The sequence below is a fragment of the Actinoplanes siamensis genome (genome assembly GCF_016862395.1).
Classification (GTDB): Bacteria; Actinomycetota; Actinomycetes; order Mycobacteriales; family Micromonosporaceae; genus Actinoplanes; species Actinoplanes siamensis.
In genome coordinates this window covers 1-110740 of sequence record NZ_BOMW01000002.1, presented here as the reverse complement: position 1 = coordinate 110740, position 110740 = coordinate 1, and the positions used below count along the sequence as shown (strand labels likewise).

The following is a 110740-nucleotide window of genomic DNA, read 5'->3' as shown; positions in this document are numbered from 1 at the left end:
ACCAGTCGGTCGGATCCGGCAAGGAGCTCGCGGTCGTCGTCGGCACCTCCACCATGGGCGGCCGCGGCTCGGTCCTCGGCACGCTGCCCGGCGCCCTGCTGGTCCAGCCGGTCAGCTCCGGCGTCACGAGGTATTGTCCCATCCTCCTAGGATGCTCTAGCGGCATGGGGAGGCGTCTCGTTCCGGTGCGGCCGGGGCGCAGGCCGGCTGCCGGGTGGCCCGGGGCAGTAGAGTGACCAGGCCGATCAGGGGCCGGACCGCCGTCGGCCGATCCATACAAAGATATCTATGACATCGTTGTCGGTAGACTGCCCGGGAAACTTTCCGATCGACGGAGTGAAATGCCGGTGACCCTCAGCCAGGTGGCCGCCCGAGCAGGCGTCAGTGTCAAAACCGCCTCCCGGGCGCTCAACCAGGAGGCCTACGTGTCCGCCACGACCCGGGCGCGGGTCCTCGCGGCCGCGGACGAGCTCGGCTACCGGCGCAACCGGCTGGCCCACGAGCTGCGCACCGGCGGCGGCTCGGCGCTGGTCGGCCTGATCAGCGGCGACCTGGCCAACCCGTTCTACTCGGCGGTCGCCAGCGGCGTCGAACGCGAGCTGCGCCGGCACGGACTGCTGCTGGTCACCGCGAACAACGACGAGGACCGCGAACGCGAACGCGACCTCATCGAGGCGTTGCTGGAGCGGCGGGTCCGCGCCCTGCTGGTGGTGCCCAGCAGTGGCTACCGGGCCCCCTCCGGCGCTCCGGACGGCGACGCGCGCACCGCCGGCACACCCGCCGGCCAGGAGTATCCGACGGACATCCCGGTGGTGTTCCTGGACCGGCCCCCGGAAGGCCTCGCCGCCGACTGCGTGCTGATCGACAACGCCGGCGGAGCCCGTTCCGCGGCCGAGCATCTGCTCGCCGCCGGCCACCACCGGATCGCGCTCGTCGCCGACCTGGTCCGCACGGCGTCGCAGCGCGCCCGGATCGAGGGTTTCGCCGCGGCGATGCGCGCGGCCGGCAACACCGAGTGGGAGCCCTACCTGCGCACCGACGTCCACGACGCGGTGACCGCCGAGCGCACCGTCCGCGAGCTGATGGCCCTGCCGTCCCCGCCCACCGCGGTGTTCGCCACCAACAACCGGCTGACCACCGGCGCACTGCGGGCACGCCCGCCGGCGCTGGTCGGCTTCGACGACTTCGAGCTGGCCGACGTCGTGGGCGTCACCGTGGTCGCCCACGACATGACCGCCCTGGGCCGCGAAGCGGCCCGCCTGGCACTGACCCGGATCGACGGCTACACCGGACCGCCCCGCACCGTCGTCATCCCCACCTCCTTGATCGTCCGCACCTGACGACCCATCCCGCTCCCGGCCGCAGGGCGCCGCGGCAGAGCGTAGGTGGGCCTCGGCCGGCTGGCCAGCCCGCTGCTGGTCGCGGTGCTGCACCGGTGGCTGTCCCTGCCGGTCGCGTTCGCCTGCCCGGACTCCTGACGATCCCGCTGCCGGTGGCCGCGGCCCGGCCCCGCCCCATGATCCGTTAGGGTCACCGGCATGACCCGTATCGCGGTTACCGGTGGCAGCGGCAAGCTCGGCCGCTTCGTTCTGCAGGAGCTCGTCGACCACGGGTACGAGGTGGTCAACCTGGACCTGGCGGCGCCCGGCGAGCAGGTCTGCCCGTGGACCCGTGTGGACCTGACCGATTACGGCCAGGTGGTGGAGGCGCTGACCGCGATCGACGACCGGCACTCCGGTGTCGACGCGGTGGTGCACCTCGGCGCGATCCCGGGGCCGGGCCTGGCGACGAACGCGGCGACCTTCGCCAACAACATCACCGCGAGTTACCACGTGTTCGCGGCGGCCCGCGCGGCAGGCATCGACCGGATCGTCTGGGCGTCCAGCGAGACGCTGCTCGGGCTGCCGTTCGACACGCCGCCGCCGTACCTTCCGGTGGACGAGGAGTACGCGGCCCGGCCGGAGACGTCGTACTCGCTGGCGAAGCACCTCGACGAGCAGATGGCCGCGCAGTTCTGCCGGTGGAACCCGGAGCTCACCATGGTCGGGCTGCGTTTCTCCAACGTGATGACCCCGGACGACTACGCGACGTTCCCCTCGTTCGACGCCGACCCGCGGCAGCGGATCTGGAACCTGTGGGGCTACATCGACGCCCGCGACGGGGCGCAGGCGGTGCGACGGGCGCTGGGCTACGACCGTACCGGCGTGGAGATCTTCGTGATCGCCAACGCCGACACCGTGATGAGCCGGTCGTCCCGCTCGCTGGCCGCGGAATACTTCCCGGACGTGCCGGTCACCCGCGAGCTGGGCGAGCACGAGACGCTGCTGTCGATCGACAAGGCCCGGCGGCTGCTCGGTTACGAGCCCCGGCACACCTGGCGCTGACCTCGGCCCCACGCCGGCTCTGTTCCCGCGCACGCCGGCTCTGTTCCCGCGCACGCCGGCCCGGTTTCCCGTGGGCGCGGACCGGCCCGCACCGAGTTCACCGGCTTCCGGTCCGGGCGTTTCCGCGTACCCCGTCTGAGCGCCCTCGCCGCCCCGGCGCACGCGGGACGATCCCGGTGGCTCGACGGGATCATGCGGGATACAGCCGGCTCATCGCCCGGATCGTGGCGGTCAGGTGGGCGACCAGCTCGGCGGGGGCCAGGACCTGCACGTCGGCGCCCAGTCGCAGGAGCATCGCCGCGGCCTGGGTCACGTTCTCCAGCGGGATGGCGGCCTGGTGCCAGCCGTCCGGGCCGGCGGGAGCGAGGGCGCGCAGCGCGAGGCGTGCGGCCCTGGGGCCGAGCACGTCACGCAGGGCGGTCACGCCGTCCGGGGTGAGGCGCACGGTCATGACCTGGCCGGTGTCGGCCTGTTCGTAGCGTTGCACGTGTGCCTGCCAGAACGCGGCCAGGTCGAAGCCGTGGGGCCGCGTGAAATGTTCGGGCAACGGCCGCAGGTCGATGATCCCGGCGACCCGGTAGGTGCGTGGCTGGTCGTACCCGCCCGCGATCAGGTACCAGACGCCCGCCTTGAGGATCAGACCCAGCGGGTGCAGGCGACGGACGACTTCGCCGGGGCGGGGAGACCACCGCCGGTAGCGCACCTCGACGGCTTGGTCCTGCCACAGCGCGTCGGCGAGGGCGAGCAGGTGCGGCACCGCGTCCGGCTCCCGGTACCAGCCGGGCGTGTCGAGGTGGAAGCGTTGCCGGATGCGGGTCGATGCTTCCCGATACGGCGTCGGAAACGCCGCCGTCAGCTTGAGTTCCGCGGCGGCCAGGTGAGCGCCCAGGCCGAGTTCGGCGGCCGGTTGCGGTAAGCCGGTCAGGAACAGCGAACCGGCTTCGGCGGCGGTCAGCCCGGTCAGCCGGGTGCGGTAGCCGTCCATGAGCTGATATCCACCCGACGGCCCGGGTTCGGCGTAGATCGGAATGCCGGCCGAGGCGAGGGCCTCGACGTCCCGGTAGACCGTCCGGGCGCTCACGTCCAGTTCGGCGGCCAGCTGCGTCGCGCTCATCCGGCCGCGGTTCTGCAGCAGCAGAAGAAGGGAGAGCAGTCGGCTCGCGCGCATCCGCGAGAGTCTGCCAGACCCCTGACAGAAGATGTCAGGGGTAGCCGATCATGATCGCCGCATGAACGACTTCGACTTCCTCATCGGCTCGTGGACCGTGACCAACCGCCGGCTTTCGAGCCTGTTCACCGGCAGCGACCAGTGGGAGACCTTCCCCGGCGTCAGCACCTGCCGGCCCGCCCTCGACGGTGGCGGGACCATCGAAGAGATCGCTTTCCCCACTCTCGGCAGTTGCGGCCTCACGCTGCGCCTGTTCGACAGGGAGCGCAAGGAATGGTCGATCTACTGGGCGAGCAGCCGCACCGGCCTGCTCTACCCTCCCGTGGCAGGGACCTTCACCGACGGCCGCGGCGACTTCTACGGCGACGACACCCACGACGGCAAACCCGTCAAAGCTCATTTCATCTGGTCCGACATCACCCCCACCTCGGCACGGTGGGAACAGGAATTCTCCGCCGACGCGGGACGAACCTGGGAGTCGAACTGGGTCATGGAATACAGCCGTACCTGACCGAGCAAGGATCACCGACACCCAGCCCCCTCACCAGGCGGTCAGCACCAGATGGTTGACCAGCAGCGCGGTCGCCGCCTGCAGGCACAGCCAGCCGCGCCGGCCGCGGCCGGGCAGCAGCGCCGCGGCGGCCGGCAGCCAGACCGCGAAGGGCAGCCAGATCCGCTCCACCTCGGCCTTGCTCAGCCCGGACAGGTCGGCCGCGACCACGGCGGCGGCCGCGCCGAGACAGAGCAGCACCGGCGGCGTCCGGACGCCGCGGACCGCCGCGACGGCGCGGCGCAGGATCGGGGCCGCGGCCGGCCCGGCGCTGACGGCCAGGGCCGCCAGATTTGCCCACACCCAATAGGCGTACGGCCGGGAGCTCGCCAGCCCCTGGTAATAGCGCACCTTGACCAGCCGGTACCCGTCCCACCAGGCGAACCCGAGCCCGGTGACGACGCCCGCCACGGCCACCGCGCCGGCCGCCGCCCAGCCGAGCATCGCCGGGTGCCGGGCGCGCGCCGCGACGACCACCGCGACCGCCGGCAGCACCAGCAGGACCAGGCCGTACGACACGTAGGCGCAGCCGGCCAGCCCGGCCCCGCCGAGCGCGGCACACCACCACCGCGGCCCGGTCAGTCCCACCGCCAGCAGCGCGAGCGAGCTCGCCGCCACCGCGGTGAACAGCCCGTCGGCGGACACCCCGACCCACACCGCGCCCGGGAACAGCACCAGGAAGGGCAGGGCCGCTCGGGCCGCCCGCTCGTCGCCCAGCGCCCGCAGGGTGACCGCGACCGCCACCGTGGCCAGGCAGCCGGCCAGCACACAGACGGTCCCGGCCCACCCGCCGCCGCGCAGGCCCAGCCGGTCCAGCGCGACGAAGACCAGCAGCGCCCCCGGCGGGTGGCCGGCGACATGGGTGGGCCAGTTGTCCGGCGCGCCGAGCAGGATGTGGCCGGTGAACCCGCGCAGCGTCGCGCGCACGCCGGTGACCGCGGGCACCGCGCTCAGATACTCGAACGGGGTGGTCAGCCGCCCCGCGACGCCGCGGTGCCAGCCGTCGACCAGGGCCAGCGCGAACGTCCACGCCACCGACGCCGCCCAGGCGCCGGCCAGCAGCCGGCGCCACGGCAGCCGCTCGGCCAGCAACGCTCCCCGGTGGACGACCGCGATGGCGACGATCACCGCGAACGGTGTGCCGGGGCCGGCGTGCGGCAGCAGGTGCCCGAACAGCGGAGCGGCCGGCGCGTGTACCGGACGCCCCGCCCAGCCGAGCGCCGCGCCGGCCAGCACTGCCGCGGCGACCAGCGCGAACGCCACCGCGGCCGCCCACCGGTCGGGGCTGGGTCGCGCGGCGGCGCGACCACCTCCGGCCCGGCCGGCCGCCGGTCGACCGGTCAGCCGCGCAGTGGGGCGCACGCGAACTCCCGCAACCCGTCGGCCGGTGACACCGCGGCCCGGAAGCCCAGTTCCCGCTCGGCACGGCCGGGCGAGGCCACCACGTGCCGCACGTCGCCGAGCCGGAACCGGCCGGTCACCACCGGGGGCGCGCCGTCGACCGCGCCGGCCAGCGTCTCGGCCACCTCGCCGATCGTGATGGGTCGGCCGGAGGCGACGTTGTAGGCGCGGAACCCGGGCCGTGCCGCGAGCGCCGCCACGTTGGCCGCCGCGACGTCCGTGACGTGCACGAAGTCGCGGCGCTGGCGGCCGTCCTCGTACACCTGCGGCGCCCGGCCGCCGGCCAGCGCGGACCGGAAGATCGCCGCGACGCCGCTGTACGGGGTGTCCCGGGGCATGCCCGGCCCGTACACGTTGTGGTAGCGCAGCGCCGCCACGGCGGCGCCGCACTCCCGCGCCCAGATCGCTGCCAGATGCTCCTGCGCGACCTTGGTCGCCGCGTACCCGCTGCGCGGATCGAGCGGCGCGTCCTCCGCGACGAGCCCGGTGGCCAGCGGCTGTCCGCAGTCCGGGCAGGACGGTTCGAAGTGGCCGGCCTGCAGGTCGCGGGCCGCGCGCGGGGCGGGGCGCACCGGGCCGTGCCGGTCGCAGCGGTACGCGCCCTCCCCGTACACCACCATCGAACTGGCCAGCACCAGCCGCTTCACCCCGGCCTCGGACATCGCCGCGAGCAGCACAGCGGTGCCCAGGTCGTTGCAGCCGACGTACTCCGGCAGGTCGCCCGGCCCGGCGCCGAGCCCGACCAGCGCCGCCTGGTGCAGCACCGCGTCGACGCCCCGCAGCGCCGCGCGGACCGCGTCCGGGTCGCGCACGTCCGCCCGGTGCAGGCGCACCCCCGTGGGCACCTGCACCGGGCGGACGTGCGCCGCCGGATGGACGCAGTCCAGAACGGACACGTCATGGTTCGCCGCCAGCAGCGCGGCGGTGATGTGCGAGCCGATGAACCCGGCGCCGCCGGTCACGAGCAGATGTGTCACGCCGGCGACGCTAGGGCCACCGGAGCGCCCGGACAGCGATCACGCCCGATCCGTCAGCGGTTCGTAAGAACTGCCGGCGACGTTCGTACTTCGTAAGATCCGGCCCGACTGACCAGCACTAACTTGCCGTTCATGACCGATGTGGTGTTGCCCTGCCTGAACGAGGCCGCGGCGTTGCCGGACCTGTTGCGGCGGATGCCGGACGGCTTCCGGGCGATCGTCGCCGACAACGGCTCGGCCGACGGCTCACCGGAGATCGCCCGATCGCACGGCGCCCGGGTGGTCGTCGTGCCCGAGCGCGGCTACGGCGCCGCGGTGCACGCCGGCCTGCTGGCCGCGGATCCGGCCGGCGGCGTGGTGTGCGTGATGGACGCCGACGGCTCGTTCGACCCGGCCGACCTGCCCCGCCTCGCCGAGCCGGTGCTCGCCGGCGAGGCGGACCTGACCTGCGGGCGGCGCCGGCCGACCGAGGCACGCGCCTGGCCGCTGCACGCCCGCCTCGGCAACGCGGTGCTGGCCCGCAGGATCCGCCGGGACACCGGCGTCGCGGTGCACGACATCGCGCCGATGCGGGCCGCCCGGCGGGACGCGCTGCTCGGGCTCGGGCTGCGCGACCGCCGGTTCGGCTACCCGCTGGAGCTGCTGCTGGCCGCGGCCCGCGACGGTTGGCGGATCGCCGAACTGGACGTCGCCTACCACCCGAGAGCCGCGGGGACGAGGTCCAAGGTGACCGGCACGGTCCGCGGCACGCTGCGCGCCGTCGCGGACATGCGGGCGGTGCTGGCCCGATGATCCAGCCACTGGCGAACGGCGGGCGTGCGGGCGGCGCCGACCCGATGGTCCAGCTGCTGGTGATGGCCAAGGCCCCGCTGCCGGGCCGGGTGAAGACGCGCCTCTGCCCGCCGTGCACGCCGGCTGAGGCGGCGCAGATCGCGGCGGCCGCGCTGCAGGACACCCTCGGCATCGCTGAAGAGCTTGCGGTGGTACGGCGGATCCTCGTGCTCGACGGCCGGTATCCGGTGCCCGGCGGCTGGGAGCGAGTGCCGCAGCGGGGCGACGGGCTGGGGGAGCGCCTGGCGAACGCGTTCGCCGACACCGCCCGCCCAGGCCTGCCCAGCCTGCTGATCGGCATGGACACCCCGCAGGTGGACGCCGGGCTGCTGCGGCGCGCGGCGGTGTCGCTGCGTGAGCACGGCGCGGTGCTCGGCCCGGCCGAGGACGGCGGCTGGTGGGCGCTGGGACTGGGCGACCCGGACGCCGCGGCGGTGCTGTCGGAGGTGCCGATGTCCACGGCCGGCACCGGGGCACTGACGCTCGCCGCCCTGCACGGGCGCGGTGTCCACCCGGCGTCGCTGCCCGGCCTGCGCGACGTCGACACGGCAGCCGACGCGGTAGCGGTGGCCGCGCTGTGCGAGCCCGGCCGGCGGTTCCCCGCAATCGTCGCCCGCACGATCGGCGGCGCTTGCGTGGCCCGGCCGACGGGGGCCGCCGGCGCCGCCGTCACGAGACCGGCAGCGGCCCCCGGCCGTGCCGACGTCGCGCAGGCCGGCGCGGCCGGGGGCCGGGCATGAGCGCGCCCACCGTCGTCTGCCCGCCCGGCGACCGGGCCGCTCTCGACGCCTTCGACCGGGCGCTGTACCGCGCGTCGGCGGGCGCCCGGAGCCCGCTGATCCTGCGTGACGCCAACGGCCGTGAGCACCACGCCGACGCCGCCGACTGGTGCGCCGGCCACCGGCCCGGCGACTCCGGCCTGCTCGACCGCTGCACCGGGGCGACGCTCGACGTCGGCTGCGGACCGGGCCGCCTCACCGAGGCGCTGCTGCGGCGCGGCCGGACCGCGCTCGGCATCGACGTCAGCGCGGCCGCGGTACGCCTGGCCCAGGCCCGCGGCGCGACCGCCCTGCGCCGCGACGTGTTCCGGCCGCTGCCCGGCCGCGGCCGGTGGGAGCACGTGCTGCTCGCCGACGGCAACGTCGGCATCGGCGGCGACCCGGTCGCCCTGCTGCGGCGCTGCCGGGAACTGCTCACCCCGGACGGCCGCGTCCACGCCGAACTGTCCCCACCCGGCGCGGGCAGTTGGGCCGGCCCGGCCACGCTGCACACGCCCGATCCCGGCGCGGCAGGTCCGGTCCCCGGCGGCGCCGGTCCGGGCGCGCCGCTGCGCTGGGCACAGGTGGCCGCCGACGACCTGGAGGCGCTGGCCCGGTCCAGCGCCCTGGACGTGATCGAGACCTGGACCGAGGAGGGACGATGGTTCGGCACCCTGACAGCCGCGCGAGGCGCGTCCTGACCTGGCTGACCCGGCCGCTGCCGCCACCACCGGAGCGCCTGCGGCGCGGCCCGCTGCGCGCCGGCGCCTTCGATCCGGCACCGCGTGCCGGCGGCCTCGTCGCGCCGCCGGGCGCGGATGGCTCCGGTTCGTCGCCGTCCGGTGGCTCCGGCTCGCCGCTGCGCTCCACACGACTGACCAGCCAGCTCGGCGTCGCGCTCGGCGTCGCCTTCGGGATCTGCTTCCTGACCGGGCTGTACAGCCACCTGCTCCAGCATCCTGCCGGGTGGCTGCCGCTCCCGGAGCGCCCGGCCGGCCTCTACCGCGTCACCCAGGGCCTGCACGTGGCGACCGGGCTGGCCGCGGTCCCGCTGCTCGGCGTGAAGCTCTGGTCGGTGTATCCGCGCCTGTTCACCTGGCCGCCGGTGCGCGACCCGGCGCACGCCGCCGCCCGGCTGTCGGTCGCGGCGCTTGTCGGCGCGGCCCTGTTCCAGCTGGTCAGCGGGATGCTGAACATCGCACACTGGTACGGCCCGATGCCGTTCTTCTTCACGAACGCCCACTACTGGGTCGCCTGGCTGGCCGCCGGCGCGCTGACCAGCCACGTCGGGGTGCAGCTGCCGGTGATCCGGGAGGCCCTGCGCGGCCGGGCCGCCACGGGCCGGGCCGGGACGCCGGAAAGCGGGGACGCCACCCGGAGTGCCGCGGGGAGATCGGAGACGCCGGCCGGCGGCGATGCCGCGCCGGACCGCTCCGGGACGCCGGGCGGACGCGAAGCCGCCGCGGGCCGCCGGGAGCTCCTGCTGGCCGTGAGCCTGGCCGCCGGGGTGATCACGGTGGCCACGCTCGGGCAGACCGTGCGGTTCCTCTCCCCGGTCTCCCTGCTGGCGCCGCGCCGCCCCGGGACCGGCCCGCAGGGACTGCCGGTGAACCGGACCGCCGCGGCGGCCGGGGTGCGCGCCGCCGCGCTCGACCCCGGCTACCGGCTCACCGTCACCGGCCTGGGCCGCACCGTCGAGCTGAGCCTCGCCGACCTCGCGGCGCTGCCGCAGCACACGACAGTGCTGCCGATCGCCTGTGTGGAGGGCTGGAGCTCGGTGGGGACCTGGACCGGCGTACGGCTGATGGATCTCCTGCGCTTGATCGACGCCGACCCGGGGGAGTGCACGGCCGAGGTGCGGTCGCTGCAAGCCGGTGGTCGTCATCGGACGTCGAAGGTCGGAAACCCGGCCGACGAGCGGACCCTTGTCGCGTTGCGGCTCGGCGGTGAGCCGCTGGCCCTGGACCACGGCTACCCGGCCCGGCTGATCGCCCCGAACCGGCCCGGGGTCCAGCAGACCAAATGGATCAGGACGATCGCGGTACGGAGGGCCTCGTGAGACGTGCGCTGATCGGCGCGGGATTGTTGATCATGGGGTACGGCGTCTGCGGCGCCCTGGTCGACGGCGAGGTGGACGTGGCCGGGGTGGCGCTGTTCGGGATCGCGCTGCTGGTGCTGCACGACGCGGTGTTCCTGCCGCTGGTCGTGGGCGCCGGGAGGCTGCTGCGCCGGCTGGTCCGACCGGGCCGGCAGCCGGCCGCCCGGATCGCGGCGATCACCGGGCTCGCCGTGGTGGTGGTCGCGCTGCCGCTGGTGCTGGGCTTCGGGCGGATCGCCGACAATCCCACGGTGCTGCCCCGGTCGTACGGCCGCAATCTGCTCCTGATCTTGATAGTGACCACCGGGACCGTCCTCGCCTGCCGTAAGGGAATCGAAAGGTTCCGGGCCAGGGGCCCTCGGTAGCATGCGCGGGTGACCCATCAGGTGCTTGTCGTCGACGACGACCCGACGGTCAGCGACGTGGTACGCCGCTACCTGGAGCAGGACGGCTGCCGGGTGCGGCTGGCCGCCGACGGCCTCACCGCGCTGGCCGCCGTCGCCGCCGAACGCCCCGACCTGGTCGTCCTGGACCTGATGCTGGGCGGCCTCACCGGCATCGAGGTGTGCCGCCGCCTGCAGCGCGACCAGCCCGGACTACCGGTGGTGATGCTGACCGCGCTCGGCGAGGAGAGCGACCGGGTGCTCGGCCTCGAGGTCGGCGCCGACGACTACGTGACCAAGCCCTTCAGCCCGCGCGAACTCACCCTGCGGGTGCGCTCCGTGCTGCGCCGCACCGCGCCGGCCGCCCGGCCCCGGCCGGCGCTGCTGCGCGACGGCGATCTGGTCGCCGACACCGGCCGGCGCACCGCGGAGCTGGCTGGCCGTCCGCTGCCGCTCACCGTGCGCGAATTCGACCTGCTGGAGTTCCTGCTGCGGCACCCGGCCCGCGCGTTCTCCCGGGCCGAGCTGCTGGAGAAGGTCTGGGGCTGGCGGTTCGGCGACCAGTCCACCGTCACCGTGCACGTGCGCCGCCTGCGCGAGAAGATCGAGGCCGACCCGGCGGCGCCGACCCGGCTGGTCACGGTCTGGGGCGTCGGATACCGCTACGAGCCGGCCGCCGATGCGTGACATCCTGCTGATCGGGCTCTGCTCGCTGGCCGCCGGCACCGTCGTCGGCCTGTGCGGGGCGGGCCTGCTGCGGCTGCTGCGCGGCCGGTCGATCACCGTGCACGTCTGCGTGCTGCTGGCGATGACCGTGACCGCCGTGGTGGCCGGTGTCACCACGGTCGCCCAGGCGATGTTCCTGTCCCCGCACGACCTGCAGGTCGTGATGGTCACCATCGCCGCGTCGGCCCTGGTCAGCCTGATCCTGGGCACGGTGTTCGGGCGGCGGCTGGCCGCCGCCGCGATGTGGGCCGCCGAGGCCCGCGACCAGGAGCGCCGGATGGAGGCCGGCCGCCGGGACCTGGTCGCCTGGGTGTCGCACGACCTGCGCACCCCGCTCGCCGGCCTGCGCGCGATGACCGAGGCGCTGCAGGACGGCGTGGTCGCCGATCCGGCCACCGTCGCGGAGTACCACAGCCGCATCGCCGCCGAGACCGACCGGATGAGCGGCCTGGTCGACGACCTGTTCGAGCTGTCCCGCATCCACGCCGGCGCGCTGCGCCTGACCCCGACGGTCCTGCCGCTGGCCGACGTGGTCTCCGACGCGGTGGCGGCGGTCACCCCGCTCGCCGCCGGCCGGGGCATCCGGGTGGTGGCCACCGGCGAGAGCTGGCCTGCCGTCTCCGGAGGAGCCGCCGAGCTGAACCGCATCGTCAGCAACCTGCTGACCAACTCGGTGCGCTACACGCCGCCGAACGGCACGGTGCACGTCGAGGCCGGCCGGGACACCCGGGAGGTGTGGCTCACGGTGTCCGACAGCTGCGGCGGCATCCCGGAGGAGGACCTGCCCCGCGTCTTCGACGTGGCCTTCCGCGGCACCCGGGCCCGTACCCCGGCCGGCGCCGACGGCTCCGGCAGCGGCGGTGGCGGCCTGGGCCTGGCCATCGTGCGCGGGCTGGTCGAGGCGCACGGTGGCCGGGTCCAGGCCGGGAACATCGCCGGGGGCTGCCGCTTCGAGGTCCGTCTGCCGGCCGCCTGACCGACCACGCCTTGCCGGGCAGTCGCTCCGGCGGCGCCTCGAAACCCTCGATAGCGAGTGCAAGATCGGCCAGGACCGCAGAGGAGTGGGCGCCTGCTTCGGCTGAAGGCCTTCGAGCGAGTTGGCATTGACAGCACTTTTCGTGAAGATGGCCGCGCATCCCCCACCTGCATTTCCCCCTGACCGGGGCAAGCTGGCTCAATCTGGTCGAACGCTTCTTCGCCGAGATCATGATCAAACTCATCCGCCGTGGCGTACACCGCTCGGGCACCGCACCGGAGAAGGGCATCCGACTGCAGGCGAATTAACGACTCAGGACACTAGTTGGCACCTGTCAGCGGCAGCAGGAACCGCTCGTCCACGATGGTGACCGCCGGTATGAGGTCGCCGTTGATGATCTCCTTCAGCGGGTGCCGGTGGCGTACTCGGATCGCGGACGGCGTGTGGTGATCGCCCGCCACGCCAGCTGAACGATCAGTGTGATGGTCAGGGCGATGCCGAACGCGGCGCCGATGCCGAGTGGCACGACCAGCGTGGCCACCAGGAAACAGAAGACCGAGAAGCCGAGCAGACCGCCGGGGATACCGTTCGCCACCTGGACCGCGCCCGGATGACCGAGTTGGGCCAGCGCGAACGCGACGACGACACTGGTCGCGATGGGGAACGGCGCCAGCACGCCGGTCAGGCCAGGTCCGGCAGCGGCGGCCGCGGTGGTGACGGCCCACACCAGCACGGCAGTCGCCGCAGCCCGGGCGGGCAGGTCCCACCACGGCCAGGCGGGCCGGACCGCGTCAGCGGGCATGCCGGCCGGCAGCAGCCTGGTCGCGACCCCCGCCACGGCGATCACCAGGAGAAGACCCCACCCCGGCGGAAGCGAAATCCGGGCGAGCACGAGATCCAGCAGCAGGCAGGACACCCAGGAGATCAGCAAGGTCGGCATCCAGCCGAACCACCGCGACAACCACGCGAACACCAGCGCGAACCAGGCCAGCGTCACCAGGCCCAACAGCGCCGCACCGGCCGCGCGGGCCCCGAATGCGGCTCCCTGCTCCAGGCAGGTGATCAGCAGGATCGGCCCGGCCACGATCGGCAGGGCCACGAGCATGCCCGAGACGCGCTGGCCCCACCGCCGACCGGTCAGGGAGGCCGCCACCACCAATGCCGGAGCCAACAGCAACTTGAGCATCAACGTCACCGCCGCATCCTAGGGACGGTGGGCGCCAGGCCCCGGGGATGGCCGGTTCCTTGCGCTCAACGGCCCGGATGCCGCTGGCGCCTTGGTTTGTCAGCGCCGAGTCTGTGCACAGGCGATTTCGGGGAGGCGAACAGATGCGCATCGCTGCGGCACAGGCCCGGCCGTGCTGGCTGGATCCGGCGGCCACGACGAAGAAGGTCGTCGCCTTGCTCGAGCAGGCGGCTGCCCGGCAGGTGGAGTTGGTGGCGTTCCCGGAGGCATTTCTGTCGGGTTACCCGGCCTGGCTGGAGCACACCGGCGGTGCGCGATTCGATGACGCGACGCAGAAACGCGCCTACGCGGCTTACCTCGAAGCAGCGGTTGAGCTCACCGGCCCCGAACTCACGCTGGTCACCGAAGCCGCACGTGACCTCGGCGTCTTCGTCTACCTGGGCACCATCGAGCGTGACGTCGCGGTCGGCCGTGGCACGGTGTTCTGCACCCTGGTCGCGATCGATCCGCACGCCGGCATTGTCACCGCTCACCGTAAGCTCATGCCGACCCACGAGGAGCGGCTGGTGTGGGGGATCGGCGACGGCAACGGGCTCCGGGTCCACCAGACGGGCGGCGCCCGGGTGGGCGGCCTCAACTGCTGGGAGAACTGGATGCCGCAGGCCCGTCATGCGCTCTACTCCCAGGGCGAGGAACTGCACGTGAGCGTGTGGCCCGGGAACCCGCGCAACACCGCCGACATCACCCGCTTCGTGGCGCGGGAGGGGCGGGTGTTCTCCCTCGCTGCCAACGGCCTGCTCGGGCTGGACGACATCCCCGCCGACTTCCCGTTGCGGTCCGCGCTGGAGGAGGCCGGGGTCACGGAATACTGCCGCGGCGGCTCCGCGCTGGCCGCACCGGACGGCAGGTGGCTGGTGGAACCACTGGCAGGCGAAGAGACATTGATCGTCGCCGACATCGACCTCGCGGAGGTACGTGCCGAGCGCCTCACCATGGACCCGACCGGCCACTACAGCAGACCTGACGTCTTCACTGTGGAAGTCGACCGGCGCCGCCGTGCAGCGTCACGATTCACGACGTGACCGACGACGCTGGTACCGCAACCCGATGCCGTTGCTCACGGCGGTTCGGATCGTTTGCGGTAGTGACAGGCTCGGGCTTGTTGCTGGCGTCGGTGGCGGGACCAGTGCCAGACGTGTGCGGTGGTGTGGGCGGCGGCCAGCACGAGTCCGGCGACCGGGCGACGGATTTCGTTGCTGGTCAATGGGATGAGCTGGCCGCTGTCTGCGCCGGTGCCGCACCACGTGGTGCGGATCGTGGTGGATCTCCTCGTCCAGGTGTGCCGGGTCGAGCAGGGGCTGACTCTGCCGACCGAGCGACGCCTCGGCGCGGGAGGCCGGTGGCCGGGCGAGGAAGTCGGCGGCGCTGAGTTCGGGCGGTGCCGGGTGGACGTGGCCACGGACCCGGACCTGGCGGCCCCGCAGCGGCCAGTAGAAGGTCAGCGCCGCGACCGGGTGGCGGCTCAGGTCCCGGCCCTTCGGGCTCGCCGCGTGCACGGCGAACTGCCAGCCGTGCTCGTCCACATTCTTGAGGATCAGCACCCGTGCGGACGGGATGCCGTCCGGCCCGAGGGTGGACAGGGTCATCGCGTGCGGTTCGCGCACTCCGGCGTCGACGGCCTCGGTGAGCCAGCGGAGGAAGAGCTGGTCCGGGCGCGGCGGGGCGGTGGACGGGTCGAAGGTGGGCAGTTCGCCGGCGAAGACCGGGAGGGCGCGCAGACGGTCCCGGGTGCTTGTGGTCATGCCGGTGACGCTGAACCCGTACCTTGGGGTAGGAGTCAAGCCGGAAAAAAGTTCGGCGGGAATGTCGAGACCCCGCGGGCGGCTCCGTCCCCGGGTCGTACACCAACCGAGAACGGAGTCCATCATGGCGAAGTACCTGCTGCTCAAGCACTACCGTGGCGCGCCGGCCCCGGTCAACGACGTGCCGATGGAGCACTGGAAGCCGGAGGAGGTCACGGCGCACGTCCAGTACATGAACGACTTCGCGGCGCGGCTGGAGAAGACCGGGGAGTACGTCGACGGGCAGGCGCTCGCCCCGCAGGGCACCTGGGTCGCCTACGGCGGGCCGGGCCGCCCGCCGGTCACCGACGGCCCGTTCGCCGAGACCAAGGATCTGATCGCCGGCTGGATGGTGATCGACGTGGACAGCTACCAGCGGGCGATCGAGCTGGCCGGCGAGCTGTCCGCGGCCCCCGGGGCGGGTGGCCGGCCGATCCACGAGTGGCTCGAGGTCCGCCCGTTCCTGACCGAAGCGCCGACCGTCACCGAATGAACTTCCGCGAACTCACGCCCAGCGTGATCGGTGTCCTCGTCCGCCGCGGAGCCGGCTTCGCGGCGGCCGAGGACGCCGTGCAGGACGCCCTGGTGGAGGCGGTCCGCGCCTGGCCGGAGGACCCGCCGCGTGATCCGAAGGGCTGGCTGATCACCGCGGCCTGGCGCAAGTTCCTGGACGTGGCCCGGTCGGACGCGGCGCGCCGCCGGCGTGAGAACCTGGCCGACCAGGAGCCGCCGCCCGGGCCGGCTGCGGAGGCCGACGACACGCTGCGCCTGTACTTCCTGTGCGCGCACCCGTCGCTGAGCCCGTCCTCCGCGGTGGCGCTCACGCTGCGGGCCGTCGGCGGGCTGACCACGCGGCAGATCGCCGAGGCGTACCTGGTGCCCGAGGCGACCATGGCGCAGCGGATCAGCCGTGCCAAGCGGACCGTCTCGGGGGTGCGCCTGGACCGGCCCGGCGACGTCGCCACCGTGCTGCGGGTGCTGTACCTGGTGTTCAACGAGGGCTATTCCGGCGACGTCGACCTGGCGGCCGAGGCGATCCGGCTCACCCGGCAGCTCGCGTCCGCGATCGATCACCCGGAGGTGGCCGGCCTGCTCGCCCTGATGCTGCTGCACCACGCCCGCCGGGCGTCCCGGTCCGGGCCGGACGGCAGCCTGGTGCCGCTCGCCGAGCAGGACCGCGGCCGCTGGGACACCGGCCTGATCGCGGAAGGCGTCGAGATCCTGCAGGCGGCGCTGGCCCGGGACCGGCTCGGCGAGTTCCAGGCGCAGGCGGCGATCGCGGCGCTGCACGCCGACGCGCCGACCGCGGCGGAGACCGACTGGGTGCAGATCGTCGAGTGGTACGACGAGCTGGCGAAGCTCACCGGCAGCCCGGTCGTCCGCCTGAACCGGGCGGTCGCCGTCGGTGAGGCCGACGGCCCGCGAGCGGGTCTCGCGGCCCTGGCCGAACTGGACGAAACGCTGCCCCGCTACCCGGCCGTGGCGGCGTACCTGCACGAGCGTGACGGGAACCGGCCGGTCGCGGCGCGGCTCTACGCCGAGGCCGCCCGGCAGGCGTCCAGCCGGGCCGAACGCGATCACCTCACCCGGCAGGCGGCCCGCCTGAACGCCCGATGATCGACGACCGTGCTCCTGGGCCGGGGGCCGCCCGCGCGGGAGACAACATCGGAACCGGTGTTCCGGAAGGGGTGGGGTGGGGGAGTGGCGACACGGAGACGGCGGGGCGGCGGATGTGCAGCGTAGCCGGGAGGCGCTGCGGGCGACGCCGCTGACCGTCGGCGAGGGCGTTCGGCCCGGCCGGCTCGCGGCGCGGGAGTTCCGCGACTCCGGCGGGCGATCTGGACCTCCAGGACCGGAGTGATCGCCGGCCACGGCACGGAAGGTGGCCGGCGACATCCTGTCGCGGGCCACCTTCCGGCGTAGGCGCAACGATCAGGCGGCGTCCCGCAGGGCGTCGTTCTTGATCTTCGCGGCCTTCTGGATGTCCGCGTCGGAGACCGCCGCGAACGAGCCGAAGGTCGCGACGGCCTGGTAGTACGTCCAGGCCAGGGCGGTGCAGGAGGGGCGCACGGTCGTGTTGTAGGTGGCGCACTTGCGCTTGAGGTCCTCGTAGAGCGCCGAGTCCAGCCGGCTCTTGTTGGCGTCGAACGCGCCGATCGCCTTGTAGTTGCGGTAGCCGAAGTCGTGCCGGTAGCAGGACAGCGTGAAGTCGAAGCCGAGCGGGTTGTCCGGGCTGGAGGAGCAGTAGTCGGTGCTCCAGTCGAACGCGTACGCCGACCAGGCGCCCTGGTTCTGCCGGGCGGCGTTCCACGAGTTGTAGCTGGCCGCACTGGTCTGGGTGAAGCCGGACAGGACTGCGGGCTTGTCGGCGGGAGCGGCGGCGGTGGCCGGGGTGGCCGTGCCTATCGCGACGGCCGCGGTGGCGATCGCGGCGGCGGACAGGGCTCGGACGGCGATGGGCACGGTCATCCAGGTCTCCTTGATCAGGGCGGGCTGCCTGGTCACTGATTATGGGTGCCGGACCTCGCATTGTCATCGATTCTTCTCAATGGAATCGTGAAGACGAGGCGGGCGCCCTTGTCGTACGACGGGTCGAGCCCGATCACGCCGCCGTGGTGCTCGACCACCTTCTTGCACACCGCCAGGCCGATCCCGGTGCCCTCGTACTTCTCCCGGGCGTGCAGGCGCTGGAAGATCACGAAGATCTTGTCGGCGAACTCCGGGTCGATCCCGATGCCGTTGTCGCTGACCGCGAACGTCCAGGTGGTGTCGGTCGCGGTGGCGGTGATCTCGATGCGCGGCGCCTCGCCCGGGCGGCGGAATTTGATCGCGTTGCCCAGCAGGTTCTGCCACAGCATGGTCAGCAGGGTGACGTCACCGTGCACCACCGGCAGCTGCGGCCGTATGATCTCGGCCCTGGTCTCCGCGATGCTGACCGCCAGCGAGTCCTCGGCGCGGGCCAGCACCTCGTTGAGATCCACCGCCGCGGTGCCGTCGTAGACCCGGCCGATCCGGGAGAACGTGAGCAGGTCGTTGATCAGGCGCTGCATCCGGGTCGCGCCGTCCACGGCGAACGCGATGTACTGCTGCGCCCGCTCGTCGAGCGCGTCCCCGTAGCGCCGCTGCAGCATCTGGCAGAACGACGCCACCTTGCGCAGCGGCTCCTGCAGGTCGTGCGAGGCGACGTAGGCGAACTGCTCAAGGTCGGCGTTGGACCGGCGCAGTTCCGCCTCCCGCTGCTCGGTCACGGTCAGCGCCTCGACCAGCCGGTTGCGCATCTCCTCGACGTCGCGCCCCACCTCCGCCACGTCGGAGGGGCCCTCCGGCGTCACCGCGTGGGCGAAGTCCCCGCCGGCCACCTGGCGCACCGCGGCGCCCAGCCGGGCGAGCGGCTGCACGACGGTGACCCGCAGCAGGACCGCGATCGCGGCGATCAGCAGCAGCAGTACGGCGACCAGGCCGAGAAAGACGACGTCACGCAGCTCGCGGGCGTCGGCGAGAGCCTGCCGGCCGTCCTGCCGGGCCGCGATCAGGCGGTCGTCGAGCGTGGTGAGGCGGGCCCGCACCGGCGCGAACGCCGCCGCCACGTCCCCCTGCCGGGTGGTGATGGCCGGCTCGGCCACCGTGCGGCGCCATCGCGCGGCCTCGTCCTCGACCGCGGCGAGGTCGGCCGACGGCCCGTCCTCGCCCGCCAGCAGCCTCCGCAACGTGGCGGCGGCGACCTGCTCCGCGGATACGCTCTCGTGGTAGAGGTCGACGAACTGCGGGGCGCCGCTGAGCAGGTAGCCGCGCAGCGCGGTGTCCTGGTTGCGCAGTGCGTCGTCGAGCTGCACCACTGCCGTGCGGGCCGGCGAGATGCGGTCGTTGAGCTGGTTCGCGACCGAGCTCGTCCTGCTCAGCGCCGCCGCGCCGACCAGCGAGGCGGCGAGGATGAGCACCACCATGGCGACCAGGATCGCGGCGAAGTGGCGCTGCGTCGTCCATCGACCGGTTCTTGTCACACCGGCACGGTAGAGGATGCCGGATCGATTGGGCCGCATCCGGTGCCGGGTCGGCGGGCGCGGGTTTCGCCGGCACCGTCGCGACAGCAACCGGACACGAGTCCCCACTTACCGGAACTTCGCCCAGGGCGAACCTTTGACGTGCATAAATGTCGCCGGAAGCGGTTTCGGCGCATTGACACGGATTAACACGCCGTTCACAGTGGCGGCAAGAGAGCGCTTTCTTCGCACACCCCCCGTCCTCTGTGGTTGGAAAGGCTCGTCGCCCATGCGAAAACGTCCCCTCATCGCCGCGGCCGTCGCCGCCGCACTGGCCGCGTACACGCTTGTCGCCGCCACCGCGGCCAGCGCGGCGGACCCCCTGATCTCGCAGGGCAGGCCGGCCACCGCCTCCTCCGTCGAGGCGGCCGCCTTCCCCGCGTCCAACGCCGTCGACGGCAACGCCGGCACCCGGTGGTCCAGCTCGTTCAGCGACCCACAGTGGCTGCAGGTCGACCTCGGCGCCGGCGCCGCCATCTCCTCGGTCACGCTGAACTGGGAGGCGGCGTACGCCACGTCCTTCTCGATCGCGACCTCGGCCGACGGCAGTTCCTGGACCACCCGCTACAGCACCACGGCCGGGACCGGCGGGCGGCAGACGGTGACGTTCAACGGCACCGGGCGGTACGTGCGGCTGAACACCACGGCCCGGGCCACCCAGTGGGGGGTGTCGCTGACCGAGTTCCAGGTGTACGGCACCGGCGGCGGCAGCACCACGCCGACCATCCCGCCGGGCGCGGTGCGGGTCGCCGAGTTCCTCGCCGACTGCCCGTTCACCCACCGGTTGCCCGACGACCCGATCATCTTCCCGAACCTGCCCGGCGCCTCGCACATGCACAGCTTCTTCGGCAGCGAGGTGACCAACGCGTCGACGACCGTCAACGACCTGATCAACGCGAACAGCAACTGCAATCCGTCGATCGACAAGTCGTCCTACTGGATTCCGACGCTGTACCGGGACGACGTGCCGGTCGAGCCGGTCACCGGGATCTTCTACTACCTCGGTGAGGGCGTGTCGGACGCGCTGATCGCGCAGACCCAGCCGTTCCCGGTCGGCCTGCGGATCGTGGCCGGCAACGCCAAGGCCGCCGGGCCCAACGACAACACCATCTCGCGCTGGTCGTGCCTGCACGCCGGCGAGGTGAACCCGTCGCACGACTTCGTCAACTGCCCGGCCGGCTCGATGCTGGAGTCGTACCTGGACTTCCCGCACTGCTGGGACGGACGGAACCTGGACTCCACCGACCACAAGAGCCACATGGCGTACCCGGTGAACAACGCCTGCCCGGCCACCCACCCCGTGGTGGTGCCGAAGCTGCGCCAGGTGATGCGGTACCCGGTCACCGGCGACCCGAGCCGCCTGCGCCTCGCGTCCGGCCCGGGTTACACGATGCACGGCGACTTCTTCAACGCGTGGCCGGCCGACGAGATGGCGCGCCGGGTGAACAACTGCATCCGGATCATCGTCAAGTGCGGGACCGACGGCCGACCTTGATCACGTTCACGGGGGCGACATAGGTTGCCCCCGTGAACTCTTCGATCAGTGACCCCCAGCGGCGCGAGCACGCCGCCTCGTTCGGGGCGGCGGCTCAGGCCTACCGGCGCGGGCGCCCGACGTATCCGCGCACCGCCGTGCAGTGGGTGGTCCCGGCGAGCGCCCGGACCGTTCTGGACCTCGGCGCCGGCACCGGGAAATTCACCGAGCTGCTGGTGGGCGCGGGCCTCGAGGTGGTAGCGGTGGAGCCGTCCGCGGGAATGCGCGAGCAGCTGTCCGACGCGGTGCCGGCGGCGGCGGTGCACGACGGCACGGCCGAGGCGATCCCGCTGCCGGACGCGTCGGTGGACGCGGTCGTGATGGCGCAGGCCTGGCACTGGGTGAACCCGGAGACGGCCGTCCCCGAGGTGGCCCGGGTGCTGCGGCCCGGCGGCACGCTGGGCCTGGTGTGGAACATCCGGGACAGCGCCGAGCCGTGGGTCGCCGAGCTGGACGAGCTGCTGCAGCACCACAGCCGCCAGGACGTCGACACGGCGCCGGCGCTGGGCGCCCCGTTCAGCGAGGCCGAGCGCGCCGAGTTCCGGTGGGTGCACACGCTGACCAGGGCCGCGCTGCTGGACATGGTCGCCTCACGCAGCTACGTGATCGTCCTCTCCGGGCCGGAGCGGGCCGAACTGCTCGGCAACGTCGCGGAGCTGCTGGACTCGCACCCGGACCTGGCCGGCCACGACGAGATCAACCTGCCGTACGTCACCCGCTGCACCCGCGCCGTCCGGAAGTGACCCGGATGCGACGCGGTTCGCCGAGCCGTCCCGCGCGGAACCCGCCGGACGGGCGACCGCGGCGGTTCCGGCCGGGGACCGGTGGGTGCGACGGCGGGGAGCGGGATCAGGCGAACAGGGACCGGCCCCAGTGGTCGTCGGCGGCCTGCAGGCCGGGTGGGCAGGCGAACAGGCCGCTGGAGACGTGGCGGATGTACTCGTTCAGGGCGTCCTGCTTGGCCAGCCGGTTCTGGACCGGGACGAACTGCTTGCGCGGGTCGCGCTGGTAGGCCATGAAGAACAGCCCGGCGTCCAGCCTCCCCAGGCCGTCCGACCCGTCGACGAAGTTGTAGCCGCGGCGCAGCAGGCGGCCGCCGCCGTTCTGGTCGGGGTGGGCCAGACGCAGGTGCGAGTCCATCGCGATCACCGGGGTGCCCTCGCCGTCCCGCGCGGCGAAGTCCGGCTCGTCGTGTTCGAGGCCGCCGGTGAGCGGGGCGCCCTCGCCCTTGTCGCGGCCGATGATCGTCTGCTGCTCGGCCAGGGACGAGCGGTCCCAGGTCTCGATCAGCATCCGGATCTTACGGGTGACCAGGTAGGAGCCGCCGGTCATCCAGTCCGGGCCGTCGCCGGGCTGGACCCACAGATGGTCGTCGAGCAGCGCGGTGTCCTCGGCCTTGAGGTTGCGGGTGCCGTCCTTGAAACCGAACAGGTTCCGCGGGGTGGCCTGCGAGCGGGACGTGGAGGAGGTGCGGCCGAACCCGAGCTGGGACCAGCGGACGCTGACCTTGCCCATGCCGATCCGGGCCAGGTTGCGGATGGCGTGCACGGCGACCTGCGGGTCGTGGGCGCAGGCCTGGACGCCGATGTCGCCGCCGGAGATGGCCGGGTCCAGCGTGTCGCGGGGGAAGTTCGGCAGGTCGGCCAGGGCCGCGGGACGCTTGGCGGCGATGCCGAAGCGGTCCCTGCCCTGGGCGTTGCGGAACAGCGTGGGACCGAAGCCGATGGTCAGGGTCAGCCCGGAGGCGGGCAGGCCGAGCGCCTCGCCGGTGTCGTCCGGTGGCGCCTCCATCGAGCCGCCGACCGCGCCGAACGTGCCGGCGTCCCGGCCCTGGGTCATCCGGGCGGCGGCAGCCGTCCAGTCCTGGAGCATGTCCAGCAGGGCGGCCTTGTCGTCGGTGATCACGTCGAAGGCGCAGAAGTGCAGGCGGTCCTGGGCGGGCGTGACGATGCCGGCCTGCCTGGCGCCGTAGAACGCGATCGCCCCGCCGGCGTCCGCGGACGACGCCGGGGTGGGGGACGTGTCGCGGCCGGTCAGGGCCAGCGCGCCCGCGCCGGCGGCCGCCACACCGGCCGCGCCCGCGCCGGCCAGTCCGAGGACCTTGCGCCGATGCATCTTGGAGAAACCTCTCTCGTACGCCGTGGTGGTGATCTCCGGTTCGTACCGCAACCGGTGCGGGGTGCGGCGACGGCGCCGGCGGCCGGATCGCCGCGGCCGGTCCCGGTGGGACGGGCGCGGCGACCGCGACCGCGGCGGGCCTACTTCTGGGTGACGATCGCCGCCACCTTGCTGATCGGCTCGGCCAGGGCGTTGATGTCGTCGGACAGCTCCTTGAGGTCGGCCTGGGAGAGCTGGTCGTGCAGCTTCCAGCCGTCGCCGGCGCGGTGCTTCTCCAGGGCGGCCTGGACCTTGGCGAAGTTCTCGTCCAGGGTCTTGACCAGCGCCGGGTCGCGGTCCTCCAGGGCCGGCCGGAGCGCCTGGATGGCGCCCCGCGAGCCTTCGATGTTGGCGGCGAAGTCCCACAGGTCGGTGTGCGAGTAGCGGTCCTCCTCGCCGGTGATCTTGACGGCGGCGACCTCGTCGAGCAGGCCCTTGGCGCCGTTGGCCAGCTCCACCGGGGAGAACGTGACGGTGTTGGCCTTGTCGACGATGGTCTGGACGTCCTTGAGCAGCTTGTCCGCGATGGGGCCGGACTTGCTGATGTCCTTGGTCTCCCAGAGGTCCTTCTCGATCTTGTGGAAGCCGGTCCACTCCTGGCCGGGCTCCAGGTCGCCGTCGCGGGCGTCGATGGCCGGGTCGAGGTCGCCGAAGCTCTCCGCGACCGGCTCGATCCGCTCCCAGTAGGTGCGGGCGACCGGGTACAGCGACTTGGCCTTCTCCGCGTCGCCGCCCTTGACCGCGGTGACGAACGCGGTGGTCTGCTCGATCAGCGCGGACGTCTGCGACTTGACGTAGCGCTGGTAGTCGGTGGCGGCCCGGGCCAGCTTCGCGTCCTCGGTCAGTGGCGTGGCCGAGCCGGAGACCTGGAACGCGTTACGGATGCCCTTGCCGATCATGCCGGGCTTGCAGGCGGTCTCGTAGGCGCCGGCCGGCAGCTCGACGATCAGCTCGCGGGACAGTCCGGGCGCGATGTTCTCCACCTCGCCCATGATCCGGTCGCCGGCCGCGTAGACGTAGAACTCGTTGATCTTGGAGCCCTTGTTGGCGATGCTGAACGTGACCGTGCCCGCGGGCGAGGCGTTGCGCTCCACCTTGCACTCGGTGTCGGAGGCGGCGACGGCGATCTTGCCGCTGGCGGCGTCACCGGCCTGGTCGTCGGAGGCCTGGTCGCCGCAGGCGGTGAGGAACAGCGCGGCTGCGGCGCCGAGCGTGAGCAGACGTGCGGTGTGCATCGGTCTCCTAGGAAACGGTCGTGGCGGGAGCGGCGGCCGGGCGGGCCGGCCAGAGGAAGAGAACGAGGACCGGGATCCCGTAGGCGAGCCAGGCGATCGTCTCCACCACTGTCGGCGCGGGGGTGAAGTTGACCATGCCGCGGAGCAACTCGGCGTACCAGGTGGTGGGCGGGAAGCCGGCCGTCACGTCGAACGCGGTCCGGTCGAGGCCGCCCAGGACGTTGGACTCCTGCAGGTCGTGGAAGCCGTACTTGAAGATCCCGGCGGCGACCAGCACCAGCAGGGCGCCGGTCCAGGTGAAGAAGGTGGACAGGTTGATCCGGACCGCGCTGATGTAGAGCAGCCAGCCCAGCATGACCGCGGTGAGCAGGCCCAGGCTGATGCCGGCCAGCGGTGTGGCGTCGGTGGCGCCCTGGGCTGCGGCGTAGAACAGGATCGAGGTCTCCAGGCCCTCCCGGATCACCGCGAGGAACGCCACGCCGGCGACAGCGACCGGGCCGACCGCTATCGCGTCCTCCATCCGGCCGCGCAGCTCCCGGCCGATGTGGCGGGCCATCCGGCGCATCCAGAAGATCATCCAGGTGACGAACGCGACCGCCACGAACGACGCGACGGCCTCGAACAGCTCCTGGTGCGTCGAGCTGAGCCGGGCGATGCCCACCTGCAGCAGCACGGCGAAACCGATGGAGATCGCCGCGGCCACCGCGACGCCGGCCCAGACCAGGCGCAGTAGCGGCCGGCGGTCGCTCTTGACCAGGAACGCCACGAGGATCGAGACCACGAGGGTGATCTCCAGGCCCTCGCGCAGGCCGATGAGGTAGATGGCGGTCATGGATCTCCAAAGGTTAGCCAACCCTAACTTTGTCTCCGCATCATTCTTCTACCGGCTTGTAGATGTCAAATCATCGACTTTTATATAAGCGCTGTTACATTGGCGGAATGAGCGACTTCATCGATCCCACCGAGCACGCCGTCTGGCGCCCGCTCCGGGATCTGCAGGCGGCGCTGGACGCCGAGGTCGCCCGGGTGTACGCCGACGCGAACATCGAGGGGCTCAAGACCACCTGGGTGCAAGAGCTGATCAAGCTGCACGTGCACGGCCCGATGACGATCACCGCCCTGGCCGGCGCGGTGGGGCGGACCCACTCCGCGCTCAGCCAGAAGGTCTCCGCGATGCGCGCCGCCGGCTGGGTGCGGACGGTCACCGGCGCGGACGGCCGTACCAGGGAGGTCGAGCTCACCGCCAAGGCTCGCCGGATCGCCGGGCGGCTCGCCGCCGGGTGGCGCGCCACCGAGGCGGCGGTGGCCGAGATCGAGGCGGAGATCCCCTACCCGATGGCGAAGGTGGTCCGCGACATCGAGGAGGTCCTGCGGCGCCGCGGCTTCCGCGACCGGATCACCGAGCGGCTCGCCGGGGACCCGGCGTGGGAGCAAGCGGAACCCTGATCGACCCGTGGCCGCCGCGCCCGTCGCCGGCGGCCCGACGTCGCACGCCTTCCCGCCGCGCGTGCTCGGAACCGATCGCTATCGCGGTCCGGCCTTCCGCACGGCGGTCATGACCTCCGCGCGCGGCTTGCGGCACTGGTCGACCGGCACCCGCACGTGGATCCAGCGGCCCTGCGCGTCGAGCAGGGCGATCCACGGCGGGGTGATCAGGATCCGGGTGCAGGCGCCGGTGGTCGGCTGCTCGTCCGGCAGCTGCAGGGCGCTGACCAGCGCGGTGACGTCGGTGACCCGCCGCTCGGCCGGGGCCGGGCTGGGCGCGCCGACCGCTCGCGGCAGGTCACGTTCGGCGCAGATCACGGCGGACACCGGCCGGAAGCCGCCGGTCAGCCCCACCGGCTGGGCATCCTGCTCGGCCTGCTCACAGGACACCCAGCTGTCGTGCACGCCGGGCTGCTCCGCGGGGGCGCTGCCGGCCGCCGTCGCGCCGCAGCCGGTGAGACCGGCGGCCAACGCGAGAGCCGGCGGGATCATCCACTTGTTCATACCCCTGAGACGGTACAGGGCGGCCCGCGGTTCCACCCCGTTCCGCGTACCGCCGGCGATTTCCGGTGCGCCCCGAAGCCGTCCGCCCGTGGTGGCGTTGCCGGTCGACGACAGGCCGGCGGCCACCGGCGCGCGGGCCGACGGCCGGCCAGTGGTTCGCCCCTCAGTCGCGCGGCCAGTCCGCCAGCCGGCGGCGCAGTTCGGCGATCTTCGCGGCGTCCAGGCCGTAGAGGGTGAACCGGACGTCGTCCAGCCGGTCCAGATAACGGCCCGCATCCGCGATGTCCTCCCGCTCCAGGGCGGGGTCCGCGGCGTACGCCAGCTCCAGGATCCGATCCAGCGGATAGCGCTGCAGCGCGGCAGCCACATCGATGTAATCGCGCACCTCGCGGCGGTTGACCAGAGCGGCCACCTTGGTCGCCACCAGGTCGTCGAGGTGCATGACCGGGCCCAGGTCCATCACCACCGGAGCGCGGCTGCGGTCCAGGCGGCACAGGGTCAGGCGCAGCGCCCGGTGCTCGCCGGCGACCAGGAACTCCTGGATGTCCGCGTCCATCCCGGCGAACAGCTCGTCGCCCTCCTCGCGGACCACCCGGTAACCGGCCCGGGTCAGCGCCGCGGTGACCTCGCCGGCCGCCGCGAGCACGCCGTCGGGGGCGTCGGTGAACAGGTCGATGTCCTCGGTGGGGCGAGCGACCAGGCCGTTGACCAGCCAGGCGACGCCGCCGCCGAGGACGAAGCCGTGTTTGTCCGCGACGGCCAGCGCGACGCGGGCCACGTCGCGGTAGAAATCGTCGACGTTCATCGCCCGGATTCTCGCATTCCGCCGGCACCCGGGCCGGGGGCCGGGGCTCCGGTTCCGCGCGGGCCGAGCGCCGCGGTTACGGTTTTCCGCGCCGCGATTTCGCGGTTCCGCATCGGTGCGGAAGATTCGGTCGCGGCACAGCGGACTGGGCCCGGATGATCAGGCGGCGAGCCGGGCGCGCAGCCGCGGATGCCTGGCTTCCCAGGCGGCGCGGACGCCGCGCGGCAGATTCAGATCGGACCACACCCGGAGCAGCGTCGCCCCGTCGAGATAGGCGCGCAGCTCGTCGACCCGGATCGATTCCCGGAGCACATTCTCATACATCCAGAGGAGCATGGTGCGCTCCGCGAGATCGAACGCGCGCTGCGGATGCCACCACAAGCGCAAGGGCAACTCCACCAGGCCGCAGGTGGGACCGCGCAATTCGGCCAGAGTGCCGGCCACGACCACCGGACGATGCGGCCGGGCCAGGTGGGCAACGGGGGCGGCGCTGGCGGACATGCGATCACCCTAAACCGGCAGGGCTACCGAAAAGCAAGCTCCTAGAGTCCTAGGACGCCGAAGTCACCTGCCGTTCGGTGGTTCGTCGCGACGATTTTCGAGTACGACCATCGCACCGCCCACCGGCCGCGGTGCGGAAACTCGGCGCGCCGGATGGACCCGCGAATTCGCCCCATTGATCGGCGCACTGTCGCATGTGGCATCATGCTGCGGCGAGGTGGCGTTGATCATGCAGGTGACCGATCAGGCGCGGTATGCGCTGGTGCTGGCGGCCGAGAAGGCCCACGAGTCGGGGGAACGGCCGGTCGACGCCCGTCACCTGCTCCTCGCGCTCGCCGAGACGGACGGCGGCGCCCGTCACGCCCTCACCCGCAGCGCCCCGGACGGCCGCGAACCCGGCAACCAGGCGTCGCCGCCGGACACGGGGCGGCCCGGACCCGGCGCGAAGACATCACCGCCGGAGAGCGGCGGACCCTTCCCGCCCGCCCCGGAGATCGCCGCCCGTGCGCTCGCCCGCGCCCGCACCGCCGGCCGCGACTACGCCACCACCACCGACTTCCTCGTCACCGTCCTGGACGCCGACGACGGTCGCCTGGCCGCGATGCTGCACGCCGCGGGCCTCGACTCCGCCCCGGCCGGCCGGGACCACGCCGACTGCTGCGCGGAGAACGGGTACAGCCCGATGCGCCCACTGCTGGCCGCCATGGGCGCCCGCGCCGGCGGCCTGCCCGGCCGCGCGCGCACCCGCCTGCACCTGCTCACCGGACTGCTCCCGCTGCTCCTGCTGTACGCCCTCGTCCTCGCCGTCACCTGGGACACCGCGGGTCCGGAGACGATCCTGGCGGTCGGCGTGGCCGTGCTGGCCGCAGGATTCCCGCTGATCCTGCTCGCCGAGCGCCGGCAGCTGCGCGCCCTGCTCGCGGCCGCGCCGGACCCGGTGGCCGTGCCCACCGGGATCCGCCCGCTGCTGGACCGGCTGGGCCTGCGCGACCTGGAGGTGCGCCGGGTGCCCGGGGCCGGCGCGGACCGCTGCTTGCGGCGCGGCCGGCGGGCCTGGCTGCTGATCACCAGCGACACCGAGGAGCACCCGGACCGGGCGGGCTTCGTCCTCTGGCACGAGGTGGCGCACCTGGTCCGCCGGGACGTCGAGAGCAGCCGCCCGCGCCGGGCCGGCTACCTGGGCCTGTACGCCGCGACCCTGATCAGTCTCGATCCGCGGGCGCTGGCGGTCCTGGTGGTGGGCGGCCTGCTCCTGGGTGTCGGCCGTCGCTGGTGGGCGGAGCTGGCCTGTGACCGGCTGGCGGTCCGGTTCGCCGGCGTGGACGCGTTGCGGGCCTGGGCGGCCGGCCGGGCCCCGGCGCGGGCCAGGCACCTGCTCACCCACCCGCCGCTGGGACTGCGCGCCGCCGTCGCCCGGTGAACCCGGCGCTGGAGATCACCCGGTCGCAGCGGCCCGCGACCGGATCCGCCCGGGCATCATGCGAACCGCTCGGTGGTCACCGGGATCAGCCCTCGTTCCCGCACGTCGGCGGTGAGCTTGCGGAGCACCGCGCCGGCGAGGTCGCTGCTCTCCCCGCGCAGCAGCACCGTCACGTCCAGTCCCCAGGCGATGCCACTCCCCACCCGGCGCAGGTTCCAGGTGAACAGGTCGTCGCCGGCGCGGCCCGTCCCGGACGGCATCCCGCCCTCGCCGGTGCCGCGCCAGGCCACGCTCAACTCGGCCAGTTGCGCGGCCTTCGGCTCCTTCGCGAACAGCACGCGGTAGATGCGCTTCTCCAGGAAGCCGTCCGGCGCCGCACCGGCGCCGAGCCGCAGGGGCGCCGCCGTGGCGAACCGCGCCCATTCCCCGAAGTGCATGCGCAGTTCCTCCTCGCTCGGCAGCTGACCGCCGCCGAACTCCCGGTAGATCCGCGCCGCCCGCTCGCGCCGCACGGGGGTGGCGGTGGCGAGCAGTTCCTCGTTCGTACGCAGGACGCGGCCGAACGATCCGGCGCCGCGCCAGCCTTCGTCTCCGGACGCCCACATCGCGCCGCCCAGCCCCACGGTGACGTGGTCGACGCCGTAGGCGAACTCTTCGACGAGGATCGCTTCCCCGGACAGCAGGTAATAGTCCATCGGGTTCGATTGAACCCGCCGACCGGCGCCACGGCGACCCGAATCGCTGTCACGTTACTGACCCGAATCGGTCAGGGCACCAGTGGACCGGGCAGCGCGGCCCGCGCCGCCCGGTGATCCCCGGCCAGCTCCGCCCAGGGTCGCCGGTTCCAGAGCGCCAGCAGGATCTCCGCGGCGGTCCCGCGCAGCGTCGACACCGGCTCGCCGGGGCCGAGCACCCAGGACCGGTCCAGGTCCGATGCCACGAAACAGACCGATCGCGACGGTACGGCCATCCGCCCGCGCTCCACCTGCCGGGGCAGGAACGTGTCACCGATCTCCGCGATCCCGTCCGCGCAGTGTTCCGGGTCGAGCACGCTCGCGACGCCCAGCGCGTGCTCGGCGTCCCACCGGTGCACCAGCGTCTCCAGCCACCGGCGCCGGCGCCAGAACCCGACCGTGCGCGGCGGCCAGAACGTCCACGCCTCGGTCCCCGGATCCACCGCGAGCGCGCCGGTGAGGACGTCGCCGCTGGCCGCCACCCACGGCACGATGTCCTCCGGAGCCGGCGGCGGCTGGTGTCGCCCGTGCCGCTCGGTGACCGCCGCGGCCGCCCACAGGTTGCCCTCGCCGAGGTGGGCGGCCAGCTCGCGCAGCGTCCAGCCGGGGCAGTGCTCGACCGGCGCGGACAGGTCACCGCCGAGGCACCGCTGGAAGGCGGCCAGCTCGGCGCGCAGCAGCGCCAGATGGTCGAGACCCATAGGCGCCGACTCTACCCGGGCCGCAGATGCGAGCGCTCACCCTCGTGGTCCAGGATGCAGAGCACCTCGGCCGGGCCGCCGGTCGAGCCGAACGCGTGCGGCACCATCGTGGAGAACTCGGCGGCCTCGCCGGCCCTGACGATCACCGTGCGTTCGGCGAGCCGCAGGATCACGGTGCCGGAGAGCACGACGAACCAGTCCCGCCCGGGATGCACCCGCAGGTCGGCGGGGACCGGGCGGTCGACCCGCAGCTTGGCCACGGTCATGCCGGCCGGCGTGCCCTCCCGGTTGAGCAGCCAGGTGGTCATGCCACGCGCGTCGTCGTGGTGCGGCCGGATCACCACGTCCTCGTCGCGGCCGGACTCGACCAACTGGTCGAGGCTGGTGCCGAGCGCCCGCGCGATCGGGGCGAGCTGGTCGAGGGCGATCCGCCGGTGCCCGGTCTCGATGCGGCTCAGCGTCGACGGGGTCAGGTAGGCGCGGGCGGCCAGCTCGTCCAGGGTCCAGCCGCGGGCCACCCGGAGCCCGCGGATCCGCTGCCGGACGAGGGCGTCCAACTCGCCGTCTTGCGTCATACGCAAGATTATATGTCACAGACGCAAGGCCGCGGTACGGTCGGCGCATGGCACACGAACACGGTCCCCACCAGCACGGTCAGCACGGTCACGCCGACGAGCTGGCCCAGATGCTCGACCTCGACGCCGAGGTCCTGCGCGACTACTACCGCGAGGTGATCGGCTGGGCCGGCTCGCTCGTACCCACGGAACCGGAGATCATCGACCTCGGGGCCGGCACCGGGACCGGGACCGTCGCCCTGGCCCGCCACCTGCCGACCGCCTCGCTGACCGCCGTCGACGTGGACGAGGAGATGCTCGACCGCCTGCGGCGCCGCGTCACGCAGGCCGGTCTCGGCGACCGGGTCCGCACCGTGCGGGCCGACCTGGACGGCGAGTGGCCCCCGCTCGGCCCGGCCGACCTGGTCTGGGCGTCCGCCTCGATGCACCACCTGGCCGACCCGGCGCGCGCCCTGGCCCAGGTCCACTCGCTGCTGCGCTCCGGCGGCATCTTCATGATCACCGAGCTGGACGGGTTCCCGCGCTTCCTGACCGACCCGGACGGGGCGGCTCTGGAGGAGCGCTGCCAGACCGAGATGGCCCGGCTGCGGGTGGAGAGCGGCCTGCACATGGGCCACGACTGGGGCGCGGGCCTGAAGGCGGCCGGCTTCGCGGTGGAGGGCGAGCGCCGCTTCGAGATCTGTCTGCCGGGGCCCCCGTCGCCGGAGGCGCTGCGGTACGCGCAGGTCACCCTGGAGCGCACCGCCCACCGGCTGGCGGACCGGCTGTCCCCGGCGGACGCCGCGGCCCTGGCCGGCTACGCCCGCACCCTCCCGGACCGCACCGACCTCACCGTCCGCGCCACCCGCGACGTGTGGATCGGCCGCCGCCCCTGACCCACCGGTCACCACCGCAGGCCGTGTTCGCGGATCTCCAGCAGCAGCCGTTCGACCCGGTCCCGGTCCGGGCGCTCGGGCAGGACGGTCCCGGCGGTGGCGTCCGCCAGGCCGGCGAGCAGGGTGGCGGCCCACGCGGCGACCGCGTCCCAGGCCATTTCGCCGTTCCGGACCGCCAGCAGCCGGTCGCGCAGGTGGCCCACGTCGACCAGGATCTCGCCGGTGCGCAGCACGTGCGCGCCGGCGATCAGCAGGCGGATCATGTGCATCGCCTGTTTGTGGTTGGTCTCGCCGGTCCGGGCGCGCCGGGCGGCGACCCGGTCGAGCTGGTCGCGGGCGTAGCCGCCGTACGTCTGGGCCACCCGCCGGGACAGGAACGCCTGGCGGGCCGCCCGCAGCGCCTCGCCCTCGGCGGTGACCCGCTCGGTCAGCGGGGACCAGAGCACCTCCAGGACTGTCGGGTTGGCCTGCAGCGCCAGTGTGCAGAACCGCTCGACCTCCCAGGAGAACTGCTCGTCGGCCGGCCCGTCCAGATGCGTGGCCGGCTTGTCGAGACGCCAGAAGTCCCGGGTCGGCGCCGCGTAGACGCCGCGCCGGTCGTGGTCGCTGCCGGGCCCGTGGAGGCCGTAGGCACGGGACCCGACCACGACGGACAGGATCGTGTGCTGCTCGACCAGGTGTCCCATGCCCGGGAACGGTACTGAACCGCCCCCGGGCACGCGCGGCAATTCACGGGCGGCCGGGCGCCCGGGGCCGTACCCCTCGAAGGGTTCGGTCCTAGAGGTTCAGTACGGTGCCGTCGATGGCGTCCAGCTCCTGCTGGCTCAGGGCCAGGTTGTTCAGCGCGGCGACGTTGTCCTCCAGCTGCCCGACGCTGGACGCGCCGATGATCAGGCTGGTCATCCGCGGGTCGCGCAGCGCCCAGGCGAGGGCCAGCTGGGCGAGCGTCTGACCACGCCGCTTGGCGATGTCGTCGAGCGCGTGCAACCGCCCCAGGGTCTTCGGGTCCAGGGCGCTCTCGTCGAGGAACACGCTGGTGCGGATCCGCGAGTCGTCCGGGATGCCGTCGAGGTAGCGGTCGGTGAGCAGGCCCTGCTGCAGCGGGCTGAACGCGATCGCGCCGGCGCCCACCTCCTCCAGCGTGTCCAGCAGATCGTCGTGCTCGATCCAGCGGTTCAGGATCGAATACGACGGCTGGTGGATCAGCAGCGGGGTGCCGAGCTCGCGCAGGATCGCGGCGGCCTTCGCGGTCTGCTCGGAGTTGTAGTTGCTCAGGCCGACGTAGAGGGCCTTGCCGGACCGCACGAGGTGATCGAGCGCGGACATCGTCTCCTCGAGCGGCGTCTCCGGGTCGGGCCGGTGGTGGTAGAAGATGTCCACGTAGTCGACGCCGAGCCGCCGCAGCGACTGGTCCAGCGAGCTCACCAGGTACTTGCGGGAGCCGAAGTCACCGTAGGGGCCGTCCCACATGGTGTAGCCGGCCTTGCTGGAGATGATCAGCTCGTCGCGGTGGTGCTTGAGGTCGGCGGCCAGGATGCGCCCGAAGTTGGCCTCCGCGCTGCCCGGCGGCGGGCCGTAGTTGTTGGCCAGGTCGAAGTGGGTGACCCCGAGGTCGAAGGCGCGGCGGACGATGTCCCGCTGCCGGTCGGCCGGGCGGGTGTCGCCGAAGTTGTGCCAGAGGCCCAGGGAGATGGCGGGCAGCTGGAGGCCGCTGCGGCCCGCACGGCGGTACGTCATGGACTCGTAGCGACCGACTGCAGGGGTGTATGTCACAGCCCCACCCTAGGAGTTCCGGTAGGGGGCCGGTCCACTGGTAGGTTGGTGACCAGCTGCGCGGGAGAGACCAGGGCTTCTCGTTGTCGAGTGGCCGGGCGCCGAAGGGGCAAATCCTCCCCGGAATCTCTACAGGCAAACGGACCGCGCGGGCAGGCGACTCTGAAGCGCCCCTGGTGGGTACGACAGAGGGGGAGGGCTCAAGTCAGCCTTCTCAAGCCCGGGAGTCGCCCATGACGTCGTCATTCACCCATCGCCACGTCGGCCCGCAGGCCGACGAGCAGGCGGAGATGCTGAAGACCATCGGGTACGAATCGCTCGGCGAGCTGATGGACGCCGCGATCCCCGAGTCGATCCGGTTCCGCGGCGAGCTGGACCTGCCGGCCGGCGCCTCCGAGGAGGCCACCATCGCCGAGCTGCGCGCCCTCGCCGGGCGCAACGTGCTGACCACGCCGATGATCGGCCTGGGCTACTACGGCACGCACACCCCCGCGGTGATCAAGCGCAACGTGCTGGAGAACCCGGCCTGGTACACGGCGTACACGCCGTACCAGCCGGAGATCAGCCAGGGCCGCCTCGAGGCGCTGCTCAACTTCCAGACCATGGTCACCGACCTGACCGGCCTCACCACGGCGAACGCGTCGATGCTGGACGAGGCCACCGCGGTCGCCGAGGCCATGACGCTCGCGCGGCGCGCCTCGAAGAGCGGATCCGCGGTGTACGCGGTGGACGCCGACACCTTCCCGCAGACGCTCGCCGTGCTGCGGACCCGCGCCGAACCGCTCGGCATCGACGTCCGGCTCGTCGACCTGGACGCCGGGGACGACCTGCCGGAGGAGTTCTTCGGCCTGCACCTGCAGTACCCGGGCGCGTCCGGCGCGGTCCGCGACCACGCCTCGCTGGTCGAGGCCGCCCACGCCAAGGGCGCCCTGGTCACGGTCGCCGCCGACCTGCTCGCGCTGACGCTGCTGCGCGCGCCCGGCGAGATCGGCGCGGACATCGCCGCGGGCACCACGCAGCGATTCGGCGTACCCCTGGGCTTCGGCGGCCCGCACGCCGGCTACCTGGCGGTGCGCGGCGGCCTGGAGCGCAGCCTGCCCGGGCGCCTGGTCGGCGTCTCGAAGGACGCCGACGGCGCCCCCGCCTACCGCCTCGCCCTGCAGACCCGCGAGCAGCACATCCGCCGGGAGAAGGCGACCAGCAACATCTGCACGGCGCAGGTCCTGCTGGCCGTGATGGCCAGCATGTACGCCGTGTACCACGGCCCGGCCGGTCTGCGCGAGATCGCCAAGCGGGCGCACGACCACGCCCTGACCCTGGCCGGCAGCCTAGCCGCGGCCGGCGTCCAGGTCGCCCACGACGCGTTCTTCGACACGGTCACCGCGATCGTCCCCGGTCGTGCCGAGGCCGTCGTGTCGTCCGCCGCCGAGTCCGGCATCGACCTGCGGCTGATCGACGCGGACCGGCTCTCCGTCTCCACCGACGAGACCACCACCGCGGCACACGTCGAGACGGTGCTCGCCGCGTTCGGCGCGACGGTCGCGGAGCCGGCCTCCTGCGGCGCCCGGCCACTCGCCCGCACCAGCGACTACCTGCATCACCCGGTGTTCAACACGCACCACTCCGAGACGAGCATGCTGCGCTATCTGCGCAGGCTCTCGGACCGCGACTACGCGCTGGACCGCGGCATGATCCCGCTGGGCTCGTGCACCATGAAGCTGAACGCCACCACCGAGATGGAGGCGATCACCTGGCCCGAGTTCGCGAACATCCACCCCTTCGCCCCGCAGAACCAGGTCCGGGGGTACGAGGAGCTGGTCGCGCAGTTGGAGGGCTGGCTCGCCGAGATCACCGGGTACGACGCGGTGAGCGTCCAGCCGAACGCCGGCTCCCAGGGCGAGCTGGCCGGGCTGCTGGCGATCCGCGGCTACCACCGCTCGCGCGGCGAGGCGCACCGCGACGTCTGCCTGATCCCGTCGTCGGCGCACGGCACGAACGCGGCCAGCGCGGTGATGGCCGGCATGCGGGTGGTCGTGGTGGCCTGCGACGAGAACGGCAACGTCGACCTCGCCGACCTGGCCGTCAAGATCGAGAAGCACGCGTCCTCGCTCGCCGCGATCATGGTGACCTACCCGTCGACGCACGGCGTGTACGAGACCGGCATCGCCGAGCTGTGCGCGCGGGTGCACGAGGCCGGCGGCCAGGTGTACGTGGACGGCGCGAACCTGAACGCGCTGGTCGGCTACGCCCAGCCGGGCAAGTTCGGCGCCGACGTGTCGCACCTGAACCTGCACAAGACGTTCTGCATCCCGCACGGCGGCGGCGGCCCCGGCGTCGGCCCGGTCGCGGTCCGCGCCCACCTCGCCGAGTTCCTGCCCGGCAACCCGCTGGAGCCGGGCGACCACCACGCGGTCTCGGCGGCCGCGCACGGCTCGGCGGGCATCCTGCCGATCTCCTGGGCGTACGTGCGGATGATGGGGCCGGACGGCCTGGCCCAGGCCACCGCCACCGCGGTGCTGGCGGCCAACTACGTGGCGGCCCGGCTGCGCGAGCACTACCCGGTGCTCTACGCCGGCGAGAACGGCCTGGTCGCGCACGAGTGCATCCTGGACCTGCGGCCGATCACCAAGGCCACCGGGGTCAGCGTCGACGACGTCGCGAAGCGGCTCATCGACTACGGCTTCCACGCCCCCACCATGTCGTTCCCGGTCGCCGGCACGCTCATGGTGGAGCCGACCGAGAGCGAGGACCTGGCCGAGCTGGACCGGTTCTGCGCCGCGATGATCTCGATCAAGGCGGAGATCGACCAGGTGGCGGCGGGTGTCTGGCCCAAGGACGACAACCCGCTGGCGAACGCGCCGCACACCGCGTCGGCGGTGACCGCTGACGAGTGGCCGCACCCGTACCCGCGCTCGGTCGCCGGCTTCCCGGCCGGTGTCGACCGGACCGCGAAGTACTGGCCGCCGGTGCGCCGCATCGACGGGGCGTACGGCGATCGGAACCTGGTCTGCTCGTGCCCCTCGCCGGAGGCGTTCGAGAGCTGATCCTCAGCAGGGGTGCGCAGGTCGCGGTCCTCGGATCGCGGCCTGCGCCGTCTTTTCGCCGGCCGTCCGCCGTGTTCCGGGCGGCCGTCCATTCCCGGCGGTCCGCCGTCCTTTCGGAGGCCGGCCGCCGTCTTTCCCGGCTGTCCGAGCGGGCTGCCGCGTGGGCGGGCCGGGCATCTGATCAAGACCGTGCCACCCGCGCCGCGGGCCGGCCGATCTTCCGGTCGAGTTCCGAAACTACCGCCAAACCGGGCGGCCGTCTCGTTACCCTCAGTTACTATGCTGCCAGGGCGTGCGGCGCCGGGCCGCGGTGCGGCTCGATCGTCGTGCCGTCCGGCAGCAGTTCACCGGTGTCCTCGAAGACGATGACGCCGTTGCAGAGCAGGCTCCAGCCCTGTTCCCGGCAGGTCGCCACGGTGGCGGCGGCCTCCCGGTCGATCGCGTCGGCTGGCGGACAGGGGTTCAGGTGCTGGCACATCGTGGATTTTCTCCGGTCGGGGGCTGTGTGAAGGTTCACAAAGTCGAGGTCGAACGTTACCTCACATCGAACGACAACGCTGCAACGGAGTGACGGCGTCCGACCGCGGTTTCGCGGTATCGATGGTCCACGCTCAGGGGTCCTCCGGCCACTCTCCGGTTCCCCCTTCCGCCGGTTCCGCCGGCCGCCCGGCCGCCTCCCATGCCCGTCACCATGCGTTACGTTCGTTCTCGTGGCCTCGGGGTGATCCCGATGACTCTGCCGAGCCTCTGACCCGGTCCCGCACCGGTAACGGACTGCCGGTGCGAAACCTCGACCGAACGGATGACAAATACAGGACTAATGGCCATGGCACCCGGTACGGAGCGTCGCGCTGCGTGTCGGCTGATGCCGGATGCGTGATGGGCGTCGCCGCACCCGGCAGACCAAGCCCGGTCCCGGTGGGCCCGGACGTTCATGCGGTTGTGTGAGAACACGCCGAGTGCGGTGTCCCCGGTTCACCACAGCATGGGCCGGGCCCGCAACACGACCCCTGGATCGGGAATGCGACCCCTGTCCGGGGCCGGTCCGGGCCCCGCGAGCGCGATCACAGCCGTCGCACAGAGGCTTCCGGGCGTTCTCTACCTATTGCGTGCCACTCTCGCGGTCCGCCCCCACGGGCGGGGGATGAACGCGTACGTTGACGCACGCGTTTCCCGGACACGGTCCACTGTGACACCTCTGCCACGTGGCCTCTGCAGAAGGCGACATCCCGCTCATGCTCTCTTCCCCGCCCGTCCTGGAGGAGTTCGCGCGCTTCGCGCGGGACAGCAGGCAACGGCTGCACAGCAGCGCGTTCCAGCTCTGCCGTGACTGGCATCTGGCCCAGGACCTCACCCAAGCCACCCTGACCAAGCTCTACCTGAGCTGGGACCGGGCCGCGGCGAGCGACAACCTGCCGGCGTACGCCCAGAAGGTCCTCTTCCGCACCTATCTCGACCATCGGCGGCGGCGCAGCTCCACCGAGGCCACGCCGGGCGAGCTGCGCGAGCCGGTCTACTCGATGGACCCCGACCTGCGGATCACCATGCTCGGCGCGCTGCGGCGGCTGCCCGCCCGGGACCGGGCGATCGTGGTGCTGCGCTACTTCGCCGACCACAGTGTCGAACAGGTGGCCGCCGAGCTCGACGTGCCGATCACCGTGGTGAAGAGCCAGACCCGCCGCTCGCTGATCAAGCTGAAGCACCTGCTCTCCCGGGACCGCTCGACACTGCTCGCGGCGTGACATCCCACCTTTGCGCGCGGCGAACTCCCCGGAGTGGCTGCTGAACGCCCGGCGCCCGCGGGGGCGGTTGCGGGATGGCCGTTGTCCACCCGGCGCTTGCGTGAGGGCGGTATATTTTCGCGCTGAAGGGGAGTAGTCCTTTCGCCGGTCGTTCGACATCCTGGAGCCTCCCGGCTTCCGGCGCCCGGGCCCCACTGGGGTGGACCAGACCTTCGGCCCTGCAGGTGACGTGAGTCGCCGCGGACAGGGGCCGGGGTCTCGACTGTTCGGACGGGAGTTCGGTTCCTGCCACGGCGGGAGAGGAACGACGACCATGGCAGCTCTGTCCGTCTCCGTCCCGGAGGCCACGCCCCGCGCCGGGCGGGACCTGCGTGGGCATCGTGTCCCCGAGCTGAACTACCCGGCCCGCGTGCTGCTGGTGGTCGCGGGCATCCCCGGCGCCGGCAAGACCACGCTGCTCAAACGTCTGTTCCCGCGGCCCGGTGTGCGCCTGCTCGACTCCGAACAGGCCCGGCTGCGCCTGAGCCCCTATCTCGGCGCGGTCCCCTACAAATACTGGCGGCCACTCGTGCACGCCGCCCACTACGCCCGGTTGTACCGAGCCCTGCGCGGACCCGAGTCGGTCGTGGTGCACGAGTCGGGGACCCGGGCCTGGGCGACCCGGCTGATCACGGACGCCGCCCGGCGGGCCGATCGCCGCACGCACCTGCTGCTGCTCGACGTCGACCCGGCGGACGCGCTCGCCGGCCAGGAGGCCCGCAAGCGCAGGGTCCGCCGGTCGTCGTTCGCCACGCACGTACGCAAGTGGCGGGATCTGCTCGGCGCCGTCGCCGATCCGGCCCACCGCATCCACCAGGGCGTCGCCACCATCACGATCATCGACCGCCCGGCGGCCGCCGCCCTGACCGCCATCCGTTTCGACGGCCTGTCCCTGGCCTCCTCGACCGCACCGGCCCACCCCGGCCCGGCCCTGCTCCGCGCCGCCTGATCCGCTGGCGCCTCGCTCCCGCGTCCCGCCCGCGCGGAGGCCCGTCCGACAGGTCACGCCCCGACCCGTAGTCGCACCAGCTCGTGCCCGCCCCTCGACAGCCCCACTCACCCCGATCCACTGCCACCTTCGCCCGATCCCCGCGGACACACCTGTCCGGAGGGTACGAGGTGCCTCCCCCCGGTTAGAACCCCTCGGCTGGTCCCCGGAGGTCTCTCGCAGGGACCTCTGGCCCCCGGCCGGCCCGTGCCGCGTGCTCGGTGGTCACGACGAGCGCGTCCTCGCCGACCCGCCCGGCCGCCGACCCGGAGTCGACGCCGCCGTTGATCATGGCTGGTCCGCAGGGGTCTCTCACGGGCCGTGAGAGACCCCTCGCCGCCGGCCCGGTGCGGCTGGCTGGTTCCGAGGGGTCCAACGGCGCCTCTCCGTGTCGGCCCGACCCCGAACCTGCCGGCGGCCGCGCCGGCCGGGCACGGAAGTGCGCTCGGCGGCTGCCGGTCCACGTCGTCGGGTCACGGGCCCGCCCAGGGCTGCCGGCACGGGTGGCGGGAACCGGGACGGGCAGTGGCTGCGGGATCCGCCCCGTCGCGTGATCGCGGCGGCCGCAGGATCCGATTCGGTCGGGCGCACGCCGCAAGGGGAACCCCGCCGGCCGCGACTGCCCAGTACCCGCCCACCCTAGGGGGGACCTCCGCCGCGGACCATTGTGGCGCGAGATCGGAAGGCGGCGCGGACGGCCTGTGGACAACCGCCTTCTGTGGACAACCGGCCGCCACCGGCCCGCCGCGCAAGACCGGCAGCCTGCAGCGCCAGCCGTAACGACCGGATACGATTCCGCACATGACAGTTCGGCCTATTCGGCTCTATGGGGATCCGGTTCTTCGTACGCCCGCTGACCCGGTCACCGACTTCGACGCGAGCGTGCGGGAGATCGTCCGGGATCTGGAGGACACCGTCCGGGAGCCGGGCCGGGCCGGGGTCGCCGGCCCGCAGATCGGTGTGAGCCTGCGGGTGTTCTCCTACAACGTCGCCGGGCAGGTCGGGCACCTGGTCAACCCGGTGCTCTCGGACTTCGACGGTGAGCAGGAGGACGAGGAGGGCTGCCTCTCGCTGCCGGGGCTGGGATATTCCACGAAGCGGGCCATGTCGGTCACCGCGCGCGGGTTCGACCTGAACGGGGAGCCGCTGGTGATCAAGGGCACCGGGTTCCTGGCGCGGGCTCTGCAGCACGAGACCGACCATCTGGACGGGCGGCTCTACATCGACACGCTGACCGGTGACGTGCGCCGCCAGGCCCTCCGCGAGCTGCGACGGGGTCGTCCCGCGATGACCGAGGTGCGCCGGCAGGCCGGTCCGGCGGGTGACCGAGGTGCGCCCTCGGGTGCTGCTCGATGATCGGCGTACGCCGCCGGGCGGTCCCTCGATGACCGACGTGCGGCGGCTGGCGGTGGAGTCGCTGGCGGGCGGGGACGCGACCGGATGGTTCGAGCGGCTCTACGCGCAGGCCCGCGCCGGGCGCGCGGTGGTGCCCTGGGACGTGGCGGCGGCCAGCGTGAACCTGCGGGAGTTCCCACTCGCCGGGGGCGCCGGCCGGCGGGCGCTCGTGGTCGGCTGCGGCCCGGGCCGGGATGCCGAACACCTTGCCACCCTGGGGTATGCCGTGACCGCGTTCGACATCTCGGCGACAGCGATCGCGGTGGCGCGGGAGCGGCACCCGGACTCGCCTGTGGACTACCGGGTCGCCGACCTGCTGGACCCGCCACGGGACTGGGATCGCGCGTTCGACCTGGTCCTGGAGAGCAACAACGTGCAGGCGCTGCCGGCGCGGATCCGGACCCGGGCGATCCGGGCGGCCGGCGGGTTCGTCGCGGCCGGCGGCAGGTTGCTGGTTCTGGCCGCCGCGGCGACGGACACGCCGGGGGAGGGGCCGCCCTGGCCGCTTACCCGGGCGGAGATCGACGCCTTCGCGTCCGGTGATCTGCGTCAGGTGTCCGTGGAGGAGTTGCACGCGCCCGGTTCGAGGCTGCTGGTGCGGTGGAGGGCGGTCTTCGAGAGACCGGCGCTGGACGCCCACACCGGCGGGGATCGCCGATGTGGACGCCCGGCGCCGGTCAGAGATACGGCCGGGTGATCAGCTCGACGGCGTGACCGGCCGGGTCCTTGAAGTAAACGCCCCGGCCGCCGTGCTCGTGGTTGATCTCGCCGGGGCGGCGCATCTGCGGATCGGCCCAGTGAGTGACGCCCCGCTCCCGCAGCCGCTCGTAGGCCCGGTCGAACAGTTCGTCGTCGAGCAGGAACGCGTAGTGCTGCATCTGGATCTCCACCGGGGGCTCCGCGAACTGCAGCAGCACGCCCTGATCGAGCTGGAGGTTGGTGAACGGGCCCCAGGACGGGGCCTCCGCCGCCTCGAGCAGGTCCCGGTAGAACCGGGCCGACTCCTGGCGGTCCTTGGACGCGATGATGGTGTGGTTGAAGGTGGCGGGCACTCTGCTGACCTCTCGATGCGTTCGGACGGGACGGGACCTGCGGGCGCAGGCGGTCCACGTGCCGAACGGGCGGGGGTCAGCGATCCACCGGGTCGCCGATCCGTGCGTGGCTGTGTGCCGGTCCGGTGTTCACGTGGCCGACCCTACCGGTTCCGTGCTCATCGGACCAGCCGGCTTCCGGTCGCGGGCTTCACGATCGACGGTCGTCGACGTTTCCGGTGCGTACCGGGAAGGTTTTTCAGCTCGTCCGGTTCCCGCGTGGTGCGACGCGCGCCAACGCCTGCCCGATCCGGACCGCGACCTGTGCTGGTCCACCTGACCGGCCGGCTGGGGAGCGGCCCGGAGCAGATGCCCTACCAGTGCGGGCTGAGCGACACCCTCCTTGCGGGCTGCCGCTGAGCCTGCTCCTAGGCTGCCGGCATGCGATTCGAGGCCGGGCAGATCGTGGTACGCCGATACCGCCGCGGACCGTGGCGCACCTGGGCGCAGCCGATGCGGGTGGTCCGCGACGACGACGCCGGGCTGCTGCTGTGGGCGCCGGAGGGCGGCGAGTTCGCCCGGTTGGTCGATGTGGACGGCCGGAACACGCACGACGTCAGCCCGGACCTGATGCGGGACCCGAAGCTGACGCTGCACCACTGGCGCGGCAACGACGTGCTGATCCTGATGCCCCCGGCGGCCGGCTGGTCGGTGTGGTGGTTCTTCCGCGACGGAGCCTTCACCGGGTGGTACATCAACCTCGAGAAACCGTTCGTGCGGCAGCGGGACGGCGTCGAGACGACCGACCTGGTGCTCGACATCGTGGTGACACCCGACCGGCAGTGGGAGTGGAAGGACACCGACGAGTTCGCCGCGTTCACCGGCCACCCGCTGTACTTCGGCAGCGCCGCGGCGGCGGAGATCCGGGCGGAGGGGGACCGGCTGATCAAGCTGGTCGAGGCCGGGGAGTTCCCGTTCGACGACACGTTCACCGGTTTCCGGCCGTCCCCGGACTGGCCGTTGCCCCGGTTCCCGGAAGGATCCCTGGGATGACGATCTCGAAGCTCAATCCGGACACCGTGCACCGGACCGCCGGCTACAGCCACGTCACCATCTCGTCGGCGGGGCGGCTGGCGCATCTGGCCGGGCAGTGCCCGCTGGACCGCTCCGGCTCGGTGGTCGGCGAGCCGGGCGACCACGCCGCGCAGACCGCCCAGGTGATCGCCAACTGCCTGGCGGTGCTGTCGGCGGCCGGCGCCACGCCCGGCGACGTGGTGCGTTCGGTGATCTACGTGGTCAGCCCGGACAGCCGGGTGCTGTCCGCGGTCTGGGAGCAGCTGAACACGTCCGAGCTGGCGCCGGCGTTCAGCACCGCCAGCACCCTGCTCGGCGTGGCGTCGCTGGGCTACCCGGGCCAGTTGGTCGAGGTGGACCTCACGGCTGCGCTGCCAGCAGAGCCGGAAGGTCCGCCACCGAGTCGATGACGTGGACGGGCCGCGGGAGGTCCCCGGCCGCCCGCTGGTCGGCGTACTTGCCGGTGCGGACCTGGACCGAGGTGGCGCCCGCCTCGTTGGCCATCAGGATGTCCGTGGTGCGGTCGTCGCCCACCACCCAGACCCGGCCGGCCGGGGCCGCGGCGGCCAGCCGGAAGAAGTCCGGGCTGGGCTTGCCCAGGACCCGGGCCGACCGGCCGCTGGCGTACTCGATGGCGGCGACGACGGCGCCGGTGTCCAGGTGGTCGCCGTCCGCGGCGCGGAAGTACCGGCCGCGCTGCAGGGCCAGCAGCTCCGCGCCGTTGCGGACGGCCCGGAAAGCGGCGTCCAGGCCCGGGTAGTCGAGGGTCTGCCGGCAGTCGCCGACGATCACGTGGGTCGGGTCGCCGGCCGGCGGCGCGTGCCCGGCCAGATCGTCGCGGACCTCCGGGTCGGCCAGCACGAGCACCCGGCTGTCCGGGGTGAGCAGGCGTTTGGCGGCGACGACGGGGGTGAACACCTCGCCGAGGGCGACCGGGATGCGGGCCCGGCGGACGCGCTGGACCAGGGCGGCCTCGGACCGCGAGTCCGTGTTGGTGAAGACCCGCACGGTGTGCCCGGCGCGCCGCAGCTCCACGATGGCCTGCGCGGCGCCGGGCACCACCTCGCCGCGCTCCCGCAGCGTGCCGTCCAGATCGAGCAGTATCACCCGCGGTTCCATGCCACCCCAGCCGTCGCAAATCGAGGCAGCGTACCCTGCGGTGTCGCCGATGTCACACCTGTCGTTCCCCGAGACGCCCGCGGCCGGTCGCGACGCGCCCCGCCGATGGTGCAGGATTCCCGTCGTGGATGTGCGGGCCGGATCGTTGATCGAGGTGGCGGCGGCATCGGTGCGGCTGTCGGACCGCCGTACGCAGCGATCGTGGGTTGTCGATGTCGATTCCTATCTGCTCGGGGCGGTGCCGGTCACCCAGGCGGAATACGCCGCGGTGACCGGGGAATGGCCGGGCAGCGCCCGGGGCGGACGGCTGCCTGTGGAAAGTGTGTCCTGGTGGGACGCCATCCGGTACTGCGACGCCCGGTCCGAGCGGGAAGGGCTCACCCCGGTCTACCGCAACGGCGGGGAATGGGACCGGACGGCGGACGGATACCGGTTGCCGACCGAGGCGGAATGGGAGAACGCCTGCCGGGCGGGCAGCAGCGGGCCGCGCTACGGCGAGCTCGACGAGATCGCCTGGTACCGGGGGAACTCCGGGGAACGGCCGCACGAGGTGGGCACCCGGGCGGCCAACGCCTGGGGATTCCACGACATGCTGGGCAATGTCTGGGACTGGTGCTGGGACGTCTACGACGCCGAGGTGTACGGCGACTACCGCGTCCTGCGCGGCGGCGGCTGGTTCGACGAGAAGTGGAGCTGCCGGGCCTCGGTGCGCCGGCGCAGCCATCCCGACCTGCGGATCGAGGACGTCGGATTCCGCGTCGCACGCTCCGTGCCGTCCCGGTGATCCGGTCCGCCGGCGTCCCGGCGGCTCCGCTGCTGGTCATGGGGGCCGGCGAAGCTGCCGGACCGGTCTTCTAGGATGCCCGCCATGCGGGGAGAAGCGGCGGGATCGCGCCGGCAGACGGCGATCCTGCCGTTGCGGGGCACGACCGCGGGGGAGTCGCTGGACAGCGCGGTGGCGCTGGTGCGGCAGCGTGCGCTGCCGTTGCTGAGCATGGCGGCGCTGCTGGCCGCGGGCGAGCAGTGGCTGCTCACCGGGATGCGCCGGGCCGTCCCGCTGCAGCCGCCGTTCTTCCTCTTCGACTCGTGGAACTTCGACGCCTGGTGGCGGATCGTGGCGACCGGGCTGGCCACCGAGGTCGCGATCGTGACGCTGCTCGCGGCGTTCGCCGGGGCGGCCGTGGCGCCGGCGCTGCTGGGGCGCGCCGCGACGCATCGCGAGCTGTTCCGCCGTACCCCCGTGCTGGCGTCCCTGCTGGTCGCGGCCGTGCTGGCCGGGATCGCCTGGCCCGCCGCCTACGCCGGGCTGGTCGCGGTGATCGCGCTCTACGCGCTGACCGGCCTGGCCACCCCGATCCTCGCGATGGAGCGGACCGGCAACCCGTTCGTGGCCCTGTTCCGCTCGGTCGCTCTGTCGGCGCGCGGTGGCCTGCGCGTCGCCCGGATCCGGATCCTGGGCTACCTGAGCTGGCTGGCGATCCGGTTCGCGCTGGGCCTGGGCTGGATCGCGGTCGCCGACCTGCTGGCGTGGGACGTGACCGAGGCCGGCTGGCTGGACTGGGCGGTGCCCGGCGCCTGGGTGGTGGCGAACACCGCGGCGTACGCGGCGCTGGGCTGCCTGGACGCGGTGCTGCTGGTCGAGGCGCGGATCCGGACCGAGGGGCTGGACATCGCGCTGAACCGCAGCCGGGCGCGCGGCGAGGACGAGACGGCCGTGCTGGTGACCGCGCGGTGAGAGGGTACGACGAGTTCGTCGGATGGCTGCTGAACCGGTTGTCGCCGCAGTGGGTGCTGCTCGTGCTGTTCGCGCTGACCGGCCTGGTGGCGGTGCTCTGGTACTGGTATCCGGCCTGGGTTCCGCGGCGGATGCCGGGGATGCCACGGTTCCGGTTTCCGCGCCTGCGGCTGCCCCGGTGGCGCTTTCCCCGCGTACCCCTGCGCCTGCGGCTGCCCCGGTGGCGCCGCAGGCCGAAAGCCAGGTGGGCGCCGGCCGCCGCGCCGCGGCCCGCCACCCAGCCACCCGCTCCGCTCGCCGAGCCGGAGCCGGGCGGCCTCTCGCTCGCGGATCGTCTCGCGGCCGAGGGCCGCTATGCCGAGGCGATCCGGGAACGGCTGCGGGAGACCGTCGTCGACCTGATCCGGGCCGGTGTGATCACGCCGCAGCCGGGCACCACGGCGGCCGAGCTGACCGCTGACGCGTCGGCGCGGCGCCCGGTGGTGCGGGCGCCGCTGGGCGGCGCCACCGAGATCTTCTCGGAGATCTGGTACGGGCGGCGGGAGGCGTCTCCCGGGCACGACGAGCGGATGCGTAGTCTCACCGCCGAGGTGCGCGCCTCCCTGACACCGCCGGGAGGCGCCCAGTGACGACCAGGCGGGACCGGCGCTGGCTGCGCGTCGCGATCCCGTTCGCCGTGCTGGTCACGCTGATCACCGGGACGCTGCTAGTGCACGCGGCCGAGCAGCCCGACCCGGCCGACGCCGACTTCCTGTCCCCGGCCAGCTCCGCCGGTATCGGCTCCAGCAAGCTCGCGGACCGGCTGCGCCGGCGCGGCGTGGCAGTGGTCCGGGAGACGTCGACCGCCGGCGCGCTCGCCGCGACGAGCGACGGCGACGCGACCCTGCTGGTCACCACCCCCGGACTGGCCGATCTGGACCGGCTGAGCCGGTTCGACGGGCTGCCCGCCGGCACCCGGGTCGTCCTGGTCGGCCCGGAGCAGGCGGCGCTGGCCCGGACCGACTGGCCGATCCGGCAGGACGGCGAGCACCTCTGGACCACCGCTGTGATCGACGCCGGGTGCGCGGACCCGGTCGCCACCGCGGCCGGCCCGGCCGCGGTGGGCCGGCTGCGCTACGCCACGGCGCCCTGCTACGCAGGCGCCCTGCTGACCACGACCTGGGGCGGGCTGACGATCACCGCGGTCGGCGCGGCCGACCCGTTCCGCAACGACCGGATCGACGAGCACGGCAACGGCGCTCTCGCCGCCGGCCTGCTCGCCCGGACCTCCCGGGTGGTCTGGCTGGACGTGCACCACCGAGACGTCCAGCCGTCGCCCAGCCCGTCCCCGTCGAGCCGGTCCACCGAGACGCCGTTCGCCGGGCCGAGCACCGGCCAGACCCCGCGGGAGACCGGCGCCCCGGGCGACCCCGGCGACGCCGCGCCCGCCGATCGGGCACAGGGCCCGGACCAGCCGAACCCGCTGGCCGAGGCGTTCCCGCCGGCCCTCTGGGCCACCCTGGCCCTGCTGGGGCTGGCGCTGCTGGCCCTGGCCGCGGCGGCCGCGCGGCGACTGGGCACGCCGGTCGCCGAGCCGCTGCCGTCGCGGGTCCCGGCCGACGAGACCATGCTCGGGCACGCCCGCCTCTACCAGCGGGCCCACGCGCGCGAGGAGTCGCTGGACATCCTGCGGGCCGCGGCGCGGCGGCGGATCACCGCGCACCTCGGCCTGCCCGCCGGCGCCACCGTCGAGGACATCGCCGAGAGCGCCGGCTACCAGGTGGACGACGTCCGGGAGGTCCTTGCCGGCTTCCGCCCCGACAACGACGCCGAGCTGGTCTCGGCCGCGAACGCCGTACAGCACCTGGTACGCGAGATCACCGGATTCGAAGGAGACCAGCCGTGACCCCCGACGCCCAAGAAGCCCGCCTCGCCCTGGGCCGGCTGCGCACCGAGGTCGGCAAGGCCGTCGTCGGCCAGGACGCGGTGATCGGCGGCGTCGTGGTGGCGCTGCTCTGTGGTGGCCACGTGCTCCTCGAGGGCGTGCCCGGTGTCGCCAAGACCCTGCTGGTCCGGACCCTGGCCACGGCGCTGGACCTGGACACCAAGCGGGTGCAGTTCACCCCCGACCTGATGCCCGGCGACGTCACCGGATCGCTGGTCTACGACGCGCGGACCGCCGCCTTCAACTTCCGCGCCGGCCCGGTCTTCACCAACCTGCTGCTCGCCGACGAGATCAACCGGACGCCGCCGAAGACCCAGGCCGCGCTGCTCGAGGCCATGGAGGAGCGCCAGGTCAGCGTCGACGGAACCGCCCGGCCGCTGCCGCAGCCGTTCCTGGTCGCCGCGACGCAGAACCCCATCGAGTACGAGGGCACGTACCCGCTGCCGGAGGCCCAGCTCGACCGGTTCCTGCTGAAGCTGAGCGTCCCGCTGCCGGAACGCGACGCCGAGCTGAACGTGCTGCGCGCGCACCACAACGGCTTCGACCCCCGCGACCTCGAGGCGGCCGGCGTCACCGCGGTGGCCGGTGCCGCGGACCTGGCCGCCGGCCGCGCCGCCGTGCAGCGGGTGCAGGTCGCCGACCCGGTCCTCGCCTACATCGTCGACATCTGCCGGGCCACCCGGGTCGCCCCGGCCCTGGAGCTGGGCGCCTCGCCGCGCGGCGCGACGGCGCTGCTCGCCGTCGCCAAGGCGCACGCCTGGCTGAACGGGCGCGACTACGTGGTGCCGGACGACGTCAAGGGCTACACCCTGCCGACCCTGCGGCACCGGGTCCGGCTGCGCGCCGACGCCGAACTGGACGGCATCACCGTCGAGTCGGTGCTGGCCTCGCTCCTGACCGCGGTGCCGGCGCCGCGCTGATGATCACCAGGCGTTTCGCCGTTCTGCTCGCCGCCGGCCTGCCGCTGCCGGCGCTGCTGCCCGCGCCGTGGCCCGCGGTGGGCGGGGTCCTGTTCGTCGTCGCCGGGCTGGCGCTGATCGACCTGATCACCGCCGGGCGCCTGGACGGGATGCAACTGCGGCGCGACGGGGATCGGACGGTCTGGCTGGGCAACACCGCGACGACCCGGCTGACCGTGACCAACACGGCCGAGCGGTTCGTCCGGCTCGGCCTGCGGGACAGCTGGGTGCCGTCGGCCGGGGCGGGGCCGTTGTCGCACTCGCTCGCGCTGGACCCGGGCGCCTCCGGGACCGTGACCACCACGCTGACCCCGACACGGCACGGGGACCGGCCGGCGGTGCGGGTCACCCTGCGGTCGTACGGGCCGCTCGGGCTGGCGTACCGGCAGCGCCGCAGGTCGTGGAACGCCGGTGTGACGCCGCCCTGGACGCTGCGGGTGCTGCCGCGTTTCCCGTCGCGGCGGATCCTGCCGGAGAAGCTGGCGCGGCTGCGGGTGATGGACGGGACGCTGGTGACCCGCGGGCGCGGGCACGGGACCGAGTTCGACGTGCTGCGGGAGTACGTGATCGGCGACGACGTCCGGTCCATCGACTGGCGGGCCAGCGCGCGGCACCAGGACGTCGTGGTGCGCACCTGGCGGCCGGAGCGCGACCGGCGGGTCTACTGCGTGCTGGACACCGGGCGCACGTCGGCGGTCCGGGTCGGCGACGCTCCCCGGCTGGACGCGGCGATCGACGCGGCCCTGTTGCTCGCCGTGCTGGCGGCCCGCGCCGACGACCGGGTGGACCTTCTCGCGCTGGACACCGCGGTGCGGGCCCGGGTGGAGGGCGGCGGTCACCGGGTACAGCTGCCCCGGGTGATCGACGCCATGGCGTCCCTGGAGCCGGCGCTGGTCGAGACCGACTTCGCCCTGCTCGGCCGGGAGTTGCTGCGCCGGGACCGGAAACGCGCGTTGGTGGTGATCTTCACGGCGCTGGACACCGCGCCGATGATCGAGGGACTGCTGCCGGTGCTGCCCCGCCTCGCCGCCCGGCACAAGGTGATCGTGGCGGGGGTGCGGGATCCCGCGGTGGCCCGGATGGCCTCGCTGTCGTCCACGCCGACCGCCGCGGACGTGCACACCGCGGCGGCGGCGGAGCGGGTGCTGTTCGAACGCGACCGGGTGCGCGATGTGCTCAGCCGGTCGGGGGCGACAGTGGTCGACGCGGACGCGGCGACCTTCGCCGGCAAGGTCGCCGATGTGTACCTGTTGTTGAAGGCCACCGGAAGGCTGTAGGCGATCCTCGGGTGTGCCGCGGGTCACAGCGAGGGGGCCAACCTTTTCCGGGCTGCGGCGTCCTCCCAGGCGACAGTGCACCGACTGACAGTGCTGGAGCTTGAGATGCGCAGATCCACCCGGGCCCTCGCGGTCGCCGCCGGAGCCGTGGCCGTCGTCGCCGTCGGCGGGGTGACCGCCGCGGCGGCCTTCGCCGACGACGCGACTCCCGCGCCGGTCCCGAGCAGTTCGCCGGCCGCTACCCCGACGGTCGTGCCGGTGCCGTCCGCTTCCACGGGACAGCCGACCGCCGCGCCGGTGCCGTCCGCCTCCACAGCGAAGCCGACCGCCGCGCCGGTGCCCTCCGCTTCCGCCCGGAAGCCGACCGCCGAACCGACTCGATCCTCCGCGACGCGGCCGTCGACCGCCGCGCCGTCGCCGAGCTTCGCGGCCCCGGCCGCGTCCTGAGGGCTCGCGCGCCGGCCGTCCGTACGGCCGGCGCGCCGCCCGGTCCCTCTCACCCCGACCCCACCTCCCGAGGCCCTTTGTGATCTTCGTGCTGCCGATGCCCACGTCGCTGCTGCGCTGGTGGCGTGGGTCCGCCGCCGCCGGCCCCGTCGTGACGGCGGCGACCGCGGCGCCCGCGATCGACGAGCTCTACCGCGAGCGCCGCCTGCCGCTGGTCCGGCTGGCCGTGCTGATGGTCGACGACCTGCCCACCGCGGAGGACATCGTCCAGGATGTCTTCACCCGGCTCTACCGCAGGCACGGCACCGGCCTGGACACGGTCGCCGACCCGAACGCCTACCTGGTGTCCGCCGTCATGAACGCGGCCAGGTCGGCGCTGCGCCGCCGCCGGATCGCCCGGGCCTACCTGCCCCCGCGCCCGGATCCGGCGCCAGCCGCCGAGGACGAGGTGCTGCTCGGGACGGGCGACCGGGAGGTGATCCGGGCGCTGAGCCGGCTCACCACCCGTCAGCGGCAGGTCATCGTCCTGCGCTACTGGTCCGGCCTCTCCGAACGGGAGATCGCCGGCACGCTGCGGATCACCGCCGGGACCGTCAAGTCGACAGCGCATCGCGCCCTGACGCTGTTACGTGCCCAGTTGGGGGAGAAATGACCGAAACCGATCTGGAGCGGCGCCTGCGCGGGGCGCTGTCCGCCCGGGCCGCCGCCGTCACGGGCCGGGACCTGCGCGACGAGCCGGCGCTGCTCCGGGCCGCCCGCCGGAGCATGCCGGCCCGCTGGTGGCTGCCGCCGGTCGCCGGGCTCGCCGTCGCGGCGGTGTCGATCACGGCGTTCGCCCTGCTCCGGCCGGCGGATCCGGCCCCGGCCCCGCCCGCGTCACCCGCATGGCCTGTCCCGCCCGCCTCACCCGTGTTGCCGACTTCGCCCGCTTCGCCGACCTCGCCGGCCAGGCCGATGCCGGGCACCACGCCGACCTCGTCCCCGGACACCACGCCGACCTCGTCCCCGGACACCACGCCGGCCGTCACACCGCCCGCGCCGTCGCGCTCGTCGCGCGCGCCGTCACGCTCGTCGTCCACGGCCGAGCCGACTCCTTCCGCCTCCCGACCCGCGCGGATCCTGGCCTCCACCCCGCGCTGACAGTTGGACCGGGCGGCCGGTGGGGCGCGGGGCGAAGAAGCGGACGCGGCGGCGGCCACTGCGGCCGCGAGCTCGGCAGCGTCCAGCATCGCTTGGCCGGCGCCCTCGCCGGCCGGCGGCGTCAGGTGCGCGGCGTCCCGACGAGGGTGACGCCCGAATGGTGCGCCCAGCCGCTGAGCGACGATGACCCCCAGCCCGGCGGCGCGGCCGGGGCGACCTCCCGGGTCAGGCCAGAGCCTGGGTGACCAGGCGCAGGTCGGCGTCGGGCAGCGCGCCCGGCGTGCGTACCGCGAACTCCCCGTCACACACCAGCATGTCGTCGTCGCCCACCCAGCACACGGGGCTCTCCAGCATCTGCCGGGCCACCTCGCGCGCCGCCGGCCGGGCGTCGCCACCCACCGTGAGCAGTGCCTCGGTGACCTGGTCGACCGCCTCTGGCGGGGCGTCCGCGTCGCCGAGCGCCGGCAGGGCCAGCAGCAGGCGGCGCGGCGTCGTGGCGATCCGGGTGAGCTCGGGCCAGGAGAGTCCGGGGCCGTAGCCGCGTCCCTGCCGGGCGGCGATCGGGACGGCCCGGCCGGGCGCCAGCACCACGTAGTCGTCGCCGCCCTCGAGGTTCGGCCCGTACCAGCTGATCCGGGTGAACCGGTCGCTGATCGGGATCACCGGCCAGTGCGCCGACGACCGGATCTGTTCGTGCAGGGCGGTCGTGTCGTCACCGGCGCCGTCGAACAGCTCCGTGATCAGCTCCGGGGCCGCTGCCCCGTCGAACATCGCCGCCCAGAACGCGCGGTGCTCCAGCAGTGCGGAGCCGTCGCTCAGCGTCTTCGCCGGCACGCCGTCGTGCCGGCGCACATAGTCGGTGGCCTGCGCGTCAGTCAACACCGGACCAAATCTACGTCGGTCCGGAAACCGCGAGCCCGGCGTCACCAGGTGGGGGTCGCGGGGCGTACCGGCGAAGGAACCTCGATCTGATGGGCGGGACGCCCGAAGCCCGGCAGCAACCGCTCGGTGACCACACGCCCGGCCGCCAGCTGTGCCGCGAAGCGGCGGCGGCGTTCGGCGAGCACCGCGGCGAGGAAGTGGTACGGCGGTGTGCCGGGCGGCGGTGGCGGCGCCACCCGTGCGCCGACCTCGGCCGCCAGCATCCGCTCCAGGCCGCCGCGGTGCGGCTCGCTCAGCTCCGCGGCCCGGGACAGGAACTGCCGCACCTCGGCGGCCAGGTCGTCGTCGACGGCGGTGAGGTCGGTGGCCGCCGCCCAGTCGGCGAGCCCGGCCGGCATGGCCGGGACGTAGCGGAACGGCACCGGACGTTTCTCGTGCACGACCAGCGTGCCGGCGGCCAGGTCGCCGAGGCGCCGGCCCCGGCCGGAGAAGAGCATCACGGCCAGGGTGACCACCCAGGTCAGGAACGGCAGCAGCAGGCCCGGCCACTCCACCGCGAGGCCGATCAGCGCCCGGGTGAACGCGTGCCGGACCCGGATCGGGCCGCCGTCCTCGCGGATCACCCGCAGTCCCACCACGGACTTGCCGAGGCTGCGCCCGTTCGTCCGGACCTCGACGAACGTCGGGTAGCCGAGCAGCACCAGCACCACCGCGATCCGCAGCACCGCACCGACCAACGCGTCATCCACGATCGACTCGGGCAGCACGGCCAGCACCAGCCCGGCCGCCAGCATCGCGCCGCCGGCCACCATGGCCTGGATCAGGATGTCGATGCCCAGCGCGACCGCCCGCGACCCGAGCCGGGCCGGACGCAGGTCGAGAGCGACGGCCTCCGCGGTGACCAGGTCCGTTGCAGCAGCGTTCACCCGGACAGTGAACACCACCGGGGCTCGGGCACGGACACCGCGTCCACTACGCTGGGCGGCCGACGGACCGGCGGGGGAATTATCGATGATGGATCTCGACGCGTATCTCGCGGAGCGCGGCGGCGAGTGGCACCGCCTGGAGGTCCTGGCGAGCCGTCCGAAGCTGCGCAGCGCCGCCGAGATCGACGAGCTGGTGCTGCTCTACCAGCGCGCGGCGACCCATCTGTCGGCGCTGCGCAGCCGTAACCCCGACCCGGTCGTGCTGGCCGACCTGTCCCGCCTGGTGCTGGCCGGCCGGGCCGCGGTGACGCGCGGCAGCGGCGGGCTCTCCTGGCGGCCGCTCGCCGACTTCTTCGCCTACCGCCTGCCCGGCGCCCTCTACCGCACCCGCCACTGGTGGGGCACGCTGGCGGTGCTGCTGGTCGCGGCCACCGCCGCGATGATCTGGTATTTGGCGGCTCACCCGGACGCGCTCGCGGTGTTCGGCGGCGAGGCGCAGATCGACGAGGTGGCCGGCAAGGACTTCGTCGGCTACTACAGCGAGTACCAGGCGCAGAACTTCGCGCTGCAGGTGTGGACGAACAACGCCCTGCTGACCGCCCAGTGCCTGGCCGCCGGGGTGCTCGTCCTGCCGGTCGTCTACCTGCTCTGGGAGAATTCGCTGAACACCGGGGTGGTCGGGGCGATGATGGTCAGCCGGGACGCCGGGGACACGCTCCTGACCTATCTGGCTCCGCACGGCCTGCTGGAGATCACCTGCCTGTTCGTCGGTGCCGGGGTCGGCCTGCGGATCGGCTGGTCGTGGATCGCCCCGGGGCCGCTGCACACCCGGCGGCAGTCGCTGGTGGCCTGGGCCCGCGAGGGCATGGTGGTGGCGGTCGGGCTGGTGCCGGCCCTGGCGGTGGCCGGCTTCCTGGAGGCGTTCGTGACGCCGTCGGGGCTGCCGGCTGGGTTGCGGGTCGCGATCGGGGCGCTGGTCTGGCTGGGTTTCCTGTCGTACGCGCTGGTCTGGGGCCGGGAGGCGAACGTCCGCCACCCGGGCGGCCCGGACCGCGCCGATCTGCCCACCGCGTGAGTTCCCGGGCCCGGGCGGTTCACGGGGAACGGAGCCGTCCGGCACGGCGGGCGCCCGGAGAGTGGTCGCGTCGCCCACCGCAACGCCGGCTTCTGGCTCCCGTCGGCGGCCACCTCGAGCCCGGCGAGGATCCCGTGCCGACCGCGCGGCGGGAGATCCGGGGCGCCCGCCTAGGTGACCAGTTGGTCGGCTGACGAGCGGGCGGCCAGGGGCGCCCGCAGGGTCCACATCACCGCCGAAGCCACGGCGGCGACCACCGCGAGCGCCAGCCACGGCAGCGCCACGCCGGCGCCGAACAACGTGGTGAAGAACGCCGGCGCGATGATGCCGGCGAACGCGAACGTGTACTGGTAGACCGCCAGGTAGCGCCCGCGCTGGGCGGGCGGCGCCGCGGCCGCCGACAGCGCGTTCGAGATCGGCGCGTGGATCAGGTCGGCCGCCGCGTACAGGATCATGCCGCCCAGCAGGCACGGGATCAGCGCCCACCGCGGCACGCCGGCCGCCGCCGCGTAGACCAGCGCCCACCCCACCCAGATCGCGCCGGCCAGGACCAGGCACGCGGCCCGGGACAGCGGGCGCACCAGCCGCACGGCGAGCCGCTGGCCGGACGCGAGCAGCACGGTGTTCGCCGCGAGCAGCGGCCCGACCAGCCAGGCCGGCGCGGACAGCCCGTCGATCAGGTATACCGGCACCGCCACCCCGAGGAGGATGCTGCACAGCGCGAACACCGTGTTCACCGCGATGAGCAGCAGGTACGGCCGGTCGCGCAGCAGCGTGCGGTAGCCGCCGGCCACCCGCTCGGCGGGGTCCGGCGCCGCCCCGCGCGGAACCAGCAGCAGCAGGGCCGCGGACAGGACGAAACTGGCGGCGTTGAGGTAGACCACCGGCTGGTACCACGAGTACGTCACGGCGAGCCCGCCGAGCAGCGCGCCCACCCCGGTCGCGCCCATCTGGATCATCCCGGCCAGCGCGAACCGGCGATCGGCGTGGCGCTCGTCCTCACCGGGTTCGGCGAGACCGGCTACCACCGAGAAGAACGAGGACCAGAACAGCCGCTGCCCGACCGCGGCCACGATGGCCACCAGCAGCAGCGTGCCGGGGCCGCGGACCAGGGCGTACGCCGCGTACGCCGTGCCCTGCAGCAGTTGCGCGGCGAGCACCCGGTCGAGCGGGCGGGTGCGGTCGGCGATCTGCCCAACGATCAGCGGCACGGGCAGCGAGGCGAGGGCCGCGACGCTCAGCAGGGGGCCGACGGTGCTCAGGCGCAGGCCGCTGACCTCGGTGAAGTACAGCAGCGAGACGGGCAGCAGCAGGCCGCTGCCGAGCATGTCGACCGCGAGGGCCAGAGCCAGGGCGATCAGCTTCGGTCGATCAGTCACCCGCAGTGTCTACTATCCCACCGCCCCGAGACCAACCGATTTAGTCCCGCCCCCCAACCCGGCCCGCTTCAAACGCCGCGGCCGGGCGAGCCGCGAAGGCGACAGTCGCGATCGACGGGCTTCCGGAACCGGATCAGGCAGCCTCCCGGTCCGGCCCGGCCGGCGACAGGGTGGGCAGCAGATCCTCCGGATGCACCGGCCGGCACAGGTGGTAGCCCTGCCCCAGATCGCAGCCGAGCAGCCGCATGGCGTTGCGCTGCGCCTCCGTCTCGATCCCCTCGATCACGGTGCGCAGCCGCAGGGTCCGGGCCAGCTCGACGATGGTCCGGATCACCGCGAGGTCAGCGGTGGTCGGGGTCTGCCGGCTGATGAACGCCCGGTCGATCTTCAGCTCGTCGACGGGCAGCCGCTGCAGGTAGGACAGTGACGAGTAGCCGGTGCCGAAGTCGTCGATGGACACATCCACCCCGAGGTCCTGCAGGTCGCGCAGGCACCCGATGGCCGTCTTCGGGTCGCTCATCAGCACCGACTCGGTCAGCTCCAGGGTGACCGCGTGCGGCGGCAGCTTGGTGTCGGTGAGCATCCGCTCGACGTCCGAGGCGAACTGCGGGTCGGTGAGCTGGCGTCCGGAGACGTTCACGTTGATGCCGAGATCCGGCCGGGTGCGCCGCCACGCGGCCGCCTGCCGCCCGGCGGTGTTGAGCACCCACCGGCCCAGGTCGCTGATCAACCCGGTCTCCTCGGCCATCGGCACGAAGTCGGCAGGCGAGACGTACCCGCGTTCCGGATTCTGCCAGCGCACCAGCGCCTCGACCCCGACCGGCTCGCCGCTGCCCAGCCCGAACAACGGCTGGTACTGCAGCCGGAACTCGCCGAGCGCGAGCGCCCGCTGCAGGTCGCCGTTGAGCGTCAGCCGGGCCAGCGCCTCCGCGTGCATCTGCGCCTCGAACAGCACCACCTTGCCCGGGCCCTCGGTCTTGGCCCGGTACATCGCCACGTCCGCGTTGCCCAGGATCTCGCCCGGCGCGGCGCCCGGCCCGGCCGCGATGCCGATGCTCGCGCCGATGAACACCTCCTGCCCGGCCACCGGGAAGGACCTCTTGATCGCGTCGATCAGCCGCTGCGCGACCGGGATCGCCTGCTCGGCCTCGCAGTCGTTGAGCAGCACCGCGAACTCGTCGCCGCCGATCCGGGCCGCCGTGTCGGTCGGCCGCAGGCAGCCGCGGACCCGCCCGGCGACCAGGCCGAGCAGCTCGTCGCCGGCCCGGTGGCCGAGGCTGTCGTTGACCGCCTTGAACCGGTCCAGGTCGATGAAGAGCACGCTGGTCGGGGTGTGGTGGGCGAGCCGTTCGGCGAGCATCTCCAGGAACAGCACCCGGGTCGGCAGACCGGTCAGCGAGTCGTGCCGGGCCTCGCGCAGCGAGTCGAGCAGCGTCAGCCGCTCGGCGGCCTCACGCTCGCGGGCCTCGCGCGCCGAGCGCTCGGCGGAGAGCAGGCTGATGTTGGTCAGCGCCAGCCCGAGGGTCTGCGCCATGGCCTGCAGCAGCTGCCGCTCCTCCGGGTCGAGCGGGTCGCCGGCCCGGGCGACCAGCAGCGCGCCGCCCGGGCCGGGGTTGAACCGGGCGGTGCTCACGTGCAGTTCGCCGAGGCCCGGCACGGTCATCGCGGCCGGGCGCTGCTCGCCGCCCAGGGCGGTCTCCAGCTGCTCGCGGCCGGCGCCCCAGGCGACCTCGACGCGACCGTCGCGCAGCACCGCGCCGATCTCGGTCTCCAGCACCTCGGCGGCGCGCTCGACGGCCACCATGATCGCGGCGTGTTCCTCCTGCGGGGCGCAGACCGCCGCGAAGAACTCGGTGAGCTGATGGGTGGACCAGTGGTTCATCGTTGTCCGTCCCTCAGCCCAGAGCCAGCGTGACGAGGGTGAAGTGGTGCATGCCGAGGGCGCCGCGGAACCGGGCGATCTCGCCGTTGGTGTAGAAGCCGCCGTACGGCACCCCGTCCAGCCGCTTGCCGATCTCCACGTTCTCCTCCTGCACACCGGCCGCGCCCAGCTTGAGCCACCGGGCCGCGCAGTCGAACACCAGCACGCCCAGCGCCGGCGCCCCGCCCAGCGCCTCGACGGCCTGGCCGGCCGCCTCGCCCGCGCTGTCCAGCAGCGACTCGTGGTCGCCGGCCATCAGCCAGGCGAGCGCGCCCAGCGGCACGTCGGCCAGGCAGATCAGCGACCGCTCCACCCGGTCGCCGTCGTGGATCACGCGGATGTCGTCGCCGCTGCGCCGGGACAGTCCGAGCGGGTGGTGGAACGCCAGTTCGCGGAACCCGGCCGGGTCGTCCAGCGCGGACTCGTCGACGCCGAGGCGGCGCAGGAACACGTCCAGGGCCGGCTCGCCGTCGAACTCCAGCACGTGCCCGTCCCGGCTGCTGGTGACGACCAGCGCGTCACCGGTCTTGTGCCAGCCGTGCGCCATGCCCACGCCCAGCGGCCGGTCCGAACCGAGCGCGATCCCGATCACCGCGCCCGACAGGATCTCGACGCCGTCCCGGCCCCCGTGGAACTGGTACGTCCGCACATATCGCAGGTCGTCGCCGGACCAGCCGCCGATCAGCGGGACCGCGGCGCCGGCCACGGAGAACGCGCCGCGCACGATCTCATGGGTGGTGCCGGTGAGTCCGTCCCCGATCAGCAGCAGCGCCCGGTGCTCGTCGGCGAGGCCGGCCAGGCTGGACGCGGCCTCCGCGCCCGCCTCCCGGAGGCGGCCGGGGGCGCTGCGTGCCACGGTGGTACGTACGGTGAACCCGTCCCCGCCCCACGCGGTCACCACCACGCTGTCCCGGCTGACCCGCCCGCCCCCGAGCTGCCCGGACGTGGTGCACCCGACGATCACGGTGTCCGCCCCGGCCTGCTCGCGCAGCGCGCCGAACAGCTCCGGCACGTGGTAACCCACCGAGCAGAACACGAACGCGATCGCCGGCACCCGCCCGGCCAGCGCGGCCGTCGCCGCCTCGGCCCCCGCGGCGGCGGGATCGGTGAGGGTGCTGTGGCCGGTGCCGAACCAGCGCTCGCTGCTGCTGACGTGACTCATGCCCGTGGACATCGGCCGTGGCCCGCCCGAGTTGAGCCCGCTCCACCGCCGGCCGGGGGATCCGGGCGCCCGGCCCAGCCCGGTCCGGCGTCGCGCGGATCTTCTCGATGGGTGGCTATCGTACGGACGTGACCTCGCTGATCCGTAACGTCTCGTTCGACTGCGCCGATCCGTACGTCCTGGCGGTCTTCTGGAGCGAGGTGATCGGTCACCCGATCGCCCCGGAGTGCGCGCCGGGCGACCGCGAGGTGGTCATCGAACCGCCGGCCGGCCCGCGCCTCTACTTCCAGGCCGTCGCGGAGCCCAAACAGGTCAAGAACCGCGTCCACGTCTGCCTGCAGTCCCCGGACCTGGGCCGGGACGCCGAGATCGGCCGCCTCCTGGCGGCCGGCGCCACGCTGCTGTCCGACCACCGCACCCCGGACGGCGCGGGCTGGGCGGTCCTGCAGGACCCGGCCGGCAACGAATTCTGCGTGACCCGCGCCGGGTCCGAGCGCCACGGCTGACCAAGCGGGCCGCCGGGGGTGGCCGGGTCTACCTCGCATACCGCTACGCCCCCGGCGACGCGACGCCGCGGACCGGGTGGGGGAGAGCGGGCTCCTCAGGCCAGCTCCGGCACGACGGCCACCAGGTCGAACGCGTCCGCCACCGGCAGCTCGACGTAGCTGTCCAGGTTGCGGAACCGGCGCGGCGCGTCCGGCGCGCCCCGCAACGGCCGGACGTCGGTGATCCGGGACGCCGGCAGCAGCGCCTCCACGCTGTCCGGCGCCGGGGCGTCCAGATCGACGGTGAGCACCTCGACGCCCCGCTCGGTGTCCGGCGCGGGTCGCCGTGTCGGGGTGCGGCCGCCCCGGCAGGTGACAGCGATCGACAGGTAGCCGTCGTGCAGCTCGGCGGCCAGGTGACTGCCCAGCACGGCCACCTCGAAGCGCCCGCCCAGGCTGATCGGGATCCGCTGCAGATGGGTGTTGGCCGCCGAGACGACCATCCGCCGCCCGTCCCGCAGCAGGTGCAGCGCGGTCTCCGCCATCGCCTGGTCCCGCACGTTCACCGAGGCGTGCGCGCCCGACCCGCCGACCGCCGCGAGCTGCGCCCGCAGCATCTGGTCGAGCAGCACCGCGAGCCGCAGCCCGTGCCGGGCGGTGGCGTACCCCGCGGCCCCGCCACGCCGGGCGTAGAGCGGCCGCAGCGCGTCCACCCGGGTGGCCAGCTCGCACAGCAGGAGGGTCTGCGCGTCGCGCTCGGCAGCCGGCGCCGCCCGGTAGGCCGCGAAGGCCGCCATCGTGTACGGGCTGGCCCAGCTCTTCGCGTACGTCCGCAGCTGCTCGATCATCGGTCCTGCGGCGGGATCGACGCCGGCGAGATAGTCCGCCACGCCCTCCAGCGCGGGCAGTAGCGAGCCCAGGTCGGCTGGTAGGTCCAGTCCGGCGAACCGCACGTCCCCGCCGCGCCGGTTGTGCTCCCGCAGCCAGGCCAGCAGAGCGCGGGTCTCCGTGGTCCGGCCGAACCCGTAGGTCAGTCCCCGCTCCACGACGTCGCTGTCGTCCGGCCCCTCGCCGCCCACCCAGCGGCCGACCGCGAGCCCCTCGCTGAATCCGGACTCCAGGGTGACCGCGCCGAAGCCCATGCGCTCCACCAGCAATCGCACCAGGCGGTGCCGGACCTGCTGATATTCCGGGACGTTGTGCGCCGACTCGCCGATCCCGACGACCCGCGCGTCGCCGATCAGCGCCCGCAACGGCTCCAGATCGTCCAGATCCGCCTCCGGGTCCAGAGTGGCGAGCGGGACCCCGTTGCATTCTCCGATCACGGCTGTCAATCTATCATTCCTAGAATCCTAGGATGCCCTACGCGGGGTGTCGCGGGCACAATCGCCGCGTGGACGACGAGGTGACACCGGACGGCTGCCCGGTCGAGATCTATCTGCATCTGCCCGCCGGCGGCGAGCCCGATCTGATCGGCAGAACAATCCCGCCCGGATCACGGATCCTCGAACTCGGCTGCGGAACCGGCCGGCTGGCGAACGTGCTGGCCGCCCGCGGACATCGGGTCACCGGCGTCGACGAGTCGCCCGCCATGCTCGGCCACCTGCGCGGCGTCACCGCGGTCCAGGCGCGGATCCAGGACCTCGACCTGCCGGAGACCTTCGACGTCGTGCTGCTCCCCAGCAACCTGCTGAGCACCGTCGACGCCGCGGTCCGCCGGCTGTTCCTCGACGCGTGTGCGCGCCACCTCGATCCCGCCGGCACGCTGCTGGCCCAGTGGTTGCCGCCGGGATGGTTCGCCGACCTGACCCGGACCGGTCAACGCTCCGGTGATCTCGGGCCGGTTCGCGGACACCTGCGACTGGTGCACAGCGCCGGCGAGACGCTCACCGCGGAAGCCGTCTACGAGCTCGGGCCGCGGTCCTGGACCCAGCGCTTCACCGCCCACCGGCTGACCGAGGACGGTCTGCGCGACGAACTCGCCGCCGCGGGCCTGCGTCTGGACCGCTGGACCGACGATCAGCACACCTGGTTCCGTGCCGTGGCCGGCGCGGCTGGGGTAGAGAGGGAATTGTGGAGTTCTCGGAGACGGTGACCACCGGCGCGGGCATGTTCGCGCTGTGGTCACCGGCCGCCTTCCGCGGTGTCGTCGATTACGCCACCTGGACGGGGGAACTGCTCGAGGACGAGGACATCACCCGGCACATCCGCAGCGGAACAATCGTTCCGATAAACATTCACAGCGACGGGCGGTTCCAGTTCCTGGTTCGCCTCGGGTTCGATTTCCGGCTGGCCGGGCTCACCGCCCGCGAGCGGCAATTCCTCGTCGCCGTGTCCGATCCGTACCTGTTCGTTGCCACCGACGGCGCGATCCTCAGCGGCATCGAGCACGCGGGCGCCATCCCGGGCACCCCGGCCGGCACCCGGTTCCACCTCCCGGTGCCGCCCGGCCGCTGGCAGGTCACCGTCACCATCGTCGACTGGACCGCCGAGTCCGGAATGTGCGACGCCCGCGGCGATCCGCTGCCCGGCGCCCTCCCGGATTTCACCATCCTGGTGAACCCGGAGAAACATCCGGTTCCGTACCGCACGCGGGTGGAGACCTTCGACCGCAGATGATGTCGTACGGCGGCCGGCGCGCCCGCCGACCGCAGGAACCGAAGTGCCGCGGCCGATCCCGGCGCGCACTCTCCACGCCGCGAGTCGCCCCGGTCAGGCCGATGGAAGCCCCAACGGCGCTCGCTGGACTTCGCCGGGTGACCGTGCGCATGGCGGGCGAGGCGGACGTGGCGGCGCTCGCGGAGCTGCAGGGCATAAAGCCGCACGGGCTGGGCGCGTTCGCCGGCTGGGTGGCCGCCCACGCCGGAAGCCACCTGCCGTTCGTGGCCGAGGTCGACGGCTCGGTGGTCGGCGCCGCCCGGCTGCTCGTCGCGGACCGGGTGCCCCGGGAGGACTCGTCCGAGCGGCGGTACGGCGACGTCCAGTCCGTCATGGTCCGCGAGCAGTTCCGCGACCGCCCATGCAGAGCACGCCCCGGGCCGAGCCGGCCGGCCCGGATGAGGACGCGGGACCGGTCGTTCCCGGGACCGCGGCACGTCGTGACCTCACAGGATGATGAAGTCCGGCGGCGGGTGGCGCAGGAAGTCGTGGTGGGAGATGTCCCAGCCGTACGCGCCGGTGCGGCCGAAGACGAGCAGGTCGCCGACGCGCAGCGCGTCCACGTGCTGGCCGCGGGTCAGCACGTCGCGCGGGGTGCACAGCTCGCCGACCGCGTCGACGGGCGTGCCGGCCACCTCGGGCCGCGGGTACGGGCGGTCCCAGGCGTCGACCGGCAGCACCGTGAACGGGTGGCTGTAACCCCAGGCCGCGGGGAGGCGGAAGTGGTGGGTGCCGCCGCGCAGGACCGCGAACGTACGGCCGTGGGTGGTCTTCAGGTCCAGGACCTCGGCGGCGTACCACCCGGCGTCGGCGGCCAGATAGCGGCCCGGCTCCAGGATCAGCTCGACGCCGGCGGGCACCGCGACCTGGGAGAGCGGGGCCAGATCGATCGACGCGGCGGACGTGTGGTCGACGCCGAGGCCGCCGCCGGCGTTGACCACGCGCAGGGTCACGCCGTACCGCGGGGCGACCTGCGCCGACCAGGAGATCGCGTCGCGCAGGAAGGCGGCGTGGGCCGTGCCGTCGAGGTTGTTGGAGACCGCGTGCAGGTGGAAACCGGTCACGGTGAGGCCGGCGGGCAGGGCGTCGAACACGGCGCCGAGCTGGTTCTCGTCGATGCCGAACGGGGTGGGTGCGCCGGTCATGGCGTGGCTGCCGGTGACGGCGACGCTGTCGCGATTGACGCGCAGACAGACGTCCGCGCGCACGCCCAGCCCGGCGAGCCGTCGCAGTTCGAAGACGCTCTCCACGTTGAGCAGGGCACCGGCCTGGGCCGCCGCGATCAGCTCGGCGTCGGTCTTGCCGGGACCGCCGAAGACGATGCGGCGCGCGCCGGCCCGCACCGCGAGGTCGAGCTCGCCGCCGGAGGCGACCTCCAGGCCGTCGCACTCCGCCGCGAGGGTCTGCACCACGGCCGGGTGGCCGTTGGCTTTCACCGCGTACAGGATCGTGGTTCCTCGGGGGAGGGCGGACCGCAGGCGGGCCACCTGGGCGCGCAGCGCGGACCGGTCGTAGAGGTAGGCGCAGGCCGGCGCCGGTAGGCGCCGCAGCGCGGCCGCGACGTGCGGGGGCAGCTCAGCCATGCAGCGGATTCTCCACCGGCAGGTAGATGTCGCCGGCGTCGGCGAGGCGCATCCGCACCAGGGCCTTGTGCGGGACCGTGGGCGCGGTGAACGCGGCGTGGTCCTCGCGGGCGGCGGGGGAGGGCAGCGCCGCGTAGGTCCGGTCGACGACCTCGCGCACGATCCGCCAGGCGGCGGACTCGTCCAGATCGAGGTGCAGGATGATCTCGCCGAGGTGCGCCTGGAAGGCGGTGTAGCCGAGCTTGGCGCGCAGCACCGCGGGGTCGTCGGTGCCGACGACCGAGCCGGGCCACAGGTCGATCCGGTGCCCGGCGGCGGCGAGCCGGGGCAGGTGCAGGCGCAGGCCGGCGAAGTCGCGCAGCGCGAGCCGGTGCGGGCGGCCGCCGGTGAAGGTGGGCAGGCAGTTCTGCAGGTGTGCCTCGAGGGCGACGCCGTGGGTGGCCAGGCGCAGCAGCGGAGGCAGCAGGAGCTGGGCGTAATCGCTCAGCCAGGCGGCGGGGCCGCCGCCGTGCCGGCGCAGCAGGCCGGGCAGGCGGTAGGGGACGGCGCTGCCCGGGATCGCGTCCTCGCCGGGGGCGAGGCGGCCGGTGAGGCCGTCGCGCAGGATGGCGGAGAGGTCGCGGCCGGATCCGGCGGGCACGGCGGCGCCGGCGGTCTCGGCCATCAGCAGCAGTGTGGGCTCGTCGGTGGCGAGCCGGTGCAGCAGCGCGGAGACGGTGGGGCCGTTGCGGGCGCTGGCGACGGAGATGCTGCGCCGGGTGGAGGTGACCTGGATGTCCAGGGACACCTTGAGGTAGCGGCGGCGGCCGTCGGCGGCCGGCGGCAGCAGCAGGGTGCGCAGGGCGGCGGTCGGTACGGCGTCGAGGTGCCCGTCGAGGCGGCGCAGCGTGCCGTCGGCGAACAGGTGCCGGTAGCGGTCCAGGATCAGGGCGTGCTGCCAGGCGTGCACGGGCTGGGCCCGATAGCCGCCCGGGACGCGCGCGATGTCCGGATACAGATCGCCGAGGTCGTCGCCCAGGTGGGCGGCATCGCGAACCGCGATGAACAGCACCTCGGTGGACCCGGCCTCCAGGTCGTGCGCGAGCACGTCGCAGGTGTCCCAGCCGAGCCGGGTCCGGCCGCAGGGGTGCAGGTTGTGACCGGAGATGGCGAGCCGCTCGTCCGCGATCGCCGCGGTGTCCGGGTCCCCGCCCGGCACCGGTCCGGGCCGGGCCAGCGCGATCGCCAGGTTGATCACCGCGTTGCGGATCTCCGCGGCGAACCCGGGAGCGTCGATGCCGCCGAGCAGGTCGGCGGGGTCGGCGACGCCGGAGCGCGGGTACTCGAAGCGGTGGAACGCGTGCCGGGAGGCGTCGCGCTCGTCACCGCGGGACAGCCCCTCCCGGGCGAGCGCGCCGCGTAGCCGCCGCCCGACCGTGTCGGCGGCCCGAGGCAGGTTGTCGGCGAAGCCCGCCACCAGGTCCGGCGCGTGCACGGCGAGGGCGGCCTGGGTGTGCGCGGCGGCCGCGGCGAGGCGTCCGGTGGTCAGGCTGGAGGTCATGCGCGCACCGCCGGCGGCGTGGCGGACGCGGGGCGGCGGCCGGTGGGGCGGGAGGTCATGCGTGCACCGCCATCGGGTTGGGCTGGTAGGTCCAGATGTCGTCGAGCGGATCGGCGGCCAGCCGCATGGCGGTGGTCGCCTTGATCGGCAGCGGTGCGGTGAGCAGCTCCGGGAAGCCGCGCAGACCGGCCGCGACGATCGCCCACAGCCGGTCCGGCTCGGCGCCGTGCCGGTCCGCGAACGCGCCGACGAGCTGACCGGCGACGGTGCCGAGGGCGGCCGCGGCGACTTTGGTGCGCAGCACGGCCGGGTCGTCGGTCAGCAGGTCGCCGTGCAGGTCGAGGCCCAGGCGCCGGTGCACGCGCACGCCGCCGAGGTCGCGGTAGAGGATCCGGACCGGACGCCGGTCGCGGAGCACGACCAGGGTGTTCTGCCCGTGCGCCTCGAGCGCGACGCCGCGGCCGAGCAGGGTGGCCAGCGGCGTGAACAGCAGGGCGGTCAGGATGGACAGCCATTCGTACGGGTCGTCGACGGTGTGCAGGAACCGGGACACGAAGAGGCCGAGCGGCACGGCCTGCTCACCCGGCCCGAGCCGGGGCGCCCGCCGGACCAGGTGGGCCAGGCGCCGGTCCGGTCCGTCCTCGGTGATCACCGCGCCGGCCTCGGTCTCGGCGAGCACGTCGATCGGGAGGTCCGCGGTGATCCCGGCGAGGAACGCGGAGAGCACCGGCCCGTTGTGCACGGCGGCGGGCGAGACGGTGCGCATCGCCGAGGTCATTTGCACGTCCACAGCGGTCTTGATGTGCGGGCCCCCGCTGACCGGCGCGACCGTGCGCAGCGACATCAGCGGCCGCATCGGCCGGGTCGGCCCGGCGTCGGTCAGCCACGGGTAGTGCCGCAGCAGCCGGGCGGCCTGCCAGGGGTGGGCGTAGAGCACCGGCTGGGCGGTGCCGTGCCAGCGCTCGGCCGGCACCCGCAGGCGTCGAAGCCGGATCACCGGCCGGTGCTCCGGCGCGTAGGCCAGCACGTCGGCGACTGTCATCCCGCCGCGGGTCCGGCAACACGGGTGCAGCGGGTGCCCGTCGACCTCCAGCTGTTCGATTTTGCCGAGGCCGTCCGGGTCTCCGGGCTCCGGGACGGCGCCGGCGGCGTCGGCGCGGGCCAGGGCCAGGTTGGCGACGCTGTTGGCGATCTCGGCGACGAACGCCGTGCCCGGCCACAGCCTCGCGGCCAGTTCGACCGGGTCCATCTCGGTGTAGACGGCGCCCGGGAGCGGCTCACGCTCGATCGCGAGGCGCAGCCGGTTCAGCACCGCGGCGCGTGCCCCGGGCAGCGCCGCGTCGTACCGCTCGACCAGGTCGGGCCGGAGGCCGGCGAGCTCGGCGCGGGTCTGCGCCGGGTCGGCGGTCGGGATCGGCTGCGGCACCCCACCATTGTCGCGTCGATCGCCCCGGATCGTCCCCCCGGGGCCGTGCCGGGCGAGCGGGGCCACACTCAGCGCACCAGCAGGGTGGTGAGCAGTTCGGTGAGCCAGGCGCGGGCGGCATTCACATCGGCGTCCAGCAGTAGTTGGACGGTCACGCCGTCATAGGCGGCGATCACCGCCCGGGCGGTGCCGGGCACGTCCGGCAGGTCCAGGGGGAGCGTGGCGAGGCGCTGCTCGATGGCCTCGCGCAGCCGGGCCCGGTGCTCGGCGAGCCGCCCGGCCACCTGCGGGTTGCGGGCGGCGTGCAGCAGGAAGTCCGTCTTGATCAGCAGCCAGTCCCGGTCGAGCAGCAGCGTGTCAGCGGTCCGCGCGATCACCGACCGGAACGACCGGTCCGGCGCGGCCAGGGCCGCCGTCAGCTGCGCGGCGATCAGCTCGGCGCGGTCGTCGTAGAGCGCGAAGAACAGCTCGTCGAGGCTGGCGAAGTTCGAGTAGAACGCGCCGCGGGTGTACCCGGCCGCCTCGCAGATCTCCTCGATCCGGGCCTGGCCCCAGCCCTTGTCGGCGAAGACGCGCAGCGCGGCGTCGAGCAGCCGCCCGCGGGTCTCGGCACGCCGTCGGGTCACCATGCGGCCGAGCATAGCCTTTCAATACGTTCATGTATCGGATACATTCGTGTATCGAAGTGGCCTTGATCACCTTGAGGAGCTGCCGTGGACGTCATCGTGGTCGGCGCTGGATTGGCCGGATTGGTCGCGGCTCACGAACTGACGGGCGCCGGCAAGCGGGTGATCCTGATCGACCAGGAGAACCCGGCGAACCTCGGCGGCCAGGCGTTCTGGTCGTTCGGCGGCCTGTTCTTCGTCGACAGCCCGGAGCAGCGGCGCGTCCGGATCAGCGACAGCGTCGAGCTGGCCTGGAGCGACTGGCGCGGCTCGGCCGGCTTCGACAGGCTCGACGACGAGGACTCGTGGGCGGTGCGCTGGGCCCGGGCGTACGTCGAGTTCGCCGCCGGCGAGAAGCGCTCCTGGCTGGCCGGGCTGGGCCTGAGCTGGCTGCCGTTCGCCAGCTGGGCCGAGCGCGGCGACCTGCGCGCGGGCGGGCACGGCAACTCGGTGCCGCGCTTCCACATCACCTGGGGCACCGGCACCGGCGTGGTCGAGCCGTTCGTGGCGTCCGCGCGCCGCGCCGCCGACGCCGGCCTGCTGGAGTTCCGGCACCGGCACCGCGTCGACGAGCTGATCGTCGAGGCCGGCGCGGTCACCGGCGTCCGCGGCAAGCTCCTGGCCGGCGACGACGCCCCGCGCGGCGTCGCGTCCAGCCGGGAGGAGAAAGACGATTTCGAGGTACGGGCGCAGGCGGTGATCCTGACGACCGGAGGCATCGGCGGCAACCACGACCTGGTCCGGCAGTACTGGCCCGCGCGCCTGGGCACCGCCCCGACGTCGATGATCACCGGCGTGCCGGCCTACGTCGACGGCCGGATGCTGCGGATCGCCGAGGACGCCGGGGTGCGCCTGGTCAACCGGGACCGGATGTGGCACTACACCGAGGGCATCCGCAACTGGAACCCGATCTGGCCGGGGCACGGCATCCGGATCCTGTCCGCACCGTCCCCGATCTGGCTCGACGCCCTCGGCCGGCGCCTCCCGCAGCCGTACTACCCCAGCTACGACACCCTCGGGACGCTGCGCTACCTGCGGACCACGCCGGAGCTCGCCGAGCACGACCACTCCTGGTTCATCCTCACCCAGCGGATGATCGAGAAGGAGTTCGCCCTCTCCGGCTCCGAACAGAACCCGGATCTGACCGCCAAGGATCGCACGGCGTCACTGCGGGAGCGGCTGTTCGGCAAGGGCGCGCCCGGCCCGGTCGAGGCGTTCAAGCAGCACGGCGCCGACTTCGTGGTCGCGCCCACCGTCGAGGAGCTGGTCGCCGGGATGAACGCGCTCACCGAGGCGCCGCTGCTGGACGCGGCACACGTGCGCGCGCAGATCGAGGCACGCGACCGGCAACTGGCCAACAAGGTCACCAAGGACGCGCAGATCCAGGGCATCTACAACTCCCGCCGCTACCTCGGCGACCGGATCGTGCGGACCACCGCCCCGCATCGCGTCCTCGACCCGGCCGCCGGCCCGCTGATCGGCGTGAAACTGCACATCCTGACGCGCAAGACGCTCGGCGGCATCCAGACCGACCTGGACTCGCGGGCGATCGGCGCGGACGGCGAGGTCCTGCCCGGCCTGTACGCGGCCGGCGAGGTGGCCGGGTTCGGCGGCGGCGGCGTGCACGGCTACAACGCGCTGGAGGGCACGTTCCTGGGCGGCTGCATCTTCAGCGGCCGCGCCGCCGGCCGCCACGCGGCGCGCTCACTGTGACCGCGGACCCGTCCGGGCCGACGGGGCGCACGCCGCGCCGGGTGGCGGCCGGACGGCCCGACGTGCGCTGCGGCGACCGAACCGCCCGGTCCGGTTCGGGTTCACCGGTGCCGGGCGAATTCGCGCGACGCGCACCTTCTCGTACCCGGCCCGTCGGATTCTCCATCCGCGGGGTTCTCCCCGGTGAGCGTGACCGGGGGGAGAGAACGATGCGGGCAGAGCTGGGGCCGGACCTGCGGCCCGGCGCCGAGCAGACCGGGACCGACGACGACGGCGTGGTCCTGGTCCGGCTCGGCGCCGGCGGCGTCACGGCGGTACGCGTGGACGGGCCGCTCAGCGGGTCGGACGCCCTGGTGGCGGCGGTGCTGGCGGCGTACCGGCAGGCGCTGTTGAAACGGATGGCGGCCCGGCGGATGCGTGGCGAGGCCGAGCCGCCGCTGCCCGGGCTCGATGACCGGTGGCTGGCCGGTGTGCGCGCCGCGCTCGACCGGCTGCACCGCTCAGGCCAGGAGTTCCGCCTCGATCTGCGGGCTTAGGCCGACCGCCGGGCGGTCGGCGCGCCGCCGGGCCGGGCCGGGCAGCGCCGACAGCCACGCCCAGGTATCCGCGACCGTCTCGGCCACCGGCCGGCACCGCAGGCCCGCGGCCAGCGCCGTGCCGACGTCACCGCGGTGCAGGAAGTCGTGCAGCTCGCCCGGCGGCAGCCAGATCGGCAGGTCCGTCCACGGTTGCACGCCGGCGGCCAGGATCGGCTCCGGATCGGTCCAGCGCAGCTCGGCCCGGCCGCCGGTGATCGCGGCGGCGGTCTGCAGCAGCTCACCCATCGTCGTGTGGCCGGACGGGCCGACCACGTTGACGGCTCCGGTGACCCCGACGGCGCCCAGCACGAACTCGGCCAGGTCACGCACGTCGATGTACTGCAGGGGGAGGTCGCGCGGGCCGGGCGCCAGCGTGGGGCCGCCCCGGCGCAGGCGGTCGAGCCACCAGGGCAGGCGGCCGACGTCCTCGTGCGGGCCGAGGATCAGCCCGGCGCGGGCCAGCAGCACCGCGCCGCCGAACGCCTCGGCCGCCCGCTCGCCGCGCAGCTTGTCCCCGGCATACCCCGGGTCGCCGGGATCGACAAGCGGCGCCGTCTCGTCGAGCACGCCGGTGGCCGGGAAACGATAGACGGACCGACTCGACACATACACCAGATGGCCGGCCCGGCCGGCGAGCAGCGCGGCCGCCGTGCCGACCGCCGACGCCTCCGCCGACCAGGTGTCGATCACCTGGTCCCAGGTGCCGGTTCGCAGGGCCGCCAGCCCGCCGGGGGCCAGGCGGTCGCCGAGCAGCGTCTCAGCGCCCGGCACCGGGTCGCGCCGGCCACGATTGAACACCGTCACCCGATGGCCGGCCGCGACCGCCGTGGAGGCCAGGACGCGGCCGACGAACCCGCTGCCCCCGAGGATCAGAATCCGCATGCGGCCGAGCCTGCCGGAGCCGGTGGCCCGGCCCCAAACGGATCTGCTGACGGCAGAGTCAGTCCTCCAGGAACGTCTCGATCGCCTCGACCACCAGCGCGTGGTCCTCGGCCTGCGGCAGCCCGGAGACGGTCACCACGCCGACCACCCCGACGCCGGGCACCCGGACCGGGAAGGCACCGCCGTGCGCGGCGAACCGGGCCGGGTCGACGCCCATCGCCGCGTCCAGCTCGCGGCCCTTGGCGGCCAGCTGGCGGCCGATCAGATAGGAGCTGGCGGCGAAGCGGTAGACGACCCGGACCTTGCGCTCGATCCAGGTGTCGTTGTCGGCGGTGGAGCCGGGCAGGCCGGCGTGAAAGAGTTGCTGCTGGCCGCGGCGGATGTCGACAGCCACCGGCAGCCCGCGCTGGGTGGCCAGGTTGACCAGCAGGCACCCCAGCGCCCACGCGTCGGCCTCGTCGAACTTCGGGAAGACCAGGCGGCGTTCCTGCTCTTCGATCTCGGTGATCAGACTCTGCGACTCGTCGCTCATCACTGCATTCTTATCTGATCGACGCCGAGCTTGACGATCAGGGCGAGCACCACGAGCAGCAGCACGATCCGCACGAAGCCGGAGCCCCTGCGCAGGGCCATCCGGGCGCCGACGACCGCGCCGGCGATGTTGCAGACCGCCATGCCCGCGCCCAGCCACCAGTGCACGTGCCCGGTGGCCGCGAAGACGATCAGCGCGCCCAGGTTGGTGCCGGTGTTGACCAGCTTCGCCATGGCCGAGCCGTGCACGAAGTCGGCGCCGACGATCGTGGTGAACGCCAGCACCAGGAACGTGCCGGTGCCCGGACCGATCAGTCCGTCGTAGAGCGCCACCACGCCGCCGGCGACCGCCACCGCCAGTCCGCGGCGCGGCGCCGTGCGTTTCTCCAGGTGCTCGGCCAGGCCCATGGCCGGTCGCATGGTCACGAACAGGGCCACGCCGATCAGCACGACCAGCACGACCGGGCGGTAGGCGGCGGCCGGGATCGAGCCGGCCAGCAGCGCCCCGCAGCCGGCGCAGAGCAGCGCCAGGGCGGCGGACGGCCCGGCCACCCCCCAGTCGATCTTCGTGCGCCGGGCGTAGGTGAACGCGGCCGTGCTGGTGCCGCAGATCGCGGCCAGTTTGTTGGTGCCCAGCGCGGTGGGCAGGGGCAGTTGCGGGGCGGCGACGAGAAGTGCGGGCAGCAGCAGCAGGCCGCCGCCACCGACGACCGCGTCGACCCATCCGGCCGCGGCGGCCGCCACCAGGAGCGTAATGATCACTTGCGGCCGCGCACCCGCTGCAGCCAGATGCCGAGCACCGCGCCCGCCATGAAAATGATCATCGTGCAGCAGAGGGCCTTCGTGAACATTCACCTTCTCCGTTGACTAGGGTCGGCCTGTGCGCCTGGCCACCTTCAACCTGTTGCACGGCAGATCACTGTCCGACGGCACGGTACACGCCGACCGGGTCCGCTCCACCGTCGCCGACCTCGACGCCGACGTCCTGGGCCTGCAGGAGGTGGACCGGGCCCAGCCCCGCTCGGGCGGCCTCGACCTGACCGTGCTGTGCGCCCAGGCCCTGCGGGCGCCCGCGCACCGGTTCGCCGCAGCGGTGGTCGGCACCCCCGGACAGACCTGGCGACCCTGGCATGCCGACGCCGACATCGCCCACCCGCAGTACGGGATCGCCCTGGTCAGCCGGTTCCCGGTGCTGCGCTGGCAGATCACCCAGCTTCCCGGGGCGCCGATCCGCTCCCCGGTGCTCACCCAGGACGAGGGCCTGCTGCTGCTCAGGGACGAGCCGCGGGTGCTGCTCGCCGCGGTCCTGGACACCCCGTCCGGGGTGATGAGCGTCGGGACCACGCATCTGTCGTTCGTCCCCGGGTGGAACGTGCGCCAGCTGCGCCACGCGATCCGGGCGATGCGTGCGCTGCCGGGGCCGCGGGTGCTGCTCGGCGATCTGAACATGCCGGCCGGGCCGGTGCGCGCGTTCACCGGCTGGCGTCCGCTGGCTCGGGCGGCGACGTTCCCGAGCGGGTCGCCGCGGACCCAGCTCGATCACGTGCTGGCCGATCCGCGGGGCCGGACCGACCTGGGCCGGGTGGTCCAGGTCCGGACCCCGCACCCGTCCGTCTCCGACCACCGCCCCCTGGTCGTCCACCTGGACCGCTGAGCCGCGCGCCCCGGGCCCCGGCCGGCTCCAGGAGGTCTCTCGGGCCGGTGCGGGACGCCGGGGAGCCATCCGGGGGCGGGCGGCCGCTGGCCGGGGGTGTGGCGGGTGTCCTCGGGCTGGTGAGGTCCCCTGACGGCCAGCCGGTAGTACCGCCGGGATTACTTCCTGGTGCGCAGCAGCACGTCCTCGAGACCGTCCTCCGGGTCCCACTGCTCGCCGATCTTGCGGAAGCCGAAGCCCTTGATCGTCGCCCGCGACCCCACGTTGTCCGGCCTGATGCTGGCCCGCACCGCGGTCACCCGCGGATCCGCGTCGGCGCGTTCCAGCAGCGCCCGCAGCATCGCCTTGGCGTAGCCCTTCCGGCGGTGCTCGGGCGCCACCGAGTACGCCACCTCGACCACCCCGTCCTCGTCCGGCGGCCCGTGGAAGCCGCCGTGCCCGACCACGAACCCCTCGGCGTCGTCGACCGCGGCCCGGGCGATCCACTCCGCGGCCGCCGGGTCGCGGCCGATGTCGTCCAGGCGGATGCGCCACAGCCAGTTCTCGTCGACCAGGTACTGGCTCAGCGGGGTCCCGGCAGCCCGGCTCGCGGCGGACAGATCGCCATCGACGAGGGCAGACAGGGCGGCGGGGGAAAGCGTCACGAATCGGATGCCCGGCATTCCGCGATGATCACACGTCGTAGTGGCCCGCGCCACCAATGGGTTGTGCACAACTTAATTGGGCACTACCGTTCGGGGCATGCGGGAGAGCACGGCACTGGACGAGATGATCTGCTTTCAGCTCTATGCGGCCAGCCGGGCGATGACGGCTCTCTACCGTCCGCTGCTCGATCCGCACGGGGTGACGTACCCGCAATATCTGGTTCTCCGCGTGCTCTGGCACGACGGTCCGACCACTGTCCGTGATCTCGGCCGTGCCCTGCGGCTGGACAGCGGCACCCTGTCCCCGCTGCTCAAGCGGCTCGAGGCGCAGGGCCTGCTGACCCGCGCCCGGGGCGCCGACGACGAGCGCACCGTCCTGGTCAGCCTGACCGATCCGGGTCAGCAGCTGCGGGACGCGATCGGCGACCTCACCCCGGCGCTGCTCTGCGCGGTCGACCTCACCGTCGACGAGCTCACCCAGCTTCAGCACCTGCTCATCCGGGCCAACCGCCCGGGAAGAACCGCCTGAAAGGTGACACCCCCGATGACCGCGATCTACACCGCCTCGGCCACCGCGACCGGCGACGGCCGCAACGGCCACGTCCGCTCCAGCGACGGCGTCCTCGACTTCGACCTCGCGATCCCGAAGGAGATGGGCGGCCCCGGCGGCGCGCTGACCAACCCGGAACAGCTGTTCGCGGCCGGCTACGCGGCCTGTTTCCACAGCGCGCTCAAGCGGGTGGCCAGCCTGCGGAAGGTAACGCTGACCGATACCGCGATCACCGTCGACGTCGGCATCGGCCAGCTGCCCTCCGGCGGATTCGGGCTCAACGTGACCATCGAGGCCGAGCTGCCCGGGCTGCCGGAGGAGCAGGCCAAGGCCATCCTCGAGGCCGCCCACCAGATCTGCCCCTACTCGAACGCCACCCGCGGCAACGTCGAGGTCGCGCTCAACCTCGCCTGATCCGCCGGAGACGGGCGGGCCCGGCGCCGGTGCGGCGCCGGGCCCCTTTCCGGGTGCCGGCTGGCTGCTGGTCCAGCCGGCGACTGCGGGGGTACGGCCTCAGCCGCGCCCGTTCGTCCGCCGGCTCACCTGCCGGCGCGCTTCGTTGGCCAGCTCCGGATAGGTCTGGGCGATCACCGCGAACACCGTGTTACGGATCGCGATCGTCGCCTCCGCGCGCCCGGCCCGGGCGTAGAAGCCGTCGAGCGCCGCGTCCTCGATCGTCGTGACGTGCCGCAGGTAGGTCACCATCCAGCGACGCAGCGTCGCGGCGTCCACCTCCTCCACGGTCACCGGCGGCCGGCCCTGGGCGAGCTTGTTGCGGTGCGCCACGGTCAGCCGGGCCAGTGTCGCGGCCGGCAGCGCCGGAACCCGGATGTCCAGCGCGGCGATCTCGGCCAGCAGCTCGGCGCGTCTGGTCTCGGCGGCCGTCCGCGCGCGGTGCGAGCGCTGCACGAACCGCTCCCGCCAGCGCTGCCACGACTCGGTGCCCTCGGCCTCGACCACGCGGGCCAGGCGGAACATCCGCATCGGCGGCGCCGACCGGAACACCGGGTTGGGTGAGGTGCGATCCGGCTCGCCGAGGAACCGGCGGATGGCCGCTGCCGTCCAGCCGCGCTGGGCCAGCATGCCGGTGCTCAGACAGTCGTCGGTGATGTCGCTGCGCAACTGCATGCGCGACATCCTGTCATGAGTCAATACCTCGATGCAAGGCGGCACCGCGCGGGGCGCCTCCGGGCGGCCGGTCTCAGCGCGTCCGCGGCATCCGGCGGGCGTGCTCGGCCCGCATGGACTCGATCTGCTCGGACGCCGTCGCCGCCGAACGGCGGCGGCTCAGCTCGGCCGGCTGCTCCCGGCTCAGCGGCTCGGCGAACTCCTGTCGCCGGCGCTGCGTCTCGGTGGCGTCGGGTCCGAGCGACGATCGGAAGACCGCGTACGCGTCCCAGCGCCGGGTGCCCGCGCAGGCCCGCGTACCGGACCGCCCGGTCCAACCCGATCCCGCCCGCGCCGCCGCGGACCTTTTCCGGACCGCCCGGTCCGGCTCGCGTCGTCGCCGGCTTTCTTCAGGCCGGGCTGCAGGGCTTCGAGGCGGGTCGGCCACCGGTCGTGCCGGTCTACGGGCCCTTCGGGTGCGTGGTCACCGCAGGTGCTCGGTGCTGGGAGAGGGAGCCGCTGTGGCTCAGTCGCCGCAGGCGCCCCGCAGCAGCTCGACGGCACGGGGCGCCAGGCCCGCCAGCGCGTCCAGGTCGTCGTGGGTGTGCCTGTCCGGTTCCCCGGACAGCACCCACAGAGCGCCGACGGGCTGTCCCCGCAGACGCAGCGGCGCACCGGCATAGCTGCGCACTCCACTGATCGTCACCAGCGGGTTGGTGACGTGTGCCGGATCGTCATACGTATCGGTGATCAGCAGAGGCGCGTCGCCGCGGACCACGGTCGCGCACGGCGCCCACTCCGCGGGCATGCCACCCGCCTCGGCCAACCAGCCGCCGACCCCGTGGGCGGCGGGAATGATCCCGGCGTCGCTGAGGATCAGCGAGACACCCGCGCTGGGCGCGCGCAACACGGCGGCGACGTGAGCCACGAACTGCTGCAACGCGGCAGGACTCTCCCCCTCACGCGGCAGCAGCAGCGCCACCGCGCTCAACCGCTCCCGCCTGGTCAATGCATCCTGGGCAGTGGCGTGGCCGGGGGTGAGCACGATGAGGACCTTCTAACTTCCGGGGAAAGCCGACCGTAGCCGTGGCGGATCGCGCGAACCCGGTCCTGACCAGTGGCAACACGGTTGCGTGCCGGTGCGTTCGGTCCGGGTCGCGCCGGTCGCTGCATTCCTCCTAGAGTCCTAGGATGCCTTAGAAGCAGTGCGGCAAGCCGCACCGGACCCCCAACGACGGCTTCGCCGACCAGCCCAAAATCTTTTGATGACGTACGGCGGTGCGGCCGACGCGGCGGCATGACGCGGGGTGCTGCTGGTTGTCGGGCGTGGCCGGGGCGATCAGTGGGCGTACTTCAGGCCCACCACACCGGCGACCACCAGCAGCAGGCAGAGGATCCGGGCGAGGGAGGTGCTCTCGCCGAGCGCCAGCATGCCGACGATCGCGGTGCCGACGGCGCCGATGCCGACCCAGACCGCGTATCCGGTGCCGACCGGGATGGTGCGCAGCGAGTAGCCGAGGCCGAGCATGCTGAGCACGATGGCGAAGCCGAAGACGGCGGTGGGGACCGGGCGGGAGAAGCCGGCGCTGCGGTCGAGAGCGATCGCCCAGACGGTTTCCAGCAGGCCGGAGACGACGAGCACGAGCCAGGCCATGACGGACTCACCCCTCAAGGCGGTCGTCTTGTCAGGCCGGGTACGACACGCAACTCGTCCGGGGCATCCGCGTCGCGGCGCCGCTATCAACCGTAGCACCGCCCGCGCGGTGGCTTCAGTGACCGATCTCATCCTCGACGTCGCCGCGGGCTCGGGGTCAGCTCGTCGCCGGCGGGCCCGGTGGCCACGGCCGGTTCGCGGGCGGGACCACCGGCCGGACCGGCCGCGGCGTCGCGATTGCGGGGGCGGGCGGATGCGCTGACCGGCTGAGGGAGGCGGGTGCGGGGGCATGCCATCATGGCGCGCCTATGGAGACGTCGACTACCTGGCGACCGCCGCTGCTGTGGCGGTTCCTGCTCACCCTGTCCCGTGTGGTGATCGCGCCGTTGTGCCGGCTGCGGGTGTCCGGTTCGGTGCCGGCGCAGTTGCGGGGCGGGCCGGTGATCCTGGCGGCGAACCACATCAGTCCGTTCGATCCGCTGGTCATGGTGGCGGCGTGTCACAAGGCGGGGATCGCGCCGCGGATCATGATCACCGGTGGGGTGTTCGACGCGCCGGTGCTGGGCGCTGCGATGCGGGCGTGCCGGCACATCCGGGTGGATCGTGGGTCGGCTCGGGTGGCGGATGCTCTGCCGGCGGCGGCGCGGGCGCTGCGGGACGGGGCGATGGTGCTGGTGTATCCGGAGGGGCGGATCGGGCTGGATCCGTGGCTGTGGCCGGAGCGGGGCAAGACCGGGGTGGCGCGGATGGCGGCGCTGACCGGGGCGCCGGTGGTGCCGGTGGCGCAGTGGGGCGCGCACGCGGTGCTGCCCTATGAGGCGCCGCGGAACATCGGGCGGGCGCTGGTGCGGGCGATGGTGCGGCGGCCGGTGGTCCGGGTGGGTTTCGGCGCTCCGGTGGATCTTTCGGCGGTGAGCGGGACGCCGGGGGCGCGGGCGATGCGCGCGACGCGGCTGATCATGGAGGGGATCGACGCGGCTCTGGCGCCGCTGCGGGCCGGTGAGATGGAGATTCCGCGGTACGTGGACGGGACGCGCCCGGTGGACACGTCGCGGGTGCGGCCGCGGGGGTGAGGTGTCGTACCCCGGTGGCAGGATCGGCGGCATGGTGAGAGGCCGGATCGTTGCCGAGAGTCTGCGGCCGGGCGCCGCGCTGGTGGTGCCGGGTCTGGAGGCGACGCGGGTGTCTCGGGTGAGCGTGTCGGCGCCGGCGGCAGGTCAGCCGCCGATCTGGACGCTGCTGGACGTGACCGCGCCGGACGAGCGGGCCGAGGAGTTGGCGGCGGCGCTGAGCGCCGCGCTGGCCGCCGACGGCGGGTGGTATGCGGATTTCCGGGTCGGCGCGGCGCATGTGGTGGTCTTCGCGGGCCGGATCTTCCGGTATGAGGTGGGTGACGCCGCGGGCCGTGAGCAGGCGGTGGCGTACGGGCGTTCGGTGGGTGTCCCGGAGGCTCAGCTGGACTGGGGCCCTTAGCGGCCCGTCCCGGGCCGCCTCGCCGCACTACGCCGAACGGCGGTCGCGCAGGCCCCTTCAGCTTTGACCACCACACCACCTGACGGCGCCACACCGCCGGCGGCGGAACCTGGAACCGGTGCGGCCGCGCCGGCGACGCCCGACGACCGCGGACCACGCCGGACACGATCACCAAGCGGCCAGGTCACCACCCCTGGGCTCGAGAGGGCCGACAACCACCGAAGGAGGAGACGTGCACTCCATCGATACGTTCGTCGTCATCACCGGAGGACCCGGAGCGGGAAAGACCACCTTGATCAATGGCCTTCGGCAGCGGGGATTCCCCTGCGTCGACGAGGCCGGCCGGCAGATCATCCGCGACCAGAGCGCCATCGGCGGAAGCGCCCTGCACACCGCCGACCAGCTCCTGTTCGCCGAGATCATGCTGGCCTGGGAGATGCGGTCCTACCGCCAAGCCGCCCACCACGACGACACCACGGTGTTCTTCGATCGCGGCATACCGGACCTGGTCGGCTACTACCTCCTGCTCGACCGTCCCGTTCCTCGCCACGTCTCCGCCGCGGTCGACCTGTTCCGCTACCACCATCGCGTCTTCGTCGCCCCGCCCTGGCCGGATATCTACGCCACCGACAGCGAACGCCAACAGGACTTCGATGAGGCTGTCCGCACCCACGACGCCATGGTCACCGCCTACACCCGACACGGCTACGAGCTGATCACGCTCCCGAAGACCGATCCCGCCTCCCGGCTGGCCTTCATGCACGAGCAACTGGGCGTCGTCGGCCCTCACCAACCCACAAGCGGAATTCACGGCTACACCCCCCGGAGTCAGCCCGAGCCGCGAACTCGCGACAGTCCGACCACCTCGGCGATTCATCCGAGTCCACGATGAATGGGTTGTCAGCCGGCGACCCTCGGATAGAACGCGGCCGGGCGCTCGATGTCCCGGGGCGTCCACGAGCACGGTCTCGACCATGATGGTGATTCTTGCAGGATCACCATCATCCTAGGATGCGCTAGAGGCAGTGCGGCAAGCCGCACCAACCCCGAAAAAGGCCGGCTTCGCCGACGAACCGAAAACCCTTCTGATCGCGGTACAAGGAGGCACCATGACGCTCACCCACCGGCTCGCCACCCGGGCGGATCTGCCGGAGCTGCGGGCGCTGATCGAGGCGGCGATCGCGGAACTGCAGAAGGGTTTCCTCGACGACGAACAGATCGCGTCCAGCCGGGCGATCATGGGGCTGGACACGGCCCTGATCGACGACGGGACGTACTTCGTGGTGGAGGCCGAGGGACGGATCGCCGGGTGCGGGGGCTGGAGCCGGCGGGCCACGCTGTACGGCGGGGATCACTCCGCGGGGCGCGACGCGGCCCTGCTGGATCCGGCGCGGGATGCGGCGAAGGTGCGGGCCATGTACACCCATCCGGACTTCACCCGCCGCGGTATCGGCCGCCTGGTCCTGGCGTTGAGCGAGTCGGCCGCGGCGGCTGAGGGTTTCCGCATGCTCGAGCTGATGGCGACGCTGTCGGGCGAACCGCTGTACCGCGCCGCCGGTTTCGTGCCGGTCGAGCGGCTGGCCGACGGTGCCGGGGGAGCGCCGGTCCCGCTGGTGCGGATGCGCAAGCCGGTCACGGTGGGTACGTCCGCGCGGTGAGCGTCACGCCTTCGCGGTGGCTCTGAGCTGGGCGGAGGCGACCCGTTCGACATGCGCGGCGTCGGGCTGGGCCACCACGGTGACCGGTCTGGTCTTCGACGGCCTGTACGAGTATCACCGCCGCGCCCTGCTGCTGGACCGTCCACCAGCCTGACCTCTCTGCCGGCCGCCACTTTCTGCGGCCGGACCGCTCGACCGCAGAAAGGCGCTGATGAACAGCACCGAACCGTCGCCTCACACACCGCCGACCGGTCGTCATCGACGGGCCCGGTGAACCAGCGGCCGGCCCGTGACGTGGTGCCGTTCAGGGAGGCCGTCAAGGCGTGGTTGGTGATCTCGTTGCAGACCTTCGGCGGCCCGGCCGGGCAGATCGCCGTCATGCAACGGCACCTGGTCGACGGGCACCGCTGGATCGGGCAGAAACGGTTCCTGCACGCGCTGAACTACTGCATGCTGCTGCCCGGCCCGGAGGCCCAGCAGTTGGCCATCTACGTGGGCTGGCTGCTCAACGGCTTGCGCGGCGGCCTGGTCGCCGGCACGCTGTTCGTGCTGCCCGGCGTGCTCGCGCTGCTCGCCCTGTCGGCGGTGTATGTGGGGTTCGGCGACACCACCGTGGTCACCGCCCTGTTCGCCGGCCTCGCCCCGGCCGTCGTCGCGATCGTCGCCCAGGCGGTGTGGCGTGTCGGCAGCCGCGCGCTGACCAGCCGGCTCCTCGTCGGCTTCGCCGTGGCGGCCTTCCTGTCATTGGCGGTGTTCGGGGTGCCGTTCCCGATCGTCGTCGCCGGGGCCGGCGTGGCCGGCTGGGTGCTGCACCGCTGGCGGCCCGCAGTGGTGACCACCGGCGGCGGGCACGGCAGCGCCAAGGACGGCCCCCAGCCGTTGATCTCCGACGACGCGCTGCACCACGACCGCCCATCGGCGCGGCGCGCGCTGGCCATCCTGACGGTGGGGCTGCTGGCGTGGTTCGTGCCGGTCGCCGTGGTGGCCGCACTGGCTGGCGTGAACAGTGTCTACACCCGGCAGGGGCTGTTCTTCTCCGGCACCGCCGTGGTGACCTTCGGCGGCGCGTACGCGGTGCTCGCCTTCGTCGCTCAGCGTGCCGTGGAACATTACGGCTGGCTGGCCGCCGGTGACATGGTCCGTGGTCTGGCCCTCGCCGAGACCACCCCCGGACCGCTGATCATGGTGGTGCAGTTCGTCGCGTTCCTGGGCGCCTACCACGATCCCGGTGGCCTGAACCCGTGGGCCGCCGGGATCGTCGCCTCTTTGTTGACGACTTGGGTGACGTTCGTGCCGTGCTTCCTGTTCATCCTGCTCGGCGCGCCCTACGTCGAGCGGCTGCGTGGCAACCACGCCCTGTCGGCGGCTCTGACCGGCATCACCGCCGCGGTGGTCGGGGTCGTCGCCAACCTCGGCCTGTACTTCGCCGTGCACACCCTTTTCGCCGAGGTGCGCGAGGTGACCGGCGGGCCGCTGCACCTGCAACTGCCCGCCCTCGCCACGATCCGCCCGGTGCCGATGGTCATCGCCGCCGTCGCCGCCGTTCTCGTCTTCCGGCTGAAATGGTCGGTCCTGCGGGTGCTCGGCATCAGCGCCGCCCTCGGCCTCGCCGCCGGGCTGGCCGGCTTGCCCGGCATCTGACGCGGCGTCGGTTGGCGTGCTGGCCGGGGTCGTCGTGCTGGTGGCCGGCTGCACGGAGTCCACCCGGCCAGAAGTCGGTCGGGAAGAGGGTCAGCACCGTCGACCCGAACACCGTCCGGCAGCTCGACGGCATCGAGGTGGGGCGCGCCTTCATTGTCGGGGCGGGCAGGGCCGGTCCCGTTCGGCGGCACGCGGCGGGAAGCCGAACGGGACGCTACCGTCCTGCGGTCCAGGGTCGCCCTTTCGACCGGTTCGAATAGCTTGTGCCGGGGACGCCACTCTCCACGATCGCCCATAGTGCCAGTGGTGGTTCCGATGTTCCTCAACTGGTGCAGAGGGGGTGTCGGGGTTACTGGTCGGGTGCGCCCGCGGCGCGCAGGGTGACCGCGTCGGGCCAGGTGACGCGGAGTTTGACGGGGGTTCCGTCGAGGACGCCCGGTGGTGCGCCGGTGACCGGGGCTCGGTCGGTGATGCGGCCGCCGAGGGCGGTGTAGAAGCGCTGGGCCCGGTGGTTCTGTTCGAGGACCCACAGGTGGACGGGGCGGCCGGGGGTGGCGACGGTGGCGGCGTGGGTGAGCAGGGCCCGGCCGAGGCCGGTGCGCTGGCGGTCGTGGGCGACGTGCAGGTTGTCGATCAGGGCGCCCCAGTGCGGGTCCTCGTCGGGGGTGATGTGGACGAAGCCGGTCAGCCGTCCGGGTTCGACGGTGAGGAAGGTGCGGTCGGGGCCGGGGGTGGCCAGGCGTCTGGTCCAGACGGTGAGGCGGTCGTGGTGGACGTCGCCGTCGAGGAAGGTGTCGGTGTAGGCGCCCCGGTAGTGCCGGCGCCAGCTGTCGGCGTGCAGGGCGGCCACCGCTGGCGCGTCGCCGGGGCCGGCGGGTCGCAGGTGTGTGGTCATGGCCGGCACTCTGGGCCGGTGGTGGGCCGGCCGGTGGGCCGGTGTTTTCCGGCGGGTGGGGAATTGCGCTCCGGTTCGTTGGCGAATGAGCAACAATGGGTGGCGCCGGGTGGCGTGGGTTCGTAAATTCCCTGGTCCGTCGTGGACCGGTCAATTGTCGGTCGATTGGCGTGGGCGGGGAAATCGGGTTTCTGCGGAAAGAATCTCAGATATGACTGATGTTGTCGCGCCGTCGTTCGCATCGGCGCACGAAGATGTGTTGTTCGATGTTCCGTATTGCAGTGCCGCTCCGTTCCACGAGTTCTACGGCAAGGGTCCTCCGCCTCGTCGGCTGGGCCGGGGGTGTGCGTGGCAGTCGTTCGAGGCCGCTCGGCTGGTGCAGGAGCGCACCGGGGTGAAGGCGACCCTGTTGTTCTCCGGCCGGCATGTCGCCGCGGTGTATCCGCGGGCTGATGACCTGGTGGTGCTCGATCCGTATCTGCTGCATCGTGAGCCGGTGGTGCTGAGCCGGGCCGCCGCGGTCGAGGGCGTGGTGACGGCGGCCGGGGACGCGTTTCCGTTCCGGACCGGTGCCGGTGGTGAGCCGAGGCCGTCGCGGTTGAGGCTGACGTGGACCGTGGCGAGTGGGGTGCTGCACAGCGAGTACAGCCGGTTCAGTCCGCGGCTGGGCCGGTATGTGACTTTCCGTGCGTTCACTTTCCGGCCGGGGGCGACGTTGCCGTTTTTCCCGCCGCCGCGGGGCCTTGTTCGCCGGTTGATTCTGCACTCGGAACAGAACAATGTGTCGATCAGGTGTGTCGATCGGGGCAGTGGCCGGTTGCGGGAGCTGGTGTTGCCGTTGAGCGGGCGGCCTCGTGAGTGGCTGGTGGACCGGCGTTCTCTGATCACCAGGGACAACCAGGGGGCGGTGGGTCGTGGTGGGACGGAGGAGTTCCGGCGTGATCTGGCCGGGATCTGCGCGTGTGTGGGCAGTGATCCGGAGGAGCTGATCGGCTATGTGCTCGGTGCCGCGCAGCTCTATGCCGCGACGGCGCCGGAGGATCTCGTGGTCGCGGAGTATCGCGTGGAGGACGAATGAGTGCCGGCTCGTTCTTCCTGGCCGGGTTGATGCAGGGGGCCCGGCCGGGGGCGGAGGTGGCGGACCAGGATTATCGGCGGCGGCTGCACGAGGTCATCAAGCGGCATCGGCCGGATGCGGTGGTGCACGATCCCGCCGAGATCTTCGCCGACTGGTTCGGGGCGGATGAGGCCCGGATCCGCGCGGCTCATGCGGGGCTGGCCGGGCAGCCGGTGGTGCGGCGTGACCGGCTGGATCCGGCGGTGCTGGATCTGATCGCGGGTTTTCACCGGATGGCCGATCTGGCCGCCGCGTCGCAGGTGTGTGTGGCGTGGTTGCCGGGCCGGGAGCCGAGCATGGGGACCGCTGCCGAGATGCAGCGTGCCTACCTGGCCGGGCGGACGGTCGTCGCGGTCACGCAGCTGCGCCAGACGCTGGCGGTGCTGGCGTGTTCGACGGTGATCGTGCCGGATCTGGCGGCGTTCGAGCAGTGGCTGGTGTCGGACGGGCGGTCACCGTGACGCTACGGGCGCGGCGCGCCGCGGTGGTGTCGGGTGGCTGGTGTGTGGCGTGCGGATCCGGCCGTGGTGGCTGGTGGGGGACGGGATGGGCCGGGACGTGACGGGCCTGCGGGGGCTGGGTCCGGGTGCCGCGGTGGCGCGTGCGGCTGAGCAGCGTCCGGACGGCGTCGCGATGACGTTCGTGGACTACGGCAGCGACGGTGGTGTGCGTAGCGCGCTGACCTGCCGCGAGCTGGCTGATCGCAGTGCCGCGGTGGCGGCTTGCCTGCTGCGCGCCACTCGCCCGGGTGAGCGCGCGGCGATCCTGTGCGGGCATGACGGTGATTACGTCGTTGCTTTTCTCGGTTGTCTGCGGGCCGGGGTGATCGGTGTGCCGTTGTTCGCGCCGGAGCCGTACCGGCCGTTCGACCGGCTGGTGAACGTGATAGCTGATTGCACGCCGGAGGTTGTGCTGACCAGTGGCCGGCACCTGGACGCGGTGGGGCGGTTGCTGGCGTCGCCGGCTCTGGTGGCGCCGCCGCGGGAGGTGGTGGCGGTCGATCGGCTGGGTTCGGGTGGCGGGGTGGGGCTGCCGCCGGCGCCGGCCGGTGATGCGGTGGCTTATCTGCAGTACACGTCGGGGTCGACCAGGGCGCCGGCCGGTGTGCGGGTCCGGCATCGCAATGTGGTGGCCGCGGTGGCGCAGCTGGGTGCCTGGTTGCCGGGGGATGAGTCTTCGCGGCTGGTCAGCTGGCTTCCGTTCTTTCACGATATGGGTTTGATGTTCTCGGTGATGTTGCCGTTGTCGCGGGGGGTGGCGGTGACGTGTCTGGCGCCGCTGGCGTTCGTCAAGCAACCGCGGCGGTGGCTGGAGTTGCTGACCGCGGAGCGGGCCACGCATACCATGTCGCCGAATTTCGGTCTGGATCTGTGTGTCGATCGGGTCGGGCCGCAGCGGCGCGCGGGCATCGACCTGTCCGGGTTGCGGGCGTTGGGTAACGGCGCGGAGCCGGTGCGGCATCGGACGTTGGTCCGGTTCACCGAGGCTTTCGCGGCTTGCGGGTTCCGGCACGAGGCGCATTGCCCGGGTTACGGTCTGGCGGAGGCGACCCTGGTGGTGACGGCGCACGAGCCGGGTCGGCCGGTGCGGGTCGGCGCGTTCGACCGGCAGGAGTTGTGCGCGGGCCGGGTCCGGCCGGTCGGCGTGGCTGACGCCGGGGCGCGGTTGATCGTCAGTTCGGGGCGTCCGGTGCGGCAGCAGGTGCGCATCGTGCGTCCCGGTACGGGTGCGGCGACCGATGCGGTGGGGGAGATCTGGGTTCGTGGCGCCAATGTGTGTGGTGGGTACTGGGGGCAGCCGCAGCGGTCCGCCGAGACGTTCGGCGGCGGTGGCGCCGGCTGGTTGCGTACCGGGGATCTCGGGTTTCTGCTGGACGGCCGGTTGTATGTGACGGGCCGGTTGCGGGATCTGATTGTCATCGACGGGCGTAATCATTGTCCGGCGGATATCGAGGCCACTGTCGAGGAGGCGGGTCCGTGGCTGCGCCGGGGGCGGGTGGTCGCGTTCGGGTCGGAGATCGATGATGCGGAGCGGCTGGTGGTGGTCGCCGAGCCGGTGTCGCGGGTGTCGGCGGCCGATGCCGAGGTGATCCGTGCGCGGGTGCGGGCCCAGGTGTCGCGACATCATGACGTGGGTGTCCATGCGTTGGTTCTGCTGCGGGCCGGCGGGCTGCCGGTCACGTCGAGCGGCAAGCCGCGCCGGCGGGAGTGCCGGATCCGGTTCGAGCGTGGGGAGTTCGGCGGTGGTTGATGTGCGGCGGTGGCTGACGGAGCGGCTCGCGGCGTATGCCGGGGTGCCGGCCGCGCAGATCGATCCCGATCGGCCGTTCGCCGACTACGGCGTCGGTTCTCGCGACGCGGTGGGGATCGCCGGTGAGTTGGAGGATGTGCTGGGGCGGCCGGTGGAGCCGGTCGTTCTGTGGCAGCAGCCGACACTGCGCCGGCTCGCCGGGTTCCTGTCCGGGGAGGAGCCGGCACCGGTGGTGCGGGCGGTGGGTACGGGGTCGCAGGTCGCGGTGGTGGGTGTCGGCTGCCGGTTGCCCGGTGGTGTCGATTCGCCGGCGGCGTTGTGGCGGCTGTTGCTGGCCGGTGGTGATGTGGTGACCGAGGTGCCGGCGGGCCGGTGGGACGGTTGTCGCGTGCCGGAGGGGACGACCAGGGCTGGTGGTTTTCTCGACGCGGTGTACGACTTCGATGCGGCGTTCTTCGGGATCGCGCCGCGGGAGGCTGTCGAGATGGATCCGCAGCAGCGGATCGTGCTCGAGGTGGTGTGGGAGGCGCTGGAGCATGCGGGCATTCCGCCGGATCGGCTGGCGGGCAGCCGGACCGGGGTGTTCGTCGGGGCGTGCACCAACGACTACGGCCGGGAGCGGCTGGCCGATCCGGCGGGGATCAGCGGGTGGACGGGGACCGGTGTGGCGGCCGCTGTGCTGGCCAACCGGGTGTCCTACGTGCTGGATCTGCGTGGTCCGAGCCTGACGGTGGACACGGCCTGTTCGTCGTCTCTGGTGGCGCTGCATCTGGCCAGGCGCAGCCTGGAGAGCGGGGAGAGCGACCTGGCGGTGGTCGCGGGGGTGAATGTGATCCTCGGGCCGGCGGTCACCGTGAATTTCGATCGTGCGGGCGCGATGGCGCCCGGTGGCCGGTGCCGGCCGTTCGACGCGGCGGCGGACGGGTATGTGCGCAGCGAGGGTTGTGTGGCGGTGGTGCTGCAACGGCCCGGTGACGCGGGTGGCGGGCATGTGCGGGTGCTGGCCAGTGCGGTCAATCAGGACGGACGGTCGAACGGCCTGATGGCGCCGAGTCCGGGGGCGCAGCGGGCGCTGCTGGGTGAGGTTTACGGCGCGGTCGCGCCCGAGGAGGTGTGCTATGTCGAGGCGCATGGCACCGGGACGCCGCTGGGTGATCCGATCGAGGCGGCGGCGTTGGGGGCGGTGCTGGGTGGTGGCCGGCGGTGTCCGTTGCTGATCGGGTCGGTGAAGTCGAACCTGGGGCATCTGGAGGCGGCCGCGGGGGTCGCGGGTCTGGTGAAGGCGGTGTTGTCGCTGGAGCACGGGGTGATTCCGCCGACGGCGCATTTCCGCAGCCCGAATCCGCGCATCGACTTCGGTCGGCTGGGGCTTGCCGTGGTGGCCGAGCCCACGCCGCTGCCGGCCGGTGATGCGCTGATCGGGGTGAGTTCGTTCGGTTTCGGTGGTGTGAACGCGCATGCTGTGCTGCGCCGCCCGGGAACGTGAGGTCTGTTCATGGATTTCGGTGTGATGATGCTGGTCACCGACTTCTCCCTGGATGCGGCGGCGGTGGCCGGGGCGGCCGAGGAGCACGGTTTCGAGTCGTTGTTCGTGCCCGAGCACACCCATGTGCCGGTGCGGGCATCCGATGTGCATCCCGGCGGGGAGCACATCGCGCCGGAGGCGATGCAGGGCATCGACCCGTTCGTCGCGCTGGCCGTGGCGGCCACGGCCACCAGCCGGTTGCGGCTGGGCACCGGTGTCTGCCAGGTGCCGATCCGCCATCCGATCCCGTTGGCGAAGCAGGTGGCCAGCATCGATGTGGTGTCCGGCGGCCGGTTCCTGTTCGGGGTCGGCGCCGGCTGGAACCGTGCGGAGATGCTCAACCAGGGCGCTGACCCGCGGACCCGGACCGCCCGGCTGGTGGAGCACGTGGCGGCGATGAAACGGATCTGGACCGAGTACGAGGCGTCGTTCGCCGGGCGGTTCGTCGCCTTCGATGCGCTGTGGTCGGTGCCCAAGCCGGTGCAGCGGCCACACCCGCCGATCCTGTACGGCGGCAACGGGCCAGGTGCGATCGACCGGGTGCTGCAGCTGGACGCCGAGTGGATGCCCCGGCACGCCCTGCTCGGGGACGGGTTCGCCGACGACGTCGCCGAGCTGCGCGACCGGGCCTCGGCGGCGGGGCGGATGTCGGTGCCGGTCACGGTGTTCGGCGTGCCGGCTGACGAGGACGTCATCACCGGCTACCGCGAGGCGGGGGTCTCCCGGTGCGTGCTCCCGCTGCCGCCGGCCTCGGCCGAGGACCTGTTGCCGATCCTGCAGTGGTATGCGGAAGTGGTCGAGGAGCTGCGATGACCGGTCTGTTCCCGGTGTCGGCGCGGTCGGTGTGGTCGTTGCAGGCCAACGCGGCGCGCCTGGCGCACTGGCTGGAGAACGAGGGCGCCGCTGTCGCGCTGGCCGACGTCGGGTACACCCTGGCCCGGCGGCGTGCGCACCTGCGGGAGCGGCTGACCGTGGTGGCCGGTGACCGGGAGGAGCTGATCGAGCGGCTGCGCGGCGGTGGCTGGGAGCGGGGCACGGTGGCCGCGCAGCAGCGCGGCGCGGTGTTCGTGTTCTCCGGGCACGGTTCGCAGTGGACCGGCATGGGCCGGGAGCTGATGGCGGGTGAGCCGGCGTTCGCGGCGGTGGTCGCCGGGCTCGACGACGTCTTCGTGCGTGAGTGCGGCCGGGCCGCGTCCGCGTTGCTGACCGGTACGGATCTGGAGGACGCCGGGATGGCGCTGGCGCAGCCGGCGCTGTTCGCCGTGCAGGTGGGGCTGGCGGCGACGTGGCGGCACTACGGGGTCGAGCCGGTCGCGGTGATCGGGCACTCGATGGGTGAGGTCGCCGCGGCGGTGGTGGCCGGCGCGCTGTCGGCCGCCGACGGGGCGCGGGTCAGTTGCCGCCGGTCGGCGCTGGCCGAACGCCGGTTGGGTGGCGGTGGGGCGGTCGCGCTGGTGGAGTCGCCCGCCGCGGCGGTGCTGCGCAGGATCGGCGGTGACGGCGTGCTGGACCTGGCGGTGCACAGCTCGACGCGGGCGTGTGTGGTGTCCGGCCGGCCCGGGGACGTCGAGCGGTTCATCGGCGGCTGCGAGGCCGATGGCATCGCCGCGTACCGGGTGCCGGGGGTTCGTTTCGCCGCGCACAGCCGGCAGGTCGAGGCCATCGTCGGTGAGCTGACCGCGAGCCTCGGCGACATCGAGGTCCGGGACGTGACGACGATGTGTTACGGCACGGTGTCACCGGGGGTCGCGCCGTCGTTCGACGCCGGCTACTGGGCGGACAACCTGCGCAATCCTGTCCGGTTCGCGCAGGCGGTGCAGGCCGCGGCCGGGGACGGGCACCGGTGTTTCCTGGAGATCTCAGCGCATCCGGTGGTGACGGGCGCGGTGTCGGACACGCTTGCCGACTGCGGGATCGTGGACCCCGTGGTGGCCGGATCGGTCCGGCGTGACCAGCCGGCCCGGCCGGCTCTGCTGGCCGGGCTGGGCCGGCTGCACTGCCACGGGGTGCCGGTCGCGTGGGAGAACGTGCACCCCGCGGGCCGGCTGGCCGAGCTGCCGACGATGGCCTGGGACCGCAAACCGTACCGGGCGCTCACGCGGCGTCGCGACGATCGGCATCCGCTGCTCGGCGATCACGTCGAGCTCGCTGACCGGCACCTGTGGCAGGCGACTGTCGATCTCGACCGGCTGCCGTGGCTGGCCGAGCACCGGGTGAACGGGCGGGTGGTGCTGCCGGGTTCGGCGCTGGCCGAGATCGTCGTGGCCGCCGCGTGTGCGGCCTGGGACGCGCCGGTGTCCGCGATCGAGGTGTCCGGACTGCGGCTGCGGTGTCTGGTGCCGCTGTCGCAGCCGGTGACCCTGACGACCACCATGACCGGCGCGGGCGGCGCCGCGACGGTGGAGGTCACCGCGGGCGGGGCCGGGCCCGCCGCCGTGGCCACCGTGCGGCGCGCGGACGGCCGGGCCGGTGACGACATCGCGCCGGTGACCCGGTGGGACGGCGCCGGTGCGGTGTATCAGCGGCTGCGCTCGGCCGGGCTGGAACACGGGCCGGCGTTCGCCGCGACGACCGGAGTGCGTGGCGAGTGGTCCCTGGTGTCCTGGCCGGTATCGTTGCCGCCGGACGACCGGTTCGTTCTGCACCCGGCGATGCTGGACGCGTGCCTGCACGGGATCGCGTCGGTGGCGCACGGGCAGACGCCGGCGACTGTCGTGCCGGCCGGGATCGGCGGTGTGCGGGCCCGGCGGGCACTGGGTGGTGACCTGATCTGCCGGGCCGACGTGGAGCCCGCGGACAACGGCGACCGGCTGGCGAGCGTCGCGGTGTACGACAGGTCGGGGCGGTGGGTCGCGGCTCTCGACGGCGTCCGGCTGACCTCGCTGGACAACGTCGACCCGTGGCAGGACCTGGTGTACGGCATCGAGTGGGTGCCCGCGCCGCGCCCGTCCGGGCCGGCCGGGCGGGTGGTGCGGATGCCGGACGGGGTGCGCGGCCCGCAGCTGGTGCTGGCCGTGGCGACGACCGTGCGGGAGATCCTGGCGGCCGGGCCACCCTACGATCGGGTCGTCGTGGTGCTGGACGCGGCCGACCCGGACCACGCCGCCGTGGCCGGCCTGGTGCGCGCGCTGCGGCACGAGCACCCGGAGCTGCCGCTGTCGGTGGTGGACGACCCGGGCGGCGCCGCGGAGGTCGCCCGCACCACGGAGGACGAGGTCACCTACCGGCACGGCGGGCGGCGCTGCGCCCGGTTCGTGCCGGTCGGGCCGCCGGCGCGCACCGGGCCCGCGCCGGTCCGGCCCGACGGCGCCTACCTGGTCACCGGCGGAACCCGGGGCATCGGGCTGCGGACCGCGCGATGGCTGGCGCGGCAGGGGGCGGGCACGGTGGTGGTGTGCGGCCGGTCGGGTCCGCGGGCGGCCGCCGCGGACGTTCTGGTGGTCACCGGCGACATCACCGAGACCGCCGAGCGGGCTGTCGTGCTGGCCGAGAGCCGCGGACACCGGCTGCGCGGGGTCGTGCACGCCGCCGGTGTGCTCGACGACAGCCTGCTGGAGGATCTCGACGCCGACCGCGTCGAGCGGGTGTGGCATCCGAAGGTGCGCGGCGCTCAGCGGCTGCGTGCCGCCCTGGGCGACCGGCAGCTCGACTGGTGGGTGAGCTATTCGTCGCTGGCGTCGGTGGCCGGTGCGCCCGGGCAGGGCGCGCACGCCGCGGCCAACGGCTGGCTCGACGCGTTCGGAGCCCGGCTACGCGGGGAGGGGATCCGGGCGGTCACCGTCAACTGGGGCCGCTGGGCCGGAACCGGCGCGGCGGCGGGCAGGCAGCTGGCGGGCGTGGCCCCGATCCCGGCGCGCACCGCCCTGGCCGTGCTCGCGCAGCTGCTGGCCGGCGACGTGGTCCAGGTCAGCGTGGCCCGTTTCGACCAGGCGGCGCTGGCCGCCGCGTACCCGCACATCGTCAGGTCGGACTTCTTCGGCCACTTTCACACCGCTGCCCGGTTCTGCGCCGACTCGCTGGCCGGCCGGTCGGGGCCGGAGCGCCGGCGGCTGGTCGGCGAGCAGGTGCTCGCCCGGGCCGCGGCGGTGCTCGGATTCGCGGCCGGTGAGCTGCCCGAGGACCGGCCACTGGTGCAGGCCGGACTGGACTCGCTGGCCGCGGTGCAGATCAAGAACGCGGTCCGGGAGGACTTCGGGGTGGATGTGCCGGTCGCCCGGCTGCTCGGCGGCCACAGCGCCGGCGAGGTCGCGGACGACGTGATGGCCGGGCTGGGCGCGGCGGCGCCCAGCCCGGCCACCGAGGTGGGCGCGGCAGCGGCCGGTCGGGCCCGCCTGCGGGCGGCGGCGCTGGCCCAGCGCGGTACGCGGAGCCGGTCATGAGCGCCGGCGCCGCGCAGCCGATCGCCGTCATCGGCATGGCGGGCCGGTTCCCGCAGGCCGGTGACGTCGGCGAGTACTGGGCGAACCTGGTGGCCGGCCGCGACTGCCTGGAGGATCTCGACGAACGGGAGCTGCGGGCCAACGGGGTGCCCGAGCAGTTGCTGCGCCACCCCGGCTATGTGCGCCGGGCGGCCACGCTGGCCGGGTTCGCCGACTTCGACGCCGAGTTCTTCGGCCTGGCGCCGGCCACGGCCGCGGCGCTCGACCCGCAGCAGCGGCTGTTCCTGGAGAGCTGCTGGCAGGCGCTGGAGGACGCGGCGTGCGTGCCGAGCCGGTCCGGCGGCGCGATCGCGGTGTTCGGCGCCGGGTCGTTCACCGGCTACCTGCATCAGCACGTGCTGGCCCGGCACGATGCCGCGCAGTTGTTCGGTGGCGGTACGTCGCTGGCCGTCATGGAGGCGCTGTCGCTGGCGGACAACAACTTCCTGGCCGCCCGGGTGGCCCACGCCCTCGACCTGCACGGTCCTGTGCTGACCGTGCAGACCGCCTGTTCGAGTTCGCTGGTCGCGGTGCATTTGGCGTGTCAGAGCCTGCTGTGCGGCGAGTGCGACGTGGCGCTGGCCGGTGGGATGGCGGTGAAGGTGCCGCACCGGGTCGGCTACCTCTACGACGTCAACGCGGTGATGTCGCCGGACGGGCACTGCCGGCCCTTCGACGTGGCCGCCAACGGCACGGTCTTCGGCAGCGGCGGTGGCGCCGTCGTGCTCAAGCGGCTGCCGGACGCGGTGGCGGACCGCGACAACGTGCGTGCCGTCATCCGGGGCAGCGCGGTGAACAACGACGGCTCGCTGAAGATGGGATTCTCGGCGCCGAGCATGCGGATGCAGTCGGCGGTCGTCGCCGAGGCCCTCGCCGTGGCCGGGGTCGAGCCGGGCGACCTCGGATACGTGGAGGCGCACGGTACCGGCACCGCGCTGGGCGACCCGGTGGAGATGGCCGCGCTGCGCGACGCGCTGCCGGCGGCCGGGACCTGCGTGGTCGGATCGGTCAAGGGCAACATCGGCCACTTGGAGGCGGCCTCCGGCATCGCCGGGCTCATCAAGACCGTGCTGGCGCTGGAGAACGGCTGGATCCCCGGCACCGCGCAGTTCACCGCACCGCATCCGGAACTGCGGGTCGACGACTCGCCGTTTCGCATCCTGGCGGACGGGACGGGCTGGGCGCGTCGGCCCCGGGTCGCCGGGGTGACGTCGCTGGGGGTGGGCGGCACCAACGCGCACGTGGTCGTCGCCGAAGGCCCCCAGCGGCGGCAGCGGCCGGCGGACGAGCGTCCCCGGGTGCTGGTGCTCAGCGCCCGCGACCGCGACGCCCTGGCCGGCATGCGCACGGCCCTGGCCGCGCACCTGCGCAGCCGGCCGCAGATCCCGCTGGCGGACGTGGCGCACACCCTGGCTGTCGGCAGGCAGCAGTTCGACCATCGCTTCGTGGTGTCGGCATCGACCCTCTCGCAGGCCTGCGACCTGCTGGAGTCGGGGCACACCCAGCCGGAGCTGGCAGCGGCGGCGCCGGATCCGGAGGCGATGCGCGTCGCCCTGCCCGGATATCCGTTGCGGCGTACCCGCCACTGGCTCGAACCGGCTGCCGCGCCGGCCGCCGGCGACCGGGCCCGGGTCGAACCGGCCGCCTCGGGACAGACCGCCGAGGTGCTCACCCGGCTGTGGCGCGAGACGCTCGGTGTGCACGACGCCGAGCCCGGCGACGACTTCTTCCAGCGCGGCGGCGACTCGGTGATGGCCACCAGGTTCGCGTCCCGGGCCCGGGCGCGGGGCATCGACGTGCGCCCGCGCGACCTGTTCGACAACCCGACGCTGACCTCGCTGATCGCGCAGGTGCGGCACAAGGCGCCGCCGGCGCCGCCACCGGTGGACGAGGTGGACGAGGAGGACGTGCCGTTGACGCCGACGCAGCTGCTGTATCTGCGCGCTCCCGGGCATCGGGGCATGCCCGTGATGTTCCGGCTGGGGCCGCGGGCGGACCGGGCGCTCGTGCGGCAGGCCGTCGCCGCTGTCGTGGCCCGGCACGACCTGCTGAGCCTGGTCCCGGTCAGGGCGCACGGCGTGTGGCGGCAGGAGCGGACCGAACCGGCGCGCGACCTGCCGACGGTCACCGCCGGCCGGGACAGCCTGGCCGCCGCCGACACCCTGCTGGACCTGGTCGGCGCGACGTCGTTCGTCGAGACCGGCAGCGACACGTTCCTGGTCATGGTCACGAACCGGGTGGATCAGGCATCCGTGCGGATCCTCACCGAGGAGCTGACCACGGCGTACCGTCACCTGGTCACCGGCCACGCGGTGACGTTGCCGGCCAGCACGCCGTGGGCGCGTTGGGCCCGTTACACGCAGACGCTGACGAACGACCGGAGCCTGCTGGCCGAACTGGACCACTGGACGGCGGTCCTCGACGTCGCGCCCGACGGTCTGTCCGTGCCGGGGCGTCCCGGCCCGTGGCGGGTGCTGCGGCAGGTCACCGCCGCCGACGGGCTGTGGGCCGTGCGGCGGCGCGCGCAGGCCAGCGGGGCGCAGATCCTGCTGGCCGCGATGGGCTCGGCCTGGCAGCGGCTCACCGGCCGGGCCACGATGACGGTGGACGTGCTCGGCGACGTGCGGACCGCTAACCCGGCGATGGAGCTCGGCCGGTCGGTGGGACCGTACTCGGCGATCTACCCGGTCACCGTCCACCCGGCCCCGGACGCGGTCGGCGCTGCCGGACGGTCCTGCCGCGACGTTCCCCGCCGCGGCCTGGGGTACGGGGTGCTGCGCTACCTGTACGGCCCGGCCGCCGAGCGTTTCCGTGAGCTGCCCGAGCCCGCTGTCCTGCTCGCCGGGCCGGGGCCGGGCGGTGCCGCGGGCCGCGCGTCGAGGCAGCCGCTGTCGCGGGTGGACGTGCCCGCCGCGCCGATCGGCCGGCATCCCGTGGAGGTGCGCTGGCACACCGCGGACGGCGCGTTCGTCGTCGAGTGGTGGCACGATCCGCAGCGCTGCGATGCCACGTCGCTGGTCGCCTGGAGCGAGCAGACCGCGGCCGTGCTGGGCACGCTGGCGTCGCGGACCTGATCGGCGGGAACGGACGGCGCTGCTGTCGGCCGGCCCGCCGCGTACCCGGAATCGGTCGTCGAAGTCAGGCTTGCAGGGCGGCCTCGACCAGGGCCAGGGCGGTCTGCGGGGGGATGCCGAGCGCGCGGGTGGTTTCCACGTAGGTGTTCGCGGCGATCTGGGCTCGTAGGGAGGTGCCGGTGGCGCGGGCGGTGACGACGGTGCCGGCGCGGCCGCGGGTTTCGACGAGGCCTGCCTGTTCGAGTTCCTTGTAGGCGCGGGCGACGGTGTTGGTGGCCAGGCCGAGGTCGGTGGCGAGGTGGCGCACCGGTGGCAGTTTGGTGCCGGCGGCCAGGGTGCCGTCGGCGGCCAGGGCGGCTATCCGCAGGCGGACCTGTTCGTAGGGCGGGACCGGGGAGTCCGGGTCGATGCTGATGTCCATCAGATGATTTTCGGGGGTGTGTTGCCGGCGGCGGTGACGGCCCGCCGGATGGGGACGAGGGCCAGCAGGATGCCGCCGGCGACGAAGAAGACGACGAGCGAGACGATGCCGAGGCGGTAGCTGGCGGTCAGCTGGTAGATCAGGCCGAACAGCAGGGGGCCGAGCCAGCTGGTGCCTTTGTCGCTGATCTCGTAGAAGCCGTAGTACTCGCCTTCCCGGCCGTCCGGGATGAGCTGGGAGAACAGGCTGCGGCTGAGGGCTTGGCTGCCGCCCAGGACCAGGCCGATGCCGGCGCCGAGGACCATGAAGTAGCCGGGCCGGCCGGCGGGTAGCCAGAACGCGGCGACGACGACCAGCAGCCACAGGGCCAGGCTGATCAGGATGGTGTTGCGGGCGCCGATGCGGGTGGCCAGCGCGCCGAGCAGCAGGGCGCCGCCGAAGGCGAGGAACTGCACGATCAGGACGGTGATGATCAGGGTGTCCTGCGACAGCTTGAGTTCTTCGGTGCCGAACTGGCTGGCCAGGTTGATGACGGTCTGGATGCCGTCGTTGTAGATCAGGTAGGCGCCGAGGAAGGCCAGGGTGAGCGGGTAGGCGCGCAGGTGCGCGATGGTGCGGCGCAGCTGCGTGAAGCCGTCGGTGAGCACGTTGCCGCGCTCGGTGGTGCTCTCGGCGCCGGGGCGGTCGCGGAGCCAGAGCAGCGGGATCAGGGTGAACGCGGCCCACCAGAGACCGGCCGAGACGATCGACCAGCGGGCGATGTCGAGGGTGCGTTGCGGGTTGCCGTCCTGGCTCAGGAGTCTGACGGCGATCAGGTTGAGGGCCAGCAGCAGGCCGCCGCCGAGGTAGCCGATGGCCCAGCCGCGGCTGGAGACGCGGTCGCGCTGGTCCGGCTCGGCGAGCTGGGGCAGGAACGAGTTGTAGACGACGATGGCGGCGCCGAACGCGATGTTGGCGATCACGAAGAGGACGCCGCCGAGCAGGTAGCGGTCACCGGTGACGAAGCCCATCCCGGCGGTGGCTGCGGCGCCGACGAACGCGGCGCCGGCGAGCAGGGGTTTCTTGCGGGGCGCGCGGTCGGTGATGGCGCCCATCACGGGCAGGACGAAGACGGTGAGCAAGACCGACAGCGATACCAGGTACGGGTAGTAGCTGCCGGCGGCCACGGTGATGCCGAGCGGGTGCACGACGCCGTCGCAGTCGTCGGCGCCCGGGGCGCAGCCGGCGGCCTGTTCGGTGACGGTGGTCAGGAACGGGCCGAGGAACACGGTGATGACGGTGGTCTGGAACGCCGAGTTCGCCCAGTCGTAGAAGTACCAGCCGCGGCGTTCCCGTCTACCGGCGGGGACGGGGATCGGTGTGCCGGTGACGGCCATCGTGTGCGCTCCAGGATGTGGGTCGGTGCGCGCACATGATGCCATCCGCGGTGCGTTCAGGCGAGACGCAGGTCACTGTTCATCCGGTGTCCACCAGCGGGCCAGGGCGGCGACGGCCGGGTCGTCGGAGGTGGCCAGGGCGGTCCACGGGTCCGCGCCGTCGGGGATGTCGACGCCGGCGTAGGCGGCCAGCTCGTGCGGGTCGACCGGCTGGGTGGGTGGGTGGTAGGTGTCGGCGCCGCCGAGGGTGGTGGCGTCGACCCAGGGGAAACCGTCGAAGGGTTCGGGCAGGTCGCCGACGTGCAGCGCGGGTGGGAAGTCGTCGGCGGCGATCGTCTCCCGGGGCTCGGGCGGGTCCGGGAGCTCGGCTTCTTCGTGGTGCGGGTCGGCCGGGCCGGTGTGCGGGTCGCCGGGTTCGTGGTGGTCGCCCAGGTCCGGCAGGTCGTGGGTGTCGCTCAGATCGTGCAGGTCCGGGAAGTCGGGGAGCCCGTCGTCGTCGTGGTGGTCGAATCCGCCCCAGTGGTCGCTCATCTCTACCTCTCGTCGTCGATCGGCGCGGGGGTCAGGGCACGCGCGCGCAGCAGCGCCTCGTCGGCCTGCCGTACCCGTACTCGTACTGCGTCAAGCTCCTGCTGTGCCGCGGCGCGGCGTTTGGCGCGGCCGGCGGCGTCCTCGGCGGCGGCCGCGTCGATCTCGGCGATCTGGGCGTCCAGGTCGCGCAGTCGCCGTTCGGCGGCGTCGTCGAGCGCCACCGACAGGGCGTACTGCAGGTCGGTGAAGCGGACGGTGACCTCGTCGGCGAGGGCGGCGCGGGCCTCGGCGAGGACGTCGCGCAGCCAGAGCCGGGCGTGCTGGCGGTCGGTGTGCACCCGCCGCCGGTACAGCACGTAGCCGCCGGCGGCCAGGCCGAGGCCGATGCCGGCGACCGGGATCAGCAGGCCGCCGGCGGCGCCGAGCGCGGACATGCCCAGTGCGGCGCCGCGGCCGGCCATGAACGCGATGCCGCCGGCGGACAGGGCGATCAGCAGGTTGTCGCCGGATCCGTCGCGTGGTGGGGTGGCAGCCAGCTCGTGTCGCAGGGTCGCGTTGACCCGGCCGAGCACGGCGTCGCGTTCGGCGTCGTCGAAAGCGCTGGTCAGGACGGTTTCGGCGACCTGGCCGAATGTGTGTTCGAGGCGTTGCGACAGGTCGGCGGCGACGGCCTGCAGCTCGGTGTCGAGCTCGTCGGGGAGCCTGGCCAGTTGTTCGCCGCGAAGTTTCTCGATGCGGGTGGACAGTTCGTGCTGGATCTCGGCGGTGCGGCTGCGCAGCGCGCCGACGGTTTCCACGCGGGCGCGTTGCACTTCGGCGTTGAGCAGCAGCGTCCATTGGCGTGACTCGGTGCGCCGGCGGGCGGCCAGGGCGGCGCGTTCGGCGCGCAGCTGCGCCTGGCGGGCCGGGTCGCCGGTGGCGGCCTGCAGTTTCGCTTCGGCGAGGGTGTCCAGGCGGCCGAGTTCGCCGCGGGCGGCGCGCAGCACGTTGGCCAGTTGCAGTTGGTGGCCGCGTCCGGCGAGTTCGATCAGGGCGTGCTGCAGGCTGGGGATCTTGGAGGCGTCGGTGAGGGCGCTACGGCGGGCGCCGTCGGCGGCCAGGGCCAGTTCGGCGAGGCGGGCGGAGACCGGGTACCAGGGGGCGGCCGCGAAGCGGGGGGCGTGGGCCTGCAGCAGGGCGCGGTTGTCGTCGGCGATGCGCCGCCACTGCGGGTAGGCGTCGATTTTGGTGAGGGCGAAGACGACGGCGTCGACACGTTCGGCGGCCTGGGCCAGGAAGTCCAGTTCGGGCTGGGACAGGGGGGCGGAGGCGTCGGCGGCGAACAGCAGCGCGGTGCCGCGGCGCACCGCGTCGAGCGCGACGGTGGCGTGTGCCGGGTCGAGGCCGCCGGCGCCGGGGGTGTCGAGCAGGCTCAGGTGGCGCAGCAGCGGCGCGGGGTGGGTGATCTCGATGCGGCGGGCACGGTGCCGGCCGGTGGCCCAGGCGGTGAGGTCGTCGACGGCGACGGGGTCGCCGCCCTCGGGCAGCCAGGCTTGGGCCGTCAGCTGGTCGCCGGGGACGAAGCCGAGGTAGGCGGCGGTGGTGACGGCGGCGTCCACGGGGGACAGGCCAGGCACGCCGAGCAGGGCGTTGACCAGGGAGCTCTTGCCGCGTTTGGTTTCGCCGACGACGACCACGCCGGGGCGGGTGAGCCGGATGCGGCGCAGCTCGGCCAGGTCGGCGGCGGCGTCCATGTCGGTGGTGCGCAGGTAGGCCAGGGCGTCGCGGATCGCGGCGTCCAGCAGGGGGGTCAGGTCGCGCATCGGGCACGTACCTCCTGGGCGAGGATCTGGAAGCCGCGGTGGGCGATGTGGGCGACGCGGGCCTGTGCGGGGCCGGCGCCGTCGACGGCGTAGGCGCGCCAGCGGCCGGCGGCGGCGATCGCCGCGCTGCTCAGTTCGGCGGCGGTGGCGTCGGGCAGGTTCAGGATCCAGCGGGGGTCGTCGGAGGTGGCCAGGCGGATCAGTTCGGTTTCGCGGTCGGCGGGCAGGCGCACGGCGCCGGTGGCGGCGCGCTGCGCGGCGTCGAGCAGGCGCAGCCGGTGGTAGGCGGGGTCGCGCAGCACGTCTTCGAGGGCGTCGCGGACGGCGGCGCGCAGGCGCACGTCGCCGGTGTGCCCGGCGATGCGTTCCAGCCGGGTCAGGGCCCAGCCGGCTTTGATCGCGTCGGAGCGCCAGCCGAACGACTGTTGCAGGGTCTGGCGCAGCCGGGGGAAGCCGGACGCGGCCAGGACGCGGCGGGCCAGTTCGCCGGTGCCCAGGCGTGGTTCGGCGGCCAGTTGCGCGCAGGCGAAGCCGATGCCGTACAGGTCGAGGCGGTGCAGCAGCCGTTCGCGGTGGTCGGGGCCGAGCGGGGCGGGCAGGGTGCGGAACAGGTCGACCGAGGTGAGCAGCAGTTCCCGGTCGGCGGGTGCGAGGGTGGCGAGCTGGGCGAGGGCGTCGCGGTCGGCGTCGGTGAGGCGGCCGGCGCCGGCGGTCTCGGCGAGCAGGGCCGAGACCGGGACGACGTCGCCGACGGTGCGGGCCAGCAGCGCGGCCTGCTGCCGGGCCAGCGGGCCGGCGACCGGCCACGGGTCGGCGGCGCCGCCGGCCAGGGTGTCGGCCTTGGCGAGCACGCCGAGGGCGTTGATCGGGCTGGCGGCCAGGCGGGCGGACGCGTCGTGGAAGGCGTCCAGGGCGCGCAGGTCGTCGGCGCGTACGGCCTGGGTGAACACGTAGACGACGGCCTCGGCGGTGGCGACCTCGCGGGCCGAGTCGGCGTCGATGTCGGCGTCGAACGGGGCGTCGCCGACGACGTGCTCGGCCCGTTCGCTGGACGCGGTGTCGGTGGACGACAATCCAGGGGTGTCGACGACGGTCAGGGTGCGCAGCCGGTCATTGGTGAGGGTCACGTCGAGGTATGCGATGCGGGAGGCGGGCACGCCGAGGCGGGCCGGGACCATGCCGTCGTCGTCGAGGGGCAGGCTGCGGCGGTCGCCGTCGCGGGTGACGATGTCGACCCGGTCGGCCGGGCCGTACCGGAAGCGGGTGACGACCCTGGTGCACTCGCCGGCCGCGGTGGGCGCGACGCGCCTGCCGATGAGGGCGTTCACGAGTGTCGACTTTCCGGCTTTCAGGCGGCCGGCGATGGCGACGCGTAAGGGCTCGTGTAGACGGTTGCCGATCTGTCGTAGCTGGCCACCAGCACCGGAACCGAATTCCGTGACGATCTCGTGACACAACGTCGCCAGTCGGTCGCTGAGCGGGCCGGTCACCACGACTCGTCAGCCGAGCACACCGTCAGCGACAATGTGCGGAAGGCGGCAGTCGACGTCACGAAACGGGGCCTTTCTCGCTGGGGCACGCGGGTGGGATCACCTGCTCGCAGCACAGCCTACGGAGGCCGGCGCCGCCTCGGGGATCCCGTGTTCGTGCCAGGGAAGGAGAACCACTAGTGGCGGACGAGCCTTACCTGGCCGCATCCTCCACTCTGCGTCACGGGCCGGCCCTCGTCGTGCTCACCGGCCCGCCCGGATGCGGCCGCAGCACGCTGCTGCAGCGCATCGCCGCGGCGGTCCCCGGCCCCGTGCACGCCGGTGGCGGCCTGGCCATGCTCGCCACCGTGCCCGCCCTCGCCCTGTCCCGGGCGGTGCGAGCCCGGCTGCCCGGCGACGACGTGCACCTGGTGGCCGAAGCGGTCCGGTCCCGGGTGCGCGGCGGGCTGCTCGTGCTCGACGACGTGCAGCACTGCGACCCGGCCACCGTCGCCGCCCTGCCGCACCTGGCCACGGTGTGCCGCGTCGTGGTCGCCCTGCGCACCCCGCACCGGCTGCCCGCCGGCCTGCACGACGCGCTGCGCCAGGCCGCCACCGCGTGGCTGCCGGTGCCGCCGCTGCCGGCCGCCGAGTCGCTGGCGCTGGCCCGGCGCACCGCCGCCCGCCTCGACGAGGCCACCCTGGCCGCGGTCGCGGCCCGCGCCGGCGGCAACCCCCTCGCGATCATCGCGCTGGCCCGGCAGGCGGCCGCCGGCAAGGCCCCGGCCGGGCAGGACATCGACCAGATTGCGTACGCGATCGCCACCGCCCTGGCCGACCTGCCCCGCACCGCCCGCACCGCGCTGGCCGCGCTCGGCCTGCTCGGCCGGCCCGCCCCGGCCGGGCTGCTCGGGCCCGGCGCCGCCGACCTGCGCGCCGCCGGCCTGATCGAGGCCGAACCCGGCGGCGCGCTGTACCCGGTGTCGGCGTACGTCGCCGAGACCGCTGCCGGCCTGCTCGACCCGGCCGCCCGCGCCGAGATGCACCAGCGGCTCGCCCAGCTCACCGCGCCGGCCGAAGCCGCCCGGCACCTGGCCGCCGCCGGGGACGCCGCCGGCGCGTACCGGCAGGCCCTGGCCGCCGCCGACCAGAGCGCCGCCGGCGAACGCGCGTCGCTGCTGCTGTTCGCCTGCACCCTGGACACCCCGGTCGACCTGCGGGTACGCCTGGCGGCAGCCGACGCTCTGCTGGTCGCCGGCCGCCCCGGCGAGGCCGCCACCGTGCTGGCCGCCGCCGGCGCCCGGCCGACCGGCGCGGCGCCGCCACTGGCCCTGGAGGTCGCCGTGCTGCACGGCGAAGCGCTGCTGCAGGCCGGCGACCCGCACGCGGCCCACGACGCCGTGCACGGCGTGCCGGACACCGCCGCGGCCGCCGTGGTCGCCGCCCGCGACCGGGTGCTGCTGCTGGCCGCCCTGGCCACCACGCCGATGTCCGCGCTCGACCTGGCCGACAAGGTCGCCGCCCGGCACCCGGAGCCGCTGCCCGGGGTCGCCGCGGCCATCGCCGCGGTCCGCGCCGCCCACCGGGTCCCCGGCTGGGACACCGACCTGGCCGCGGCCGCCGACCCGGCCGGCGACCCGCTGATCACCCGGTGGAGCGCGTGGCTGCTCGTCGAGCACCTCGCCGCCGACGGGCGCCTCACCGAGTCCGCCCAGGTCGCCCTGCGCGCCGCGGACGCCGCCGGCCAGGCCCTGGCCTACGGCTGGCAGACCCGGTTCCTGGCCGCCGCCGGCTGGGCGCTGGCCCTGCACGGCCCGGCCGGCGACCCCGACACCGTGGTCCGGCAGGCCGCCAACCTGACCGATCTGACCCTGCCCGAGCAGGCCCGCGCCTACGCGACCGCGGCGACCGCGCTGATCGAGGCCGACACCGGGCTGCTCGCCGCCGCCCGGGCCCGGCTCAAGGCCGCGCCACGGCACCCGGCCACCGGGTGGGTGGCCCGCGAGGCCGCCTGGCTCGACGGGCAACCCGAACGCGGCGGCCCCCCAGACCCCGGCGACGGGCTGCTGGCCGGGCTGCACGCGATCACCGCCCGCTGGGCGGCGCACGACCTCGGCGTGCCGGAGATCTCCCCGATCCCCACCGGGCTGCCCGGCCCGGCCCGGCGCACCCTGACCGCCTGGGCCGTCGGATCCGGCTTCCCGGCAGCCGCCGACAGCTGGCAGCCGATCGCCCTGCGCGAGCAGATCCGCTGCCTGATCGCCGCCGGCCTGACCGACCCCGACCGCGACCACGCCGTCGCGGCGCTGCTGCGCGCCGAGGAACTGGCAGACACCGCCGGGCTCACCGTGCTGGCCGGCCGCGCCCGCCGCGGCCTGCGCCAGCACCGGGTGCACCGCGACGTGCGCAGCCGCCGCTCCCACGGCGGGCTCACCCAGCGCGAGCAGGACGTGCTGCGGCTGGTCGCGGCCGGCGAACCGACCCGCCGCATCGCCGGGCAACTGGGCATCTCCTCCGAGACCGTGGACACCCACATCCGGGCCAGCATGCGCAAACTCGGCGCCCGCACCCGCACCGAAGCGGCCGCCCTGGCCTTCGCGACCACCTCCCCGACCCGAGGCGCCACCAGTGACAACAGCGAGGATGGCCGGTGAACACACAGTCCGACGCACCACGCCACGTAGTTGCCACCGCCGCCGATGCCGACACCGTCCTGCGCCGACTGGCCCGCGACGGCTGGACGGCCCGGCCCGGATTCGCCCTGCCGGACCAGGCGTGGGACGTCGGCGCCGCGCGCATCGTGCTGCACGGGCGCATCGGCGACGAGGACGCCGACACCGCACGCCTGGCCGTGCTGGCCGCGGCCCGCGGCGCCGGCGTGGTAGCGGTCTGTGACACCGAGTCCCCGGCCGGGCGGGCCCTGGTCGACGACCTGGGCCGGATCGGTCCGGTGCAGCGCGGCACCGACGGCGCCGACCCGCTCGCCAGCTTGATCCCGGAGCAGCGGGCCCTGCTCGACCGGTTGGCCGCCGGCGACACCATCGCGGCCGCGGCCGCCGCCGAATTCCTGTCCCTGCGCACCGCCAACCGGCGCATCGCCGAGGCCCGCGCCCTGTTCGGGGTGCGCACCACCCGCGAGGCGGTCCTGGCCTACCTGCGGCAACGCCAGCCCGATTAGACCCGTCCCGGGCTATGGCCCGGCCGGTGGCCACCGCGCGGCTGAGAGGATCCGCCCGCGGCTACGACCCCGTGTGCGCGGCATCCCCGCCCGTGCGCCGCGGCGCGAGGAATTCGCGGGTGAGCGTGTCGCCGATGCCGTCGAGGCGGGCAGCGACCTGCGCCGGCGACTCGTGCAGCAACTCCACGGCGGTGGCGTGGATCAGGCCGCCGGCGCCGACCACGATGTCCGGCGCCCACAGGATGCCGCGCTCGTGCAGCAGCCGCGCGGTGGCCGGGGTGTCGAGCTGGTTGTTGGCCGGCCCGGCGACCGCCGCGCAGCGCAGCGCCGGCACGGACCGCGCGGTGAGCAGCCCGCCGAGAGCGGCCGGCACCAGCACGTCCACCTCGGCGCTCAGGCACTGTTGCGGAGTCGTCCAGGCCGCGCCGTGCCGGGCGGCGACCTCCCGGCGGCTGTCGTCGACGTCGGCGGCGATCAGCCGGGCGCCTTCGCCGGCCAGCATCCGCAGCACGTGGGCGCCGACCCGGCCCAGGCCCAGGATCGCGAAGCTGCGGCCGGCCAGAGCCGGCGAGCCGAACCGGTGCGCGCAGACCGCGCGCAGCGCGGACAACACGCCGGTGGCGGTGTGCGGCGAGGAATCGCCGCTGCCGCCGGCCGACTCCGGGCGGCAGAAGACGTACGGCGTACGCTCGGCGATCACGGCCATGTCGTCCGGGCCGGTGCCCACGTCCGGGCCGGTCGCGTACCGGCCGTCCAGCAGCGCGATCGTGTCCCCGACGTCGAGCAGCACGTCGCGGCGGTCCCCGGCGTACCCCTGCTCGGGCATCGCGACCACGGTCTTGCCGCCGCCCAGCGGCAGCCCGGCGATCGCGCACTTGGCGGTCATCGCCTCGGACAGGCGCAGCGTGTCGGTGACGCTGTCCCGCCAGTGCGGATAATGCTTGAGCCGGCAGCCGCCGGCGGCCCGCCCGCGGGCGGTGGAGTGGATCGCCACGGTGACCGGCAGCCCGCAACGGGGTCCTCGCCGTGTGATGACCAGTTCGTGTTCCATGCCCGCAAAGTAGCCACCCACACACCGCGCGACTGCCGGATCCGAACGTCGTTCGGCGGGTGGGTGATAATCCCGCCCGTGGACGAACTTGATGCGGCGATCGTGGCGCACCTGCAGGCCGACGCGCGGCAGACCAACCGGGAACTGGCCCGCACGGTCGGCGTCGCCCCGTCGACGTGCCTGGAACGGGTCAGATCGCTGCGCGAGCGTGGGGTGGTCACCGGGTTCCACGCGGAGGTCGACCTGGGCGAGCTGAACCGCGGTGTGCAGGCGCTGCTGCACGTGCAGGTGCGGCCGCTGAGCCGCACGGTCATCCAGAGCTTCAAGGCGTACGCGATGGCCCTCCCGGAGGTGCTGTCGGTGTTCGTCCTGACCGGCGGCGACGACTTCCTGGTGCACGTGGCGGTGCCCAGCGTGGGCAGCCTGCACGCGTTCGTGATGGACAAGTTCTCCGGGCGGCGGGAGATCGTCGGTTTCCGCAGCTCGGTGATCTACGAACACTCCCGCAAACCGATCATCGAGCCCCTGGACGTGTGAGTGGCGCCGGTCCGGACCAGCAGCGGCCGCCGGCCGGCGACCAGGGGTGCCTGCCGGGCCGCGAGCGATCAGCTCGCGGCCCGGCGTGGTCGGAACTGATCACCAACGCGGTACGCCACGGCGGTGGCCACGGCCGGCTCGAACTGCGCCCGCCCCGAGCTGCTCGATCAGCGACCACGGCCACCACCGAACGGTCGGCCCGGCGGCCCGCGGCCTCCACCTGGCCCGCCAGTTGACCGGAGCCTTACTGATCGACCAGCGCGGTGACGGTGTGGCAGTGATTCACTCCTGGGCCGTGTTGGCGGCACCGTCGCGGTGGCGGTGCTCCGCGTAGGGGTCGCGCTCAGCGCATGCCCATGGTTGCCGATGGAACTAGTGCGGCTGGCGGGGGCTGACCGTAGGAAGCGGCCAGCCGGGACCTGACTGGTGATGCTTCTGTCATGTGTCGAGGAGAGCTATATGAATGCCTATGCCGGGGCTGTCGCGGGGGCGCCTGTGGCGCGGGGGCGGCGGTCGTTCGCCGACCTGAGCGTCAACATCAAGATTTTGACGGCGGTGGGGCTGGCCGCGCTGGTCGCGTTGCTGGTCGGCGTGCTCGGACTGTCGGCGTTGGCTGATGCCAGCCGGTCCGCGCAGCTGATCTACCGCAGCAACGTGGCCAGCATCAGGGCCATCGGGGCGGTGGACAAAGCGATGGCCCAGGTGCAATCGGACTCGGCGAATCAAGCTCTGTCGCTGGACGCCGCCAGCACGGCCCGCTTCACTGAAGCGGTCACCGCCGACCTGCAGCAGGTCCAGGCGGGCCTGACCGCCTACCGGCAGAGTTATCCGGCGGGTGACCCCGCCGTGATCGACGACTTGGCGACGAAGTGGCAGGCCTACGCCGACCTGGTCGAAGAAAAGCAAATCCCGGCCGGCAACAACAACGACCTGACCGCGTGGGCCAAGATCCGCGACACTCAGACGCAGCCGCTCATCGATGCGGTCGACAAGGATCTCGTCACCTTGACCGCGACCGAGGACGCCGACGCGGCCCGCAACGCCGCGGCGGCGCAGTCGACCTACGACTCCAGCCGGATCCAGTCGATCGTGCTGCTCGTGGTGGGACTGCTGCTGGCGCTGGGGCTGGGCGTGTTCGTGGCCCGGTCCATCGTCCGCTCGCTGCACAAGGTCAAGACGGTGTGCGACGCGCTGGCCGCCAACGATCTGACCCGCAGCACCGGGCTGACCTCACGCGACGAGCCGGGGCAGATGGGTCGCGCGCTGGACACCGCGGTCGCCGTACTGCGCCAGGCGGTGACCACCATCGGCGGGTCGGCGGTGACGCTGGCCAGCGCATCGGAGGAACTGTCCGCGGTCAGCACCCAGCTGCAGGCCGGCGCCGCGGACGCCGCGCAGCGGGCCACCACGGCGACCTCGGCGAGCGAAGAGGTCAACGCCGGGGTGCAGTCGATCGCCGCCGGCGCGGAACAGATGAGCGCCTCGATCACCGAGATCGCGAACAACGCCGGCAAGGCGGCCGAGGTGTCGCAGACCGGGATGGCCGTCGCCGAACGGACCACCAGTCAGGTCGCCGCCCTCGGCGCGGCCAGCGCGGAGATCGGCGACGTGGTCCGGCTGATCACCAGCATCGCCGAGCAGACCAACCTGCTGGCGTTGAACGCCACCATCGAGGCCGCCCGCGCCGGCGAGCTGGGCAAGGGTTTCGCGGTGGTCGCCGGTGAGGTCAAGGAGCTGGCGCAGCAGACCGCGAAGGCGACCGAGGAGATCACCGCCCGGATCGGCAACATCCAGGCCTCCAGCGGCACCGCCGCCACCGCGATCGGCGAGATCACCGACGTGATCGGGCGGATCGGCGACTACACCACCACCATCGCCTCCGCGGTCGAGGAACAGACCGCGACCACCGGGGAGATGAGCCGGTCGGTGGCCGAGGCCGCGTCCAGCAGCGCGGACGTGGCGCGCACTGTGGCGGGGGTGGCCGAAGTCGCCAGCGCCACCGCCGACGGCGCCAAGGCCACCCAGCAGGCCGCGGGTGACCTGACCCGCCTGGCCAGCGACCTGACGAACCTGGTCGGCAGCTTCCGCCACTGACCCATCCCGAAGTGAGCCAGGTGGCTCGCTCAGCGCCAAGGAGGCTCCTGTTGTCCACCGCATCCGATGAGGCCGCCGCTGGTCCATACGGGCTGCACCGGCCGACCATGGCCGACGCCCGCGAGGCGATGCACCGTGTGCACGGCCATACCGGCCGCTCAGCCTGGGAACGGCTGCTGCAGAGCGCTGGAATGTCCGGCACCGAAACCGGCGACGACGCCCTGCACCGGCTGCTCACCGCGATGGCCGGCCTCGACCCGGTCAGCCAGCTCTGCGCCCAGGCCCTGCGCATCCGCCTGTCCTCGCACACCCACCTGTCCGCCGCCCATACCATCACCGGGAGCACCGCATGAACACCATGACCCGCACCGAACTGTTCGACCTGCTCGGCAAGCCCGCCCGCATGCAGCAGATCGCCAGGTACGACCTGTTCGACCCTGCCCTGCAGACCCGGCTGGACGCGGTCGCCGCCCGCACCGCAAGCCTGTTGCAGACCCCGGCGTCGATGGTGACGGTGGTGCTCGACAGCTCCCAGTTCATCATCGGCCAGCACGGCGTACCCGGCTGGATGGGCGAGGCCCAGGGCACCCCGGCGGAATGGGCGCTGTGTACCCACACCGTGCTCGCAGGCGAGCCGTACTGCATCACCGACGGCACCGCCGACCCCGCGCACGCCGGCAACCCGCTGTTCGCCACCGCCCCGATCCGCAGCTACGCCGGCGTCCCCCTGCGCGACGACAGCGGCCAGGTCCTGGGCGCCCACTGCGTCCTCGACGCCAACCCGCGCACCTTCACCGAGGACGACCTCACCGTCCTGACCGCCGGCGCCGCCGAAACCCTGCGTATCCTGGCCGACCACCGGACCGCGACGAACCCTGCCGTCTGAAAGCCGCCGGCTGGCGTCGGTAGGGGCGGAACCGCTGATCGGGGTCGAGGGAGTCGACGCATCCGGCGCCCGGGGCAGGCACGGCCGGTACACCTTCCGCTACCCGGCCGCGAAGGTGTACCGGCCACACCTGGCCGTCGGACCAGGACAAAAGCAACGGTAAAAACTGAGGGTTGATCATGCTCTAGCGTCCCGTCCCGTTTGGTGACGGTCGATGCTCAGGCGGTGGTTCGCGGCGACCCAGGACGGCGTGATCTTCGGGTCCGAGCCGAAGGCGATCCTGGCCCACCCCGACTTCCGGGCGGTCCTGGACGCCGACGGGCTGCGCGACATCCCCGGGCACGCGATGTTCCGCGGCATGCGGGAGGTCAAGCCCGGGCACACGGTGCGGGTGTCCCGCGCCGGGCTGACCGGGCAGGCCTACTGGCGGCTCGCGGTGCGCGAGCACACCGACTCGCTCGAGCAGACGACCAGCTCGGCATGGCGTCCGGGCTCGACGTCCGCATCCCCTTCGCCGATCCGCGGCTGGTCGACTACACGTTCAACATCCCCTGGTCGATGAAGAGCTTCGACGGGCGGGAGAAGAGCCTGCTGCGTGCGGCGATGAAGGACCTGCTGCCGGAGAAGGCGGCCTACCGGATCAAGCTGCCCTACCCGAACCTGCGGGACCGGGCGTACGACGAGGATATGGTGTCGAACTCGCGCTCTGATCTCCACCGTGCCGCGGGGACGTCCCGACCGTCCCCGCGGCACCCCACCTGTCCCTCGTAAAAGGAACCTCGGATGGCTTTGACGGTCGCCTCGCCGGCGCGCCTGTGGAACCGCAACTTCAACCTGTATTTCACCGCCCGCATCATGTCGGTGCTGGGCGACACGATGGTTCCGGTCGCGATGGCCGTCACGATGCTCGCCCTGGGCTACGGCGTGAGCGGCATCGGTTACGCGCTCGGCGCGTGGATGGGCGCGTTCGCGCTGTTCGTGGTCTTCGGCGGGGTGTTCGCCGACCGTTTCCATCCGCGGCCGCAGATGATCGGCGCCGACGTGGTGCGCGCGGTGATCCAGCTGGGCCTGGCCGCCTGGATCTGGATCGGCCACACGCCGCTGTGGTTCGTCATCGCCGGCTCGGCGATCAGCGGTGTCGCCACCGCCATGTTCCAGCCGGGACTGTCCAGCCTGGTGCCGCAGGTCGCGACCGACGTGCAGAAGGCCAACGGGCTGCTGCGGGTCAGTCAGGGCCTCGCCACGATGGGCGGCCCGGCGCTCGGCGGCGTGCTCGTCGCCACCACGTCGCCGGCCCTGGCGTTCGCCGTCGACGCCGGCACCTTCGCGGTCAGCGGGCTCTGCCTGGCCGCGCTGCGGCTGCCGGCGTTCGAGATCGACAGGTCCGGGTCGACGCTGCAGAACCTGCGGTTCGGCTGGAACGACTTCCGCTCCCGGTCCTGGCTGTGGGCGGTGATCCTGATCTGGTGGGTGCTCGGCGTCTTCGTCTGGGGACCGATCACCCCGGTCGGCGCGGTGTCGATCATCGGCGCCCACGGTAAGGCCGCTTTCGGGTACGCCGAGAGCGCCTTCGGCGCCGGATCGGTGCTCGGCGCCCTGATCGCGATCCGGATCCGGGCGAAGCGTCCGCTGCTGGCCGGCGGCCTGGCGATGCTGCTCTTCCCGCTGATGCCCCTGGCCGCCGCGCTCACCCCGTCGATCCCGCTGCTCACGCTCGGATACGCGGTGAGCGGCATCGGCTGGGCGTTCTGGGGCGTGCAGTGGGCCACCACCATCCAGACCCAGATCCCGGCCGACCGGCTCAACCGCGTGTCGGCCTACGAGGTGGCCGGCTCGATCCTGGCCGTACCGCTCGGCCAGGCCGTCTCCGGCCCGGCCACCCACCTGCTCGGCGTCCGTGAGCTGCTGCTGCTCGCGACCGTGATGAGCCTCGGCTGCGCCGTCGCCCTACTGCTGGTGCCGCCGATCCGCCGGCTGCGCGCCGTCGAGTAACCCCACCAACCCCGACAACTTCACACGCTGACACGCCTGAGGCCAGGCGCGGCGGCTCCCTGCGCCCTGATCAAGGAATGGAGCACGATGATGCGGTATGAAGTAGCCGAGGATCACCGCGCGCATGGCCCACACACCGCCTCGCCGGAGACTCCCGTGGTTCGAGGGCCTCCGGCGAGGCCGTTCCGTGCGGTGGATCAGGATCCGCGAAGGATCAGGTTGCGGTTGTCCGCGGCGCCGCTCTGCGAGCCGCTTATTTCGCTGGCGCGTTTTGCGGCGCCGCATTTCCCGCGGCTTTATCCGCTGGCGTTTCGTTCAAACCCAAACCACGCAGGATGTTATCGCGGTTCGCGTTTCCGCGCAGCGCGGTCAAGGATTTCAAGCGGCCCAGCAAAGTCGTGGAAGCTGCGGGGCATTTCAAGTCTTGAATCGCCGACAAGGTTTTCTCAAAACGTTGGATGCGACTTTCAAGGTCCGTTCCACTCGGAAGGTTCCCATTCTTGAGCGCTACCTGCGCGTTCACTTGGGCCTGAGTGGGTGGGCAGCGACCGGGAACGTTTACCCCGGTAGGGCCCACGCGGTCGGCCGTCGCGTTCGGATTGCCCGGGCTGAAACCCAGCGCCGGCACCAAAGCGTCAATGTTGCCGGAGCTGGCTCCGGCGTTCCCCGTCGCTCCACTCGCGGCCGCGTCACCGGATCCCGTGGCGGCGGCTTTATCCGCTGGCGTTTCGTTCAAACCCAAACCACGCAGGATGTTATCGCGGTTCGCGTTTCCGCGCAGCGCGGTCAAGGATTTCAAGCGGCC

The 110740-nt window shown here is 73.3% G+C and carries 108 protein-coding genes, 4 pseudogenes and 2 riboswitches; of the genes and pseudogenes, 65 read left to right on the top strand and 47 right to left on the bottom strand.

What is annotated here, in order from left to right; translation table 11 throughout:
- Positions 1–341 precede the first annotated feature (341 nt).
- On the top strand, positions 342–1340 hold the full coding sequence (locus tag Asi03nite_RS00765; protein ID WP_203676177.1) for a LacI family DNA-binding transcriptional regulator: 999 nt from the start codon (positions 342–344) through the stop codon (positions 1338–1340).
- A 198-nt stretch (positions 1341–1538) separates the two neighbouring features.
- Complete coding sequence (locus Asi03nite_RS00760; RefSeq protein ID WP_203676176.1) at positions 1539–2384, top strand: NAD-dependent epimerase/dehydratase family protein; 846 nt, start codon at positions 1539–1541, stop codon at positions 2382–2384.
- 190 nt (positions 2385–2574) lie between these two features.
- Here Asi03nite_RS00760 and Asi03nite_RS00755 read toward each other — a convergent pair whose 3' ends face one another.
- On the bottom strand, positions 2575–3552 hold the full coding sequence (locus Asi03nite_RS00755) for a helix-turn-helix transcriptional regulator (protein ID WP_203676174.1): 978 nt from the start codon (positions 3550–3552) through the stop codon (positions 2575–2577).
- Between the two features lie 61 nt (positions 3553–3613).
- Between Asi03nite_RS00755 and Asi03nite_RS00750 the strand changes: the two genes are divergently transcribed.
- Positions 3614–4063, top strand: coding sequence for a hypothetical protein (locus Asi03nite_RS00750; RefSeq protein ID WP_203676172.1), 450 nt, complete (start codon positions 3614–3616; stop codon positions 4061–4063).
- 30 nt (positions 4064–4093) lie between these two features.
- Here the strand turns inward: Asi03nite_RS00750 and Asi03nite_RS00745 are convergent, their stop codons facing one another.
- Positions 4094–5446 carry a hypothetical protein gene (locus tag Asi03nite_RS00745; protein WP_373872072.1) on the bottom strand — a complete coding sequence of 451 codons (1353 nt, stop codon included), beginning with the start codon at positions 5444–5446 and terminating at the stop codon, positions 4094–4096.
- Positions 5443–6480 carry an NAD-dependent epimerase/dehydratase family protein gene (locus Asi03nite_RS00740; RefSeq protein ID WP_239102235.1) on the bottom strand — a complete coding sequence of 346 codons (1038 nt, stop codon included), beginning with the start codon at positions 6478–6480 and terminating at the stop codon, positions 5443–5445. Before Asi03nite_RS00740 ends, Asi03nite_RS00745 begins: the two co-directional genes overlap by 4 nt.
- A 123-nt stretch (positions 6481–6603) precedes the next feature.
- Here Asi03nite_RS00740 and Asi03nite_RS00735 point away from each other — a divergent pair, with 123 nt between their 5' ends.
- The 8 genes and pseudogenes from Asi03nite_RS00735 to Asi03nite_RS39075 form a co-directional block, all read left to right on the top strand.
- Positions 6604–7272 (top strand): glycosyltransferase family 2 protein, encoded by a 669-nt coding sequence (locus tag Asi03nite_RS00735; protein ID WP_203676171.1) that lies wholly within the window; start codon positions 6604–6606, stop codon positions 7270–7272.
- A gap of 44 nt (positions 7273–7316) precedes the next feature.
- Positions 7317–8051 (top strand): TIGR04282 family arsenosugar biosynthesis glycosyltransferase, encoded by a 735-nt coding sequence (locus Asi03nite_RS00730; RefSeq protein WP_203676232.1) that lies wholly within the window; start codon positions 7317–7319, stop codon positions 8049–8051.
- On the top strand, positions 8048–8770 hold the full coding sequence (locus Asi03nite_RS00725; protein ID WP_203676169.1) for a class I SAM-dependent methyltransferase: 723 nt from the start codon (positions 8048–8050) through the stop codon (positions 8768–8770). The genes Asi03nite_RS00730 and Asi03nite_RS00725 overlap by 4 nt, the downstream gene beginning before the upstream one ends.
- Complete coding sequence (locus tag Asi03nite_RS00720; protein WP_203676164.1) at positions 8731–10128, top strand: molybdopterin-dependent oxidoreductase; 1398 nt, start codon at positions 8731–8733, stop codon at positions 10126–10128. Before Asi03nite_RS00725 ends, Asi03nite_RS00720 begins: the two co-directional genes overlap by 40 nt.
- Entirely contained in the window at positions 10125–10532 is a 408-nt protein-coding gene (locus Asi03nite_RS00715; protein ID WP_203676163.1) for a hypothetical protein, read from the top strand. The genes Asi03nite_RS00720 and Asi03nite_RS00715 overlap by 4 nt, the downstream gene beginning before the upstream one ends.
- Positions 10533–10541: 9 nt before the next feature.
- Positions 10542–11237 (top strand): response regulator transcription factor, encoded by a 696-nt coding sequence (locus Asi03nite_RS00710; RefSeq protein ID WP_203676162.1) that lies wholly within the window; start codon positions 10542–10544, stop codon positions 11235–11237.
- The gene (locus Asi03nite_RS00705) at positions 11230–12252 is read left to right on the top strand and encodes a sensor histidine kinase (RefSeq protein WP_203676161.1); all 1023 of its coding nucleotides are present in this window, start codon (positions 11230–11232) and stop codon (positions 12250–12252) included. Before Asi03nite_RS00710 ends, Asi03nite_RS00705 begins: the two co-directional genes overlap by 8 nt.
- A 146-nt stretch (positions 12253–12398) precedes the next feature.
- Positions 12399–12542, top strand: a pseudogene (locus Asi03nite_RS39075) (IS630 family transposase); the annotation flags it as partial.
- Positions 12543–12655: 113 nt separating this feature from the next.
- Here Asi03nite_RS39075 and Asi03nite_RS00700 read toward each other — a convergent pair.
- The gene (locus tag Asi03nite_RS00700) at positions 12656–13447 is read right to left on the bottom strand and encodes a hypothetical protein (protein ID WP_203676160.1); all 792 of its coding nucleotides are present in this window, start codon (positions 13445–13447) and stop codon (positions 12656–12658) included.
- A gap of 38 nt (positions 13448–13485) precedes the next feature.
- Between Asi03nite_RS00700 and Asi03nite_RS00695 the strand changes: the two genes are divergently transcribed.
- The gene (locus tag Asi03nite_RS00695; RefSeq protein ID WP_239102231.1) at positions 13486–14520 is read left to right on the top strand and encodes a carbon-nitrogen hydrolase family protein; all 1035 of its coding nucleotides are present in this window, start codon (positions 13486–13488) and stop codon (positions 14518–14520) included.
- On the opposite strand, the gene Asi03nite_RS37580 is transcribed toward Asi03nite_RS00695, so the two are convergent.
- A complete protein-coding gene (locus Asi03nite_RS37580; RefSeq protein ID WP_239102230.1) occupies positions 14503–15240 on the bottom strand; it encodes a pyridoxine/pyridoxamine 5'-phosphate oxidase in 738 nt (245 codons plus the stop codon). The two genes, Asi03nite_RS00695 and Asi03nite_RS37580, sit on opposite strands and share 18 nt — an antisense overlap.
- A 124-nt stretch (positions 15241–15364) precedes the next feature.
- Between Asi03nite_RS37580 and Asi03nite_RS00685 the strand changes: the two genes are divergently transcribed.
- On the top strand, positions 15365–15772 hold the full coding sequence (locus Asi03nite_RS00685; RefSeq protein WP_203676159.1) for a YciI family protein: 408 nt from the start codon (positions 15365–15367) through the stop codon (positions 15770–15772).
- Positions 15769–16896, top strand: a complete 1128-nt coding sequence (locus tag Asi03nite_RS00680) for an RNA polymerase sigma factor (RefSeq protein ID WP_203676158.1) — start codon at positions 15769–15771, stop codon at positions 16894–16896. The genes Asi03nite_RS00685 and Asi03nite_RS00680 overlap by 4 nt, the downstream gene beginning before the upstream one ends.
- A 315-nt stretch (positions 16897–17211) precedes the next feature.
- On the opposite strand, the gene Asi03nite_RS00675 is transcribed toward Asi03nite_RS00680, so the two are convergent.
- Positions 17212–17748, bottom strand: coding sequence for a phospholipase (locus tag Asi03nite_RS00675; RefSeq protein WP_203676157.1), 537 nt, complete (start codon positions 17746–17748; stop codon positions 17212–17214).
- 32 nt (positions 17749–17780) lie between these two features.
- Positions 17781–19280 carry a sensor histidine kinase gene (locus Asi03nite_RS00670; protein WP_203676156.1) on the bottom strand — a complete coding sequence of 500 codons (1500 nt, stop codon included), beginning with the start codon at positions 19278–19280 and terminating at the stop codon, positions 17781–17783.
- Between the two features lie 268 nt (positions 19281–19548).
- Between Asi03nite_RS00670 and Asi03nite_RS00665 the strand changes: the two genes are divergently transcribed.
- On the top strand, positions 19549–20814 hold the full coding sequence (locus tag Asi03nite_RS00665; protein WP_239102228.1) for a DUF1996 domain-containing protein: 1266 nt from the start codon (positions 19549–19551) through the stop codon (positions 20812–20814).
- A 32-nt stretch (positions 20815–20846) separates the two neighbouring features.
- Positions 20847–21596 carry a class I SAM-dependent methyltransferase gene (locus Asi03nite_RS00660; protein ID WP_239102227.1) on the top strand — a complete coding sequence of 250 codons (750 nt, stop codon included), beginning with the start codon at positions 20847–20849 and terminating at the stop codon, positions 21594–21596.
- Positions 21597–21702: 106 nt separating this feature from the next.
- Here Asi03nite_RS00660 and efeB read toward each other — a convergent pair whose 3' ends face one another.
- The 3 genes from efeB to efeU all read right to left on the bottom strand — a co-directional run bounded on the left by efeB (position 21703) and on the right by efeU (position 25077).
- On the bottom strand, positions 21703–22968 hold the full coding sequence (gene efeB, locus Asi03nite_RS00655; RefSeq protein ID WP_203676226.1) for an iron uptake transporter deferrochelatase/peroxidase subunit: 1266 nt from the start codon (positions 22966–22968) through the stop codon (positions 21703–21705).
- Between the two features lie 143 nt (positions 22969–23111).
- A complete protein-coding gene (efeO, locus tag Asi03nite_RS00650) occupies positions 23112–24245 on the bottom strand; it encodes an iron uptake system protein EfeO (RefSeq protein ID WP_203676155.1) in 1134 nt (377 codons plus the stop codon).
- A 7-nt stretch (positions 24246–24252) separates the two neighbouring features.
- Complete coding sequence (gene efeU / locus Asi03nite_RS00645) at positions 24253–25077, bottom strand: iron uptake transporter permease EfeU (protein WP_203676153.1); 825 nt, start codon at positions 25075–25077, stop codon at positions 24253–24255.
- 107 nt (positions 25078–25184) lie between these two features.
- Between efeU and Asi03nite_RS00640 the strand changes: the two genes are divergently transcribed.
- Positions 25185–25691 carry a MarR family winged helix-turn-helix transcriptional regulator gene (locus Asi03nite_RS00640; protein WP_203676151.1) on the top strand — a complete coding sequence of 169 codons (507 nt, stop codon included), beginning with the start codon at positions 25185–25187 and terminating at the stop codon, positions 25689–25691.
- Positions 25692–25769: 78 nt separating this feature from the next.
- On the opposite strand, the gene Asi03nite_RS00635 is transcribed toward Asi03nite_RS00640, so the two are convergent.
- The 3 genes from Asi03nite_RS00635 to Asi03nite_RS00625 all read right to left on the bottom strand — a co-directional run bounded on the left by Asi03nite_RS00635 (position 25770) and on the right by Asi03nite_RS00625 (position 27540).
- Positions 25770–26234 carry a hypothetical protein gene (locus Asi03nite_RS00635; RefSeq protein WP_203676149.1) on the bottom strand — a complete coding sequence of 155 codons (465 nt, stop codon included), beginning with the start codon at positions 26232–26234 and terminating at the stop codon, positions 25770–25772.
- A gap of 163 nt (positions 26235–26397) precedes the next feature.
- On the bottom strand, positions 26398–27039 hold the full coding sequence (locus Asi03nite_RS00630; protein WP_203676148.1) for a nucleotidyl transferase AbiEii/AbiGii toxin family protein: 642 nt from the start codon (positions 27037–27039) through the stop codon (positions 26398–26400).
- Positions 27040–27198: 159 nt separating this feature from the next.
- Positions 27199–27540 (bottom strand): hypothetical protein, encoded by a 342-nt coding sequence (locus tag Asi03nite_RS00625; protein ID WP_203676147.1) that lies wholly within the window; start codon positions 27538–27540, stop codon positions 27199–27201.
- Positions 27541–27769: 229 nt separating this feature from the next.
- On the opposite strand from Asi03nite_RS00625, the gene Asi03nite_RS00620 reads away from it, so the two are divergent.
- Positions 27770–28960 (top strand): Clp protease N-terminal domain-containing protein, encoded by a 1191-nt coding sequence (locus Asi03nite_RS00620; RefSeq protein WP_203676146.1) that lies wholly within the window; start codon positions 27770–27772, stop codon positions 28958–28960.
- A gap of 56 nt (positions 28961–29016) precedes the next feature.
- On the opposite strand, the gene Asi03nite_RS00615 is transcribed toward Asi03nite_RS00620, so the two are convergent.
- The 3 genes from Asi03nite_RS00615 to Asi03nite_RS00605 form a co-directional block, all read right to left on the bottom strand.
- Positions 29017–29655, bottom strand: a complete 639-nt coding sequence (locus tag Asi03nite_RS00615) for a hypothetical protein (RefSeq protein ID WP_203676145.1) — start codon at positions 29653–29655, stop codon at positions 29017–29019.
- 71 nt (positions 29656–29726) lie between these two features.
- Positions 29727–30395, bottom strand: a complete 669-nt coding sequence (locus Asi03nite_RS00610; RefSeq protein ID WP_203676144.1) for a maleylpyruvate isomerase family mycothiol-dependent enzyme — start codon at positions 30393–30395, stop codon at positions 29727–29729.
- Between the two features lie 11 nt (positions 30396–30406).
- Positions 30407–30970: a helix-turn-helix domain-containing protein gene (locus Asi03nite_RS00605; RefSeq protein ID WP_203676143.1), complete on the bottom strand. Its 564-nt coding sequence runs from the start codon at positions 30968–30970 to the stop codon at positions 30407–30409.
- Positions 30971–31017: 47 nt separating this feature from the next.
- Here Asi03nite_RS00605 and Asi03nite_RS00600 point away from each other — a divergent pair, with 47 nt between their 5' ends.
- Positions 31018–31845: a class I SAM-dependent methyltransferase gene (locus Asi03nite_RS00600; RefSeq protein ID WP_203676141.1), complete on the top strand. Its 828-nt coding sequence runs from the start codon at positions 31018–31020 to the stop codon at positions 31843–31845.
- Positions 31846–31853: 8 nt separating this feature from the next.
- Here Asi03nite_RS00600 and Asi03nite_RS00595 read toward each other — a convergent pair whose 3' ends face one another.
- Both Asi03nite_RS00595 and mgrA read right to left on the bottom strand, forming a co-directional pair.
- Positions 31854–32531 (bottom strand): nucleotidyltransferase domain-containing protein, encoded by a 678-nt coding sequence (locus Asi03nite_RS00595; RefSeq protein WP_203676139.1) that lies wholly within the window; start codon positions 32529–32531, stop codon positions 31854–31856.
- Between the two features lie 91 nt (positions 32532–32622).
- Complete coding sequence (gene mgrA, locus Asi03nite_RS00590; protein ID WP_203676137.1) at positions 32623–33618, bottom strand: L-glyceraldehyde 3-phosphate reductase; 996 nt, start codon at positions 33616–33618, stop codon at positions 32623–32625.
- Between the two features lie 51 nt (positions 33619–33669).
- Positions 33670–33775: riboswitch (glycine riboswitch) on the top strand.
- Between the two features lie 76 nt (positions 33776–33851).
- Between mgrA and gcvP the strand changes: the two genes are divergently transcribed.
- A complete protein-coding gene (gcvP, locus tag Asi03nite_RS00585; protein WP_203676136.1) occupies positions 33852–36662 on the top strand; it encodes an aminomethyl-transferring glycine dehydrogenase in 2811 nt (936 codons plus the stop codon).
- Between the two features lie 277 nt (positions 36663–36939).
- Here gcvP and Asi03nite_RS00580 read toward each other — a convergent pair whose 3' ends face one another.
- Complete coding sequence (locus Asi03nite_RS00580) at positions 36940–37140, bottom strand: DUF5999 family protein (RefSeq protein ID WP_203676135.1); 201 nt, start codon at positions 37138–37140, stop codon at positions 36940–36942.
- A gap of 757 nt (positions 37141–37897) precedes the next feature.
- Between Asi03nite_RS00580 and Asi03nite_RS00575 the strand changes: the two genes are divergently transcribed.
- The 4 genes from Asi03nite_RS00575 to Asi03nite_RS00560 all read left to right on the top strand — a co-directional run bounded on the left by Asi03nite_RS00575 (position 37898) and on the right by Asi03nite_RS00560 (position 41523).
- Complete coding sequence (locus Asi03nite_RS00575) at positions 37898–38404, top strand: sigma-70 family RNA polymerase sigma factor (protein ID WP_203676134.1); 507 nt, start codon at positions 37898–37900, stop codon at positions 38402–38404.
- 313 nt (positions 38405–38717) lie between these two features.
- Complete coding sequence (locus tag Asi03nite_RS00570) at positions 38718–39392, top strand: AAA family ATPase (protein WP_203676133.1); 675 nt, start codon at positions 38718–38720, stop codon at positions 39390–39392.
- An 840-nt stretch (positions 39393–40232) separates the two neighbouring features.
- Positions 40233–40787: a peptide deformylase gene (locus tag Asi03nite_RS00565; RefSeq protein WP_239102226.1), complete on the top strand. Its 555-nt coding sequence runs from the start codon at positions 40233–40235 to the stop codon at positions 40785–40787.
- Positions 40774–41523, top strand: a complete 750-nt coding sequence (locus Asi03nite_RS00560; RefSeq protein WP_239102224.1) for a class I SAM-dependent methyltransferase — start codon at positions 40774–40776, stop codon at positions 41521–41523. Before Asi03nite_RS00565 ends, Asi03nite_RS00560 begins: the two co-directional genes overlap by 14 nt.
- Here Asi03nite_RS00560 and Asi03nite_RS00555 read toward each other — a convergent pair.
- Positions 41504–41878 carry a VOC family protein gene (locus Asi03nite_RS00555; RefSeq protein WP_203676132.1) on the bottom strand — a complete coding sequence of 125 codons (375 nt, stop codon included), beginning with the start codon at positions 41876–41878 and terminating at the stop codon, positions 41504–41506. The genes Asi03nite_RS00560 and Asi03nite_RS00555 overlap by 20 nt on opposite strands.
- A gap of 420 nt (positions 41879–42298) precedes the next feature.
- Between Asi03nite_RS00555 and Asi03nite_RS00550 the strand changes: the two genes are divergently transcribed.
- Both Asi03nite_RS00550 and Asi03nite_RS00545 read left to right on the top strand, forming a co-directional pair.
- Positions 42299–42910: a ribonuclease FAU-1 family protein gene (locus Asi03nite_RS00550; protein ID WP_203676131.1), complete on the top strand. Its 612-nt coding sequence runs from the start codon at positions 42299–42301 to the stop codon at positions 42908–42910.
- Positions 42907–43341, top strand: a complete 435-nt coding sequence (locus Asi03nite_RS00545; RefSeq protein ID WP_203676129.1) for a RidA family protein — start codon at positions 42907–42909, stop codon at positions 43339–43341. Before Asi03nite_RS00550 ends, Asi03nite_RS00545 begins: the two co-directional genes overlap by 4 nt.
- On the opposite strand, the gene Asi03nite_RS00540 is transcribed toward Asi03nite_RS00545, so the two are convergent.
- Positions 43292–44038 carry an HAD-IIA family hydrolase gene (locus Asi03nite_RS00540; RefSeq protein ID WP_239102222.1) on the bottom strand — a complete coding sequence of 249 codons (747 nt, stop codon included), beginning with the start codon at positions 44036–44038 and terminating at the stop codon, positions 43292–43294. The genes Asi03nite_RS00545 and Asi03nite_RS00540 overlap by 50 nt on opposite strands.
- Positions 44039–44174: 136 nt before the next feature.
- On the opposite strand from Asi03nite_RS00540, the gene Asi03nite_RS00535 reads away from it, so the two are divergent.
- From Asi03nite_RS00535 to Asi03nite_RS00510, 6 genes are all read left to right on the top strand, one after another.
- Complete coding sequence (locus Asi03nite_RS00535; protein WP_239102221.1) at positions 44175–44834, top strand: formylglycine-generating enzyme family protein; 660 nt, start codon at positions 44175–44177, stop codon at positions 44832–44834.
- 84 nt (positions 44835–44918) lie between these two features.
- Positions 44919–45785, top strand: a complete 867-nt coding sequence (locus tag Asi03nite_RS00530; RefSeq protein ID WP_203676123.1) for a hypothetical protein — start codon at positions 44919–44921, stop codon at positions 45783–45785.
- Complete coding sequence (locus Asi03nite_RS00525; protein WP_203676121.1) at positions 45782–46414, top strand: DUF4129 domain-containing protein; 633 nt, start codon at positions 45782–45784, stop codon at positions 46412–46414. Before Asi03nite_RS00530 ends, Asi03nite_RS00525 begins: the two co-directional genes overlap by 4 nt.
- Positions 46411–47670 carry a DUF4350 domain-containing protein gene (locus tag Asi03nite_RS00520; RefSeq protein WP_203676120.1) on the top strand — a complete coding sequence of 420 codons (1260 nt, stop codon included), beginning with the start codon at positions 46411–46413 and terminating at the stop codon, positions 47668–47670. Before Asi03nite_RS00525 ends, Asi03nite_RS00520 begins: the two co-directional genes overlap by 4 nt.
- The gene (locus Asi03nite_RS00515) at positions 47667–48629 is read left to right on the top strand and encodes an AAA family ATPase (RefSeq protein WP_203676118.1); all 963 of its coding nucleotides are present in this window, start codon (positions 47667–47669) and stop codon (positions 48627–48629) included. Before Asi03nite_RS00520 ends, Asi03nite_RS00515 begins: the two co-directional genes overlap by 4 nt.
- Positions 48629–49945, top strand: a complete 1317-nt coding sequence (locus Asi03nite_RS00510; protein WP_203676117.1) for a DUF58 domain-containing protein — start codon at positions 48629–48631, stop codon at positions 49943–49945. Before Asi03nite_RS00515 ends, Asi03nite_RS00510 begins: the two co-directional genes overlap by 1 nt.
- 23 nt (positions 49946–49968) lie before the next feature.
- Here the strand turns inward: Asi03nite_RS00510 and Asi03nite_RS00505 are convergent, their stop codons facing one another.
- Positions 49969–50445, bottom strand: a complete 477-nt coding sequence (locus Asi03nite_RS00505; protein WP_203676115.1) for a hypothetical protein — start codon at positions 50443–50445, stop codon at positions 49969–49971.
- Positions 50446–50489: 44 nt separating this feature from the next.
- On the opposite strand from Asi03nite_RS00505, the gene Asi03nite_RS00500 reads away from it, so the two are divergent.
- A complete protein-coding gene (locus tag Asi03nite_RS00500; RefSeq protein WP_239102219.1) occupies positions 50490–51044 on the top strand; it encodes an RNA polymerase sigma factor in 555 nt (184 codons plus the stop codon).
- A complete protein-coding gene (locus Asi03nite_RS00495; protein ID WP_203676113.1) occupies positions 51041–51532 on the top strand; it encodes a hypothetical protein in 492 nt (163 codons plus the stop codon). The genes Asi03nite_RS00500 and Asi03nite_RS00495 overlap by 4 nt, the downstream gene beginning before the upstream one ends.
- Before the next feature lie 225 nt (positions 51533–51757).
- On the opposite strand, the gene Asi03nite_RS00490 is transcribed toward Asi03nite_RS00495, so the two are convergent.
- Both Asi03nite_RS00490 and Asi03nite_RS00485 read right to left on the bottom strand, forming a co-directional pair.
- Positions 51758–52414: a hypothetical protein gene (locus Asi03nite_RS00490; RefSeq protein WP_203676112.1), complete on the bottom strand. Its 657-nt coding sequence runs from the start codon at positions 52412–52414 to the stop codon at positions 51758–51760.
- A 41-nt stretch (positions 52415–52455) separates the two neighbouring features.
- Positions 52456–53340: an RDD family protein gene (locus Asi03nite_RS00485; RefSeq protein WP_239102217.1), complete on the bottom strand. Its 885-nt coding sequence runs from the start codon at positions 53338–53340 to the stop codon at positions 52456–52458.
- Between the two features lie 85 nt (positions 53341–53425).
- On the opposite strand from Asi03nite_RS00485, the gene Asi03nite_RS00480 reads away from it, so the two are divergent.
- Positions 53426–54415 carry a stage II sporulation protein M gene (locus Asi03nite_RS00480; protein WP_239102216.1) on the top strand — a complete coding sequence of 330 codons (990 nt, stop codon included), beginning with the start codon at positions 53426–53428 and terminating at the stop codon, positions 54413–54415.
- A 170-nt stretch (positions 54416–54585) separates the two neighbouring features.
- Here the strand turns inward: Asi03nite_RS00480 and Asi03nite_RS00475 are convergent, their stop codons facing one another.
- The 3 genes from Asi03nite_RS00475 to Asi03nite_RS00465 all read right to left on the bottom strand — a co-directional run bounded on the left by Asi03nite_RS00475 (position 54586) and on the right by Asi03nite_RS00465 (position 58877).
- Complete coding sequence (locus tag Asi03nite_RS00475) at positions 54586–55794, bottom strand: MFS transporter (protein WP_203676111.1); 1209 nt, start codon at positions 55792–55794, stop codon at positions 54586–54588.
- A 133-nt stretch (positions 55795–55927) separates the two neighbouring features.
- Entirely contained in the window at positions 55928–57676 is a 1749-nt protein-coding gene (locus Asi03nite_RS00470) for a putative bifunctional diguanylate cyclase/phosphodiesterase (protein ID WP_203676110.1), read from the bottom strand.
- Between the two features lie 13 nt (positions 57677–57689).
- Positions 57690–58877, bottom strand: a complete 1188-nt coding sequence (locus Asi03nite_RS00465; protein WP_203676105.1) for an FIST signal transduction protein — start codon at positions 58875–58877, stop codon at positions 57690–57692.
- A 128-nt stretch (positions 58878–59005) separates the two neighbouring features.
- On the opposite strand from Asi03nite_RS00465, the gene Asi03nite_RS00460 reads away from it, so the two are divergent.
- Positions 59006–59383, top strand: a complete 378-nt coding sequence (locus Asi03nite_RS00460; protein ID WP_203676099.1) for a VOC family protein — start codon at positions 59006–59008, stop codon at positions 59381–59383.
- A 95-nt stretch (positions 59384–59478) separates the two neighbouring features.
- Here the strand turns inward: Asi03nite_RS00460 and Asi03nite_RS00455 are convergent, their stop codons facing one another.
- Positions 59479–60687, bottom strand: coding sequence for an erythromycin esterase family protein (locus tag Asi03nite_RS00455; protein ID WP_203676098.1), 1209 nt, complete (start codon positions 60685–60687; stop codon positions 59479–59481).
- Between the two features lie 68 nt (positions 60688–60755).
- Between Asi03nite_RS00455 and Asi03nite_RS00450 the strand changes: the two genes are divergently transcribed.
- Positions 60756–61457: a class I SAM-dependent methyltransferase gene (locus Asi03nite_RS00450; protein ID WP_239102215.1), complete on the top strand. Its 702-nt coding sequence runs from the start codon at positions 60756–60758 to the stop codon at positions 61455–61457.
- Positions 61436–61981 carry a hypothetical protein gene (locus tag Asi03nite_RS00445; protein WP_203676096.1) on the top strand — a complete coding sequence of 182 codons (546 nt, stop codon included), beginning with the start codon at positions 61436–61438 and terminating at the stop codon, positions 61979–61981. Before Asi03nite_RS00450 ends, Asi03nite_RS00445 begins: the two co-directional genes overlap by 22 nt.
- 485 nt (positions 61982–62466) lie before the next feature.
- On the opposite strand, the gene Asi03nite_RS00440 is transcribed toward Asi03nite_RS00445, so the two are convergent.
- The 4 genes from Asi03nite_RS00440 to Asi03nite_RS00425 form a co-directional block, all read right to left on the bottom strand.
- Positions 62467–63603, bottom strand: coding sequence for an alanine racemase (locus Asi03nite_RS00440; RefSeq protein WP_203676095.1), 1137 nt, complete (start codon positions 63601–63603; stop codon positions 62467–62469).
- The gene (locus tag Asi03nite_RS00435; RefSeq protein ID WP_203676094.1) at positions 63596–65143 is read right to left on the bottom strand and encodes an IucA/IucC family C-terminal-domain containing protein; all 1548 of its coding nucleotides are present in this window, start codon (positions 65141–65143) and stop codon (positions 63596–63598) included. Before Asi03nite_RS00435 ends, Asi03nite_RS00440 begins: the two co-directional genes overlap by 8 nt.
- Before the next feature lie 55 nt (positions 65144–65198).
- Positions 65199–66569, bottom strand: a complete 1371-nt coding sequence (locus Asi03nite_RS00430; RefSeq protein ID WP_239102214.1) for an IucA/IucC family protein — start codon at positions 66567–66569, stop codon at positions 65199–65201.
- 68 nt (positions 66570–66637) lie between these two features.
- Entirely contained in the window at positions 66638–67198 is a 561-nt protein-coding gene (locus Asi03nite_RS00425; protein WP_203676093.1) for a TetR/AcrR family transcriptional regulator, read from the bottom strand.
- A gap of 84 nt (positions 67199–67282) precedes the next feature.
- Between Asi03nite_RS00425 and Asi03nite_RS00420 the strand changes: the two genes are divergently transcribed.
- On the top strand, positions 67283–68947 hold the full coding sequence (locus Asi03nite_RS00420) for an FAD-binding dehydrogenase (protein ID WP_203676091.1): 1665 nt from the start codon (positions 67283–67285) through the stop codon (positions 68945–68947).
- Between the two features lie 209 nt (positions 68948–69156).
- Positions 69157–69483 (top strand): hypothetical protein, encoded by a 327-nt coding sequence (locus tag Asi03nite_RS00415; protein WP_203676089.1) that lies wholly within the window; start codon positions 69157–69159, stop codon positions 69481–69483.
- Here the strand turns inward: Asi03nite_RS00415 and Asi03nite_RS00410 are convergent.
- The 3 genes from Asi03nite_RS00410 to Asi03nite_RS00400 are packed head-to-tail and all read right to left on the bottom strand — an operon-like array spanning position 69448 to position 71700.
- Positions 69448–70407 carry an NAD-dependent epimerase/dehydratase family protein gene (locus Asi03nite_RS00410; protein ID WP_203676087.1) on the bottom strand — a complete coding sequence of 320 codons (960 nt, stop codon included), beginning with the start codon at positions 70405–70407 and terminating at the stop codon, positions 69448–69450. The genes Asi03nite_RS00415 and Asi03nite_RS00410 overlap by 36 nt on opposite strands.
- A gap of 58 nt (positions 70408–70465) precedes the next feature.
- The gene (locus tag Asi03nite_RS00405; protein ID WP_203676085.1) at positions 70466–70939 is read right to left on the bottom strand and encodes a heme-degrading domain-containing protein; all 474 of its coding nucleotides are present in this window, start codon (positions 70937–70939) and stop codon (positions 70466–70468) included.
- Complete coding sequence (locus tag Asi03nite_RS00400) at positions 70939–71700, bottom strand: sulfite exporter TauE/SafE family protein (protein ID WP_203676077.1); 762 nt, start codon at positions 71698–71700, stop codon at positions 70939–70941. The genes Asi03nite_RS00405 and Asi03nite_RS00400 overlap by 1 nt, the downstream gene beginning before the upstream one ends.
- Before the next feature lie 118 nt (positions 71701–71818).
- Between Asi03nite_RS00400 and Asi03nite_RS00395 the strand changes: the two genes are divergently transcribed.
- Positions 71819–72592: an endonuclease/exonuclease/phosphatase family protein gene (locus Asi03nite_RS00395; RefSeq protein ID WP_203676070.1), complete on the top strand. Its 774-nt coding sequence runs from the start codon at positions 71819–71821 to the stop codon at positions 72590–72592.
- Positions 72593–72750: 158 nt separating this feature from the next.
- On the opposite strand, the gene Asi03nite_RS00390 is transcribed toward Asi03nite_RS00395, so the two are convergent.
- Positions 72751–73254 carry a GNAT family N-acetyltransferase gene (locus tag Asi03nite_RS00390; RefSeq protein WP_203676062.1) on the bottom strand — a complete coding sequence of 168 codons (504 nt, stop codon included), beginning with the start codon at positions 73252–73254 and terminating at the stop codon, positions 72751–72753.
- Between the two features lie 79 nt (positions 73255–73333).
- Here Asi03nite_RS00390 and Asi03nite_RS00385 point away from each other — a divergent pair, with 79 nt between their 5' ends.
- Together Asi03nite_RS00385 and Asi03nite_RS00380 are read left to right on the top strand one after the other, a co-directional pair.
- Positions 73334–73765: a MarR family winged helix-turn-helix transcriptional regulator gene (locus Asi03nite_RS00385; protein WP_203676060.1), complete on the top strand. Its 432-nt coding sequence runs from the start codon at positions 73334–73336 to the stop codon at positions 73763–73765.
- A gap of 15 nt (positions 73766–73780) precedes the next feature.
- The gene (locus tag Asi03nite_RS00380) at positions 73781–74200 is read left to right on the top strand and encodes an organic hydroperoxide resistance protein (protein ID WP_203676058.1); all 420 of its coding nucleotides are present in this window, start codon (positions 73781–73783) and stop codon (positions 74198–74200) included.
- 99 nt (positions 74201–74299) lie between these two features.
- On the opposite strand, the gene Asi03nite_RS00375 is transcribed toward Asi03nite_RS00380, so the two are convergent.
- The 3 genes from Asi03nite_RS00375 to Asi03nite_RS00365 all read right to left on the bottom strand — a co-directional run bounded on the left by Asi03nite_RS00375 (position 74300) and on the right by Asi03nite_RS00365 (position 76547).
- The gene (locus tag Asi03nite_RS00375; protein ID WP_203676056.1) at positions 74300–74914 is read right to left on the bottom strand and encodes a hypothetical protein; all 615 of its coding nucleotides are present in this window, start codon (positions 74912–74914) and stop codon (positions 74300–74302) included.
- Positions 74915–75419: 505 nt separating this feature from the next.
- A complete protein-coding gene (locus Asi03nite_RS00370) occupies positions 75420–75938 on the bottom strand; it encodes a GAF domain-containing protein (protein WP_203676055.1) in 519 nt (172 codons plus the stop codon).
- A gap of 294 nt (positions 75939–76232) precedes the next feature.
- Positions 76233–76547, bottom strand: coding sequence for a DMT family transporter (locus tag Asi03nite_RS00365; protein ID WP_203676053.1), 315 nt, complete (start codon positions 76545–76547; stop codon positions 76233–76235).
- Between the two features lie 16 nt (positions 76548–76563).
- A riboswitch (guanidine-III (ykkC-III) riboswitch) is annotated at positions 76564–76631 on the bottom strand.
- Positions 76632–76855: 224 nt separating this feature from the next.
- Here Asi03nite_RS00365 and Asi03nite_RS00360 point away from each other — a divergent pair.
- From Asi03nite_RS00360 to chrA, 6 genes are all read left to right on the top strand, one after another.
- A complete protein-coding gene (locus Asi03nite_RS00360) occupies positions 76856–77620 on the top strand; it encodes a lysophospholipid acyltransferase family protein (protein WP_203676051.1) in 765 nt (254 codons plus the stop codon).
- Between the two features lie 31 nt (positions 77621–77651).
- Entirely contained in the window at positions 77652–78020 is a 369-nt protein-coding gene (locus tag Asi03nite_RS00355) for a hypothetical protein (RefSeq protein WP_203676049.1), read from the top strand.
- Positions 78021–78252: 232 nt separating this feature from the next.
- Positions 78253–78912: an AAA family ATPase gene (locus Asi03nite_RS00350; RefSeq protein ID WP_203676047.1), complete on the top strand. Its 660-nt coding sequence runs from the start codon at positions 78253–78255 to the stop codon at positions 78910–78912.
- 217 nt (positions 78913–79129) lie between these two features.
- The gene (locus Asi03nite_RS00345; RefSeq protein ID WP_203676045.1) at positions 79130–79678 is read left to right on the top strand and encodes a GNAT family N-acetyltransferase; all 549 of its coding nucleotides are present in this window, start codon (positions 79130–79132) and stop codon (positions 79676–79678) included.
- 16 nt (positions 79679–79694) lie between these two features.
- A complete protein-coding gene (locus Asi03nite_RS37575; RefSeq protein ID WP_239102213.1) occupies positions 79695–79832 on the top strand; it encodes a hypothetical protein in 138 nt (45 codons plus the stop codon).
- A gap of 116 nt (positions 79833–79948) precedes the next feature.
- Positions 79949–81319 (top strand): chromate efflux transporter, encoded by a 1371-nt coding sequence (gene chrA, locus Asi03nite_RS00335; protein WP_203676043.1) that lies wholly within the window; start codon positions 79949–79951, stop codon positions 81317–81319.
- 349 nt (positions 81320–81668) lie between these two features.
- Here the strand turns inward: chrA and Asi03nite_RS00330 are convergent, their stop codons facing one another.
- On the bottom strand, positions 81669–82214 hold the full coding sequence (locus Asi03nite_RS00330) for a GNAT family N-acetyltransferase (RefSeq protein WP_203676041.1): 546 nt from the start codon (positions 82212–82214) through the stop codon (positions 81669–81671).
- Positions 82215–82299: 85 nt separating this feature from the next.
- On the opposite strand from Asi03nite_RS00330, the gene Asi03nite_RS00325 reads away from it, so the two are divergent.
- The 7 genes and pseudogenes from Asi03nite_RS00325 to Asi03nite_RS00300 all read left to right on the top strand — a co-directional run bounded on the left by Asi03nite_RS00325 (position 82300) and on the right by Asi03nite_RS00300 (position 94598).
- Entirely contained in the window at positions 82300–83292 is a 993-nt protein-coding gene (locus tag Asi03nite_RS00325; RefSeq protein WP_203676039.1) for a hypothetical protein, read from the top strand.
- Positions 83289–83792 (top strand): hypothetical protein, encoded by a 504-nt coding sequence (locus tag Asi03nite_RS00320; protein ID WP_203676037.1) that lies wholly within the window; start codon positions 83289–83291, stop codon positions 83790–83792. The genes Asi03nite_RS00325 and Asi03nite_RS00320 overlap by 4 nt, the downstream gene beginning before the upstream one ends.
- 85 nt (positions 83793–83877) lie before the next feature.
- Positions 83878–85110: pseudogene (locus Asi03nite_RS37570) on the top strand (AMP-binding protein); the annotation flags it as partial.
- Between the two features lie 313 nt (positions 85111–85423).
- A complete protein-coding gene (locus Asi03nite_RS00315; RefSeq protein WP_203676035.1) occupies positions 85424–87067 on the top strand; it encodes a type I polyketide synthase in 1644 nt (547 codons plus the stop codon).
- 9 nt (positions 87068–87076) lie between these two features.
- Complete coding sequence (locus tag Asi03nite_RS00310) at positions 87077–87919, top strand: LLM class F420-dependent oxidoreductase (RefSeq protein WP_203676033.1); 843 nt, start codon at positions 87077–87079, stop codon at positions 87917–87919.
- A complete protein-coding gene (locus Asi03nite_RS00305) occupies positions 87916–91485 on the top strand; it encodes an SDR family NAD(P)-dependent oxidoreductase (RefSeq protein WP_203676031.1) in 3570 nt (1189 codons plus the stop codon). The genes Asi03nite_RS00310 and Asi03nite_RS00305 overlap by 4 nt, the downstream gene beginning before the upstream one ends.
- Entirely contained in the window at positions 91482–94598 is a 3117-nt protein-coding gene (locus Asi03nite_RS00300) for a beta-ketoacyl synthase N-terminal-like domain-containing protein (RefSeq protein WP_203676023.1), read from the top strand. Before Asi03nite_RS00305 ends, Asi03nite_RS00300 begins: the two co-directional genes overlap by 4 nt.
- A 64-nt stretch (positions 94599–94662) precedes the next feature.
- Here the strand turns inward: Asi03nite_RS00300 and Asi03nite_RS00295 are convergent, their stop codons facing one another.
- The 5 genes from Asi03nite_RS00295 to Asi03nite_RS00275 form a co-directional block, all read right to left on the bottom strand.
- On the bottom strand, positions 94663–95019 hold the full coding sequence (locus Asi03nite_RS00295; protein WP_203676021.1) for a GntR family transcriptional regulator: 357 nt from the start codon (positions 95017–95019) through the stop codon (positions 94663–94665).
- Complete coding sequence (locus Asi03nite_RS00290) at positions 95019–96395, bottom strand: MFS transporter (RefSeq protein WP_203676019.1); 1377 nt, start codon at positions 96393–96395, stop codon at positions 95019–95021. The genes Asi03nite_RS00295 and Asi03nite_RS00290 overlap by 1 nt, the downstream gene beginning before the upstream one ends.
- Before the next feature lie 72 nt (positions 96396–96467).
- The gene (locus tag Asi03nite_RS00285) at positions 96468–96926 is read right to left on the bottom strand and encodes a hypothetical protein (RefSeq protein WP_203676017.1); all 459 of its coding nucleotides are present in this window, start codon (positions 96924–96926) and stop codon (positions 96468–96470) included.
- A gap of 2 nt (positions 96927–96928) precedes the next feature.
- Complete coding sequence (locus tag Asi03nite_RS00280) at positions 96929–98728, bottom strand: dynamin family protein (protein WP_203676015.1); 1800 nt, start codon at positions 98726–98728, stop codon at positions 96929–96931.
- Complete coding sequence (locus tag Asi03nite_RS00275; protein ID WP_203676013.1) at positions 98716–100218, bottom strand: dynamin family protein; 1503 nt, start codon at positions 100216–100218, stop codon at positions 98716–98718. The genes Asi03nite_RS00280 and Asi03nite_RS00275 overlap by 13 nt, the downstream gene beginning before the upstream one ends.
- Before the next feature lie 179 nt (positions 100219–100397).
- On the opposite strand from Asi03nite_RS00275, the gene Asi03nite_RS00270 reads away from it, so the two are divergent.
- Together Asi03nite_RS00270 and Asi03nite_RS00265 are read left to right on the top strand one after the other, a co-directional pair.
- Positions 100398–102851, top strand: coding sequence for a LuxR C-terminal-related transcriptional regulator (locus Asi03nite_RS00270; protein ID WP_203676011.1), 2454 nt, complete (start codon positions 100398–100400; stop codon positions 102849–102851).
- Positions 102848–103375, top strand: coding sequence for a LuxR family transcriptional regulator (locus Asi03nite_RS00265; RefSeq protein WP_203676009.1), 528 nt, complete (start codon positions 102848–102850; stop codon positions 103373–103375). Before Asi03nite_RS00270 ends, Asi03nite_RS00265 begins: the two co-directional genes overlap by 4 nt.
- Before the next feature lie 61 nt (positions 103376–103436).
- Here the strand turns inward: Asi03nite_RS00265 and Asi03nite_RS00260 are convergent, their stop codons facing one another.
- Entirely contained in the window at positions 103437–104426 is a 990-nt protein-coding gene (locus tag Asi03nite_RS00260; RefSeq protein WP_203676007.1) for a Glu/Leu/Phe/Val dehydrogenase dimerization domain-containing protein, read from the bottom strand.
- Between the two features lie 78 nt (positions 104427–104504).
- Between Asi03nite_RS00260 and Asi03nite_RS00255 the strand changes: the two genes are divergently transcribed.
- The 7 genes and pseudogenes from Asi03nite_RS00255 (at position 104505) to Asi03nite_RS00230 (ending at position 109935) form a co-directional block, all read left to right on the top strand.
- A complete protein-coding gene (locus Asi03nite_RS00255; RefSeq protein ID WP_203676005.1) occupies positions 104505–104963 on the top strand; it encodes an Lrp/AsnC family transcriptional regulator in 459 nt (152 codons plus the stop codon).
- A 459-nt stretch (positions 104964–105422) separates the two neighbouring features.
- Complete coding sequence (locus Asi03nite_RS00250; RefSeq protein ID WP_203676003.1) at positions 105423–107057, top strand: methyl-accepting chemotaxis protein; 1635 nt, start codon at positions 105423–105425, stop codon at positions 107055–107057.
- Positions 107058–107107: 50 nt separating this feature from the next.
- Positions 107108–107410 (top strand): hypothetical protein, encoded by a 303-nt coding sequence (locus Asi03nite_RS00245; RefSeq protein WP_203676001.1) that lies wholly within the window; start codon positions 107108–107110, stop codon positions 107408–107410.
- The gene (locus Asi03nite_RS00240; RefSeq protein ID WP_203675999.1) at positions 107407–107943 is read left to right on the top strand and encodes a GAF domain-containing protein; all 537 of its coding nucleotides are present in this window, start codon (positions 107407–107409) and stop codon (positions 107941–107943) included. Before Asi03nite_RS00245 ends, Asi03nite_RS00240 begins: the two co-directional genes overlap by 4 nt.
- Positions 107944–108157: 214 nt before the next feature.
- A pseudogene (locus tag Asi03nite_RS39135) lies at positions 108158–108358 on the top strand (asparagine synthase (glutamine-hydrolyzing)); the annotation flags it as partial.
- 8 nt (positions 108359–108366) lie between these two features.
- Positions 108367–108714: an asparagine synthase-related protein gene (locus tag Asi03nite_RS39130; protein ID WP_507762555.1), complete on the top strand. Its 348-nt coding sequence runs from the start codon at positions 108367–108369 to the stop codon at positions 108712–108714.
- A gap of 12 nt (positions 108715–108726) precedes the next feature.
- The gene (locus tag Asi03nite_RS00230; RefSeq protein ID WP_203675995.1) at positions 108727–109935 is read left to right on the top strand and encodes an MFS transporter; all 1209 of its coding nucleotides are present in this window, start codon (positions 108727–108729) and stop codon (positions 109933–109935) included.
- Positions 109936–110188: 253 nt separating this feature from the next.
- On the opposite strand, the pseudogene Asi03nite_RS00225 reads toward Asi03nite_RS00230, so the two are convergent.
- Positions 110189–110740: pseudogene (locus Asi03nite_RS00225) on the bottom strand (hypothetical protein); the annotation flags it as partial.

Coding starts and splice junctions, on each gene's coding strand:
- Asi03nite_RS00765 (WP_203676177.1), top strand. CDS start 342: ATGCCGGTGACCCTCAGCCAGGTGGCCGCCCGAGCAGGCGTCAGTGTC.
- Asi03nite_RS00760 (WP_203676176.1), top strand. CDS start 1,539: ATGACCCGTATCGCGGTTACCGGTGGCAGCGGCAAGCTCGGCCGCTTC.
- Asi03nite_RS00755 (WP_203676174.1), bottom strand. CDS start 3,552: ATGCGCGCGAGCCGACTGCTCTCCCTTCTTCTGCTGCTGCAGAACCGC.
- Asi03nite_RS00750 (WP_203676172.1), top strand. CDS start 3,614: ATGAACGACTTCGACTTCCTCATCGGCTCGTGGACCGTGACCAACCGC.
- Asi03nite_RS00730 (WP_203676232.1), top strand. CDS start 7,317: ATGGTCCAGCTGCTGGTGATGGCCAAGGCCCCGCTGCCGGGCCGGGTG.
- Asi03nite_RS00725 (WP_203676169.1), top strand. CDS start 8,048: ATGAGCGCGCCCACCGTCGTCTGCCCGCCCGGCGACCGGGCCGCTCTC.
- Asi03nite_RS00720 (WP_203676164.1), top strand. CDS start 8,731: ATGGTTCGGCACCCTGACAGCCGCGCGAGGCGCGTCCTGACCTGGCTG.
- Asi03nite_RS00705 (WP_203676161.1), top strand. CDS start 11,230: ATGCGTGACATCCTGCTGATCGGGCTCTGCTCGCTGGCCGCCGGCACC.
- Asi03nite_RS00695 (WP_239102231.1), top strand. CDS start 13,486: ATGGCCGGTTCCTTGCGCTCAACGGCCCGGATGCCGCTGGCGCCTTGG.
- Asi03nite_RS37580 (WP_239102230.1), bottom strand. CDS start 15,240: ATGACCACAAGCACCCGGGACCGTCTGCGCGCCCTCCCGGTCTTCGCC.
- Asi03nite_RS00685 (WP_203676159.1), top strand. CDS start 15,365: ATGGCGAAGTACCTGCTGCTCAAGCACTACCGTGGCGCGCCGGCCCCG.
- Asi03nite_RS00680 (WP_203676158.1), top strand. CDS start 15,769: ATGAACTTCCGCGAACTCACGCCCAGCGTGATCGGTGTCCTCGTCCGC.
- Asi03nite_RS00675 (WP_203676157.1), bottom strand. CDS start 17,748: ATGACCGTGCCCATCGCCGTCCGAGCCCTGTCCGCCGCCGCGATCGCC.
- Asi03nite_RS00665 (WP_239102228.1), top strand. CDS start 19,549: ATGCGAAAACGTCCCCTCATCGCCGCGGCCGTCGCCGCCGCACTGGCC.
- efeB (WP_203676226.1), bottom strand. CDS start 22,968: ATGCATCGGCGCAAGGTCCTCGGACTGGCCGGCGCGGGCGCGGCCGGT.
- efeO (WP_203676155.1), bottom strand. CDS start 24,245: ATGCACACCGCACGTCTGCTCACGCTCGGCGCCGCAGCCGCGCTGTTC.
- efeU (WP_203676153.1), bottom strand. CDS start 25,077: ATGACCGCCATCTACCTCATCGGCCTGCGCGAGGGCCTGGAGATCACC.
- Asi03nite_RS00640 (WP_203676151.1), top strand. CDS start 25,185: ATGAGCGACTTCATCGATCCCACCGAGCACGCCGTCTGGCGCCCGCTC.
- Asi03nite_RS00635 (WP_203676149.1), bottom strand. CDS start 26,234: ATGAACAAGTGGATGATCCCGCCGGCTCTCGCGTTGGCCGCCGGTCTC.
- Asi03nite_RS00630 (WP_203676148.1), bottom strand. CDS start 27,039: ATGAACGTCGACGATTTCTACCGCGACGTGGCCCGCGTCGCGCTGGCC.
- Asi03nite_RS00625 (WP_203676147.1), bottom strand. CDS start 27,540: ATGTCCGCCAGCGCCGCCCCCGTTGCCCACCTGGCCCGGCCGCATCGT.
- Asi03nite_RS00620 (WP_203676146.1), top strand. CDS start 27,770: ATGCAGGTGACCGATCAGGCGCGGTATGCGCTGGTGCTGGCGGCCGAG.
- Asi03nite_RS00615 (WP_203676145.1), bottom strand. CDS start 29,655: ATGGACTATTACCTGCTGTCCGGGGAAGCGATCCTCGTCGAAGAGTTC.
- Asi03nite_RS00610 (WP_203676144.1), bottom strand. CDS start 30,395: ATGGGTCTCGACCATCTGGCGCTGCTGCGCGCCGAGCTGGCCGCCTTC.
- Asi03nite_RS00605 (WP_203676143.1), bottom strand. CDS start 30,970: ATGACGCAAGACGGCGAGTTGGACGCCCTCGTCCGGCAGCGGATCCGC.
- Asi03nite_RS00600 (WP_203676141.1), top strand. CDS start 31,018: ATGGCACACGAACACGGTCCCCACCAGCACGGTCAGCACGGTCACGCC.
- Asi03nite_RS00595 (WP_203676139.1), bottom strand. CDS start 32,531: ATGGGACACCTGGTCGAGCAGCACACGATCCTGTCCGTCGTGGTCGGG.
- gcvP (WP_203676136.1), top strand. CDS start 33,852: ATGACGTCGTCATTCACCCATCGCCACGTCGGCCCGCAGGCCGACGAG.
- Asi03nite_RS00580 (WP_203676135.1), bottom strand. CDS start 37,140: ATGTGCCAGCACCTGAACCCCTGTCCGCCAGCCGACGCGATCGACCGG.
- Asi03nite_RS00575 (WP_203676134.1), top strand. CDS start 37,898: ATGCTCTCTTCCCCGCCCGTCCTGGAGGAGTTCGCGCGCTTCGCGCGG.
- Asi03nite_RS00570 (WP_203676133.1), top strand. CDS start 38,718: ATGGCAGCTCTGTCCGTCTCCGTCCCGGAGGCCACGCCCCGCGCCGGG.
- Asi03nite_RS00565 (WP_239102226.1), top strand. CDS start 40,233: ATGACAGTTCGGCCTATTCGGCTCTATGGGGATCCGGTTCTTCGTACG.
- Asi03nite_RS00550 (WP_203676131.1), top strand. CDS start 42,299: ATGCGATTCGAGGCCGGGCAGATCGTGGTACGCCGATACCGCCGCGGA.
- Asi03nite_RS00545 (WP_203676129.1), top strand. CDS start 42,907: ATGACGATCTCGAAGCTCAATCCGGACACCGTGCACCGGACCGCCGGC.
- Asi03nite_RS00530 (WP_203676123.1), top strand. CDS start 44,919: ATGCGGGGAGAAGCGGCGGGATCGCGCCGGCAGACGGCGATCCTGCCG.
- Asi03nite_RS00510 (WP_203676117.1), top strand. CDS start 48,629: ATGATCACCAGGCGTTTCGCCGTTCTGCTCGCCGCCGGCCTGCCGCTG.
- Asi03nite_RS00500 (WP_239102219.1), top strand. CDS start 50,490: ATGCCCACGTCGCTGCTGCGCTGGTGGCGTGGGTCCGCCGCCGCCGGC.
- Asi03nite_RS00495 (WP_203676113.1), top strand. CDS start 51,041: ATGACCGAAACCGATCTGGAGCGGCGCCTGCGCGGGGCGCTGTCCGCC.
- Asi03nite_RS00480 (WP_239102216.1), top strand. CDS start 53,426: ATGATGGATCTCGACGCGTATCTCGCGGAGCGCGGCGGCGAGTGGCAC.
- Asi03nite_RS00470 (WP_203676110.1), bottom strand. CDS start 57,676: ATGAACCACTGGTCCACCCATCAGCTCACCGAGTTCTTCGCGGCGGTC.
- Asi03nite_RS00465 (WP_203676105.1), bottom strand. CDS start 58,877: ATGAGTCACGTCAGCAGCAGCGAGCGCTGGTTCGGCACCGGCCACAGC.
- Asi03nite_RS00440 (WP_203676095.1), bottom strand. CDS start 63,603: ATGGCTGAGCTGCCCCCGCACGTCGCGGCCGCGCTGCGGCGCCTACCG.
- Asi03nite_RS00435 (WP_203676094.1), bottom strand. CDS start 65,143: ATGACCTCCAGCCTGACCACCGGACGCCTCGCCGCGGCCGCCGCGCAC.
- Asi03nite_RS00425 (WP_203676093.1), bottom strand. CDS start 67,198: ATGGTGACCCGACGGCGTGCCGAGACCCGCGGGCGGCTGCTCGACGCC.
- Asi03nite_RS00415 (WP_203676089.1), top strand. CDS start 69,157: ATGCGGGCAGAGCTGGGGCCGGACCTGCGGCCCGGCGCCGAGCAGACC.
- Asi03nite_RS00410 (WP_203676087.1), bottom strand. CDS start 70,407: ATGCGGATTCTGATCCTCGGGGGCAGCGGGTTCGTCGGCCGCGTCCTG.
- Asi03nite_RS00405 (WP_203676085.1), bottom strand. CDS start 70,939: ATGAGCGACGAGTCGCAGAGTCTGATCACCGAGATCGAAGAGCAGGAA.
- Asi03nite_RS00390 (WP_203676062.1), bottom strand. CDS start 73,254: ATGCCGGGCATCCGATTCGTGACGCTTTCCCCCGCCGCCCTGTCTGCC.
- Asi03nite_RS00385 (WP_203676060.1), top strand. CDS start 73,334: ATGCGGGAGAGCACGGCACTGGACGAGATGATCTGCTTTCAGCTCTAT.
- Asi03nite_RS00380 (WP_203676058.1), top strand. CDS start 73,781: ATGACCGCGATCTACACCGCCTCGGCCACCGCGACCGGCGACGGCCGC.
- Asi03nite_RS00375 (WP_203676056.1), bottom strand. CDS start 74,914: ATGCAGTTGCGCAGCGACATCACCGACGACTGTCTGAGCACCGGCATG.
- Asi03nite_RS00365 (WP_203676053.1), bottom strand. CDS start 76,547: ATGGCCTGGCTCGTGCTCGTCGTCTCCGGCCTGCTGGAAACCGTCTGG.
- Asi03nite_RS00360 (WP_203676051.1), top strand. CDS start 76,856: ATGGAGACGTCGACTACCTGGCGACCGCCGCTGCTGTGGCGGTTCCTG.
- Asi03nite_RS00355 (WP_203676049.1), top strand. CDS start 77,652: ATGGTGAGAGGCCGGATCGTTGCCGAGAGTCTGCGGCCGGGCGCCGCG.
- Asi03nite_RS00345 (WP_203676045.1), top strand. CDS start 79,130: ATGACGCTCACCCACCGGCTCGCCACCCGGGCGGATCTGCCGGAGCTG.
- Asi03nite_RS00330 (WP_203676041.1), bottom strand. CDS start 82,214: ATGACCACACACCTGCGACCCGCCGGCCCCGGCGACGCGCCAGCGGTG.
- Asi03nite_RS00325 (WP_203676039.1), top strand. CDS start 82,300: ATGAGCAACAATGGGTGGCGCCGGGTGGCGTGGGTTCGTAAATTCCCT.
- Asi03nite_RS00320 (WP_203676037.1), top strand. CDS start 83,289: ATGAGTGCCGGCTCGTTCTTCCTGGCCGGGTTGATGCAGGGGGCCCGG.
- Asi03nite_RS00310 (WP_203676033.1), top strand. CDS start 87,077: ATGGATTTCGGTGTGATGATGCTGGTCACCGACTTCTCCCTGGATGCG.
- Asi03nite_RS00305 (WP_203676031.1), top strand. CDS start 87,916: ATGACCGGTCTGTTCCCGGTGTCGGCGCGGTCGGTGTGGTCGTTGCAG.
- Asi03nite_RS00300 (WP_203676023.1), top strand. CDS start 91,482: ATGAGCGCCGGCGCCGCGCAGCCGATCGCCGTCATCGGCATGGCGGGC.
- Asi03nite_RS00295 (WP_203676021.1), bottom strand. CDS start 95,019: ATGGACATCAGCATCGACCCGGACTCCCCGGTCCCGCCCTACGAACAG.
- Asi03nite_RS00290 (WP_203676019.1), bottom strand. CDS start 96,395: ATGGCCGTCACCGGCACACCGATCCCCGTCCCCGCCGGTAGACGGGAA.
- Asi03nite_RS00285 (WP_203676017.1), bottom strand. CDS start 96,926: ATGAGCGACCACTGGGGCGGATTCGACCACCACGACGACGACGGGCTC.
- Asi03nite_RS00280 (WP_203676015.1), bottom strand. CDS start 98,728: ATGCGCGACCTGACCCCCCTGCTGGACGCCGCGATCCGCGACGCCCTG.
- Asi03nite_RS00260 (WP_203676007.1), bottom strand. CDS start 104,426: ATGGAACACGAACTGGTCATCACACGGCGAGGACCCCGTTGCGGGCTG.
- Asi03nite_RS00250 (WP_203676003.1), top strand. CDS start 105,423: ATGAATGCCTATGCCGGGGCTGTCGCGGGGGCGCCTGTGGCGCGGGGG.
- Asi03nite_RS00240 (WP_203675999.1), top strand. CDS start 107,407: ATGAACACCATGACCCGCACCGAACTGTTCGACCTGCTCGGCAAGCCC.
- Asi03nite_RS00230 (WP_203675995.1), top strand. CDS start 108,727: ATGGCTTTGACGGTCGCCTCGCCGGCGCGCCTGTGGAACCGCAACTTC.